Genomic DNA, 110200 nt, shown 5'->3' on the forward strand with positions numbered 1-110200 from the left:
GGTTTCTAAGATTAAAAGTAATATTGATCTCCACTCTATTCTTTTTGGAAGTCCATTAGGTATATCACTATCTGATGTGAAGCAAACGGTATTGATTTCTTTGTTGGTAGTAATACTTTTATCAGTTTTCAGGAAAGATTTAATGCTTTACTGTTTTGATCCTAGACACGCAAAAACTGTAGGAATTAATGTCCATTTCCTGCATTATTTGCTTCTTACCTGCTTATCTTTAGCGGCCGTTGTTGGTTTGCAGACGGTTGGAATAATATTGGTAGTTGCAATGTTGATAACTCCAGGGGCTACGGCATACTTACTTACTGATCAATTTGATAATATGACCATTATTTCAGTAATAAGCGCCATTATCTCTAGTGTGATAGGTATCTATTGTAGTTTTTGGTTCGATCTTGAAACCGGAGGTTCTATAGTCTTAGCCCAAACTTTTATATTTTTATTTGCTTTTTTATTCGCTCCGAGATATGGAATATTCAAGTTTAAAAAATTATTTGCTGGGTCTAAACGATAATGGAAGAAGAAATTTTAAATAAAAAGTGGTATTGGTGGCCATTATTTCCTTTATATCCATATGGAAAAAAGAAAACAATTTTAAGAGAATTAATTCCTGATCAAATATGGTCTTTGGAACAAATACAGGGCCTTTATTATGTTGCCGTTCCAATAAGAATGACGGTGATAAAGGTTGATAATGGATTGATGCTAATAAATCCTCTACCTCCGACAAAAGAATTAATAAATGAATTAGAAAAATTAATTGCGATTCACGGCAAGGTAAAAACAATAATTCTCCCAAGTGCCTCTGGACTAGAACATAAAATCGGACTTCCAGCTCTTTCAAGAATCTTTAGAGATGCAGAAATTTGGCTTTGTCCTGGACAATGGAGTTTCCCCATTAATCTACCACTAGATTTTTTAGGAATTCCATCAAAAAGAACAAGAATACTTTTTGAGGAAGGGACTCCACATACAGATTCCTTTAAATGGTCTTCATTAGGCCCATTGAATTTAGGACTTGGAAGATATCAGGAGATAAGCTGTTTTCATTATTCTACGAAAACTCTTCACGTAACAGACGCAATAGTTGGAATAGACTCCACTCCACCTGAGATATTTAATTTTGATCCAACTCCACTTCTTTTTCATTCTAGAGAGAGAGGAGATGAACCTTTGATTGACTCCATCGAACAAAGAAAAAAAGGATGGAAAAGGTTAGTTTTATTTTCATCTTTTTTGAAACCAGGTAAATTAAATATTCCACCTTTAAAAGAAATATTTAAGTATTCATTCAAAAAAGATCTTAGAAATTGGAGATCTCATTTCGGGATTTATCCCTTTTTATGGGATGAAGATTGGGAATCCTCTCTCGTTGAAATTATGGGTAAAGATATTCCTAAGATTCAAATTGCACCAGTTTTACAGAAATTAATTTTTCCGCGTTCAAAAGAAGTGTTACTTAAATGGTTCGAAAATATCAAGTCTTATGAAGATATGGAATATTTAATTCCAGCTCATTTTACGGCACCCATAAAATTTACAAAAGAAGATTGTCAAAATTTAATTAATGAAATTAATTCCCAAAAGTGGGACAAACTACCAGAGGATAATAAATTTTTAATGGGTTTATATAAAAAGTTGTTTGAACTAGGAATAATTCCTGAAAAAGTTAATCTCTAAAAACTTATTATTCTTCAATCGACATATTTTCATCATTTTTAAGAGTTTGTTCCAGCTCTTTTCTTTGCTCCATTTGTCTTAAGAAATATCCTGTCATCATTGCTGAAGATAATAAATTGGCAATGTTGTCTTTTGAAGATGTTATTTTCACATCAAATTGATCTGAAGGAAGCATTCCAAGAAGACCTTGAACATTATGTCTAATAATTTCTTGAATATCTTCACTAGCTGATTTTGCTATTCTTTGCAAAACTTCTGGAGATTGTTTTTGTAAATATTGGATTAAATCATTCTCATCATTTGGATCATTATTTTCAGTAGCAAGAAATTCTGGATTAAACATTTCTACAACTTCAAGATATAAAAACCCTACAACATCACGTACCCATTAATCTAAATTATTAAGGGTAGGGAACCGAATAGGTCCAATTTTATTAAAAGGCCAATATCTAAAAATAGCTTTACCAATAATCTTTTCATAGGGTAAAAACCCCCAAATATGAGAGTCCATACTATTGTTTCTGTTATCTCCCATCACCCATAAAGACTTTTCTGGAACAATAAAAGGTCCTATAGAATAATTTATATTTTTGTCAAAAACGTAATTTTCTTGAGCGATATCATTTAAGTAAAGGTAACCGTCTCTTACTTCTACTTTATCTCCAGGTATTCCAATTACTCTTTTTATTAATGCAGTATCTGCTTCATAACCAGCATTAATTAATTGATCCGGAACATTAAAAACAACTATTTTATTCTTTAATTTTGAAAGATTTGATTTGGATGTGATTTTAGGGGTTACTTTCTCAACAAGAATTTTATCTTGTATTTGAAGAGTTGGAAGCATTGAACCGGATGGAATCCATCTTGGCTCTATAACCTGCCATCGTATAATTAAAGCAATAGATATCCAAATTAAAAGATTTTTTAAATCCTTTATTATTGAATTTCTTTTTTCTTCAGTTCTAGACATGTTTTATTTAATTCAATTATAAGGAAAAATCCCAAAGCATTTATATAAATTATGACATCATCTATTGAATGCAAAAATTTTCTTAGAAGTTTACAACTTTTAAATCTTCTTATAAAAATAGGAGTTCAAAATTTAATAGTATGTCCTGGTAGTAGATCAGCGCCTTTAGCAATAGCTGCTGGAGAATTAAATAAATTAGGACTGGTAAATATTTTTAATTCAATAGATGAGAGATCTGCTGGATTCCACTCTCTTGGGATTTCTGCTGCATCAGGTAATCTTTCTTTAGTTATTACCACTTCCGGAACTGCCGTAAGTAATTTATTGCCAGCAGCAGTTGAGGCTGACAGATCTTGTAAAGGTATTATATTTCTTACTGCTGATAGGCCTCTAAGATTAAAAGATTGTGGGGCTAATCAAACAGTAAATCAAGAAGATTTCTTGAGTTCAGTCTGCAGAAGAGTTTTAAGTACAAATCTAAATGGACTTCATGAAACACAAGAAAATGAAATCTTAAATTTAGTGCAAATTACTGAGAAACAAATATCCACCTTCCCTGGTCCTATTCATTTAAATATTCCTATTGATAAGCCTTTAGGTATTTCTTTTTTAAATAAAAAAAATGTTTTAGAGGTTTTTGAGAGAATTTATTTAAAGAAAAAATATGTCTTTCAGGAAGTTGAAATAAAGTCTAATAAAAACAAATTCTTAGAAATTTTAGAAAATTTAAATTTAGATGAATCTGGCATTATTTTGGTAGGTCCCTATCAAGGCTCGATAAATGAGTTATCTTCTTTCAATAAATCTTTAGAAAAATTACAAGCAATTACTGGTTGGCCAGTATTTGCTGATCCTGTTTCATGTGTTTATTCTGACTTGAGAGGGTTAGTTGTAAATTGGGAATTAGTCTTACGAAAAAATAAGAATTTAATCAATTGTCATCAACTTTTGAGACTTGGCCCTATGTCATCCTCAATTGATTTGGAGGATTTTTTAACAACCTTCGAAGGGATACAAATTCTTATTAAAGAAAAAAACTATCGAAAATTGGACCCTATAAAAAAATCATTTGAATATGATTTTGGACTATTAAATTTTATTACTCTATTATTAGCAGAATTATCAATTAACAAAATAAACACAAAGTCTCTTACTCCGTTAGCCATTGATCTAATGGAGGAAGGTGAGCAAATTAAAAAAATTTTAAAAGAGAAAATTACTAATGATAATCAAATTACTGAGTATAAGCTTGCAAATCTTGTTCCAAAACTTTGGCCAGCTGAAAATCCAATAATGCTCTCCGCTAGTAGCCCAATTAGAGACTGGCTTACATTTTCTGAGAATGGTACTTTAACAAGAAATTGTTTCAGCTTTAGAGGAGCTTCTGGAATCGACGGTACTTTATCACTTGCATTAGGAATATCTAGAATAAAAAACCCTCTACTTCTTGTTACTGGAGATTTGGCTTTTGTTCATGATTTAAATGGCTGGCTTATTGAAAATTCAATCGACTTAAATTTAACAATTTTATTAATAAATAATAATGGAGGTAATATATTTAACCGTCTTTATAAGGACAATCTAAAAGAAGATGAATTAAAAAAACTATTTCTTATGCCTAAAGAAATAAACTGGAAAAAACTCGCGGAAGGCTATCAAGTAAACTTTAAAAGTGTGACAAATTTTAAAAAATTACGAGAGGCATTCGAATGGAGCATTTCTATTCGGGAATCTGTAATAATTAAAGTTGATATCGATCCGGAGAATGAAATTAGTGACAAAAATGCCCTGTTAGAAAAAATAATTGGCAGTTAATTTTTTTTATTTTCTATTTTTGAATAATTAGGTTTCATGAAAGTCTTACCTGGGAAAACTACTTTAAATTGGTCACAATATAAATCTTATGAGGATATATTGTTTCATAAATCAGATGAGGGAATTGCGCGAATCGCAATTAATCGACCCGAGAAAAGAAATGCATTCAGACCTCAAACTGTAGATGAGCTTATTGAGGCATTTAATATTGTGAGAAATGATGAAACTATTGGAGTAGTTCTTTTTACTGGTGCAGGCCCCGATAAGAAAGGTATTTATTCTTTTTGCTCTGGAGGCGATCAGAGTGTTAGAGGTGAGAATGGATATAAAAATGATGAAGGGAAGCAAAGATTAAATGTACTGGAATTACAAAGATTAATTAGAAGTTTGCCCAAAGTGGTTATCGCATTAGTTCCTGGTTATGCAATTGGAGGAGGTCAGGTTCTTCATTTGATTTGTGATCTTAGCATCGCTTCAGAAAATGCAATATTTGGTCAAACAGGTCCAAGAGTTGGTAGCTTTGATGCCGGATTTGGTTCTAGTTATTTAGCTAGACTTGTTGGTCAAAGAAAAGCAAAGGAAATTTGGTTTTTATGTAGAAAATATAATTCCAAGGAAGCTCTAGACATGGGCTTGATAAATGCAATTACAAAGATTGAAGAATTAGAAGCTCAGGGTGTAATCTGGGCAAGAGAGATTTTACGAAATAGTCCAACTGCTATTCGTATTCTTAAAGCTTCATTTAATGCGGAAAATGATGGAATTGCTGGTATTCAAGAATTATCTGGATACACAACTCAATTATTTTATTCGACTAAAGAAGCTCAAGAAGGAAGAGATTCCTTTCTTGAAAAACGTTCACCTGATTTTTCAGACTATAAGTGGACTCCCTAGTTGATTTTTTCAAAAGAACTTTTTTATAACTATCAATGAGAATTCTTCTTGCCGCTGCTGAATGTGCTCCAATGATCAAAGTTGGTGGAATGGGAGATGTAGTCGGTTCTTTGCCTCCATCTTTGATAAAACTTGGTCACGATGTAAGGGTAATAATTCCAGGCTATGGTAAATTGTGGAGTCTTTTGGAGGTATCGAATGAACCAGTCTTCAGAGCAAATACTATGGGGACTGATTTTGCTGTGTATGAAGCAAAACATCCAATACATAATTATGTGATTTACCTAGTTGGGCATCCAATATTTGACTCTGACCAAATATATGGAGGAGAGAATGAAGATTGGCGCTTTACATTTTTTGCTAGTGCTACTTCCGAATTTGCTTGGAATTGTTGGAAACCTCAAGTTCTTCATTGCCATGATTGGCACACTGGAATGATTCCAGTATGGATGCATCAGGACCCTGAAATTAGCACTGTTTTTACGATTCATAATTTAAAATACCAAGGGCCTTGGAGATGGAAATTAGAAAAAATGACTTGGTGTCCTTGGTATATGCATGGAGACCACACAATGGCTGCGGCTATGTTGTACGCAGATAGAGTAAATGCTGTTTCTCCAACTTATGCTGATGAAATCAAAACCCATGAATATGGGGAAAGCCTTGAAGGATTACTAAATTATATATCGGGAAAATTACGGGGAATTCTTAATGGCATAGATCTAGATGAATGGAATCCAGCCAAAGATCCAGTTTTGCCTGCCAAATTTAGTATCAATAATTTAAAAAATAGGACAGAAAATAAGAAAATTCTTCAGAGAGAAATGGGTCTTGAAGTTAATCCTAAAAAATATCTTTTAGGTATGGTTAGTAGGTTGGTTGATCAGAAAGGAGTTGATTTACTTTTACAAGTTTCAAGAAGACTTTTAGCATATACAGATTCGCAAATAGCTGTTTTAGGAACTGGAGATAGATATTTAGAGTCAGGATTATGGCAACTGGCATTAGATTACCCGGGAAGATTTTCAGTATTCCTTACCTATGATGATTCTTTATCAAGACTTATATATGGGGGGTCTGATGCATTCTTAATGCCAAGTAGATTCGAACCTTGTGGTATTAGTCAACTGCTCGCCATGAGGTATGGCTCTGTTCCAATAGTAAGACGAGTTGGAGGGTTGGTTGACACAGTTTTGCCTCATGACCCTGAAAATAATAGCGGGACAGGTTTTTGCTTTGATCGCTTTGAGCCTATAGATTTCTATACTTCTTTGGTGAGGTCTTGGGAAGCATTTAGACATAAAGATAGTTGGGAATTATTACAAAAAAGAGCTATGAGCCAAGAGTTCAGTTGGCAAAGATCAGCACTCGAATACGAAATGATGTATAAAGATGTTTGCGGAATAAAGGAACCATCACCAGATGTTGCTGAAGTTGAAAAGTTCTCTTATGGACAATCTGCTGATCCATCATTAAAAAAAGGATGACTTAATATTTTAATGGAATTCTCTTTATCAGAATTGAAAAATGTTTTGGGGGATATTAAAAATCTGAAAGAGGGGGGGGAAGACTTTTTAAATTTTAAAAATATAAGTATTGATAGTAGAACTATATTAAAAGATGATCTTTTTATAGCTATTAAGGGTAAGGATTTTGATGGACATAGTTTTCTTTCAGAGGTTTTAAAGAAAGGAGTTAAATCAGTAGTCATTAAAAAAGGGATGCAAAAATCACTCCCTATTGATTTCCCTTGTTGGGTTGTAAATGACACATTAGAGGCATTTCAGAAATTAGCATTGCTAAAAAGAAAAAAATTAAATATCCCTATAGTTGCAATAACTGGTTCAGTTGGTAAAACAACAACAAAAGAAATGATGGGTGAAGTTTTAAAGAAACTTGGAAGAATAAAACTATCCTATTCAAATTTCAATAATGAGATTGGAGTTGGTCTTACTATTCTTGATACAGATGTAGAAGATAAAGTTTTAGTTCTTGAGATGGGAATGAGAGGTCTTGGACAAATCGAGAATTTATCTAAATATAGTGAACCCGATATTGCAGTTATTACTAACATTGGGACAGCTCATATTGGATTGTTAGGCTCGAAAAAGAATATTACTTATGCAAAGTGTGAAATTAGTAAGTTCTTAAATCCCAAAGGAGTTGTAATAATTCCAGCAAATGATTCATTACTAGAGGAAACTTTAAAAGAATTCTGGAAAGGTAGAGTAATAAAAGTAGAACTATTAAATATAGAAAATCAAAATGAGCGTTTTAAAAAAGATGATAATTTGCGAGGATTTTATAATCCTTCGAATAAAACAATTTCAATTCAAGAAAATACCTTTGAAATTTCATTTGGGGGATTTCACAATGCTTCAAATTTCTTATTTGCTTATGGAGTTGCTAAAGAGCTTGGGATTGATTTCTCAAGTTTTAATAAGTTTAATTTTGCAAGCTTAGGCGGAAGGAATAAAATTCTTAAATCAGTTAAAACAACAATATATGATGAATCATATAATGCCTCGCCAGAGTCAGTAAAAGCATGTATTAAAACCCTGCTTGAAAAACCGAGAAATCAATTTTTCATATTTGGAAGTATGCAAGAATTAGGTGAAGAATCTGAAAAATATCATAAAGAAATATTCAACCTAATAAATAATTCAGACATAGAAAAGTGTTTATTTATTTGCGATAAAAAAAATGAAAGAATTTACGCTAATTATCTAAAAGACAACAAAAAATTTTTAGTTTTAAATAATATTAAAGATGTACCTAAAGAGATTAATAAATCTACAAAAAAAGGTGATTCAATTCTTATAAAAGGGAGCAGATGTTGGCAGCTTGAAAAAATTATTGAATTAATTAATTAGATCAAGGTTTCTTCCTTTCCCAATTATCTATATTAACTTGCTTAGTTCTTGAGATTGCTAATGAATTATCTTTGGAGTCTTTTGTTATCACTGAACCAGCACCAGTTGTCACTGATTCCCCGAGATTAATAGGCGCAACAAGAACTGTATTTGCTCCAATGCTGGAATTCTTGCCAATTTTTGTTTGATGTTTTTTCTGACCATCAAAATTTGCAGTAATAGTACCTGCCCCTATATTTGTTGATCTTCCAATAATAGAATCGCCAATATAACTTAGATGGTTTACTTTAGATTCTTCCTCTAGTTGACTATTTTTTATTTCAACAAAATTACCTATTTTACTGTAAGAATAAATCTTGGATTTAGGTCTTATATGACTGTAGGGACCAACTTTTATATGATCCATTATCTGAGAATCATAAACAGTGGAATTTGAGATTTCACAATGTAATCCAATATTAGAATTTTCAATAAAAGTATTTGGCCCAATAACGCAACTATTAAATATTTTGGTACTTCCTCTTATATGAGTGTTAGCCTCAATGATCACATCTTTGCCAATCTCGGCTTCTTCACTAATTGAACAACTTGCTTGATTTATAAATGTTACTCCATTAAGCATATGCTTTTCTTTAATTGAATTCTGAATAATTTCTTCGCATTTTGAAAGTTGTATTCTATTATTTATTCCTTGAAGCTCTCCATTATCCTCTATCTCTAGGCTTAAGGCATTCTTTAGCATAGATACTGTATCAGTTAGGTAAATTTCATTCTGGTTATTATTACTTTGTAAAGTACTTATTATCTCTGACAAATTTTCCCAGTTGAAACAGTAAACTCCTGCATTTATTAATAAATTAAGTCGTTCTTGATTATTGCAATCTTTTTCTTCAACAATTCTCTCTATAAAATCCCCCTTCAAAAAAACTCTTCCATACCCATGAGGATTTTTTTTCTTTGTTGTTATTAAAGAAACATCGGCGTTTTTTGAATCATGTAAATTTAAAAGATTTTTTAGAGTCTCAGGCGTTATAAGAGGAACATCACCATTAAGCACTAAAAGTTTTCCTTCATTTTTTTTTACTTCTCTACAAAGTATCTGGATAGCATGACCAGTCCCTGATTGAGGTTCTTGAATGACAAAATGGATTTTTTTATTATCTGGTATTGACTCTTGTACCTCTTTGGATTTGTGTCCAGTAATTACAAAAATTTGATCGGGATTTAATTCAACACATGAATCAATTACTCTCTGCAAAAGACTTTTGCCAGAAATTTTATGTAAAACCTTTGGTATTGAGCTTTCCATTCTAGTGCCCTTACCTGCAGCCAGTATCGCAACACTTAACATGTTTTTTTGAATATATATATAAATCTAACTCTTGAAGGCCGACTTCGTCATTCCCCACTTTTTTCTCCATTTCTTTGTAGGTAATAGATTTGAGCATAATTGCTCATCTAATCTTTTATTAATGATATCTTCTCTACTTGAGTTTAAATGTTGATCTCTATAAGGAATGCTAGCTTTAGTGAAGAGATGTTCCTCTTCCATGATAGATAACTTTTCAAAATGGAAAGTGGGTTTCAATTTATTCTTATCAAATTTTGCTATTGCGACAGTTCCCTTACTCCAAAAAGTTCTGTTATTAAAACTCGGTTTAATAGTAAAAATCTCTAAACCAAGATTTCTTAATGTCTTTCTTACTGCCGCTGAAGAAGAATAAGTTATTAAATAACCCTGAGGATTAAGCTTTTCTGCAACCTTAGATAAGAATTCTATTGTCCAAACTTGTGGGCATTTTTGGGGAGAAAAACCATCTAAATAAATCAGATCAAATTTTTTAGCTGAAGGAATTACATTAATTTTTTCTCTAGCATCGCCCCACAAAATTCTACATTTAAGATATTGATCCTCAAAGCAATCGTTTTGGTACAATGATTCAAATATTTTTTTTACTTTTGGAGCCCACGATTCTAGGAATGATTTATTTCTGAGCGAATATTCAAGAGGCTTTTTATCAATCTCCAAAGCATACCAATTTAAATAAGATTTTTGTTTAATTAATTCATCAAATAAAGAAGCAGAATTGTATCCTAAACCAAAACAAATGTCCAAAACATTAATAGATTTACCTTTAAATCTTTGCAAATCAGAAGGAACTGTAAACTTTATCTTTGTTTCCTCCAATGCTCCCGATAAGCTATGGAAATTCTCTTGAAAAAATAAACTTCTTAAAGAGTAACTCCCATCTTTTGTTAAAACTTCTATTAATTCAGACAAAAACTTTTTGAGTTAGTTAGTTAACTTGGCAAGGTCTTCCCAAAAAGATGGATATGAGACGTAAGATGCATCTGCTCTCATAATTTTTGAGGTACCTTTGGCGACAAGTGAAGCTATCGCAAGACTCATTGATACTCGATGATCTGTCTCACTGTCTACTTCCGCAGAATGAAATTTTGATTGACCATTAATTATTAATCCATCCTCTTTTTCTGTTATTTCAGCACCGAATTTGCTCAATTGTCTTGCCATGACTTTTAATCGGTCTGTTTCTTTAAATCTCAATTCCTGTGCATCCTTAATTTCAGACACTCCATTACAAAAACATGCTGCCACAGTAAGGATTGGAATTTCATCTATAAGTTTTGGGAGAATATCTCCTTCAATAGTGAATGATCTTAAATTATTTGCGGTCTTTACTTTAATAGATCCAATAGGTTCTCCTGCAATCGTTGATTTATCTAAAATCTCATAATTGCAGCCCATTGAATCCATTACATTTAATATCCCTGTTCTAGTGGGATTTAATCCAACATTCTTAATTAAAACCTCTGAATTTGGGACAATAGATGCAGCAATCATCCAAAAGGATGCAGAGCTTATGTCTCCAGGGATTAATATTCTCTGCCCAATTAAATTACCCCCTGACTTTATTACTACATTCCTTCCTAATTCTCCTCTAATACTTATGTTCGCTCCAAATGCTTTTAACATTCTTTCAGTATGATCTCTTGAAGATGCAGGCTCAATAACAGAAGTAGTTCCAGAAGCTTTGAGGCCTGCCAATAATATTGCCGATTTTACTTGAGCGCTTGCTATAGGAGTTCCAATAACACATCCCTTAAGTTTATTTCCATAAATTGAGATTGGAGCTTTATTACCGCTTTCTCTACCAGAAATTATGCCACCCATCAAAGATAATGGTTTGTTCACTCTACCCATTGGCCTCTCATTAAGAGAAGTGTCCCCTGTCAAGATAAAATTTTTACCTTCTTGACCGGCTAGTAATCCCATTAATAACCGCATGGTGGTTCCTGAATTTCCACAATTAAGAATTTCTTTAGGCTCTTTTATTCCATCAAGACCCAAGCCTGAGATAGTAAAAGGCTCATCTTCTTTTATGTCTGGTATGTTTACACCTAATTTCCTAAGACAATCAGCGGTTGAAAGTGGATCTTCAGAATGTAAAAAACCCTCAATAGTCGTTTCACCCTGCGCAATACTTCCTATTATCAAGGCTCTATGAGAAATAGATTTGTCTCCAGGTACTTTTATTTTTCCTTTTAAATTACTTCCACCTTTTATTTTGCGGACATTATTCATTTTCAAATTAATACTTGATAAATTTTTTATTAATACAAATTAGATATATATTATCAATAAGTTTGTTTTTTAAAAAAAAATATTCAAAGTAAGTAACTGTTTTCTATAATAAATGTAGAAAAGGATCTGATCATTAATCTTACTTATTATCACGTTGCAAATGATGTTCCAGATATAAATCCTGATATTGCAGTGGTAATTGATGTTTTAAGAGCCACAACTACAATCTCTTGGGCTTTAAAAAATGGAGCTGACTCAATACAAGTTTTTGCTGATTTAGAGTTGTTGAAAGAATCTGCTAATAAGTGGCATGCTGATGAGAGATTATTGCTTGGAGAGAGAGGCGGCAAGAAAATTGAGGGCTTTGACTTGGGGAATTCTCCTTTATCAGTCACGAATGAGGTTGTTAATGGTAAAAGACTTTTTATGAGTACAACAAATGGGACTAAATCACTCCAAAAAGTTCAACATGTAAAGCATTTATTTGCTATGGGTCTTCCAAATAGGAGGGCAGTTGCCGAAAAAATCATTTCACTAAAAGCTGAGAATATTCTAATACTTGGCAGTGGTTGGGAAGGGTCATACTCACTTGAGGATTCTTTAGCTGCTGGTGCTTTGGCCTCATACTTGGAAACAAATTGTGATTTTGAAGTCAAAATTATAAATGACGAATTGCAGGCTGCTTTGGCCCTCTGGAATTTTTGGAAAAATGATATTTTGAAATGTTTAAAAACAGCAACTCATGGCAAAAGATTGACAAGTATTGGTGATTATGAGGAAGATTTTAAATGTTGCTCAGAACTTGATTGCTTAGATATTGTTCCTGCTCAAGTTGAAAGAGGTGTGATTCGTGCCTCATGATTTACGAATTGGTTTATTAGGAGTACTGTTTTGACTGATTTTTTGGTGGCTGCATTGCAAATTACAAGCACTTCTAATGTAGAAGCAAATTTTGTTGAAGCGGAGGAACAGATTGAATTAGCAGCTCGAAGAGGTGCTGAGTTAATCGGATTGCCTGAGAATTTTGCTTTTTTAGGAGAAGATGACGAAAAACTTAGATTAGCTCCTGAATTGTCAATGAAGTGTACAAACTTCCTAAAAACTATGTCACAGAGATATCAAGTTTTTCTATTGGGAGGAGGATATCCTGTTCCAGCTGGTGATGATAGACATACTTTAAATAGATCAGCACTCTTTGGAAGAGATGGACAGGTTTTGGCAAAATATGACAAAATCCATTTGTTCGATGTTGATTTGCCAGACGGAAATTTATATAAGGAATCATCTACTATTTTATCTGGGGAGGAGTATCCACCTGTTGTAGATGTCCCAGGTTTATGCAAAATAGGGTTATCGATTTGTTACGACGTTAGATTCCCTGAACTTTATAGATATTTGTCTTCTAATGGTGCAGAGCTAATTATGATTCCCGCAGCTTTTACAGCATTTACTGGAAAAGATCATTGGCAAATCCTATTACAAGCAAGAGCGATTGAGAATACAGCATATGTAGTTGCTCCAGCGCAAACTGGGGTTCATTATGGAAGAAGGCAAAGTCATGGCCATGCAATGGTAATTGACCCATGGGGCACTGTTTTGTCTGATGCTGGGAAAACTCAGGGGGCCGCAATAGCGCCTGCGGATAAAAAAAGAGTAAAGAAGATTAGGGAGCAGATGCCAAGCCTTAAACATAGAAAAAATAAATTGTTTTCAAACTAATGATAAAGTTTTTAGATAATAAACTTTTTCGTTATATATCCGTTTTTTTATTTTTAAATTCTGCAATCCTCCCTTTGAAATCTTCAAGTGCTCTGGCAGCATGGGCGATCAAAACTAATGGTGTTTTAGAATTAAGAACTAAATCAAATACAAATTTAAAAGCATACTTTCAGAAGTCGAACCAAATATATGGCGATAGATTCTGGGTTGATTTCCCCGGAGAATTAAAAAATCCCAGAATAATAAAAGGTAATGGTCCAATAAAAGAAATTAGATTAGGTAAACCAAATAATGGTAAAACAAGACTAGTAATTGAATTTAAGGAAGAAACTTATTTGAAACCTTTGACTTGGCGAATGGTTGGATTAGATCAAAATAGGTGGTCAATTAAGCTATTTAACCCAAAAAATTCATTTAAAAAGATTGGTGAAGGTTTAGTTATTAAGAGAACAGGAAATATTCAAGCAAATCAAAACTCTATTTATAATAAGAAAAGTAAGTATGATTACTTTAAATTACCAAAAGTAAAACAAAATAAATTTTCGGTTGTTATCGATCCAGGGCATGGAGGGCCTGATCCAGGGGCAATTGGTATTGGCGGTATTAGGGAAACAGATGTTGTACTAGAGGTCTCCAAAATAGTTGAAAATTTACTTTCTGAGAAAGGTGTCAAAGTAGTTTTAACTAGAAAAAATGAAGTTGATTTGGGTTTATCTCCAAGAGTTTCCTTCGCTAACAATGCTGATGCAGATATCTTTGTAAGTATTCATGCAAATGCCTCAAGAGGTAAAAGAAAGGATATTAATGGGTTGGAAACCTTTTACTTTAGAGGTTGGAGAGGTAGATTACTCGCCAGAAAGATTCAAAAACAAATTCTAAGAGTTTCCCCTGGGAGTCCTGATCGAGGAGTTAAACAAGGTAGATTTTACGTAATTAAAAATACTAGAATGCCTGCAGTTCTTGTAGAAATTGGGTTTTTAACAGGAAGATTAGATGCAAGAAGATTAGAAAAAAAAACACATCGTAAAAGATTAGCTTATGCAATTGCAAAAGGCATCCTTGAATATCTAGATAAAGTAGGGTGAAACTTAAAATAGGTATATTTGATAGTGGAATAGGTGGATTTACTATTCTCAATTCTTTACTAAAAACACGTAATGATGTTGAAGTTTTTTATTTGGCGGACACTAAAAGAATCCCTTTTGGGGACAAAAATTTTGAAGAGATCAGACTAATTGCAAAAGAGATTTGTAATTTTTTTGAAGATAAGAATTTGGATGCTCTTTTAATAGCTTGTAACACTACAAATGCATGTGCACTAGATATTCTAGAAAATGACTTAAAGATACCATGTTTTGACCTTATAAACTCAGTATCAGAAATAGTTAATAAACAAATAATTGGCATCTTGGCAACAAAAACAACAGTTAGATCTTCATATTACAAAAACGCTATAAGTTCTAAAAAGGAGAATTCGAAAATATTTCAAAATGAATGTCCAGAATTTGTATCAGAAATTGAAAGAGAAAAGCTTGATTTTATTAAGTTAAATAATCTTTCGGATTTGTATTTAAAACCACTACTAAATAAAAATATTGAAGAAATAATACTCGGATGTAGCCATTATCCTTTAATTTATGAATTTTTGAGAAAAAAAATAAGCTCAAATATAAAAATTATTGATCCATCGGAAGCGTTAATAAAAAAATTTAATGAATCTTTTGCTATTCCAAAAACTGACCGCTATGAGAGTCTTTCTTTCGAAAATGTAAAATTTTTTGTTACTTCAGAAAGAGATAAATTTTCCAAAAAAGTAAAATTTTGGCTTGGAATTAATAAAGAAATTAGTTTGGTTAACCTCCGAAGTAATGTTTGATTCTTTAAGATATATTAGAGGTCAATCATGAATACAGTAACAGAGCTACTACAACCAGTTGAAAATGATCTTGATGATCTTATTTTTGAACTGAAAAATCTAATAGGAGCTGGTCATCCAATTCTTCAAGCTGCAGCAGAACATCTCTTTAGTGCTGGGGGGAAGAGACTGAGACCTGGTATAGTGCTATTGATTTCAAAAGCAATATCTTCTGAATTTTGTTTAACAAATAAACACAAGAGGCTTGCTGAAATAACTGAAATGATTCATACAGCATCATTAGTCCATGATGATGTTGTTGATGAAGCGTCTACAAGAAGAGGAGTAGATACAGTTCATAGTAGATTTAATACCAGAGTTGCTGTTTTAGCTGGTGACTTTTTATTCGCTCAAGCAAGTTGGCATTTAGCAAATCTTGATAATGTAAATGTAGTTAAATTACTAAGTAGAGTAATAATGGATTTAGCCGAAGGTGAAATCAAACAAAATTTAAATAGATTTGATTCGGCTCAATCTTTTTCCAAATACATCAATAAAAGCTATTGTAAAACAGCATCATTAATAGCTAACAGTTGTAAAGCAGCTGGAGTTTTGAGTGATCTTTCCGATGAAAAATTAAACTCTCTGTACGATTTTGGCAAAAATATTGGTTTGGCTTTCCAAGTTGTAGATGACATACTTGACTTTACTGGAAACGATAAACAACTTGGAAAACCTGCTGTAAGTGATCTTGCTAGTGGTTATCTTACTGCGCCAGTTTTATATGCCTTAGAAGAAAATAAGAAATTGTCTGTTCTTATAAACAGAGAACTTGCTGAAAAAGATGATTTAGATGAGGCTCTTAATATCATTATGAATTCTAAATCTATCGAAAGTTCTAGAAAACTAGCTGAGGATTTTGCAATGCTCTCTAAAGAAGCTATAATTTGGCTTCCTGATTCAGAGTACAAGAGAGCGTTGCTGGCCCTCCCAGAATTTGTTCTCAGCCGCATTTATTAGATCTGTTAAAATAGATTTCTCCAGCTAACTTAATATTAAAATTTTTGAAAACCATAAATTTTTCGACTAGTTTTATTAAGCATAGATTTATTTAATGTCATTAGATAAAAAAAATTCCATCAACAACATACTTGAAGAAAAGAGAATTTTCCCTCCATCAAAACAATTTGCAGAAAACTCAAATATTAGTTCTCAAAAAGAATTACTAAGTCTAAAAGAACAAGCATCAGAAAATCCTACTCAATTCTGGGAATCTTTTGCAAAATCTGAATTAGATTGGTTTGAGCCATTTCAAACTGTATTAGATAGCAAAAATGCCCCCTTTTTTAAGTGGTTTAAAGAAGGAAAACTCAACATTACATATAACTGCTTAGATAGACATATTAGTAGAGGACTTGGAGGGAAAACTGCATTAATATGGGAAGGTGAACCTGGAGATAGCAAAAAATATACTTATGAAGAACTTTTAAAAGAGGTATGTAAAGCTTCCAATGCATTAAAAACCATTGGAGTAAAAAAAGGAGATTTGGTATGTATTTATATGCCAATGATTCCTGAAGCAATGTTTGCGATGTTAGCTTGCGCAAGAATTGGGGCTCCTCATTCAGTTGTCTTTGGAGGGTTTTCTTCAGAAGCTTTAAAAGATAGATTAATTGATGGAAATGCCAGATTTGTTATTACGGCAGATGGTGGCTTTAGAAAAGATAAGGTGATTGAGCTTAAGCAAGCAGTTGATGCGGCAATTGAAAGTGGGGCAGATAAAGTTGTTGAAAAAGTTGTTGTTGTTCAAAGAACTAAAAAAAGCATTTCTATGGTTGATGGCAGAGATTTTTGGTGGCACGAATTATTAAAAGATCAAAAAGATGAGTGTGAACCAGAAATAATGAATAGCGAAGATAGACTTTTTATTCTTTATACTTCAGGCTCTACTGGAAAACCTAAAGGTGTAGTTCACACTACAGGTGGTTATAATCTTTGGTCCCATTTGACATTTAAATGGATTTTTGATTTAAAAGATGACGATATTTATTGGTGTACTGCTGATGTTGGTTGGATTACAGGCCATAGTTATATAGTTTATGGCCCCTTATCTAATGGCGCTACAACCTTAATGTTTGAGGGAGTACCAAGGCCATCTAATTTAGGGGCTTTTTGGGAAATTGTTCAGAAATATAAGGTTTCCATTTTTTATACTGCTCCAACTGCAATAAGAGCATTTATGAAGTCTGGACGTGAAATTCCTGATAAATATAATCTGGACAGTCTTAGACTTTTGGGCACAGTTGGAGAACCAATTAATCCTGAAGCATGGATATGGTACAAAGATGTTATTGGTAAAAATAAATGTCCCATAGTTGATACATGGTGGCAAACTGAAACTGGAGGTGTAATGATAAGCCCTTTGCCTGGAGTTGTTCCCACAAAGCCGGGTTCAGCTACTTATCCCTTGCCTGGAATTGAAGTTGAAATCGTTGATAAGAATGGAGATAAAGTTATGGAGAACGAGGGCGGTTATTTAATTATTAAGAAGCCTTGGCCAGGGATGATGAGAACAATTCATGGGAACTCAAAGAGATACTTGGAGAGTTATTGGGAATATATTTCTTTTAAAGGAGAAAAGAATGTTTATTTCGCTGGAGATGGAGCACGTATTGATGAAGATGGATATATTTGGATTATGGGGAGAGTTGATGATGTTATAAGTGTTTCAGGTCATCGGTTAGGAACGATGGAAATAGAATCGGCTTTGGTAAGTCATAAATCAGTGGCTGAAGCCGCTGTTGTGGGAAGGAGAGATGATCTAAAAGGGGAAGTAATAGTCGCTTTCGTCTCTCTAGAGAAAGATGTTAATAGTTCTTCAGAATTAGTAGAAGAATTAAAGAAACATGTTGTTAATGAAATTGGAATTATCGCTAAGCCAGAAAAAATAGTAATTTCTGACTCTCTTCCTAAAACACGAAGTGGAAAAATTATGAGGAGAATTTTGAGATCTTTGGCAGCTGGAGAAAAAATTAGTGGTGATATAAGTACTCTTGAAGATAGTTCTGTTTTAGAAAAGTTGAAAGAAAAATCTTAATCGGGGTTATCAATTAAATTGGAAATTCTTTTTATAGTATTTCTTTTGAAATCATCATCTGCCCAGTCTCCCAAAAAATTTTCTCTTAGTCCTGCACTTGCAATAATAGTGTGTGTTCCTTTTAAAATTATCCCTTTAGAATTATCTTCTTTTCTTGCTTTAAGACAAGAAAATAATTTATCTGTTTGATCTAATTCGTCTGAGTTGAATTTTATTAGGAAGTTATTTTTTTGATTATAAGTTTTTTCAATTATTCGTAAAGTTCTTTCTGGACTAGGGCTAAATTCACTACTGAATTCTAATTTTTGAGCAATCTGTTTCAATAATGGAATTGATTTGTTTGCACTAAAGTTATTGAAACTAATTGATATGAATTTTTCGCAATTCCTTCCACCATCTGGAGAAATCAAATGAAGTTTACAGCCTAGGCTATGACCAATTCTAATAGAAGGAATTGATGACCCTATTCTTTTATATAAGGACATTCGGCAATTTTTAAAATCCTTCCATGCTTTAATAGCGAGTTGTTGGTGATCAAATTGTGGAGTGTACTTGTATGCGTGAACTGCATAATTTTTATGAATTAAGCTCTCTATGAATCTTCTGTAGGTTAAATCTGGTTTAGAAGCTAAATAACTTCCACCGATAAATTCCACAATTTTCTTAGGTTTTGAAGGCCAATAACAAAAATTGTTAAATTGATATTTTGTAAAAGTCATTTTTATAAATTTATTTTTAAATCTAAAATGGTTTTAAAAATTATTTTTAATCGAATTAGTTTAATAAATATTAATTTAAAAGAAATTTTTATTAAATGCGTCAAGATAAACGAAAGTGTTTTCAGCTGAATGGAACTATTTAATAAAAAAGGATTAAATCAATTGGATTTTCTTCAGGATCAAATTACAAGTAAAGCCTCTGAAATAGTTGTTACTAATCAAAATAAAAAAATAGAAAAAATTTTAATTCTTGATACTGAAACAACAGGTTTAGATGAAAATAAAGATGAAGTGATAGAGATAGGTTGTATTTTGTTTGACGTATCTTTTAAATGTGTACTTTCACAGGTCTCATTTTTATTGCCGGTTAACAACAATGAAGCCGAACATGTTAATTGTATATCTGCAGAAGTAACTAATATCTCTCAACCTTGGGAAGATGGATTAAATTTCTTTTTAAAACTTGTTGATTGTTCTGATTTCATTGTTGCGCATAATGTAGAGTTTGATAAGAAATGGTTTGGGAAAGGAAGATTGCCTATGCTTAATAAAAAATGGATATGCAGTTTAGATGATATTAATTGGTCTTTTCAAAAATCACTAAAAACAAGACCTTCAGTAACTGATCTAGCCCTATCTTTTTCAATACCAGTTTGGAATTTACATAGAGCTTTGTCTGATTGCTTTTACATTTCTGAGGTCTTCAAAAAATGCGATAATTTAGAGGAACTTTTACTTAAAGCTACTGAACCGAGGTTTTTATACAAGGCCTTGGTTAGTTATGAAGATAGGTCTTTAGCTAAAAATGCTGGGTTCAGATGGAATAGTCCTGTGCAAGGAGCATGGTCAAGAAAATTAACTACTGATGAGGCAAAAAATCTTGATTTTAGAGTAGAGATTCTGAATTAAAATTTAATGAATTTCTGACTAAGAAAATATTTAGTGCATCTTACAGGGCATCCATTTATTACCCATTTTATGTGCTCCAATACATCCGTATTTTGAGGCAGCCTTTTCAGCTTCTTGTTTAGTGTTAAATATATCTGAAATCATATTTTCCTTGTTTGAATTTGAAATTTGTTTGGAATGATTATGAATATTGTTTTGAGAATTAGGTGAATACTCCCATATTCCCATAGTAGTAACCCCGGCAGAGATAATTCCCATCCCAACTACTGATAAATTGACTATTCCCATTGCTACTGCACCAAAAGAAAATACACCCATTGGGACTACTCCAATACTTATTACTCCCATTGGCACTATTCCTATTGAAACTATACCAAGAGGTGCTATTCCAAAAGCAATTTTTTTTGGTTTTGTACCGCAATGCTGATTCTCTTTATTTTTATTTATTTCCAATAGTTTTTCTAAATGTTAAATTAAAATTGTCTCACAGAACAAACAATCAAAGATTAATTTCTACTTGAATTAAAAATTTTGAATTATTTTCTAGAACTTTGAATAACTTAAAAAATCTTAGAGGAACAGTAGATCTATTGCCTGATCAATTAATAAAGTGGCAAAACGTTGAGAAAATTGTATTGGAGCAGCTTGCAAGAGCATCCATCAAAGAAATAAGAACACCAATATTGGAAATGACTGAATTATTTATAAGAGGAATTGGTGAAGGAACTGATGTTGTTAGTAAGGAAATGTACACATTTCTTGATAGAGGGGAGAGATCCTGCACTCTTAGGCCTGAAGGAACCGCCTCCGTCGCACGAGCGTTAATACAAAATGGAATATCGTCTAATCCTTTTCAAAAACTATGGTACATGGGGCCTATGTTTCGATATGAAAGACCTCAAGCAGGAAGGCAAAGACAGTTTCATCAGTTAGGCGTTGAGTTTATAGGATACGAATCAGTGAGAAGTGATGTTGAAATTATTGCTTTAGCTTGGGATATCTTAGGGAAATTAGGAATTAAAGAACTTAATCTTGAAATAAATAGCTTGGGTGATATTGATGATAGATTAAATTTTCAAAAATCTTTTTTGAAGTGGCTAGAAAAAAATAAAGATTCTTTAGATTTAGATTCTCAGAATAGAATCAATAAAAATCCTTTAAGGATTTTAGACTCTAAGAATATGCAAACAAAGAAAGCGCTTGAAAACGCTCCAATATTATTTAATTTTTTGTCTGAAAAAAGTCATAAAAGATATTCAGATTTAAAAAAACAATTGAATGTTTTACAAATACCCTACGTGGAAAACTTTAATCTAGTCAGGGGTCTGGATTATTACACCCATACCGCCTTCGAAATCACTAGTTGTGCTCTAGGCTCCCAAGCTACAGTTTGCGGAGGAGGAAGATATGACAATTTAATAAAACAAATGGGTGGGCCAAATACTCCAGCAATTGGATTTGCTATTGGTTTAGAAAGATTAATTTTACTAGCGGGAAAAGATCTTGAAGTTCCAAGGAATACTGATATTTATATTATTAATCAAGGCTTAATTGCTGAATCATTAGCTATGGATTTATCTAGAAAATTAAGAAATTATGATTTGTTAGTTGAATTGGATTTAAGTGGGGCCTCATTCTCTAAACAATTTAAAAAGGCAAATAAACTAAAATCTAAAAGTATTATTGTTATTGGTGATGATGAGGCGGCTAATAAAGAGTTTATTATAAGGCTCTTTGATCATTCAGGTAATGCGAATAAAGAAGAGGTTATATCTTTTGAGAATGATATTAAATTAGAAAAGTGGCTAAAAATTAACTTACTTTCAAAGTGATCCTCTTGAAGTTAATGATAATTTGTCTTTTTATATTTATTTTCCTTTATTTAAGAAATTTTCTTAAATTAAATAGGGAGGGGAAAGTTTTTAAGGTTAAAAAATTAACAACCTTCAATAAGAAGAATCTTAATAATTGGATGAAATTAACTAAAAAAGAAAGATATAACTTATCAAAAAATGATTCTTTTACCTATCTGAATAGAAGAAAACTTTTATTAGACGAAATTAGAAAAGAATATAAAAAAATATCTAGAGGAGATTCTGAGGGGAACATTAAGAAAAAATAATTATGGAAAATTTCTGGACTTCTAAAAAACCCATAAATGGATTAAGACATTTTGTTTTGGTAAATGAGACTCAAGAAAAAGAAAATATGATTTTTTTGATGGTTTCAGTACTTGATTCTGAAATTAATTTAAAAACTACTTACGAAGAATTAATAAATAGTGGAAATTGGTACAAGGGGTGGATTAATCTTCCAAAGCTTGAATCGATTACTGAAGAATATGGCAACTATAAATCCAGCAATAAAGTAGAAGGTATCGATGAGATATTCATCAATGAAGATTCTTCATTTAATATTTCTTAATTTGATATAAATCTTTCAAATCTCTTTTCTTTGTAAATACTAGGTTTTTTGTTACTTAATAATTTTTTAAAAGTTTTACCCCTTTCAAAAAAATAAAATTAACGTTATCAAGGATTAATAATATTTACTTAATTCAATGTTAGGGGATATATGGAGCTCATCTGAGTTGACCGCTAAAAAATTAGGAATAACTGAAATTAAACTTTCTTTTTTACGTGAAAATGGAATACTTAAGCCTGGAATTCATTGGAAAAGCTCTCCGCTTGGTCAGAAAAAACCTTGGAAGCCCAAAGCACTTTATAATATAGAAATCTGCAGAAATATTATTAATAAATTTTGTTTTGAAGAAAACGATAATATTGCAGCCTAAAAATAATATTTTTTTGAAAAATCTTTTAGGAAAGATATAATAATTTTATTCGATTAGATTCTCATCCTTACAATCAATTAAAGTATTTTGCAAAGTCGGATATAAGTTAATCATTTTTATATATTGTTGAGATTTTCTATAAGATTTTGCAGCCTTTTTGTAATGAACTTCAGATTTCATTTCTAGTGAAATTTTTCTAGAAGATTCTTGTGAGGTTGTCATGTTATTAGTTGTCTTAACCTGTTTTAATAATTGTTTGAGAATGAGGCAAGAATTAGGATGGTTTTCTGAAACAAAATATTATTAAATGTCAGCAAAAAGAAATTTATCAACAAAAATTGAATCGAATAATACTTATTTTTTCATGCGTAATTCTCAAGATGACCATAATTTCACTGCTTAAATCTAACTTCTTTGGGGTTAGATTTTTAAGGAAATCATCTTAGTTATTTATTACTAGAATTAATAACCTTTACAATTTTGTTGTGAATCCAACTGTTTGTTGAAATTTCAAGTATTCTCGAAACGTTTAAGCTAATCAATTCCTAAATGCAAACCTATGGAAATCCAGATGTCACCTACGGATGGTGGGCTGGTAATTCAGGTGTAACGAATCGCACAGGAAAATTCATTGCTGCGCATATTGCGCATACTGGATTAATCGCTTTCTGGGCTGGTGCTTTCACCCTTTTTGAACTTTCACGATTTGACCCCTCTATCCCTATGGGTCATCAACCTCTTATCGCCCTTCCTCATTTAGCAGCCCTTGGAATAGGGTTTGACGCTAATGGGGTTGTGATGGGAGATACTAAACCTGTAGTAGTTATTGCTATCGTCCACTTGATTTTATCAATGGTATATGCCGGTGGCGGACTTTTACATTCAGTACTATTGCCAGGAGATTTACAAGAAGCTGACTTAGAAAAAGCAAGAAAATTCAGCCTTAGTTGGGATGATCCAGATAAATTGACATTTATACTTGGGCATCATTTAATTTTCTTTGGTGTTGCATGTATTTGGTTCGTAGAATGGGCTAAATGGCATGGTATCTATGATCCTGCTCTTGGTGCAGTTAGACAAGTTGAATATGATTTGAATTTGTCACATATATGGAATCATCAAGTTGATTTCTTAACTATAGATAGTCTTGAAGATGTTTTAGGTGGTCATGCTTTCTTAGCCTTTGTTGAAATCACTGGTGGTGCTTTCCATATTGCTACAAAGCAAGTTGGAGAATACACCAAATTCAAAGGTAAAGGACTTCTTTCCGCTGAGGCTGTGCTTTCATGGTCTCTAGCTGGTATTGGTTGGATGGCAATTATTGCTGCTTTCTGGAGCGCTACTAATACAACAGTTTATCCAACTGAATTCTTTGGTGAGCCACTTCAATTGAAATTTAGTATTTCTCCATATTGGATTGATACTGTTGATCTTCCACAAGGTGAGTACACAAACAGAGCATGGTTGGCAAATGTTCACTACTATTTTGGATTCTTCTTTATCCAAGGTCATCTATGGCATGCTTTAAGAGCTCTAGGCTTTGATTTCAAGAGAGTTACTAATGCTATTGGTAACATTGATAACGCCACAGTTACTCTTAAGGACTAAATATTATTATATTTAGCAACTAAATATAAAGGTCTCAATTTTATTGAGGCCTTTTTTATTTGAAAAAATTTGGTTATTAATTTAGATTTATAATTATATGTTTTTGAAGTCATTGAATATTTTTTCTATACAGTATAAAGATGTTTCTTCAAATTCTCTCTTAATAAGTTGTGTTGGAATTTTAATTATATTTTTTTTCTTAATTTTTGGGAGGAGATTTAAGCTTGCAGTTCAACTTGAGAGGTTTGGATTGCCAATTGCAGTTATATCAGGAATTTTAGGTATATCTGTAGGTCCATTCGGAGCGATTCACTTTCTGCCAAAAGAAACAATCAATGTTTGGAGTAATTTTCCTACTCCTCTTTTATCATTGGTCTTCGCAACTTTAATGATGGGCAGACCCATCCCAAATGTAAATGGTTTGGTTAAACCAATATTTAATCAGTTTTTGCTTGCTCTTTCTCTAGGTTTCGGACAATTTTTCGTTGGTGGTCTAGTTGTTAAATATTTTTTGCCTCCAACTATGGATACTAATCCTCTAATGGGATGTTTGATTGAGGTTGGTTTTGAAGGAGGTCATGGAGCTGCATCTATCATCGGTGAGAGTTTTAACAGACTAGGTTTCCCAGATGGTTTAGATCTTGGTCTGGCTATGGCAACAATGGGTCTTTTATCATCTTCAATATTGGGCAGCATATTTATTTTTCTTGGGAGAACTTTAGGTCTTTCAGATACTGAGGAAATTCTTGAAAAAAAAGATAATCTAAACGTTAATACTAAAATAGGAATGTTTGCGGATCTAAGAATTTTGATAATAAATCTTGGATTCTCCGGTCTGGCAATTTCTTTTGGTGTTTTGTTACTTAAATCTTTAAGATATATCTCAAGTTCTTTTGGAGACTTTTCTAAAGAAATTATCTTTTCACTCCCAGTATTCCCATTTATTCTTATAGGCTCACTCGTTATTAGATATATCTTAGAAAAAACTAAGAATACAGAATTTATTTCAAATATTTTGCAAAGAGAGATTGGTATTTTATCTACAGATCTATTGATTTTTACAGCCATGGCAAGTTTAGATATTGCTGTTGTTTTTGAAAATTGGATAATAATTATAGTTTTTACTATCTTCGGGTTATTTTGGAATTTGATTTGTATTGCTTATTTTGCATACTTTATATTTGACGATTACTGGTTTGAAAAAAGTTTGATAGAGTTTGGCAATTCTACAGGTGTAGTAGCTTCTGGATTACTTCTTTTAAGGCTTGCAGATCCCAAAAATATATCTAGGACTTTACCAATTTTTACATCAAAACAGCTATTCGCACAGTTAATTCTATCAGGGGGATTATTTACAGTTCTGGCACCATTAATGATTTCTAAAATCGGAATAGATTATTGGACAGAAATTTGTGGTGTAACTACATTCGTAATTCTTCTTATCGCATTGATTTTTAATAAAGGAGAGATGAAAAAAATCTAATAATATACTTAGAATGGGTTTAGTTTAATTTTATTTTAATGTCATTTACTCCCTACGATATTCCACCTCAAGAAAATAAAGGGAAGTGGTTCAGGAGTCATTTACTTGGTAGGGAAATCGAACTTGGTGAATTGTATAGCCTTGCCTCAAATGATTTGGATTTGCTTATGGCCGAGACTGCAGAAATAAGAAGCGACCTTGATTTTAAGGAAAAGAATATTGGTAAATTTAGGACTGCAGGATATTTTTTGGAGTTAGCAAGGATAATTGAGAAAAGGAAGTTGTTAGAAAGCTAATTAGAAGGGAAATAATTTGTTCTGGAATTTGGTTCCCATAATGCGTACTTATACATTATGGATTTAAATTTTCTATCGTTTTCAAAGGAATCTAACCAAGTTTTTATTGGGAGCTCTAAATAATTTGTTCTTTTTTGACTTTCACAAGCGATTTTAAATTGTCTTACAAAAGGCCAAATACACCAATCAGCTATTGTGGGGGCATCTCCAAAAAAATATTTGTTTTCTGCGAGAAGTTGGTTCCATCTCTTAATAAATTCAATTGCTTTTGTGAAATGAAATTCTTCATTACTATGCTGATATCTTGTGGCATATTTAAATCTATCCAAATGATATTTGAATTCGTTATCATTTTCATTAATTATTTCAAAAATATCTTCCCTTTTATTATCAGGAAAATAGATAGCTTTAATGTTTGCTTTTTTTGACTCTGACATTGCCCATAGGATGATTCCAAGGCTTTCTTCAATAACGTCACCATTTTTTTTTATTAGTATTGGAACAGTTTTTGTCTTTGATTTATTTAGAAAATCGAGAGGTTTGTTCTTTAAATCAATTTCTCTTATTTCAACTGTGATTTTGCAAATCAATAGGGCCCATCTAACACGAATTGCGTATGGACATCTTCGAAATGAATATAAAATATCGTTTGTCATTTTGTATAAACTTTTATTTGCTAAATTCTTTTAGTATTATTTAAATAAGAATATATTTAATTTTACAACGCAAATGTCGGGATATGTTTACCTCATAAGATTCGGAGATCTTTATAGAATTGGGAAGACGGATAATCTTGACAAGAAAATTAAGAAATTAAAACCAGATGAATTATTAACATCAATTATGACAAAGGAGCCAGAAACTCTTGAAGCAAGGTTACTAAGAAAATATAAGTCGCAAAGAATTCCTGAAACTGGTTATTTAAAGCTTTCTAAAACACAGATTAGAGAATGTAAAAAACAATTTGAATTAAAGGGAAGCTTACCTCACACTTTAGATGCTGAAGTTTCCATTACTCTATTTGCTTCTTTTTTATTATTTTCATTAAGTGACTTGATTTTTAATTATTTAAATTTTGGATTTTTAAAATCCATATCTTATGCATTTGGAGTGGCATCTTTACCAATGGTTGTGTTATTTATTACGGGTAGTTTTGGGGGATATTTTTCTGAAGACTTATCTCTTTTTTCTTTAATAACTAATCGAATAAAAGGCTTATTTATTGCAATTGCAATGTTAACAATGGCTTACTTAATTTTTAATTTAGGCTAAATTTCATAATTACAATTTAAGGCAATTTCAAATGGAACTGATTGTGTCGGCAGCTTCAGAATAGTTGAGCATATCTCAGCAATATCCTGAGGTTGGGTCATGCTTGATTTGTCTAGTGAAGAGATGTTTTGAGCCATTTCTGTATTAACCCAACTTGGACAAATCGCTGAAATTCTAATATTTTTATCCCAACCTTTATTTTTCATTGTCTGGCATAATCCCATCAAAGCAAATTTCGAAGAAGAATAAGCGGCCAAATCCCCTTTGGATCTTTTCCCACTCATTGAAACTAAAACAATTATTCTACCTCTATCTGAAGCGCATAAATGTTCCCAAGAAAGCCTACATAAATTCCAAATTGCTAAAAAGTTAATATTTAGTGTATTTAAAATTTCTTCTTCATCGCCATCTTTAAATAAGAAAGGAACTTTTGATAATACTCCAGAGCAATTTATTACTGAATCGAACCCCCCAAATTCATCTAAGGTATTATTTATCCAATTTGAGGCTGAATTTTTTTTTAATGCATCATATTCGTTAATTAAAATTTTCCCTTTTGGCCATTTATTTGGATCAATGACACTTCCTTTTAATGATTCTAAATTTCTAATACCAACACTAATTCTGTTGCCTGTTTTTAATTCTTTATGTGCAATATTTAGTCCAATACCTCTATTAGCTCCACTTATTAGTATGGTTCTCATTTAGAAATCATATGTTTGGAAATATTATCCTAAGCAACATTTTAAACTCTCTACCATGCATAATCATAAGACCTTTCTTTACACTCCATGGGGCCTTTATAAACATTATGCACATCGCGTATACAATCTCTCTTAAGGATAAAGTATCAGTTAGAAAACCATACCATTGATTTTTGGGTAGTTGGAAAAAACTGCCAAAAAATTCTCTAAGTAGTTTTTCATCAAACCTCATGAGTTTTTCCAAACCAAACTGGTAAAGTGATTTCTTTCTAATTAATTCTTTTGACCATAAAGTTTCCCAACCCCTTCTAGCAATATGATAGGTACTAAGATTTTTGTTTTTAATTGCTTCTGATATTGCTTTTGCAACAAGTGGAGCTCTTCTTAAAAGATTACCAATTAAGTATCCAGATGCAGGATGAACCATTGAAGCAGCTCCACCATAACCAAGTATTTGTTGTTTGAAATCTGGTATTGGCATATTCATCGGTAGAAACAAACCAAGTTCTTCGTGTTGCATACTTGTAATAGATATATTTCGATAAGATAGCCTTTTCTCTAATCTTTCTTTTAAATTTTCCATTGTTAAAGGATTTACTAAACCAAGAGATGTCTCTTCAAGAAAATATTTCCCGTTTCCCATGTCCATTGCATAAAGAAAAGTGGGTGGTTCTTTTTTTTGCTCTTCATTAAGATGGTCATTTCTATAATCCATTAATACAAACTGACCCTTTTTAAGCGGGGGTTTACTAAAATTGCCTACTATCCCGTAACAAGTTTGGACTGCTAAAGGGCCACATGATTTTAATTTAAGAAAAACAGGATCATATCCTGTCGCATCTACTACTAATCTTGCAGAGTAAGTCTTGCCATCATTTGTTGTGACAGTACTTTTATATTTTTCAAAATGGATTTTATCAGCATAGCCTTGATGCCATTTAATAAAAGATTTATTGCATTCATTAAGCCAAAAATTATGGAGTTTCTTCTTATCAAATAGTCCGTAATCTAATGAATGTTCAGTAGCTTTATTCTCATCGTGCTGCTCTTCTAAAGCGCCATGCCCAAAAAAACTTACAGTATTCTTCCATCTATATTCTAGTAAATCCTGAAGCCCAAGTTGATCAACCTCTTCTCCCCAAATACCATAAGTATTTGGCCAAGGTTCATCTGGTCCATTAGGAGAAAGGACTTCTACATTTAATTCCTCTTTGCCTAAAGCTGATGCAATTGCCATGCCCGCAGGTCCTGCACCCAAAACAAGAACATCTGGTAAGCTTTGTTTTGACATTAAATATAAATCTTCTTATTAAAGGAATTTGTGAAACAAAATATAATTTCTGCTACTGGTTTTTTATTATTCATTCAATACTTGTAATGAGAGTAGACTCATATTAATAAAAATACTCAAATACTAGTGACTAAGTTTTCAGGGTTTTAACAATAATTTATAAGATTACAAAATAAAAAAAACTTAAAAACTTTTTTTATTATATAAATATATATCAATTTTAAATGATTGAAAATAAAAATATTTTAATTACTGGAGGCAATTCAGGAATAGGTTTCTTTGCCATTGTAAATTTACTAAAGACTAAAAATAATTTATACATTTTAATAAAATCTGAATTTAGAAAGAATGATTTTTTAATAAGAATTGAGAAATATTTTGAAAAAAATTACCTTAGTAAATATTTAAATATTATTGAAAATTGTGACCTTTCTGATTTAGAAAATATTAAAAAAATTAAAGATTATCTAATTAGTAAAAATATCTTTTTAGATGTAGTTATCTTAAATGCAGGTTTGCAATATACTGGTTCGTTTTATCCTAAAGTATCAAAACAAGGCATAGAACTTACTTTTGCAGTTAATCATCTTGCACATTTTTATTTGATAAATATCATAAAAGATTTTGTTAGCAATAAAGAAGAATCCAGAATAATTATTACATCATCAGATGTTCACGACCCCAAAAGCTCAGGTGGAAATATAGGAAAGAAAGCAGGACTTAATAATTTAGTTGATTTTAGAAAAAAAGTTGCTGGACGATTTTTAAATTTTAATGCTGATGAATCTTATAAAAATAGTAAGTTATGTAATATTTTGTTTGCAAAAGAACTTGCAAAAAAATTTAAAATATCTTCGAGTAAGATTTCTGTAATTACTTGGGCCCCTGGACTTGTAATTCCAGATGATGATTCAGGTTTCTTTAGATATAGCAAATGTTTTAATCTCTTTGGATATTTTATCTTTTCTAAAGTTGCAAAAAATATTTTAGGAATTTCTGAAAGTGTAGAAAATGCTGGAAAGATTCTTTCTGAGATTGTTTTTGACTCAAGTTTTAATAATATTGCATACATACATTTAAGTAATAAACTTATATCTTTTAAAAAACATAAATTAGTTGCAGGTAAGGTTAGTGATGAAGCAAATAGTTCTGAGTTGGCTTCAAAACTCTGGATTTTCAGTGAAGAGATTTGCAGATCATTTGGCTTTGTTGCTTTCAATATTTAAGGTTTGTGTTGGGAATGCAAACTCTATATTATTAGCTGCGAATTCCTCAATTATTTTTAAATTTATAGATTGTTGAGCTTCCATTGCAGCAAGATAATTATTTGTTGGTATGTAATAAACAAGTTCGAAATTCAGACTGAAGTCGCCAAAATCTGTGAAATGACATCTATCAAAAGATGCATCTTTTGTCTCTTCAACTATTTTTTGAATTATTGTTGGGATCAATTTCATCATTTTTGGAGAGGTTTCATAAACTACTCCTAATTTATGAACTAACCTTCTTTTTTTCATCTGTGCGTAATTTGAAATTATTCCATTTGTTAGGGCACTGTTGCTCATTACTATTACTTCTCCATTAATACTTCTTATCCTTGAGGATCTTACTCCTACCCTCTCAACCATTCCCAGGACTCCATCAGACTTTATAAACTCACCTTTTTGAAAAGGTTTATCAAGCAAAATAGTTATATATTCAAAAAACTCTTGAACTGGATCTTTTAACGCTAACCCTGCTCCAATTCCACCTGCACTTAGTAAGGCCCAAATAGCAGTCATTTGAACTCCTATATTTTGCAAGAAAAATATTGAACCAATAGTCCATGTTAATGCTTTTATTAAAGGAGTTAGTGAAGATACCATTGAACTGATTGAGGAATTATTAATTTTTGATGTTGATTCAGTTAAGGATCTAATTAATACTTTGTTGAGAGCTTTTATGATTATTATCAATATGAATAATTTCTGAATATTTAATAAGACAGAGATAAAAGTTATTTCATCTGCAAAAAAAAAGTCAATTGAAAAATAAAATGAGAGGAGGAAACCTATAGGTTTTATAATTCCAGCTATCACTTCAAAAATAAAATCATCGAAATTTGTTTTTGTCCTTTTGGAGATCTTTTTTAAAAAAATCTTTGATAATTTAGAAATTATTATCGATAATAAAATTCCTATAAAAAATATAGATATTGCTAAAAGAAAATTTTCAGTAGCTAATTTCATATTTAATTAAAACCTAAAAATATTGCTCTAATTAAAGTTTAAATTATCTCTAAAAAACAAACCAGTCTAAATTGTTTTTTAACTCAATATTATATCTCTAATTTCTTTGAATTCTTTTCTATTAGCAGTCTTGCATAATTCAAAGATTATTGATTCAGTAGTTGTTAAGACTGCCCCCTTTTGAGTCATTCTTTGTAAGGCTATTTCATGATCTATACAATTTCGACTGCCCATAGCATCAGAAATAAGAACTACTTCAAATCCTTTTTGTAAAAAATCTAAGACTGTTTGCTGAATGCAAATATGTGTTTCGATACCACAAACTATCAAATTTGTAATTTTCTTATTTTCAATTTCTTGTAAAAATTCTTGTATGTTTGCTAGGCTAAAATCCATTTTATCAATTTTTTTAAATCGTACTTTGGGTAATAATTCAGGGATCGTCACACCCAATTTGAGTGGGTTCTGTTCAGATACAAATATGTTTTCTTCTAAAATTTGGTAAGCATTTATAAGCTTTTTGATGTTTTTGATTATTGAATTCTTATTAAAAATTGGTCTTATTATTTTTCCCTGAATATCAATAATTAGCAACGCGTTTACTTTCGATGATAATTTATCATAAGAGATTTCTTGATCATTCATAATTTACATATAAAAGATACATTTAACATAATATTTTGAAGAACTTTAGTAAACATTTTAAATCAAAAAGTTGTTTTACTCTCATCTAGAGTTATTATTGAGAATAGCCATGAGTTAATAATTGTCATTATCCTCGCAATACAATGTCATTACATCTCCTCTCGGCGATGGTTTACATAAAGAGGGGAAGAGGTTAACTCCTCAGAGGCTAAAGGTTCTTAATTTATTTGAAAATATTGGCTCTGGAAAGCATCTTAGTGCTGAAGAGGTTCATGAAAAGTTAGTTAAAACAAGCTCCAAAGTTTCACTAGCAACAATTTATAGAACTTTAAGACTTTTAGTACAAATGGGTTTGCTTCATGAATTAGAACTCAGTGAGGGTGGACACAGATATGAATTGCTTAGTAATGACACACCGGATCATCATCATTTGATTTGTATTAGGTGTGGAAGAACAGAAGAATTCGAAAATGACGAAGTTTTAGAAGCAGGCAAAGATGCAGCAAAAGTTAATGGTTTTAAACTAATTGAATCATCTTTAAATGTAAGAGCTATTTGTCCTAATTGTATTTAGTGGGTTTTAACTTAAAGTCCCTCCACAACTTGACCCTGCACCTGCAGTGCAAGCAAAACAATGTTCTTTTACAGCTACCCGGTAGTCAAAAGTAAATGATTCATCCAATAGATCAAAAAGTGTCTTTGGTCCTTTATTCTCTCGGAAATTTATCTGTTGGTTAAAGTCACAATCATAAATTTCTCCTAGCCAATTTACGCTAATTGTCTTTTTACACATAAGATTTTCTAAATTTTTTTCATTAAAATTTTCTTTTAGTAGTTTGTAATAAGTATTTAGTTTCCCTTCCCTTCTAAGATATTCTTCATATCTATTTATTGGCATATTAGTTATTGTGTATAAATTATTAAAAACGATATTGTATTTTTCGAATAGTATGTTTTTATAATCCTTCTCCAATATTTGCTGAGAAGGAGGAAGAATTGGGCTTACAGGATTGTAAACAAGATTTAATTGTAATCCATTTTCTTTCTTTCCATAGCCTAAATCATTAAGAATTCTTATGGCATTAATACTTTTTTCAAAAACCCCATAACCTCTTTGAAAATCAACATTATTTTTTTCATAACACGGTAGTGAAGCCGTAACTATGACTTTATTCTTTGCAAGAAATTGAGGAAGATCTTCATAACCTTCTTCAAAGAAAATTGTCAAATTGCACCTATCAATAATATCAACTTTTTTTGTGCTCAAACTGGTTATTAGGTTTTTAAATTCTGGGTGGAGTTCTGGCGCACCACCTGTAATATCTAAAGTCTTGATTTTGTATTTTTCAATTATCTTTGGGATAAGAGATATCATTTCATTAGACATCTTTTCAGTCCTTAGGGGACTCGAATTGACATGACAATGCTTACAAGCCTGATTGCATTTATAACCTATGTTAATTTGCAATGTTTCTATAGGTTTTTTATATATTGAGGGAAATTTTTCTTTCATTGATCTATTATTTATAAATTGTCATTCGAAAATTAAAAAGTTAACTATTTCTTAAAGTTTGATCTCTTACTAGCAAGTTCAATAAACCAACTTATGTATTCTTTGGGACCATTTTTAAAAACTATGTCAAACTTTAAGTTGTCATAAACATCACTGATCCCTGTTAAACCAGTTTTTTTTGTAGAGGGTCTTTCAACTTCACCAGAACTACTATCTACAAAAATTATTTTATTATTAATTCCAAATTCATTACCTAATATTTGTATAAATTCTAGAAAAGACCTGTCACTTCCTCCTCTTAAATAATTTTTCTTACCATTATTATTTTTTGAGGTTACTGTGTCACCAACTCCTACAATCAAAGGCATATCTTCTTTTTGAATAGTTCTTTTGCATAAATCAATTTTTCCCTGAATAGAATTTGGAGAGTTTCTAAAATTAAAATTACTTCCAAAAGGAGCTTTGCCAGTTTTATCCTCAATAAATTTATTTAAAAGAAATAAAACTCCAGAATCTTTAACTGCTCCTTTAATAAGTAATTGTATGTCTGTTGATCCAATATCATCTTTAGAAGAAAGTTTAATTGTTTCTCTACCATTTTTATTACCTAAATTTGGAGAAATATGAAGGAAAAATGAGTCTTTGAGACCTTCAGATTCAGCTTTTAAGATGATTTCATTCATCATTTTTTCAAAACTAATTTGAATAAGCTTTCTTTTATCAGAATCTTTGTGAACTAATTCAAATAGACTATTGAAATTAATCGTTGGAGAGAAGCGTGTTTCACATATTGATTTTACTGCGTGAAAATTGATATCTTCTTGGCTAAGTTCAGGAAAAATATTGTTAACTATGAAATTAAATTTTGGTCTAATTAAACTAGGTACTTTTGATAAAAAATTTAGTTCTTTTTCTGAGACTCCTTCAAAGCTTATTTCACCATTGTTGTCTTGATACTCTACTCCACAAGCCGCTAAACCTCTTAAATATAGCTCTTTATTTTTAGGTTCAGTAGTGCTCCCTAAACTCCTTTCTATTATTCTGTTAACTCCTCTTGGACCTTCATGTTCACCGCAAGTTAATACAAAGAATTCCTTGGCAAATTCTTTTACTGCATAAATATATTTTGATTCTAACTCTCTAGTCATTGGATCTTTAACTAGAGGGATGCAAACTCCGTCAATGTCTTGAATAAATAAGATATTTTTTGAAGAAATTAATTGTTTTTGTAACTTTAAATTACTTGCCATATATTCCATATTTATCATTATTTCTCTTTTTATTAAATTTCTTTTTAAGAAATTATAAATTAAAAAATTCAATATTTACAATAAATAATTTGCTATGGTCAAAAATTGCTTTAATGTAGAAAAATGTTGTTAAGGGTAAGAAATTAAAAAAAATTATCAAGAATTTCCAAAAATGAAGAATAATTTCATAGAAAACATAAATGATGAAAAATATTTTTATTCATTGATTGAAGATATAGAGAACAGCAAAGTTGGATTCTACAGTGTTGGTTTATATCCTGCATCATTAGCATACAACTGTGCTATGCATGGAAAATCAAATAATATTCTCCTAGCTCCTAGGGAAGATAGAGATTTGTTAGGAGCTTTCTCAAATGATGTTCTTTCTGATATGGATAATGAGATTATTGATAAGATTAAGAGAATGGGACATTATTCTTCAGAGGGGAAAAGAAAGTCTTTTGATCTAAAAGATCTTCTCTTGGAATGTAAGATAGTTATTCTTTCTTCAAACAGTAATCACATAAAAGATGATGTTAAATATGCTTTAGAACTCAGAAAAACTTTAAAAAGAGAAAATGTGGTTCTTGGTTGTCTCGTCGGTTCTTTTTGCGTTGACAATAAAAGTAAAAACCCTTTTATTCTCTGTAATAAATATCCAAATTTAGCTTTTTTTACAGGATTTCATCGTCATGGAGCTTTACGAAATCCTAATGATAGTTTTACTGCAAATTTCTGCCATCCTGATGCTCTAACTGCTTTAATAGGAGCTCGCATTTTGAATCAATTGTCCCCGAAAATTCAAGTTTCTCCTGGTGTTCATAATATTGAATGTCAATACATAAAATCAATAAAAAACATCTCATCCATATTTGCAGGTTTTGTAAATAACTTTCATTCCGATAAGCCAGGAATGCTACCTAGCATTAATACGATTTTGTTAACTCAATGCTTAGATCAGGCAGCATCAGTATCATTACAAGTTAGAAAAGAAAATAAATTAGAAAATAAATATCTTTCATTAAAAGAACTTGGTTATGGTGAAGAAATAATTAGTGCAAAGGAAATAATTAATGATAAATTTTGTGAAAAAGGAGATTATACTTTTTCTCAATTAAATGCTGTTAAGGCTGATGTCTTAGGGAGTATGACTCTACCAACTGAAGGAAAACCAACAAGGAATTTTCAAGCAGGACAAGTTTTATCAGATATGCTTTTGCAACTCAATAGATGTCCAAAAGACGTCTCAGAATTTGTAAATTGGTGCAATAAATACTCTCTCAGTCAAGGAGGTTTAGAAGGTCTAAAATCTTTAAAATTTTGGCCAGACATTTATAAAGAATTCAAAATCAAAAATAATAATTGTTCAATGATTAATCTTATTTATTTATGCTTTAATGCTAATTCAGAAGAAAAAAAAGAAATTTATAAGGTTTTAATTAGTTCAGAAGAGATCACTAATTTTTGCCAAGAATCTGTGAAATCTGAATTATCTTTAGAATTAAATGAAAAATTAAAAGGAGATTATCTTTTTAATGATATTGAAAAACTTTACAAAAAATTGTTTATTAACAAAGAGAAAAATGATATTAAAAAAAATGAACATAATAATCAAATTCCTAAAAAATATCCAAGCTATATCAATGTATTGAAAATTATCAATAATTATTTTAATAATTGATTATTTATTTAATTTACTAAAAAGTTAAGTTCTTCATTTATTTACTAATCTTGATTGCGGGGTTAGACTTATTATGGTTTTAAAAGGTTTTTTTGAAAAAGGAATTATCACATCGTTCTCATGAACTGAAAGCTCTTGGTTGGAATCAAGAAGATTTAACAAGATACGAAGATTTATGGGACTACAGTCAAAGATGGGGATTAATAAATTTAGAAAGAGAAGACAGACAGTTTTTAAAGAAAGCAGAAAAGTTACTCCCAAAGATCCAAAATAAAAAGATATCAGTTAAAAAAACTATTGAAGAAAAATCATATTATTTATGGTTAAATTTTTACCTCGATGAAATTAATATTTTTAGTAATTCTAATCTTCCAAAAAATAAACATGGTGTTTGGACACTCTTAATTGAAGAGGAAATTAAACTTCTTAAGGAATTACAACCAGTTATGGGTCTTCCAGATACTTTAAAAGCCAAAAATCTATTTAAGAATAGAAAGGATCTCATAAATAAGGCTTTTAGCCAATTTGACGCTAAAAACAACGATAAGGGTTTCAATTTTGATGATGCTCTAAACAAATCTGAAAAAGATGTTGGTAAGAATTGGAAATCAATTACTGAAAAAGATCCTGAAGCTAATAAAACTTTTCCAATAATAGATTCTGCAAATATTGACAAACTCAGATCTGCGATAAAAGATGATTTGAGTTTATATATGAAAGATAATTACCCTTCATTAAAAAAGGATTTATAAATATTTATCTTTTTTTTGTTTTTTTTTTGGACTTTTTTAAGTTAAATAGATAATAGGATTATTTAAAAATTTTGAGCAACCAAAAGTTCGAGACTCTTCAGTTACATGCAGGTCAAGTGCCTGATCCAACCACAAATTCTAGAGCAGTACCCATTTATCAAACTAGTTCCTATGTCTTTGATAATGCCGAGCATGGTGCGAATCTTTTTGGATTAAAAGAATTTGGAAATATTTACACTCGACTTATGAACCCCACCACAGATGTCTTCGAAAAAAGGATGGCTGCTTTGGAGGGAGGTATGGCAGCACTTGCAACATCCTCAGGTCAGGCCGCTCAATTCTTGGCAATCGTGAACTGCATGACAGCAGGGGATAATTTTGTCTCTACTTCTTTTCTATATGGTGGGACCTATAATCAATTTAAAGTACAATTTCCAAGATTAGGAATAGAAGTTAAATTTGCTGATGGCGATAGTATCGATAGTTTTAGAAATAAAATTGATGATAAAACCAAGGCAATATATGTCGAATCAATGGGAAATCCTAGATTCAATATCCCAGATTTTGAGGGACTGTCTGCTTTGGCGAAGGAAAATGGAATTCCTTTAATAGTGGATAATACCCTTGGTGCTGGTGGTGCTTTAATAAGACCAATTGATTTTGGAGCCGATGTTGTTGTGGAAAGTGCAACAAAATGGATCGGTGGACATGGCACAAGTATCGGAGGGGTTATTGTTGATGCAGGAACCTTTGATTGGGGAAATGGTAAATTCCCACTAATGAGTGAGCCAAGCGCTGCTTATCATGGGCTTGTTCATTGGGATGCTTTTGGTTTCGGTAGTGATATCTGCAAATCTTTGGGAGTACCTGATAATAGAAATATAGCTTTTGCGTTAAGAGCAAGACTTGAATGCCTGAGAGACTGGGGATCAGCTCAAAGTCCTTTTAATTCGTTCTTGTTATTGCAGGGTTTGGAAACTCTAAGTTTAAGAATAGAAAGACAAACTTCTAATGCTCTTGAATTAGCAAAATGGTTGGATTCTAATTCTAATGTAAGTAGTGTTAATTACCCTGGCCTAGAATCTGATCCGTATTACTCAAGTGCCAAAAAATATACTACTGGAAGGGGAATGGGTTGCATGCTTATGTTTTCTCTTAATGGGGGTTATGAAAATGCAGTAAAATTTATTGATTCCTTAAAATTAGCGAGCCACCTTGCTAACGTGGGTGATTCAAAAACATTAGTAATTCATCCGGCTTCAACAACTCATCAGCAATTATCTGAAGAAGAACAATTATCTGCAGGTGTTACTCCTACGATGGTAAGAGTTTCTGTAGGAATTGAGCATATTGATGATATCAAAGCAGATTTCGAACAAGCACTTTCACAAATCACATAGGAAAGGAGATTTATTGGCTTTAATAATTCCTAGTAACTATCACAAGATTAGTGATGTTGAGAAAAATCATATATCTTGGATCGAACCAGAATTGGCAAAAAGACAGGATATACGTCCTCTTAGGATTGGTATTTTAAATATCATGCCTCTTGGCAAGCAGTATGAATTTAACTTACTACATCCACTGGGTTTATCTCCTCTTCAAATTGAGCCAGTTTGGATAAAGCTTACAACTCACTCTTATAAAACATGGGATCTTAATCATCTAAATAATCTATACATTACTTGGGAAGAGGCCAATAACATAGAACCGTTAGATGGAATCATTATTACAGGAGCACCTATTGAGCACTTAGCCTTTGAGGAGGTTAAGTATTGGGATGAATTTGTGAAAATTGTAAATGAAGCGAGAAATTCTTGTGCGAGTACTCTTGGATTATGTTGGGCTGGCTTTGCGCTAGCTTATTTGGCAGGGGTAGATAAGAAAGTTTTTGATAGGAAATTATTTGGAGTATTCCCTTTAAAAAGTCTTGTTCCTGGACACCCTTTGATGGGTACGCAAGATGATGAATTTATTTGTCCTCAAAGTAGATTTGCGGGATTACCAGATTTGGAAATGGAGAAGGCCCAAAAAGAAGGGAAATTGAATTTGTTGGCTTATGGAGAAAACGTCGGATATACAATATTTGAATCTAATGATCAAAAACAACTTATGCATTTAGGTCATCCTGAATATACAGTGCATAGAATTATTAGTGAAATTGAAAGAGATAAAAAAAAAGGAGATGTTCCTCCTCCTGAAAATTTTGATCCAAATAGTTCAAAAACCGCTTGGAGATCTCATAGGAATTTGCTTTTTCAGCAATGGCTTTGGTTTTGTTATCAACAAGTTAGCCTTAATTAACTTTTTTAATGAGCGCTTTCTAAACCACCTAGTCTTTCAAATAAGTTAAGACTTTCTTTATTTAATCCTAGAATTTCAACTTTAGAACCACCATTCTGGAATTTTCTAATAATTTGTTCAAGAGCGACAACGCCACTTTGATCCCAAATATGAGCTAAAGACATATCAATTACAATATTTTCTGGATGTTCATGGATATCAAATCCTTGTAAAAAATAGATTTTACTTACAAAAAATAATTGTCCTTTTACTTTGTAGGTAGTCAAATTATTTTCTTTCGCTCTTGAAACAGTTATAACTTTTGCCACTTTTCTGCTAAAAAGAATTGCAGCTAATGCAACTCCTGCAATAACTCCAAGAGCAAGATTATGAGGTTTTGTAAGCATAGTAACTGCAAAAGTCATAAGCATGACTGCAGTATCGCTTTTAGGTATCTTACTAATATTTTTTAATCCATTTATATCTGCCGTACTTATTGCGATCGTTATCATAATTGCCACTAAAGCCGCCATTGGTATTGCTCCAATCCAAGACTTCAAGAGGATGATCATAATTAGGAGTGATATACCTGAGGAGAGGGTTGATAATCTAGATTTACCACCATTCTCAGTATTCATTACAGATTGACCAACTAAGGCACATCCAGCCATTCCACCAAATAAAGATGCCACAATATTTGCGATTCCCTGTCCTCTTGCTTCTTTATTTTTATTAGAACTTGTATCAGTTACATCGTCTAAAATGTCTTGAGTTAAAAAGGTTTCCATTAAACCCACGAGAGATATTGCAAGTGCGGTCGGTAAAATTATCCCTAATGTTTCAAGACTAAAAGGTACTTTTCCATTTTCTATTGATCCAAAAGGAAGAGAAATACTTGGTAATCCATCAGGTAATTTACCCAAATCGCTAACTGTTGGGACATCTAGATTAAAGAATATGCTTATAAGAGTTATTACTACTATTGCGATAAGTTGAGATGGGATTACTTTTGTGATTTTTGGAAGCCCATAGATAATTACTAATCCTAGGATTACAAGGATCCAAACTACTGGAATCTGGGAGTTAACTGGATATTGACTTAAAGTTTGTTCAACTAATTCTTTTGATTCTTTAATACCAATTCCTAACTGAGGTAGTTGTGCTTGAAATATTAAAAGTGCCAGTGCATTTACAAATCCACTTAATACTCCTGTTGGCACGAAACGCATTTGGTAGGCAAGTCTTAAATATCCCCAAAGAATTTGGAAAATTCCAGTTAATATTCCAGCTGCAATAAGATATGGGACTCCTAATCCAGGGGCTTGTGACTCTCCATAGGCAACAAGTCCAGTCATCAAAAGAGCTGTTGAACCAGTGGCAGAAGTGATCATACCCCTTCTTCCTCCAACAATCGCAATTGTTATAGATAAGCAAAATGCACCAAAAAGGCCAACTTTAGGATCTACACCAGCTATACCTGAAAAAGCAATTGCTTCTGGGATCATTGCAAATGCAACAACTAAGCCAGAGAGAATATTTGACTTTGGATCATCTAACCAATTTTTAGATAAATATCTTGAGAAATTTGACATTTTGATTTTCTTTATAATTATGAAGTTACCTCATAAAGGAGGCAAAATACCTTGTGGGTCAAAAATATTCTTTAAAGTTTTTAATTCATTCATTCTATTCCCAAAGGCTAATTTAATTTCTTCCTCATGAGAATCCAAATGATTATGCAATTGGGCTAAGTGAACATTTGGATAAAACATTTTTAGCTTGCTCCAAGATTTATAAATCCATTCCAAAGCAATTTCTTTTTCTTGAAGATCATTTTTTTTCCATGATGCATATATCCATGGTTTCCAAGTGCTTTTTCTATGAACAAAAAAGCTTGAGCCATGATTTAAATTTTTAGTTTTGCAACCTAATTGTTGAGAAGCAACATAACAGGAATTATTAGGTTTATTATCCATTATTTCATCCAAACATTTTATGAAAATTGGGATATCATTTTTTAAATCTTCTCCAAGAAGACTAATTACCTCAGAATGGTTATTTGCATTCAGCTCATACAAATTCAATTCCTTTGGGAAGAAATTTATTTTGTTAAAGTTCTCATAAAATTTTTTTTCTAGAGTAGGAAATTTCTCTAGAAGCATTAGGAATTCTTCTGTTATTTTATCCTCTAAATTATTTTTGAGTTCAGCAAAAATATATATGTAAATTTTTTTGGCATAAATCCATTGAAGACTAATATTTTCTGGAAATTCCTCTGATATTTTTATTATTTCTGAAAGTTCATTTAGATTTAAAAATCCTTCAATAATTTTAATTGGATTAGATTGGAAAGTCTTAAGTTCTATTTCGGTAATAATTGAGAAGAAGGGTGCTGCGCCTTTAATTGCTTCCCAAATCAATTGTTCTTCTGGATTTATTTGATTTTTTTTTAAAGAGATAAATGTGCCATTACCCAAGAAACCTTTTATTGATTCAATATTATCAATGGCTAAGCCGTAGGTTCTACTTAGCGGGCTTACTCCACCAGTAAGTATATAGCCTGCTCCAGGAAGTTTAGAAAGTCCGATTGGAAAACTTCGATTATGTTTTTGTAAATGATTTACTAGATCCCCCATTATTACTCCCCCTCCAATTGTTACTAAATTGGTTTTTCTATCTAGGTGAATTTTGCAGTGATTTTTTCTTAGATCAAGAGTAGTAAAACCATTTTTTGCACAGCTAGAGGTTGTACCTCCACTACATACGCAAAGGTGCTCGAATTTTTCCCTAGAATAGTTATCCTCATTAAATAAGGAATTATCCACGTCATAAATTAATTTCTTTAATTTTGCATCTTTTGAGTTAATGTTAGGAACTTCAAGCAAGTTATTATTTTTCACTACATGATATTGTTCTTTACTATTATGTTATAAGTAATAATTTGAATTTGGATAATTTAGATTCGAAGTTAAATAATCAAGTCGCGATACTTATTTGTGGACACGGGAGTAGAAATAAACTAGCCATTACTGAATTTCAAGAATTAACTAAGTTCATCCAAAAAAGATATCCAAACTTTTTAGTTGAATATGGTTTCTTGGAATTCGCTAAACCTTCACTTGTTGATGCTTTAGACAAGTTAAAAGATCTTTCTATAAAGAAAGTAATTGCAATACCTGCAATGCTTTTCGCCGCTGGCCATGTAAAAAATGATATACCTAGCCTGCTTATGAATTATTCAAGTAAAACAGGTATTGAAATAATTTATGGAAGAGAATTAGGTATTAATAATTTAATGATTAGCGCAGCTTGTGAAAGAGTAAAAGATGTATTTAAACAAAATAATAATCTCAAACCCGAAGAATCATTATTAGTTGTTGTTGGTAGAGGTTCTTCTGACCCAGATGCGAATTCCAATGTATCAAAAATTACGAGAATGATAGTAGAGGGTATTGGTTTAGGGTGGGGGGAAACAGTTTTTTCTGGAGTAACTTTCCCTCTTGTCGAACCTGGCTTGAAAAATGTTGTGAGACTTGGTTATAAAAATATAATTATTTTCCCTTATTTCCTTTTCTCAGGTGTCCTTGTCACAAGAATAAAAAGGCAAAGTGATTTAGTTGCGATTAATAATCCAAATATTTCATTTATACATGCAAAATATCTTTCGTCACAGTCTCATGTGGTCGACACTTTTGTAGAAAGGATTGAAGAGATTCTTAATAACGAGGGTAATAATTTTATGAATTGCTCAACTTGTAAATATAGATCAAATTTATTTGGCTTTGAAAAAGAAGTTGGAATGGTACAAGAAAGTCATCATGACCATGTAGAGGGATTGGGGATCAGCTGTGATTTATGTGATCCTGAATGTAATGGTGCTTGTGAAATACAACATCAAATCCCAACTCATAATCAAGAAAAATCAAACCTTGGAGAAGGTGATTACTTAGAACATGAACATAATCACCACCATCATCATCACCATAGTATTTATCCAAATTCAAAACACCCTTTAGGTCCTGTCACGCTTAGCTTGCCTAATGAAGATCAAATCTTAAGAAAATCCATTGAAAATAACTGAATCATCTGTCTCTTTCTCGACTAAGTCTTAATAGACTCAGTATATATAAGTATTCTTAATATAAAATCAAGAAAGTATTTTGAGCTGGATTTTCCACAACTTACAGCTCGTTTTCCACGTCCAAATCCACATTGGATTAGAAATGCCAGTATCTTTAATAAAAAACAGGACTTCAACATTATTGTTGACTTTTTTTTTTGCCCTTATCAATTTCCTTATTTAAAAAGTATATTTTTAAAAATTTAATTTATAACATGAGTCTCATATGATAATTTAAAAAGTTATCTGGTAAATTTTTTTTGACATTTAGAAAAAAAAACATAATTATGGTTGTGTAGAAAAATAAGTTTATGGATCAAACCAGCCAAGCAAATTTATCCGACGTGAATAACAAGGAATGTTCTTCAAATAAAGTCTCTTTAGAAACAGAGCTTTCAGAAACTCTCTATAACACTATGAAAGATTTCGTATTAAGTAATCCAACTTGGGATCAATATAAACTTATAAATTCAGCATTAGCTACTTTTCTGGTTCAAAACGGATGTACGGATAATTCTGTTTCAGAGATTTATTTAAATCAACTATTTACTCCTTCTAAATCTTTTTAATATTTAGGCAGGCTCTCCTACACAAAGCCATCATTGTAAGTGTGGGGCTTTGCCAAGATGAAGTTGGCCAGCACGCTCCATCTAGCACAAGTACATTCTTGCATCTCCATATTCTATTAAATTTATCAACTACGCTATTTTCTTCATTAGTTCCCATTGGTGCGCCTCCTACTTCATGTATGTAATATCCTGGGGGAGGCGGACTATCTGAAAGTGCGATCAAGTTTTTTGTAAGTAAACTACCTAATGGGATATTAATTAGTTCATCAATATTTTTTATTTCTCCATTTGCAGCTTCTATTGATTTTAGTATTGTCTTTTCCATATGTTTTGCCATATTTAACTCATTTTTGCTCCATTCGAATTCAATGTAGGGAATTGGGATACCCCATTCATCTGTTTTTCTTGATAGAGAAACTGAGTTCTTCTCTCTAGGAAGGACTTCACCATGGGCAATAAGAAAGCCAATGGATGTCTTTGTGTCTTTTTGCAAAAATTTAGGTATCCCTAATCTATCAATTGCCCCCCAGATTCCATAACCTCTATTGAAATTTATTTCGTCAATTTTGGGTAAATTTGAACCAAATGGAATAAAGAAGCTGCCTGCTCCAGAAAGATCAGGAGGATTATCTAATGGTTTTCCTGATATTTTTGTTTTTGGGACTGAAAAAAATCTACAGATAGATATATGGTCCATGAGGTATTTACCTAATTTCCCAGAATCATCTTTAAAACCTGAGGAATTTGATTTATATTCTGAGTTCAGTAGTATTCGGAGAGTTGAAATTGTTGATGCGCAAAGAAGGATTAAATCACAATTTAATTCTTTTTTGCATCCATTTTCTAGGTTTACGATCGTTATTTTTGATGCAAGCTCTGTTATCTTGTTAATCTCAAAAGACTCCACTAGGTGATTTGAGATTATTTGTACATTCCCAGTATCTAAAGCTTTTTTTAAAGTGCTTCCTAAACTGGAGGACTTGGGCCATTTTTTATCTTTTACTGATGAATTACGGTCAAATCCTCTTGATTGGATAAATGGATAGTTTAATTTTGATTTAACTTTGCTGCCAAAAACATTTTCGTTTTCTGTAAGAGGGATTTCACTAATATATTTACCGTTTGGGACTTCCTTAATATCATCTTTTCGTCCATAGATGCCGCAGAAACTTTCAATGAAATCATAGTGAGGGGATAGTTCATCGTATGAAATAGGCCAGTTTGGTCCGAATCCGTCTTTTTTAGCTGGATGAAAATCTTCTGAGGAAAGTCTTAATGTTATGCCTCCCCACGTTAATGATCTCCCCCCATATTGTTTACCTTGAGTCCAAAGAAAGGGCTTTTTTTTTGGGAAGTCATAAGGATGCTTCAATTCATTTGAATATAAATCAGGATTATTTTTCCAATAGCCAGGATGTTGGCATTGATTGGCATGTTTTTTTGTTAAAACTCCTGAAAATCTTTTAAATGTACTTTTTGGCTCATGATTACTAGCTTCATGCCTTTTGACTTGAGGCCCTGCTTCTATTATTAAAACTTTTATCCCCTGTTCTGCCAATGTAAGTGCTGCTATTCCTCCTGTAGCTCCAGAACCAACAACAATTGCATCATAAGGACTTATATCCAAAACCTAGTTCGTAATTTGTTATTTCAATAAATATAGCATTCAGTAAATAATTAATTTTTAGATTTCAGCTTAAGAAGTTAGAATTTTTGAAATACTACTCAAAAAAATGAGATTTATCATTTTAACTGTTTTAATAATTGTTTTAACCCTCCCTTTTAGAAGCTTCGCTGCGTTGGATTATGGTAAACAATCCTTGGTAGGAGCTGATTTTTCTGGATCTGATTTAAAAGGAGCAACTTTCTATTTGACTGATTTACAAGACGCAAATTTATCAGGTTGTGAGCTCCAAAATGCGACTCTTTATGGAGCAAAATTGAAAGATACTAATTTAAGTAACTCCAATTTAAGAGAAGTAACTTTAGACTCAGCTGTTTTAGATGGAACAGATTTATCAAATACTAACTTGGAGGATTCTTTTGCTTATAGTACACAGTTTGAAAATGTAAAAATCCAAGGCGCAGACTTCACAAATGTTTTTTTGCCAAAAGATATTGTTAGGAAATTTTGTGAAAGTGCCTCTGGCACTAATCCAATCACAAATAGAGATACCAGAGAAACTTTAGAGTGCGACTACATTTAAATTTATGCGCATACAAGTTCTTTTTTAATTTTTCTTTGTTTATAAAGTGATCTTCCAACAGGCCAACCTAAAGTAGATAAATGTCTCATTAAAGAACCTGAGTATTTGAAATAAAGATTGTCTGAATATTTGATACCAATTTCTTTTAGAGTGGTTATTAACAAAAATAGATCTTTCTTATTGCCTTTTTTTATATCCAATAATATTAATGACTCACTTGATAATTTTTTTTCTAGAACCTTATCATTTTCAGCAAAACCAACTTTAAGTGAATTAAATTCATCAGAATAAAGAGTATAAATTATTCCGTCTTTGAATTTATCTTTTGAAGTACCTACATTAAACCTTGATGGTATTAATGTTTTGTATCCTTTTATGATTCTTCTGTTATTCATAATTATTTGATTTCATTCTGAGCTATTTCGTATTTCTCCAATAGATTGTTTACTTCTGCTAGTGCAATCCTCTTTTGACAGGCCGAGTCATATCTATTTACTGCTACTGAAGGTATAGAACCTTTGCTTTTCATTTCCCTTATACCAGTTTCTAAACACTGAAAAGCAACACTTGATAGATCTCTACCTTCTGCTGCAGCCCAAACTTTCAAAAGATAAGTAAGATTAGATGGTACTGAGATCTGTAATTTGTTCGAATTTGAAGTATTTAATGCAATATCATCGAGACTAATTTCTTTAGAAGAAATAGTTTCTTTAACCTTTTTCTTCAAAATTTTTACTTGGCTTATAGCGTCCTCTTTATTCTTGATTTTTTGTTCTATTTCAAATAACTCTTCTTCAGAATTCATTAAAGCTTCTAATGCCCATTTAGCATCATCTTTCGCAATGGCGGTTCTATCAAGCCATTCATCTCTTATTTTTGACCAATTACTAGGCATAAGCTTTATGCGATAACTCTATAATACTCAAATCTAAATAGATTGTCTACTTAATCTGTTTAGATTTAATTTAGATTGCATAGAGGTTTGAATTTCGTATATTTTTAGTTTCTTAATTGGGATCTGACATCTTAGAAATAATGTTATTTAACACTTAAAACTTTAGAATCTATCCAATATGGTTTTATAAGTATTTTTTTTGGTAATTGGAAATTATTTATTAGATAATTAAATCTTTTAAGTTATTTTTATTTTTAATAATTTGTTTATTAAATAAAAACTTCCGAGCTTTTAATCTCTTTCAATAAGTTCAATTTTATATCCATCAGGATCCTCAATAAAAGCCAAGACAGTTGTACTGTTTTTCATTGTCTTAGGTTTGGTTGTTACTTTACAACCATTATTTTCTAGTCCTTGGCAAATAAGATGAATATCTTTTACTCCAATAGCTATATGACCATACTTATCTCCGAGCTCATAGTCGTCTGACTTCTTATCCCAGTTATAGGTTAATTCAATCACTGCATTCTCTTTTTCTGAACCATAACCAACAAATGCCAAAGTGAATTTTCCGTGAGGGTAATCCTTTTTTCTTAATAAATTCATTCCTAATCTATTAACGTAAAAATTAATGGATTTATCTAAATCTCCAACTCTCAGCATTGTATGAAGGATGCGCATTTTTGAATTATGAACTTAAATTAATTATCTAATATTTAACAACCATCTGCCAAAGTTGATGTTTCGAGGTTAAGTCTTTAAATACGTACAGAAAATTAGGTTAAAATATAAGTACCAAATTTTAAAAATATATTGAATCAAATATTCCAGAGACTCTCATCAGTATTTTTGTATACTCTTCCCTTAAAGGCTTCAATACCTTTTGGATATTATTTGTTCTATAAATATTCTTTTTTAAAGATACTATTATTACTAACTTTCCCAATAGCAATAATTGAAAAATCATTGCCTTTTGGTAGCTTTTTGTTATTTATAATTTTATTTGCAGGATTAGCAAGAAATCCAAAAGTGCCCTATTTCGTTAGATATAACGCATGCCAAGCATTACTTATTGATATTGCTTTGATCATAATTTCATACCTCATGAGAATATTCCCCATAGTTGAACTGGGCTCAATTATTTTTATATTTACACTCTGCATTTTTATTTATTCTATTTCTCAATGTATATATGGGGTTGAACCTGAAATACCATTAATTAGTAAATCTGTAAGAATGCAAATATAAAAAAAATTATTTTTAGATTTACTGAAATTTTTAGCACTCATTCAGAATAGATTCCCATCTTTGTTGACTTGCTTTTATTGCTTGTATTGGTGGTTTAGTTCCCTCAATTTCAAAGGCTTTAATTAGCGATTTATTTGCTAATAATCCTAGTCTTGCTGCTTCTCTTTGCCTAGAACATACTTTATTTCTTGAGCCCTGTTTAAGACTTTTTTCGATTTCCTTAAGAATCTGGCTAGCTTCATTGGATTTAGAGTAATAATCATTCATATAAACATCAAGATCAGTATCAGCAAAAATTTGAATTGGAGAAATGATTGTGATTAAAAATACTAAAAAACTTGTAAATATAATCATTTTCATGAGAATCTTAAATGATGGTTTTGTTCGATCTTTTTAAGATTAAATAAAAGACAATAACGCTTATTGTTCCAGATGGACCAATAAAAATATGCCAAAATTGATCACCACTAATTGAGAGATTTGTTCCAAAGAATGTTGTAATAACAATACCGAATATTGGGTAAAGAATTAAAAGCCAATCTTTAAAAGTTCTTTGCCAATTTATTATTAGAAAAATACTTATTATAGCTTGAAAAAAAAGAGCAATTGTTTTATCAAATAGAAAATATGAGGTTATCGAACATAAAGAAATGCATAAGTTAGTTGTTTGAATAAATTTATTTCTTATAACAGATATTGATAAACATGTTAGTCCTAAAGATAGGAAAGAATAAAATAACCAATTAAATAAAGAGGAGTGATCTACATAAATCCAAGATGTTTGGGTATGATCTATCATTTCAGCAATTGAGGCTAATCCTAAAAAAATAAAACCAAAAGGTATTAATTTGTTCTTACTTATATGTTTGAATTTATTGATCGATTTTAATCCTAATATTATTGGAATGATTGCTGCTTGAAAATGGGCTAATAATAAAATTGAAAAAAACAAAATAATTCTTAAACTAAATTAATCTTAAATTTAAATAAAAAGCCATTTCCAAGTTATTTGAGGAGAGAAAAATACCATTGGCCAACTACTATAATTAATACTGTAAGAACAAGAGGGAAAGCAGGATATCTTGTTTGGAAATTGGCAGGTGGCCAAGGAGACCAAGATATTAGTCTTCCTTGGGGTTCGTTAGAAGAAGTAATTTTTTTTATTTTTAAGGGTTTAGATGTATTATCTGCGAATCCCTTGCTCATTATCTTTTTATTAAAATCAAATAATAACAAGAATAAAAAAGAAGAGTGTAAAAATTGCTGATAAATTTTTATTCTTAGGGATTTAATACTGCTAATTATTTTTGACGGAATAATTTAGTCAAAGCTTGACTTTTATCTAAGTAATTTTGAATTAAACCAAGACAGTTTAATTGAAATTATTGAGATTTTTCTTTAATAAATAATTTGAAGTTGTTCCAGAAATGTAAAAATATGCCAGTTGAAAGTAAAAATTCATAAATTTCTAAATCATTTCTTATGTGTTCAACTGTAGAAGCCCATGAGATTTCGTAGTAAAAAATATATAAAGCTGTTATTAAGAAAAATAAGCTTAGTTTTTTGTTGGGGATTGAATTCAAATATGGCCATTTTCTCCAACCTATCCAACCAAATAAAATGCAAATTGCAATCAGAATAGGATCAAGAAAGAAATCATGAAATAAAGGAAGATTATGTAAATTAGTTTCACTTTGTATACTTATTTCTGTTAAAGAATTAAGTGAAAAACCTGTTATTCGTTCTCCCCAACTTATTTCCTCAGCTGCAACGAAAAAGCAAAAGGCGCTGAGAATTAACCAAATAAATGAATTTATTGTATTTTTATTTTTACTTTTTAAATAGATAAAAATACCAAATATTGATGAAATTAAGTATTGAGAAAACTGAAGCCACTCCAAAGGACCGTCTTCAATTTTTAATAAATTAAACCAAGTTAAACCAATAATATTTTCCCCATAAGGAAGAATATAAACAAATCCATAAATAAAAAGAAGGTAATAAATGGGGAATAGATTAACTTCTGGAGAGATCTCACCCCAAGGTGTTTTAATTAATTTCAAAATTTAATTAATATTTTATAAAAAGATTCTATAACAATCCCAAAAGAGGAAAATAATAAATATCTTTTAACATGTAAAAATTGTTAATAATAAAAAATATCTTTTTGTACTATGCAATTTGGATAATAAAGAAAAGCGAATAATAGTAAAGGTATGCTCCAATTAGTGAATAAACTATTATTATTCTCTTATTCATTTCTGATGATGCAATAATATAGCTTCCTAAAGAGAAGGGCAGTATAGGGAAAGTACGTATTATTAAAATGAAAATTGGTTTGAAAGTAATATTTGCAAATATATGCTTTAGTCTTTGATTTCTAATATTTTTTATGAAAGGTATGTTTTTTGGAAATCTTAAATTTGTTTTTCTGAGTAATATGATTTGAGCAACCCCTAAAATAGTTAAAATTGGTGCAAAAAAAATAATATATTTAAAACCAAAAAACTTTATCAATATAAAGTCAAATACGATGGATATCGGTAGGCCTAGAAATATAGAAATAATATTTATTAATGCCAAATATCTATATTCAATGTCTATTACTAAATTTTCTAAGCCATTGCTATATCTAAGAAAAAGAGCAAATAAATAGATGGTTACATAAAAAATAGAAATTTTAAATATTGTTGATTTGAAATTTAAATTTTTTCTAGACATATTAAATTGAATATCCCCAAATATTTATCAAAGAATAATTTTTCAAGATTTCTTGTCATTCTAATTAAATTACCAATTCTCGTATTGAAAGAGTGCCCTCCGCTCAATAAATAAGAAAATGGCATCATATTCTTTTTTTGAATTAGAGAAAACATTGGGAATAAATTTCTGAATTTTTCATAATCCCTCTCAAAAATAATCCATGAGAGTGCTTGATTTGAGTCTAATAGTGGATCTTTGGATTCAAATTTCCAATCAATTTGTCTTGTATCAAAGGGTTCGTGTGCTATGAGTTTATAGACCAATCTACTCCAGTAATTATTGCTTGGTTCAATCATTATTATTCTTCCTCCAGATAAAAGAGATTTTTCTGCTGATTTCAAAAATAATTCTGGGTCGCTTATGTGATGAAAAACATTAACTAAGATTAAATTTGATATTTTGTTTTCAAATTTTTTTCCTATATCCATTGCATTAAGCTTGAAATCAGTATTGGAATTTAAAAAAACATCTGTTTTTTTTATGCTTTTATTTATCTGATCTATAAAACTTGGACCGCATCCCAATTCAATATTAATTCCATCTATTTTAGAAAGAAACTTTGAAATGAGTTCATACCATTCCTTATAAAGAAAACCTAATGCTTTATTTGACTTTTCGAAACCAATTCTATCTTCTGTAATTATCTCACCTTTATTTGACATTTTAGTTGACATTTTTTTTGACATTTTATTTGACTTTGGAAATATTATTCACGAATTTGAATTAAAACATAATTTATAAACTGCTTTTAAATTCAATTTAAAGATTTAATAAATTAATCTTTGGACGGAGGGGGTGCCAAAGAATCAGTTTAGAGTGACCAGTTCTGACCCTGTAAGACACAGATCTCTGTACTAATAATAATAAAAAGACACACGAAAAACACACGCTAATTTAAAGTTCTTAATTTCTTATAATTAATAATGATCATCTTGTTTTTAGGATATCTCTCTCATACCAGTCTTTCTGGGCTTCTCTGACTAAATTTGTGATATCCTGCTTCGAAGTTAGAACGGAGGGGGTGGGATTCGAACCCACGGTGCCCTTGCAGACACGCTAGTTTTCAAGACTAGAGCCTTAAACCACTCGACCACCCCTCCAACAGGTTATTCAGTTTTGATGAACTTAAAAACTATAACATAAGAAATTAGTCATAGTCTATAAATTCAAAGACTAAAAATTTATTTAAAGAAGCTAGTTTGAGAGAGGAATTATTTTTAATAATGACTTGTTAAGTAGTTATATCATTTTATTATTAGTCGCATTTATTTCACAAAATTAGTCCGTACCCAAACACATTATCCAAAGTTGACATTTTGTTGAAATAAGCCAAATAAGTTGTTACCAATTATGGCAGCTATTATTAAAACGAATGCAACTATGGCAAAAAGAGTACTTACATCTTTTATGTCATAAGGTGCCTTAAATAGAGGTTTTTGGTCTGCCATAGTTATCAAATCTGTAAATGCAATTAAATCATATTAGTTTAATGCTTGTAAAAAGTATTAAGTGATTTTTCGCAACCACCATTTGTACATCCACTGTTTAAAAATCTATTCAAGAGAAAGATTTATGAGACTATAATCTTTTTATGAAATTTCTAAACGCATTATTAAATGATTTTTGGGGAATTTAAGATTTCAATTATCAATTACCAAAAGAAAATCTCATTGAACATTGCAATAATGCATATAAATTTCATTCTTAATTTATAATTGCAAAATATATTTTTTTAATTTTTTAGTCTAATATTGGATATTAAAAAAGCCACTTTTAGTGGCTTTTTTATATTATTGGAAAATGAACTAGCTTGTGTAAGCTTTTCCTCTATAAGTTAGTTCGTTGTGCTGCTTCTTAGCAACTTCTTTGTTCTGGACGTACTTTTGTCCTCTGTAAATTAGAGTCATTTTTTAAGCTCCGGTTTCGCTTAAGTCCCCGTTCCATGGCTTAAGTCGATTTGCGGCTTGCTAAACGCAAGTTGAACGTTTTGGTAGCGGTTGCTACAAATAAATATTAACATCCAAGAAAATTATTTGTCCAGGTTTTTAATAAATAAACTTAAATATCTTAATGAGTCAATTAGGAGGATCCTAGTAAAAAATATTTGCCTTTAATCTTTATGCCGTTTCTTGCAGGTTACATTTTGTTCGTTTTTAAGAAGTATTTTTTATTTAAACACTTTTTAAATGTAAAATTCTGAATATTATAAAATTTGTTTTATGTTTTCTCAAAGCAAAAAACCTACAAGACAAAGATCTAACTCTGCCAATACTCAATGGACTCCATTATTTGCTGAATTACTACCATTCGCAAACAAAATGGATGAAAAAGTTCAGTTGGTAAACGCCTTGGCTTTTACTTTTATTATGGGATTCTCAATTTTTGGAATTGCACTATGGAGACTTTCAGCTCTCACCTAATTATTTAATTTTTGCAAAGCATTAATTTTTGATTCTTTGTTTTTAATTATTGTCACTAACCATTTAGAGGCAAGTCCCCTGGATATTGATCTATTTTTTAGAAATCTACATATATATATATGTAGATTTTTTTCATTTTTGGAGTTAAATTTTTCTTCAAAGTCTAATATATCCTCTTCTGATGTTCTTTTTCTTAGCTCATCCACCAAGGCATGACTGGAGGAATCATTAAATATGTTCCCAATATTTAAGCTTAATGTCATAAATAATTTATGTCCCTATTTAAGAGGTAGCCATAAATTAAATTTTTAAAAACTATTTTATATTTTTTATTTACAAATAATTTAAAAATTAATCTTTAGGTTTGGCTAGAGGAAGCAGACACTTATCTGAATCACAACCTGCTGGTCCTGCTTCAGATAGTTCTCCAACATCGTATTTATTGAGAGCGTCAAAGAAATCGTTATTAACTTTCCTTTCTATTACTTTATTTTGCAATGATATATATTCCTCCTTACTTATTGGTTCAAAAGGTAATCTTGGGAAAGTCGCGTTGGCACTAAATCGAGCTAGTAATGCCGCCGAAATATATCCTTCATTATTTTCTATTGCATTATGAATAGCCTTAGCTAAATCCTCGATTTCATTTTCCCTAAATTCTACGGTTGCAGAGGTATTATGCTCTGTATAAAATTTCTGCACTTGCATGTAAAAATCAAATTGAGCTAATGCTGAGAAATTATTGATGTCGATTTGGTCTGCACCATCTATATTTGCCCAGCTAACTTCTGTAGGGATTTCAACTAACCATTCTGTGCATCTTGGATCAAATGGATTGTCAAGCAAACATCCATTTTCATCTTTATCAGATTGAGATGGAACAACTGAGTAACCATAATCCATGCAAGCTAAAGCGATTGGATCATTTTTCCTGAAAGTTATTCTTCTTATGAATCTTTGAGCCTTTGGTGGATGCCATCCTGGAGCTGCTCCAGTTAGAAGACTTTTTGTCCCAGCTGGCTGAACAGTTGTACATCGATTTGGTCTTCTTAGATTATTTTTATCACAATATTCCCAGACAGTTTCTTTTACTATTTTTCTCCAGGAATCTAAGAATTTAGCTTCCTTCTCTTTGAAAGACTCCCCTTCTTCGCTATTTGGCCTTCCTGCTTCCCACCACTTCAACCATGGTGTTCCAAATGCATGGACGCAAAAATCAAATAATCCAGTGAAACTTACCCCTACAATAGGATCATATTCTCTACTTTTTCTATAACGCTCAACATCAAATTCATGATTAAGTAAGCATGCGACAGAAAGAGCTGCTGCTTTAAAAGCCTTTTTTTGCTCTTCAAAATTTTCGGGATCAATCTGATTTAAATGAACTTCAGCTAAATTGCAGTGAAAATCATTTCCCAATATCTCCCCACATGGGTTAAGTCCATATCTGCTCATCCTGTGATTTAGCTCTTCTTGAGAAAATGGACCATAACTACTATTTATCCAATTTCTCGCTTCATCCTTACCTTGTTCTGAATAAATTTCAATAAATTCCTTCCTTAATTCATCATCTTTGAGAATATCTGCATTTGACCTTGCGATTGCTTCTGGAGCAAATTGAATAGCACCCTCACCAGAATGAAATTGTTTTGTGACTGCATCTAAAACAGTTTGATAAGAGGGCTTTGTATGGTAAACCCTAGTATGGTTGGCCATCCTGAGGGCATCTTTTTCAGGATCTATTCTCCAATTACCATTATCATCTTGACTCCATAGATTTTCTTTTGCCGATGCCGCCTCATTATCATCTGATGCAAATTGTCTCATTCCAGCACTTCTTCTGATATTCCCAGCAACTATGGTTACTGCAGCTTCATCAATTAATAAACAACACTCTACGGTACTTAATTTTCTGCCAATTGCCTTTCCAAGAAGTGATGCGACTCTGGAGTAGAGATCTTTCAATTTAATAGGATTTGCCATGCCACCAAAACCTTTTAATGATTCTCCTGCAGGTCTAATATCTTCCAAATTAATATAAACATCAATTTCTCTTTCAAGATCTTCGTTACTTGATGCCTCAAGAAGATATTTGTAGCTATCTACCCAGCCTCTTCTACTGTCTCCAACTTTGATGTGAAGATCTTTCCCTTTAATTTCTAATGATGACTTTTCTTTTCTTTGATCTTTAGGAGTTATTCCAACTTCACTAACTGATTTAATATTTATTTTGTTTATTACCGTAGGTAGATTGTTTATAAAATGAGGCTCAATTATTGCACCTGTTCCACATCCCATCATTGCTAAGTCCATCATCAATGCGAAGGCTTCCCAATCAATTAAGTTTGTTGAGGTACAGTTATATGCTCCTGAGAAATTTTGGTTTTTATTAATCCAAGGAGTTCCGCCAATCCATAACCATCTCCCGGAAGGTTGGGCTTTTTGGTTACTTTGCATCTCTCTCATTAAGATCAATTCTTCATCAGAAAGTTTTCCTAATTCTTTTAATCCCGATAAATTTCTTTCACCTACTTCGCTCCAGTTTTCCCTTTTGCCAGAGGAAGTTTTCCTACTGTAAGATCTGAAAAAAACAGGATAAGCAGCTGGTGCTGTTTTTGGAAAATCATCTTTTTTAAGATTATTGGAGTTGCTCTCTGAAGAAGCTTTATTTGGTGCAACAGTCACGATAAAAAAAGTATGTAAATAACCCGTATTGGCAGAATAACTCTACCTGTGGCGTCTGCAACCATTCTTACCACTATTTAACGGTTTGTGTAGAATTATGTTTAATATGAAATCTTTGTTTAAGAAAGGATATGGAAAGAATCCCTGAACCTGAATTGATGAAAAACAAAGAGCAGGTTATTTCTTATGACGAGGCTGATTTTTCAGAAGGGGAAGTTAATCTAATTAATCAAATTAATTATTATCTTTTGAGAAAAAATATTTCTTTAAGTGAAAAAGATTTGATTGTTGATTTAGGATGCGGCCCTGGAAATATTTCTGAGAAGTTGGCAATAAAATGGCCTAATACTGAAGTAGTTGGAATAGATGGCTCTAAAGAGATGATTATGAGAGCGGAGTATAAAAAAGAGACTTCTGGGAATAAAAAAAAATTAAAAAATTTACGCTACATATGTTCTGACATTAAAGACATTAAATCAACTAATTTTTTTCTTAAGAAAGAAATAAGTTTACTTGTAAGTAATAGTTTGATCCATCACATTACACATCTCGAAGATTTCGTTAACACCATAAGATGTTTGTCTAGTAATATCACTGTAAATTTTCATAAGGATTTAAAAAGGCCATTAGATGAAAAGTCTGCATTAGAACTCAAATTACAATGTTCGAATAAATATAATGAGATCTTAACTAATGATTATTATGCATCTTTAAAAGCTTCTTACTCTTATAAAGAGTTAAAAAATTTCATTTTAGAGAATGATCTATCTTCTTTAGAAGTGTTTGAAGATGGCGATAAATATTTAATACTCTATGGTAATGTTTAAGAACCAAGTTTAAGGGCCTTAATATTAGATAAATGACCTTAGGTACTAAAATTTTAAATAATAAAGATATTCTGGATGCTGTAAATAAACGAAGAAACTTTGCAATTATTTCGCATCCAGATGCGGGCAAAACAACGCTTACTGAGAAGCTTCTTTTGTATGGAGGAGCCATTCAGCAGGCAGGAGCAGTAAAGGCTAGAGGTAATCAGAGAAAAGCTACTTCAGACTGGATGGAACTTGAGAAACAAAGAGGTATTTCAATTACTTCAACTGTATTGCAATTTGAATATGAAAGATCAGTAATTAATCTATTAGATACACCAGGGCACCAAGATTTCTCAGAAGATACTTATAGAACATTAGCGGCTGCTGATAATGCAGTTATGCTGGAAGATGCTGCTAAGGGGCTAGAACCCCAAACTAGAAAATTGTTTGAAGTGTGCAAGATGAGAAAAATACCAATATTTACTTTCATAAATAAAATGGACAGGGCTGGAAGAGAGCCATTTTCTTTACTTGATGAAATCGAATCAGAACTAGGATTAAACACTTTACCGATTAACTGGCCAATTGGAAGTGGAGAGGAATTTAGGGGAGTTATTGATAGGTTTTCAAGAGAGGTGATTTTATTTGATAAAGCAGTAAGAGGAAAACAATCGAATGAGAAGAGGTTAAGTCTTGAAGATAAAGACCTATCAAAATATGTAGAGAAAGAGTTGCTTGAGATATCACTTGAAGAATTGGAGGTTCTTGATGAGGCAGGATCGAAATTTGAAGAAGAAAACGTATTTAATGGCTCCTTAACGCCTGTTTTCTTTGGATCTGCCATGACTAATTTTGGTGTAAGACCATTTTTAGATAGTTTTCTAAAAATGGCTCAAAAACCAACGTCAAGAAATAGTAATAAAGGGGATATTGAACCTGCAAGTAATGAATTTAGTGGGTTTGTTTTTAAGCTTCAAGCAAACATGGATCCAAAGCATAGAGATAGAGTTGCTTTTATAAGAGTTTGTAGTGGGAAATTTGAAAAGGACATGTCAGTTAAACATTCCAGAACTGGGAAAACAATAAGATTATCAAGACCACAAAAAATATTTGGACAAGACAGAGAAGTGGTTGATGATGCGTATCCTGGTGATGTTATTGGCTTAAATAATCCAGGAATGTTTTCTATTGGAGATACACTTTACACAGGTACGCATACTGAGTATGAGGGCATACCATCCTTTAGTCCTGAAATATTTAGCTGGTTGAGAAATCCCAATCCTTCAGCATTTAAAAACTTTAGAAAGGGTGTGAATGAACTTCGTGAAGAAGGTGCTGTTCAGATTCTTTATGACTTTGATGAGAGTAAAAGAGATCCTATACTTGCAGCCGTTGGTCAATTACAGTTGGAAGTAGTAACTCACAGGTTAAAAAATGAATATGGAGTAGATGCAAATCTTGAATCAATGCCATATCAATTGGCTAGATGGGTTTCTGATGGATGGCCAGCTATTGAAGAACTAGGCAGAATTTTCAATTGTAAAATAGTTAAAGATTGTTGGAATAGACCAGTTATTCTTTTTAAAAACGAGTGGAATCTAAATCAATTTGTTGAAGATAACAATCACTTAAATTTAAACAAAGTTGCTCCTGTTGTTAGTGGAGTTGAGCCAATTGTTTTATAAAGCCTTAATGGATTATAAAATTGGTTAATCTGTTAGTATTGGTAAAAAATTTTGAATTCAAACAATAGTCAAAACAATAGTGAAAAAACACCTTATGAAATTTTAGGTGTAAAAGAAGGCTCTTCTTTTGAAGAGATTCAGAAGGCTAGAGATATCAAAGTTAAAGAGGCTGGTGAAGATCTGATTTTAAAAGCAAAAATAGAGTCTTCCTTTGATCAATTACTTATGGGTAGTTTGAAAGCAAGACAATCAGGGAATGTAAGTTATGCAGCTGAAAGTGCTTCAAAAAAGGAAAAACAAATTAATCAATTTACCAATAATAATTTCCCACTTCTATCTAAAATAAAAAATCTAAATAATAATACTAACAACTCAGGTCAGTACAGTCTTCCTAAAATAACGCCCCCCTCCTTTGATAACCTCTCAATAAAATTATCCGCCGGGATATTATTTTTAATTTTGCTATTTATTAGCCCAGATTCTAATAATAGACTTTTACTTTCTATCTCAACATTAATACTTACTTATACTCAAATTAAATCGGGGAAAAGATTTATAGGTTCTTTAGGATGGAGTGTTACTTTTCTTTCAATAGGATTAATATTCGGAGGATTACTTGAAACTAATTCTTTAATTCAAGAAATATCAAATAATTCTCTATCAATACAAAAAATTCAAAGTATTCCCGCCATGGTTATTTTATGGCTGGGCGTAATCTTCTTATGATTAACTTTCTATCATCAATCTAATCTCTTCATAATTTATCAAATATTTATTCTTACAAAATTCACATACCAACTCTGCTCTACCATCTTTCTTTAAGATATCTTCTAACTCGCACTTATCAAGCATTTTCATTGCATTTAAACTTCTTTGTTTGGAACACTTGCATTTAAAACCAACTTCTTGGGAACGAGCTTTTTCAGATATTGATTTATCGTCAATATCTGGGAATATATTTCTTATTAACGAAAGAAGATTATCTTGAGAATGAAACAGGTCTTCGCTGAAAGAATTAATTTCTTTACATCTTTCTTCAAGTAGTGAGACGAGTAAAGGGTCAGTGTCTTTTTTAGGTAAAACTTGAGCTAACAAGCCACCACTACAAATAACATTTTTATTTTGAATTTTTTCTCCAATAAATACAGCAGAAGGAGTTTGTTCTGAATGATATAAATATGAAGCTAAGTCTTCGGCAATATTCCCGTTTACTAATTCAACAGTGCTTGTAAAGGGCTCTCCAATTCCACTATCTCTAATAACATTTAAATATCCTGTACCTAATGCTTTTGTGAAATCAAAAGAATATTTATTATTATTTATTTTAACTAAATCTAATTCTAAATCAGGATTACCCACATAACCCCTAACTTTCCCGTCTCTGCCTGCATCAACTAGCAATCCCTTTAAAGGTCCGTCAGATCTAACCCTTAAAGTAACTCTCCCATGCATTATTTTCATCGAACTTGCTAAAAGAAGTGAAGCACTAAATGCTCTTCCTAAGATACAGGTGGTTATATAGGAAAGACCGTGCCTTTTTTTTGCTTCTAAAGAAGATTCTGTTGTCAAGACCGCAACTAATCTTATCCCTCCATTTGCTGCAGTAGCCCGAACTATCCTATCCTTCATAATTTTTTTCTAATAAACTTTGGATTTTTCCTTTTCTCAGCATTAACATCCTAGAAGGAATATCCTTAAATAAGGAAGGTTCATGAGTAACAATAATAATTGTGTTTTTATTTTTTAGATCAAGAATTAAATTCTTCACATCATTTCTCATTGACGAGTCTAATCCAGCAGTTGGTTCATCAAGTAAAAGGATTGAGGGATTTCTAAGTAGCTGCACTGCTACAGCTAATCTCCTTTGTTGTCCTCCACTAAGTTGTTCTGGTGGTTGGGTCAGATTTAATTTTTCCAAACCGACCTTATTTAAAACTACTTCTATATTTTTTTCTCTTAAAGATTTATGACCTATTTTTAATTCTTGCCCAATGGTTGTGCCAATAAAGTATCTTTCTGGGAATTGGAATACTACTCCACAAAACCATCTTCTTTGCCTAGAAGATAAGATTTTATTCTTCCAAGTAATTTTTCCTTTTTGAGGATTTGTTAACCCGCTTATTATTTCGAGTAGTGTTGTTTTCCCAGAACCACTATTGCCGCAAATTAAAATGATTTCATTTTCATGAACTTTTAAACTTAAATTGTCTATTATTTTTCTTTCACCAGTTTGGGGTTGATAAGATATTTCTTGTAAATCAAGCATTATTAATTAAGTTATAGGTATGAATTTTAATCTAGTAATAACTTACTTATAATAGCTTTAGATCTAAAAAGCTATTAGTCAATATGAATATTATTTTTAGGGAAGTTGATCCTTTTAATTGTTGGATATGGATCAGGTTTTCAGAATCACCAACTCAAGATGAAAAAAATTATTTAGATGGTGTTTTTGATAGTTGGTACGTTTTAGGAAGGCTAGGTGGATTTAATTCTGAAAATTTGCAAACTCATGAAGAGGGTTCCGATCTAAGTTGGATGTCCTACGATAATGACCAAAAAAACGCATCTCTTCCAGCCTTAATGCATAATTTAGGAATTATGGAATATCAAAACCTGTGGGGAAGGTGTTGGGTTGATTTTGGAACTTCAGACTCCATTTCAATAGATATATTAATTAATTCATTGAATGAGATATCAAATAATTATGTAAAAATTGAAGAGTTAATTATTGGCGGTGAAAATAATGATTGGTCAATTGAAGAACATGAAGATTTAGTTTTCAAAGATTAAGTGTTTTAGATGGAAGATTTAACAAGATTAATTATTTCCCATGAAAGAATTGAAAATATTAAGAACAATAATTTAGAACTTTCTAAAGAAGAGGCTCATTACATAAATAAAGTAATGAGGATAAAAAATGGTAAAGAAATATTTATATCTAACGGAAAGGGTTCATTATGGAAAGCTATAAAAGTTAAAAATGATTGTTTAGAAATAATTCAATTTAAGAAACCTTATTTATTTCAAGAACAAGAAATTTACTTATTAGGCATAGCTGTTGTTATACCAAAAAGTGGTTTTGAGGATATTTTAAAAATGTGTACTGAAATAGGAATTGATTTTATACAGCCATTATTTTCAGAAAGACAGGTAAATAAAAATTTAAATTTTTCTAGAAAACTTTTAAGATGGAATTCAATTATCAATGAAGCAGTTGAGCAAAGTGAGAGATTATGGAAACCATCTATTTTAAATGGTATGGATATTATTGAATGGCTAAAAAGTAGAGATAATCAAGAAAGAGTTTCAATTTCTATAACTAGAGAAGATACTACTTATGACTTAAATCAATGGATAAGAAAACAACAAGAAGCTGTAAATAAAAAAGGGGGTATTTTTTGGAATGTAATTGGCCCTGAAGGAGGTTGGTCCTCTAAAGAAATTGATTTTTTTAATAAAAATAATATTACCTTTGTTAAACTTTCCGACAATATCTTAAGAACTTCAACGGCTAGTATTAACGCATCATCAATTCTCAATCAGTGGAGAATTGATTTGAAATTAAGGAATTAGATAAATATGGATTTAATTAGAAATCAATTTTTTATAGGTTTTTGCATTAATTTTATTTTGATTTATATATTTTGCAAGATTCCTTTGATGACAAAAAGTGGTTGGATAAGTGCAGGCATTTTAGGCACAATTTTGTGGGGATGTTTGTCTTGGCAGGGATGGATGTCAGTTGTAATTTATTTATTATTTGGATCTCTCGTTACCAAAATAGGTTTCAAATTTAAAAAAGAACAAGGAATAGCTGAAAAAAGAGGTGGGAGGAGAGGTCCTGAAAATGTATGGGGCTCTGCAGCTACAGGATTAGTTCTTGCCATGATGACTAAATTTAATCCTGCCAACGTAGTGATGTTTAAAATAGGATTTGCTGCAAGTTTTGCTGCAAAGTTGGCGGATACTTTTGGCAGCGAAATTGGGAAAAGGTTTGGAAAGGATACATATTTAATTACTTCACTTAAAAAGGTTGAGAGAGGAACTGAAGGAGGAGTAAGTTTAGAAGGAACATTAGCTAGTGTTTTGGGATCAATATTTATGGCTTTTGTAATGCTTCGTCTATCAATTATTTCTACAAAATACCATTTCATAGTTGTTGCATTTTCGGGATTTTTGGCCACAATTTCTGAGAGTATTATTGGTGCTAAATTTCAAAACAAATATAAATTAAGTAATGAATTGGTAAATGCTATTCAGACAAGTATTGCTTCTGTTTTTGCTATCTTTTCTATTATTTTATATTCAAATTTTTAAATTAAAAATATTTGGACAGACTTAGGATTCCTTCCATTTTGTAAGAATCTCCCAGCTCTTTAGTCTTTGGAAAATCCAGAAATGACCTTCGGAATTTAGATGAATTCCATCATGCGTAATCCAATTTTTACTCCTTTTATCAGAGTACATTTCTCTAAAAGTTGGAAGAAACGGGACATTCTGATTGAGGCATACTTCCTCCATTCTCCTTTCATAAGAATTACAAAAATCATTTGAGTACCATAGACATCCTGCGAAAGGCATTTTGCTTTCGTCAACTGGTGTCAAACCAATAACAAAGACATTTGTTTGAGAGCTCATTTCATTAATTAGTCTCTCTAATCCATATTCAAATCCATCTATATCTAATTGATGTCTCCCTTTTTTCTGACCAATTGCTGCAGTGTCGTTAAGACCAACATTAAGCAGGATTGCCTTAGGTTTATTTCTTCTCGTTTCTCCTCTAGATGACCATTCTTTCTCCCATCTAGATGAAACTTTTTCTATCCCATCTCCCCTTACTCCAAGTTGATAAATTACGGGCCCATTTTGGTTATTGCACCAATCTTTTCTAAGCCTCTCACACCATCCGCCACCTTCATTATCTCCCCATCCATAAACCGAGCTATCTCCAATTACAACTAGCTGTTTTGGGAAACTAATCACTATAATCGGAAAAAAATAATTACTTGATTCAACAAATTATTCTTACAAATCAAGTTAAACTATTTTTGATTTTACCATTTACTAATTCACCAACTATTGCGATGGAGCTATAAGCTAACAAAACTATGGTAACTTCTTGCCATGCGAAAGAACTTAATGATTCTTGCAATTGCCAACCTAGACCAACACTTCCAATAACCCCAACAATTGCAGTTTCTCTAATAATTATGTCAGATCTATAAGCGCAATATGCTAAGTAACTTTTTGCTTGTTGAGAAAATAAACCCAAAAGCCAACTAGTTTTTTTTGAGATTCCTAAAGATTTCATTGCAATATAATTTTTCTTATCTTGGGTTTCTAGATTTGTAAAAAGTAATTTGCTTGTAATGCCAGCGTTGTGAAGACCTAATGTTAAAGCTGCTAAAGATAAAGAAGGATTATTAAAAGTTAATAGAGTCAGAAGTATTACAGGTGTAGGTATTAAACGTAATAAAAATGCAAAAATTTTTATTAAACTTTTAGAAGTATTGTTGTTAAAAATTCCTATTAATAATGGAGGTAAACTAATTGCGATTCCTGTTGATAAAAGACTTAAAATTATTGTCTCCAATATAAGTTTTAAGAAATAAAATAATCCTAAACCTGAGCTTGATTTAAATAGAGAACTAACAAAATTAAAATTTTCAAAATTATTATTAAAAATAAAATAAAGAAAATATGAAAAAGAAAATAAAATTGTTATAAATAAAACTGAAATAAAAAAAATAGATAGGATTTTATTTTTATTGTTAAAGTTTATTTTTTTGAATATTAATCCGGAAAGAATGATTAAAATTGCTAAGGACCATAAATAAGTCCATAACTCTCTAAAATTCAAACTTTGGAAAGATAAAAAAATACTAGTACCTATTCCTCCAATCCCAAAAAGTCCTAAAATCACCGTACTTCTTATTGAACACTCTAATCGATATAAACCAAAGTTTTTATATGTTTTTATTATTGGATGCCATATTAAAGTTAATAGAGAAGAAAATTTATCCGCATTTATTTGATTTATAGCTTCAAAACTTTTATAGTCAATAGTTTCTAATTGTTCAGCAAAAACTTTTGAATTTATAGCAATATAAGGAATACATATAGCTATTATCCCTATTGAAAAATTTATGCCATATATTTGCATTAATAATATTCCCCAAACAACTTCATGAATAGATCTAATTATTGTTAGAAAAAACCTTATTAGGTTATAGAAAAAATTTGGAATATTAAAGATTTTATAAAAAATATTTGAGGATAATATTCCAAAAATTGCCCCAAAAATAATACTTACTAACCAACTAAAAAAGCCAATTAAGATAGTTTCATTTAATCGATTAATTACGGTAATAATAATTTCATTATCGATCTTGGGATTAAATGCAGAAATTAAGAATTCTTGGAATAATTTAAATCCTCCAAAATGAATATTGGTTATTAATTGATACCCTAGAGGTATGCAAACTAAAATTGGAAGAAAAGATAACGAGGTATAGTTTAATTTTAATTTATTCAACTAATTAATATATTTTGTCTAAATGAAACTTCTTTAAGTTGGTTCTTTTAATATTGAAAAAAATTTTACCATCTCTTATTCCAATAACTTTATCGAAATCGTTCAGCAAATCTAATCTATGTAATGCAACTAATGTTGTCTTTGGGGATTCTTTTGTATTATTTTTATCTAAATTTTCTAGCAGCAGTTTTTTAATTGTTGTTATCAACTTGGGATCTAAATTATTAAAAGGTTCATCTGCAAGTAATATATTTGATCCTTGAATTAATGATCTAGCTATAGCCACCCTTTGTTTTTGTCCCCCAGATAGGGTGCTAATTTTTTTTTCGTAAATAGAGTTATGAAGTCTACATAATTGCATATATTTATGCGCCTTCTTAAAAGAACTTATATTTAGCAAATTTTTAAAAGCGAAATAAAAATTGTTTTCCGCTAGTAATCCGCAATTAACATTTTGTTCTGCCGAGAGATCTTCTATTAATCTTAAATCTTGCCAAATAGTTGTTATCTTGCGTTTCTGCTTTCTATCTGATTCGTCGAAACTTTTATTGAATAAATTAACCTCACCTTGAGTTGGCTTGATAGTTCCATTAAGCACTGATATAAGTGTAGTTTTACCTGAACCGCTTTTACCTAAAAGTGCAATTTTCTCCCCTGAATTTATTTTTAAATTTACTTTATTTAGAATTAGATTATTTTTGTATTTAAAAGATATATTTTTTAATTCTAAGAGAGTATTATTCATCTAATTTTATTTAATTTCCTCCCGATCTTCTCTATATTTTTATACTGCTTTGCTTCTGCATTAATAAATCTTTTTGCATTGAACATATCTAATATCTGTTTATGTGATTTTTGTTTTATATCTAAATTTAGAATTACTGATTTAAGTTGTTTTGTAAACCCTTTCCCGAATCTATTTTCAAGATCCCCTTGAGCCAACCAATGATAGTCAACATATTCAGGGGTGATCCAGAATAATTCTAGGTTAGTTGTTCTTTTGGGATTATTTTTAAGATTGATTTCCCAAACTTGTTTATTTAAAGCTCCAGCATCAAATGCCCCACTATTTACTAAAGCTATAGTGGCATCATGACTCCCACTAAAACCTGCTTTTCCCCCTTTAAAGTGTTTAATTTCTACCCCTGCTTGATTTAAGAAATATTCTGGCATTAATCTTCCAGAAGTTGAGTTTTCAGAGCCAAAGGTAAATCTTAAATTCTTTAGCTTTTTAAGTCCTTTAATGTTTGAAATTGAGTTAATTTCTAAATTTTTGTTTACTATAAAAACACTTTTAAATTCCTTATCGATATCTCTTTGAGCTATGACAATTGAATTAGGAGATTGTAATCTTGCTTGAACTCCTGATAAACCGCCAAACCAAACTAAATCTAAATCTTTAATTCTAAATCCAGTTACTGCTGCAACGTAATTAATAACAGGAATGTATTTAACTTTTACATCAAGTTGTTTGGATAATTCTTTCGAAAATAAATTAAATCGTTTGTCCAAAATATCTTGGTTTTGATCAGGTATTGCTCCAACTTTTAAAACTTTTGGATTTGCAAATAAAGGTGATGAAAAAAAAGAAAATATTAGAGATGAACTTAGTAAGAAATTTTTTAAATTGAACATTGTTTAGTTGAAATTAAAAGTATTTAGAGATTGCTTTTTTAAATCTTTCTAAACCATCCTTAATTTTAATCTCTGAAGTGGCACAAGAAATTCTTATACATTCGTCAGCCCCAAAAGCTTTTCCAGGTACAACAACTAATCCGTAATCTTGAAGAGCTTTATTGCAGAAATCAACAGAAGTAATTGAGGAGTTAGGTAATCTTGGAAATGCGTAAAATGCTCCATTAGGTTCTTCAATATAAATCCCATTTATATTCTTAAGGCCCTCATATAGAAGACTTCTTCTTTGATCATAATGGCTATTTATCATTGAGAAAAACTCATTATTAATTTTTAAAGCCTCTAAAGCACCTTTTTGAACAAAAGAGCAAACATTACTTGTGCTTTGACTTTGTAATGCTGAGGATGCTTTGATTACATCTTTGGGACCTACTAAATAACCTATCCTCCAGCCAGTCATGGCCCATCCTTTCGCAAACCCATTTATTATAAAAATCCTATCTTTTAAGTCATTTGCTTGTGAAGATATACTGTAGTGTTTAAATTCTTTTTTAAGGATTAGTTCGTAAATCTCATCAGAAAGAATATTGATATTTGGATTTTCTCTGACTATATCGGCAATTTGCAATAATTCTTCCTTTGACATAACTCTCCCAGTGGGGTTATTAGGAGAATTGATAATTATAAATTTAGTTTTTGAAGAGATTTTAGACTTCAAATCTTTTATATCTATTTTAAATCCATCTTCTGCAGAAGAATTTGTAAAGATTGGTTTTCCACCCGCCAACCTAACCATTTGGGGATAACTTAACCAGTATGGAGAAGGAATAATAACTTCGTCTCCAATATTTAACAAAACTTGGAAAAGATTATATATTGCTTGCTTAGCACCATTTGTGACCATTACATTTTCAAATTCATAATTTAAATTGTTTTGAATTCGAAGTTTATTTGCAATTGCTTTTCGGAGATCTAAATTTCCTGCTGCGGGTCCGTACTTTGTAAATCCATCAAATATAGCTTTACTTGTAGCTTCTATAACTTCTTTTGGGGCATTAAAGTCAGGTTCTCCTGCACTTAAATTGCAAATATCTACTCCTTCTGCAGATAATTGATTTGCTTTAGCACTTATCTGCAATGTAAGAGAAGGCTCAATTGAAAGTGCCCGTTCAGATAAATTAACTTGGCTCATTGACTTATAACTTTTAAAATATGACTTTTAATAATGACAAACGCATAAATTAAGGATAAATAAAACTATCACATAATGGTTTAATTTAGTTCATTTTCTTAATCTATTTTATTTTCATGTTTTGAGCTCTTAAGATAAAAGTATTTAAAGTTTTATTTTTGGTGAAAAGGTTAGTTATTGGGAGAGGAAGTGTATTTGCAGATTTGTTAATAATTGGTGAGGCACCTGGAGCACAGGAAGACTTAGAAGGAAAACCATATGTAGGTAAATCCGGTAAGTTATTAAACGAATTGTTGATAAAAGCGGGGATTGACTATAAGGAAGATGTTTATTTTTGCAATGTAATTAAATGTCGTCCACCAAATAATAGAAAACCCACTGCTAGAGAAATTAATATTCATAAACCTTGGTTATTACAGCAAATAAAGCTAGTTGATCCAAAATTTATATTACTTACTGGTTCGACTGCTATGAGAGCTATTTTAGAAGTTAAAGATCCTATAAGTAATTTGAGAGGTCAATGGATTAAAAAAGATGGGAGAGAAATTATGGTAATTTTTCATCCATCTTATTTGTTGAGATTTCCTTCTAAAGAAATCAATAAACCTTACCATCTAACTTTGAAAGACCTAGAGAATTTAGGTGGTAAACTATATGCCGTATAATTTAGTGAACCCTTTTTGAATATCAAGAATTTTAATGTCATTAACTCAATCAAAAGAGGTTAACAGTCTCTCCAAAAGATATTCAACTCATATTGAGAGAAGGATAACTAGAACAGTAATGGTTGGTGATGTAGCTATTGGAAGCGATTATCCAGTAAGAGTTCAATCGATGATAAATGAAGATACTATGGATGTCGAGAATGCTTACTTAGCTATCAAAAGACTTCATGATGTAGGTTGTGAAATAGTAAGATTAACAGTCCCTTCATTAGCACACGCAAAAGCAGTAGGAGATATAAAAGCAAAATTATTAGAAAATAATATCAAGACCCCCTTGGTAGCTGATGTTCACCATAATGGTATGAAAATTGCAATGGAGGTTGCAAAACATGTTGATAAAGTAAGAATTAATCCTGGATTATTTGTGTTTGAAAAATCAGACCCTACAAGAACTGAATATACAGATGAGGAATTTGAAACTATTAAACAAACAATACTTAAAAGATTTACCCCTTTAGTTGAAGTTTTAAAGGCTGAAAACAAAGCTCTAAGGATTGGAGTTAATCATGGTTCTCTATCTGAGAGAATGCTTTTTACTTATGGAGATACGCCATTAGGAATGACAGAATCTGCGATGGAGTTCGTCAAAATTTGTGATGAGCTTGATTTTCATAACATAATTATTTCTATGAAAGCTTCCAGGGCTCCGGTCATGTTGGCAGCTTACAGAATGATTGCAGATAGGCTTGACTCAGAAGGATATAATTATCCATTACATTTGGGAGTGACCGAAGCTGGAGATGGTGATTATGGAAGGATTAAAAGTACTGCCGGAATCGGAACGCTTCTAGCAGAGGGATTAGGAGATACCATTAGGGTTTCTTTAACAGAAGCCCCAGAGAAGGAAATTCCAGTTTGCTATTCAATTTTGCAATCTTTAGGATTAAGAAAAACGATGGTTGAATATATCAGTTGCCCTAGTTGTGGGAGAACACTTTTCAATTTAGAAGAAGTTGTAGATAAAGTTAGGAACGCTACTTCACATTTAACTGGTTTAGATATAGCAATAATGGGTTGTATAGTAAATGGACCAGGAGAAATGGCAGATGCTGATTATGGTTATGTTGGGAAAGGTAAAGGAACTATTGCCTTATATAGAAGGAAAGAAGAGATAAAAAGAGTACCTGAAGATGAGGGGGTTAATGCTTTAATCCAACTTATTAAGGATGATGGGAAGTGGATTGATCCTTAAGGATTTGTCAAATTTATGAATTATAAATAAATTTTTTTTATAATAAAAAAATATATAATTCTTTGAAGATAAGAAAATTGCTTAAAAAAAATTTTATAATTCTGTTTGCGACAACCTTTTCTGGGCTATTTTTAAATAATTTTGCAGAAGCAACAGTTCTAAATAATAGTTATAAAGAAGTAATTGATCATGTTTGGCAAATTGTATATAGAGATTTTCTTGATTCAAGCGGTAAATTTCAAAAGTCTAATTGGATTAATCTAAGAAAAGAAGTTTTATCAAAAACATATTCAGACAGCAATGAAGCATATGATGCGATTAGAGATATGCTTTCTAATTTAGATGATTCTTATACAAGATTTTTAGAACCTAAGGAATTTAACCAAATGAGAATTGATACCTCTGGTGAATTAACTGGAGTTGGTATCCAAATAGTTAAAGATAAAGAATCTGATGATTTAATAATTATTTCTCCCATAGAGGGTACCCCTGCATTTGATGCTGGAATTAAAGCTAGAGATAAAATATTATCTATAGATGATATTTCTACTGAAGGTATGAATATTGAGGAAGCCGTGAAATTAATAAGAGGACAAAGAGGTACTAAAGTAAAGCTTGAAATTCTTAGAGGTTCTAAATCCTTTTTTAAGATTTTATCAAGAGAAAGAATTGAAATAAAAACTGTATCAACTAAAGTCAATCAAGCCAAAAACGGCTTATTAATTGGCTATGTAAGAATTAAACAATTTAATGCAAATGCATCAAAAGAAACTAGAGATGCTATTAAGGATTTAGAAACAAAAAAAGTCGCAGGATATGTTCTTGATTTGAGAAGTAATCCAGGAGGTTTATTAGAATCAAGCATTGAGATCTCAAGGCACTTCATTAACAAAGGAGTAATAGTAAGTACAGTAAGTAAAGATGGTTTAAAAGAGACAAAAAGAGGAAACGGTCAAGCTCTAACAAAAAAGCCCTTGGTTGTCTTAGTTAATGAGGGTTCTGCTAGCGCTAGTGAAATAGTCTCTGGTGCAATAAAAGATAACAAAAGAGGAAAATTAGTTGGGAAGAAAACGTTTGGTAAAGGTCTAGTTCAATCTATGAGAACATTAGTTGATGGTTCAGGTCTAACTGTTACAGTCGCTAAGTATTTAACTCCGAACGGAACTGACATAAACGAATCTGGAATTATTCCAGACATAGAAGTGAAAATGAATATAAACCCTATTCTCCAAAGAGAGATTGGAACTAGAAAAGATAAACAATATAGAGCTGGTGAAAAAGAGCTAGTAAATATAATTAAAAGAAATAATAATATAAGTGAATTTAATCCAAACACTGCAAACCTTAATGCACTCCTAAAAATTAATAAGGAAAATAAAGTATTTTCATTAAATTAATTACTCATATCCAACATTCTCTTTATCGGTACATAGGCTCTTCTTAGTATTTCTGGGTCAAGTTCGATAGACGGGGAATTATTTTTCAAACAATCAAGAATTTTTTCTAAAGTATTTAATTTCATATATGGACACTCGTTACATTTACAACCTTCTATATCGGGGACTTCAATAAAAATTTTGTTAGGTTCTTTCTTCTTCATTTGGTGGATTATTCCAGGTTCAGTTAATACCATGTAAGTTTTAGATGAATCTTTACTTACGAAATCAAGCAGTTTACTTGTTGATCCAATAAAGTCCGAGAGAAGTAGTAAATTTTGACTACATTCAGGATGAGCAATTACTTTTGATCCTGGATTTTGGTATTTTAGTTTTAAAAGTGCTTCTTCACTAAATGATTCATGAACAATACAGCTGCCAGGCCATAATTTAAGATCTCTTCCTGAATTTTTCTGCACCCATCTCCCAAGGTTCTGATCTGGTGCAAATATTATCTTTTTATCTTGTGGTATCTTTTTAATTAATGAGACTGCATTACTACTTGTACATATCAGATCACTTTGAGCTTTTACTTCTGCAGTGCAATTTATATAACTTACAACATAGTGATCTGGATTTTCTTCCCTGAACTTTTGAAATTTATCTGAAGGACAATCGTCTGCTAATGAGCATCCTGCGTCAATATCTGGTAATAGGACTGTTTTATTAGGGCTAAGTATTTTTGCAGTTTCGGCCATAAAGTGTACACCGCAAAAAATTATTATATCTGCATCATTATTTGCAGCTTTCCTAGATAGATCTAATGAATCGCCAATAAAATCTGCAATTTCCTGAATCTCTGGAGCTTGATAATAGTGCGCAAGAATAATAGCATTAGCTTTTTTGCAACGCTCCTTTATTTCAGAAATCAAATCCTCTTCGTTTTGAACTGATTTCTGTTTTGCAGTAGAAGTTATACTGGTCAGGATTTAGAATATCTCTAAATAGATTATATGCCTTTAAACAGAAAAAATTCTGACAAATTTAAAAATTGCTATTGTTGGTGACTGTCATGGTCAATGGTCTGAATTAGACTTGAAAATTTTATCGATTATTAAACCAAATATAGTTTTATTCGTTGGTGATATTTCTGATGGGAGTGTCAAAATAATAAAAAAAATCAATGAGATCAAAATTCCTACTTTTGTGATTTTAGGAAATCATGATAGAGGGAAAGATTCTACAGGCGTAACTCTCTCAAAGCAGATACGTGTTCTTGGTGAAAAATATTGTGCATGGGATTTGAATGTTTTTAATAATCAAATAAATTTACTATCCGCCAGACCATGTAGTTCTGGCGGGGGCTATTATCTTTCGAAAGAAGTTAAAGGTGTTTATGGACCTATCACCGAACAAGATTCAATAAATAAAATTATCAAATGTTCGGAAAAGACTGTAGAAGATATACCTTTAATAATTATGTCTCATGCGGGCCCTTCGGGTTTAGGCTCAGAACCTAAAAGCATTTGTGGGAAAGACTGGAAATTACCCTCTTTAGATTGGGGGGATAGAGATTTGTCTGTGGCCATTTCTCAAATACAAAAAAGAAGAAAAGTTGATCTTGTAATTTTTGGTCATATGCACAATCGCCTTAAAAGAAATCTTGGTTTAAGAGAGATGTTTAAAATTGATAGCAAAGGAACAATTTATTTCAACACTGCTGTTGTGCCAAGATATAAAACTGATGAAGATGGGAAATTACTAATTAACTTTTCTTGGATTGAGTTTGAAAAAAAGGAATTAAGACATGTTTCTCATCGATGGTATTCAGAGTCTGGTGAAATTTTTGAAGAAGATAAATTTTTTTAGGATTAGATAATTTTGATCATATTTTAAGTATTTTTGGGCTTTTCATATCTTGAAAATAACGTTTGAGACAAGATATAACCGGCAATGCCTGCGGCTGTAAAAGCTAAACCATTTTTAAATAAAGGTAATAAATCATTTGTTCTGGATATTATCGGTGCCAAACCAAAAATTCCAAATAACATCCCCCATAAAGGAGAAAGAAGAGCTAAAAATCCAATTGATATGACTTGACCATCTTTTCTTGGAGCAGAAGCTAAACCTGCTACTAAACCTCCAAGAATAGATGTACATAAAGTCCATATATATTGCTCTTTAGGTAGGCCAGGGACAACTTGACACCCTCCTCTTTCAAGGCAAATCTTTACGGAATTAATTGCATCTAATACTGCGCCATCCTCACCGTGATCTTTCACATAATATTGATTACCAAATCTTGTTTGAAGTTCAACCCAAAATAACCTTGGCATAAAATTAAAATAAGCCTCTCCGACGTTAAAGTTCAGTAAATTTCCTCCTCTAGGATCTGCAACTATCAACAAACTTGTCTCATCTAAATCCCAATAGTCCTTTATTGCACTACCAGGAGAACTCTCAAACTGAGATAAATATTTAATTTTCCACCCACTTTCAATCTCTAGATTATTAAGCTTGTCCTCTAAAGATTTTTTCTGATTAGGGCTTAATGTTTTAGCTAAATCAATTACTGGTGTTTTTTCTTCTGGTAAGAGATTTGGATTATTTATAGCGAAAACGGGTTTATGTGAAATTAAAACTAATATAGATAGAAATATTCCCAATAAATAGTTAATCTTTGAAGGCATAAATAAGTTTTGTCTCTTTATATTTTCGCCGATGAATAGCTTACCCGCGAATAATCCAGATTGGTTAGTAAAAAAAATAATAAAAATGGGTGGCACTATAAGTTTTTATGACTTTATGAATTTTGTTTTAAATGATCCTATTAATGGTTATTACGGTAGCGGCAAAGCTGTGTTAGGCGTTCGAGGGGATTTTGTTACATCAACCTCTTTATCTGATGATTTTGCTTTTTTGGCTGGTAAACAAATAGAAGATTGGCTAATTCAGTTCAAAAGTAGTTTTTTATCTAATCAGAAATTAGCTGTAATTGAATTTGGAGCTGGAGATGGAAGCTTTATGAGTGGATTAATTAAATATTTTTTAGAAAATAACAAGAATTTTCTGGAAGGAGTTTCTTTTTTAATTATTGAACCTAATAAAGGGATGGTAGAAAAACAAAAAAATAAATTGGAGGAATTTTTAAACTTAGGTATTGATATTTTATGGAAAGGTTTGGAAGAAGTAGAGGAAAATAATATAAATGGAATAGTTCTTGCCAATGAGGTTTTAGATGCTTTGCCAGTTGAGAGAATAACCTTCTCAAAAGGAAAATTACTTCGACAAGCAGTTTCTATAGACAAAAAATCTCATAATTTATTTTTTGATGAAATGCCAATTACAAATGAATTGGACAAAAGTATTGAACTTGCTAAAAGTGAGTTGGGAATCACTATCCCGCCTGAAGATGCTCTTGAAGGATGGACGACAGAATGGCATATAGATAACTCAAAATGGTTAAAAGCTATTTATGGAAAAATTAATAATGGTATTTTATTGATAATTGATTACGCTAAAGAAGCTAAAAAATACTACACCTCTAAGAATTCTGATGGGACGATAGTTTCTTATGAAAATCAAAAAATGACGAATAATGTCCTAGATTCTCCTGGAAATTGCGATTTAACATCTCATGTGTGCATAGAAACTTTAATTCATGATGCTGAGACTCTTGGATTTAATACTGTTGGAATAACTAAACAAGGAGAGGCTTTGTTGGCACTTGGATTGGCAGAGAGACTTTATGGGATTCAGAAAGAATTTAAGGAGGATTTATCAAATGCCCTTTTAAGAAGGGAGGCATTACTTAGACTCGTTGATCCTGTTTGTTTAGGTGATTTTAAGTGGTTTGTTTTTAAAAAGTTTAATGAGAAGAAAATGAATATAAATTCAACCTGTTTGCGTTAAGAAAAAAACTTTAAAAATAATGCATCTTCTACGTCATCATATATATCCACAACACCAATTTCTTTCGGTAATATAAACCTCATTTTGCCATTACGAACTTTTTTATCGCCCATAAGTATTGTTAGAACGTCTTCTTTATTTATTTTGGGGATCTCGGTAGGAAGATCGTAACTCTTCAAAAGATTCTTCTGTCTTTCTAATTCTTCTTTAGACCATAACCCTTTATCAATTGCTATTTCCCCTGCAATATTCATACCAATTGATATTGCCTCACCATGTAGAAATTTGCCGTATCCACATAAATTTTCAATAACGTGACCAAAAGAATGACCATAATTCAATATTGCTCTAACACCATTTTCATGTTCGTCTTGAGAAACAATATAAGACTTTGTTTTAATTGAACTATTAATTATTTTAATTAGATATTCATTCTTCAGATTAATAAGTTCATTCTTGTTTTTTTCAATTTCTAAGTATTCGAAAAGTTCTTTATCTCTTATTACTCCGTATTTTATTACTTCGGCCATACCTGCACTGAATTCTCTTTTGGGCAAACTTTTTAAAGTTTCTGGATCAATAAAAACTGCTTTAGGTTGATTGAAAGCTCCAATTAAATTTTTACCTTTAGGATGATTTACTCCTGTTTTCCCTCCCACAGATGAATCAACCATCGATAATAAAGTTGTTGGAATCTGAATATATTCGATACCTCTCAGCCAAGTCGCAGCTGCAAAACCACTTACATCTCCAACAATTCCTCCTCCAAGGGCAATAATTATTGAATTTCTATCTAAACCAAATTCAAATGCAACGTCATATATTTCACTTAAGGTTTTTAAGTTTTTATATGATTCTCCAGCCTTGATAAGGAACATTTGGACCTGAAATTTATTATCTTTTAAATCATTTAAGAATTTTTCTCCATAAAAATTTGATATTTCTTCATTTGAAATTACAAGTATTTTTCTATTCTTTGTTATTCCAATTTTTAAAAGTTCTTCGCTGATATTATTCAGTATCCCTGCTTCAATAGTTACTTCGTATGACTTATTACCTAATGGGACTAATATTTTTCTCTTATTCACAATTGATTACCTAGTTAAAATTTATAAATATTTGGTATTAAGTACTATATATATTAGCAAAATCTAAGCTCTAGATACTTAAAAATTCAGTTGTTAAGAATTAGAAATCGTAATAAAATCATGCTATGAGTTTAAAAAGAAATATAAACGATATTAAGAAAAATTATTCCCTAGGAATAATTGGAGGCGGTCAACTGGCTTTGATGTTAACCGAGGCAGCACAAAAAAGAGATTTAGAAGTATGTGTGCAAACAAAATCTTGTGATGATCCTGCTGGTTTAAAAGCAGATCATGTCATAGAAGCTGATCCTTTAAAGATAAGAGGTAATAAATCGTTAATTAATGAGTGTGAAAAAATAATTTTTGAAAATGAATGGATAAAAATTGATAAATTAAATTTAATTGATAATAACGATATTTTTGTTCCAAGCCTTAATGCGATTAAGCCATTAGTAGATAGGTTTTCTCAAAAAAAATTAATAGATAGAATGAATATTCCCTGTCCAAAATGGATAAGTATTGAAGATTTTAAAAATCTCCCTTATGAGGAAATCAGTAATTGGAGTTTCCCTTTAATGGCAAAATCAAATAAAGGTGGATATGACGGTAAAGGGAACAGAAAAATAATGACAAAAGAAGATTTAGATTCTTTTTTAAAAGAGAATAATTCTGATGAATGGTTAATAGAAGAATGGATAGAGTATGAAAAGGAACTAGCTCTTGTTGGTTCGAGAGATAGAACCGGTAAGATAAGATTCTTTCCAATCGTTGAGACATTCCAATCAAATCATGTTTGTGATTGGGTTCTTGCACCTGCTACTACTGAATATGATTTGAACTTATTTGCAATAAATATTTTTTCCTCAATAGTCAATGAACTTAATTATGTTGGAGTTTTAGCTATTGAATTCTTCTATGGAGATAATGGTCTTTTAATTAATGAAATAGCTCCAAGAACACATAACTCAGCACATTTCTCTATTGAAGCTTGTACTTCAAGTCAGTTTGATCAATATGTTTGCATTTCTTCTGGGATAATGCCACCTGAAATTAAAATGCACTCAGAAGGGGCAATTATGATAAATCTACTGGGATTAAAAAAGAATTTCCCAATTTCAATAGAAACAAGAGTTAAAATGTTGTCTGAAATTGAGGGTTCTAATATTCATTGTTATGGTAAATCTCGAGAAATTCTGGGGAGAAAAATGGCTCACATTACATTTTTATTGAACGGTAAAACGCATTCAGAAAGATATGATCAGGCACAAGTTTTATTAACTATGGTAAGAGACATTTGGCCATCTCCAAATACATAAAAAAATAAGTTAGAGTTAAGTCACTGGATCTTTGGTTAAGTTCTTCTTTATGTGCTCTGATCTGACTTTCTTTCGACGTGAGGAGACTGTCGTGATGCGGTAGTAAACCGATCTTGTAATCGGAAACGAAAGCCCACTTTGAATCCTCTTCTGGCTTTTCCAGGTCGATGCAGCAGAGAACTGACGGGGATCCGGTAAACCTCTCAAAAGCTTGTAATATCAACGGTTTTTGAGGGGTTCTTTCTTTGCCTTGTATTGGGTGCCTTACCAGTACTGTATTTGTAATACTTTTTATACAAATGATTTGTAGCGATAGATTTATAAGGCATGCCTATTTGCTTTTTAAAGGTTCAGCTTATATAGGGCTTATTGAGAATGGATTTGTTCCAATTAAAGGTCATTTCTTGAGCTCCTTTCATGCATCCTCCTGTTGGATAGCTGATAACTTTTTTTGATATTGCACCAATACCAATAGCTAATACTCCAATACCTAATAATGCTTTTGATCTGTTACTTGTAAGAAGAGATTTCATTAGAAATTTGTATTTTTTTAATTATAGAAGCTATGTTTAAAGATCCAGAAGTCAAACCATTAATTGAGAGTGCTAGTCAGATTTATGATCCGACTGTCATATCAAGCTACTTTTAATTGACAGTCGATCTAAAATGATGAAATCTTTGATCGTCAACGTCTGCCATTAAATCATATTCTTTTGCCTTTTTTGTAATCCTCTTATATTCAATATCATTTACTAAATAAGCTAAATATTTTTCTAAAAAATTTATATTGATTTTTAGTTTCATTAATATCCTTTATTTATTAATAGCTAATAATTCTCTTTCTAACTTTTTTTGATTGATAGTCGATCTAAACTAAGGCGCAAGTAGCCTGTTTTTTTGATGAACACACTCATCAAAGATAGAAAACAAAAAAAAGCTCGCTTATATCCCTAAAAGCAAGCTCTCATGACGATTTGATTTTTAAATATTTATGCTGACAATCTACACTCAATTTCTATTATTTCTTTATCCATAAGCCTACCAATTTTTAAAACTACTGCCTTATCTAACCTTGAGAATTCTGATTGATGATTTGCAATCCAATTCGGATAAAGTTATTAATTCAGTTTTATTAACTAGTAAAAAAAGAATACCTAAATTAATTTATTTAATTAGTTGGTTTTTTCCCTTTAGCTATTATTACCAGTGACAGTAATAGATATGTAAAGAAGGAGATTAAGAAAATGTCTATATTTATTGTTTTATCTATAAATTTTTTAAATCCTGCTCTATTTTTTTTAGTTTTTGATTAATTTCTTTTTGCTCCCTCAATAAAGCTTTTTTCTTTGTTTGAAGTTCTTTGTTCAAGGGGGAATTAAAGTATTTTTGATAAGCAAGGAAAAAAACCGCAAGTGCTACCACAATTCCTAAAGCACCAATTATTAGTATGGGAGAAGATGGGAAATCGTAAAAGGGTATAGAAAGTAAAAACATTTTAAAAAATACCTGGTATGATCCAGCCAAAAAGGCCGTAGTTTACTACTAATGCGAATAAACCCATCATTGCCATTCTTCCATTGGTTCTCTCGGCATTTTGCCAATAAGTTGATTTTGAGTTTTCCATTTTTTGATTGTTCGTTAATAAGGGTGATTAAATATTTATAGTGCGTAAGCAATACTTGGTGCTATCGCAGTAGTTATTGTTTAAATGCCAAATAGTGATATGGCAGTTGGATATGTTTTTATAAGAGTCCTACTTTTCCTGCTGTAAAACCCACAGTAAGAAAGAAACCAAACTCTAAAAGGTCTTTAGCACTTGAAGGGACTGAGTTAAATAAGGATGAGATGAAAATCATTTTGATATATATCCTCTAAGCCCCTTTGGGAACATAGTTATACATCGGCGAGATTAATCCACCGCCACCATCATCGTCATCATCATCATTCCATGGCAAATCACTCAACATTAATGCACTAACAATAAATACCGTTATGACTGGCATAAAAGGAAAAAGTATAGTGTTGATCCAAGTGTGAATTCCTGCCTCAAGCATTACACCATGCCAGGAATAATTTGACCTGTTGTTAGATAAGCCCCAACAAGAGCAACAAAGCCCATCATTGCAAATCTGCCGTTAAGCTTCTCAGCTATAATCTTTTCCTTCTCAACTGTTTTTGTTTTTGTGTTTGTCATTAGAACCAACCAGGAATAATCTGACCAGTTGTTACGTATGCGCCAACAGCTGCAACGAAACCAAGCATTGCTGCCCAACCGTTAAATCTTTCTGCTTGAGGGGTCATTTTTATAAAGAGTAATTTATGTAAACTAATGTAACACCAATATTAATTAATGTAAAGAAATTGATCTATATTTCTATTTATTTCAGACATTCTACGCATATCTGTAGCATAAATGTACATTAGCTAAGTCGCTGTAGATATTGTTATCAAGCTGCTTCTGGAGCAAGTTTATAGCCTATCGCTTAACCAGTCAAAGAAATGATAAGTGTAAAGACCTTTCCTAGCAAGAAGTAAATGTTCATTATTTAATAAGCGGTGCAAGTAGTAAGAGTTTATTACTTTTTTTATTTAAACTTTTTATCGTAGAAGTCTCTTTCATTTTTGAGTAATTGTTTTGATTGCGATTCATAGCAAATATTGCTTTGATTTAAAAAATTACCCTTCAATGATTAAAGTCTTAATTACTCTTTTAACTTCATTTCTTATTTGGTTTGGCATTGTAAAAATATTTACCAAAGATAATGAAAATTCAATTAATATTCTTTCAAGTAAATTGTTTAATGATTTTTCTTTGATTTTTCGAAATATAATTGATCTTATCGATTCTCTTTTTAAAAGCTTCATTCAAATCTATGAACTTTTAGGTACATTATTAAAAAATGTAGTTGGAATATTTAAGTCATTGATGTCTGCTTTTATTCAATTTCTAAATCTCTTTAAATTAATAGGGATTACTTGTTTATCTTTTATTTCTTTATGTAAGGGACTATTCAAGGAATCGAGGAAAATTAATATCTTTAATAATTTTGAATTAACACTTAATAATACTGATTCTGCCAAAAACAATGTAATTAAATTAAATGAAAAAACAGAAGAAAATAAAAAGGAAGAAAAATTTATTCCCTCTTTTTTAGATCGACTTTCATTTATCAATAAGTAATTAGTACATTGTATTTTTACTTTCATTAATGGAAGTAGGTACAGCCATAGCAGATAGTAGTGGGATTAGTAAGCGTTTCATGAATCTGGATTTTCTCCTACTAATTCCAAACCATCTTTCCTTCATTTGTTTGCATGTATTGTTCCATCCTGGATCAGGCTGGTAATCAGGACATCTTTTATCATTAAAGGCTTTAGCATTAGTAGTTCCAAGTTCATGCAGCAGAGAACTTGCGGGGATCAGGTGTAGCCTATCAAAATGCTTGCAATAAATGGCTTTTGCTAAGTATTTTGTTGTTATGAATTTGGTGTGTAGGACCAAAGTGCAGTGCAAGATTTAAGACCATATTAGCTATTGCTAAATCAAATAAGCTATAGCTTGAGAAACAGATCTCTTCTAATAAAAAATTTAATTTAAGTAAAAAATTATACTCTAAAAAATAATTACCACTATTATCTTATTTAATAGCTTTAAAGTATTTTGGATAATATTCTTTTATTTATAACAGGTGTTTTGTCAGGAATTATTGCAGGGTTTATTCTTGGACGTTTATATACAAAAAGTAATAGAAACAATGATGGAAGTAGAGAAAGTTTACTCGAAGAAAGATTATTAAAGGCAGATAAATCTATAGAAGATTTTTCATTGGCATATGACAATCTAAGGGAAGAATTAAAAAATGTTCAAAAAGAGGCTCGAGAAAATAGCGAGAAGGCAAAAGTTAAGGAAGTTGAACTCCAGAAAACTTTTGAAGAAAAAGTCAACCTAGATAATAATTACAAAGAAATTTCTGAAAAGTTGGATTTAATAAGAATCCAAAAGGAAAAACTAAGTATAGAGAATGGAGAATTGACGGAACAATTGAAATCTCAGGAAGATGAATCTTTGCGTTTAGATAAAGAAAAAAATAAATTAGAAGAGATACAAGAAATTAATATTGAAGAGAAAGAGAGATTGCGAGTTGAGAGAGAAAATCTCAGCAATAAATTTGCTGAAATTAAGGAGCAATTGAGATCACAAGAAAGCCAAAATAAATTTTTAGAACAAGCCAAAGCAGATCTCCTTACTCAGTTTCAAGCACTTAGTGGAAAAATGCTGGATGGATCAAGAAATGCTTTGCTAAAGACGACAAAAGAAACAGTAACAGAGCCTTTTACAAAGCAAGTTGAGACACTCAGAAAACAAGTTGAAGAGCTTTCAAAAGATTCTTCAGAAAAACTTGGTGTTTTAGCTCAAACTACATCTGAGTTAAAAGAAAAAAGTGAAGATGTTAGAGGTGCTGCTCAACAATTAACAAGTGCCTTAAGATCTCCGAATGTTAAAGGTAGATGGGGAGAAGTTAACCTTAAACGGATTTTAGAATTTGTAGGATTAATCAACTACTGTGATTTTGATGAGCAACTTAATATTCAAACTGAGGGAGGCGGTAGTCTCAAACCTGATTGTGTGATTACTATTCCTGGCTCAAGAAAACTAATAGTTGATTCAAAAGCTCCAATTGAAAGCTATTTAGATGCTATACAAGCGACCGATAGTAATATTCAGGAAAAACTCTTAACTGAGCATCTTAGGAAAGTCAGAAGTCATATTGACCAACTTTCTAAAAAAGATTATGCAAATAATTTAAGTGAAATAGGACAGGTCGTTGATGGAGTAATTCTCTACATCCCAGTTGAGGGTGCATTATCTATGGCATTAGAGAGAGATCCATCTCTTCTAGAGTATGCTTTTGAAAAAAATATTATTCTTACTTTCCCTACAAGTCTCCTTGCAATATTAAAAGGCTTGTCAATGACGATTCAACAGGCGGAAATTACGAAGAATATTAATGAAATTCAGAAGAACGCTATTGAACTCTCTAAGAGATTCTCAAATTTTATTGAAAAGTTTAATTCAATAGGTTCAAATATTACTAGGTTAAATAAATCATTTAATGAGGCTGTTGGTTCTTTCGAAAGAAGACTAATGCCACAAGGTAAACGTTTTGCAGAAATGTCAGGGCAAAATGCTGAATTGAATCTTACTGAAGAAGTTGATATCCTCGTAAAGGAATTAAAAACTTCAGATCAAAATAAATAAAATTAAAAAGTTTAATCTTTAATAACTTTTTCCTTTAAGCTAATTCTTCATCCACATATAGCACATTAGCAAAGGCAGCTTGAAGTCCTGAATAATCATTTGTTTTTTAATAGATCTTTTTGTTCTAAATAATTAACAAGAGTTCTTATTTGTTCGATAGTATTTTCTTCTAATTCCTTCATTAGTCTCTTTCTATTAACTCTATCTTATATCCAACAGGATCTTCTACGAACGCTAAGACTGTTGATCTTGTCGCATTTGTTTTTTCTTCAGTCTTTCGTATTCAACGTGCAAAACACCTAAACGCCAAGCATCTTTCAATCCTTTGACACCTCCTATCAGGAGTTTTGCATCAGAAGGTGAATGTGACTTCATGTTCAAGAAATCTTTTTGCCAAGATTTGTCATTCCATTTATTAGTCATTCAACCAGCTCAAGTTTATAAACTATATCTTTGCAGTTATTAGCTTTATCCAATTCTGAACCTAACATCTTTGCAAACTCTTCTAGACTTGAAACAGTATAAAAGGAATGAGACTTGCGATCATTAATTTTTACAAATCATAATTAATTACGATTCCATCTTCTTGTTCTTCTATTCATTGCTTAACAGTCTCTTCATAAATATTGAAAAGAGCAATCAAAATTGCAAACGATTAATAACTTTTCCATAAAAAGAGAAGGTTTTCTCCCTCCAATTTTAAATCGACTATCAATAAGATATTTGTTTTTGATAAGTGCAAATAATTTGTTTGCCAAAATGCTTGACGATCTATTCCTAATGTATCTATATTAATAGTACAAATGTATTATTAGTAATGACTATAGGAGGAGCTAATGTTTGGACTAATTTTTCTTACGGTTATCGTAATGAGTCCCCAAGTGGTTGGTTGCTTAGCCCAGACCGCAGCAGATTAATTTTGTTTACAAGGAATAAAAAATCTCCAAGAAATAGTATGAGAATTTTTGCTCATACATATTATGCAAATGATCTAGGTGAGCCAATGGCAATTAAATCATCAACTCAAATGTATTTGGATAATGCTTGGGATAAATGGCATGACCTTCAATTAGAAGGTTGGACTTTTGAAGAACTTGAATTACCTGAATCAGTATGACTAACTTAAATCCAATAAAAAAGAAACTATCAAAAGTAGATAGAAAGATATCTATACAAGACTCATCAAAATTATTAGCAGAATTTTTTAATGGTGTTGTCATTGAACTTGATGAAGAATATAGATATGACTCATAAAGAATTGATAGATCAAATTTCCGCAAATTTATTTAAACAAAGTGGAAAGTTAGAAAGCAGAAGATCTTGGTTGGCAATGAGAAATTATCTCGAACAATTAGATAGCGAGCAACTTAAATCCATTCTTAAGGACCACCGATGATTTATAAACTTTATTTTGAATTATTTATTTGGTTTTTATTTTTTTCTTAATTCTTAGAAAACCGTATGTTGCAAAGCCAACCAAAAACATATCTAAGTAAATATGCCAAGTAGGAAAAATCTGATGTACTAATTCCATTAACTTTTTATTGCAACTTGCCAATAAGGATAATCTAAATTTGATTTTTCTCTAATTAATTGTAATTTTCTAGAATTTATCTTTACTACTATTCCATCTGTTGGATATTCCCTAAAAAGTTTCCCTTCTATCCACTGTTTTCTGAATACTTGAACTTGGCTCGTAAAGTTGCATGAAATATCCTGAGGGATCGTGAAGCCAAGCTCGGAAAGACTCTTTTTGGATTCATATTGGTTAAGTGTTGAATTAAGTATTTGAAATGCGCAGAAGCTAAGTCTTTCAGGAAATCCTTCTTTTGCTCTGAGATATCCTGAAGCCATTCTTTGGGAGATATTTGGAGTTTGGTTAGATGCGTATAGTTCGCCTCTAACTTGAAGAACTCCTCGCAAAGGAAGATGATTGGGAATGTCTTGAACTTTTATAAGTTTAGTAGTGACGTCAGTCCCCTTTCTTGAAATTGCTTTCTCCAAGATTCCATCCCTATATTGCAAAGCAACAGCACAACCATCAATTTTAGGCTCAATTAATAATCTCGTATCTGCTAATAATCCTTCCAAAAATCTATCTATTGAATCCTTCTCTAATGAAGGTAAAACTAACTTACTTCTTTTCTTAAAGTAATCACAATTAGGATTTGTTCTTAATAAATTCTTTTCAAGTTGGTCGAACTGCTTATCAGAAATTAAAGCATTACCATTTCTGTAATTATCGTCATACCATTCAATTCGTTCTTCGAAATAAGTCTTCATTTAATACGATTTCTTAAGTTTTGGGCTAGGTATCGAATTTGGTTTATCTATAATCCATTTATCTCTATCTTCATATTTAACAGTCCATAAAAGAAATGAAGAAATTTGTTTTAAAGATATACCAACCAAATACCTTGTTTTTGGACTTATTGATATAAATCCAAATAATGATATTAATAAAAATAGTTTGAACACACCCTTAATCATTCATAAAATCAGAATAACTTTTGCAAACTTTTTAATTTATGCAATTTTTATAACCTTCAATCTTTGCTAGTTCAGCAATGTTTAAACCTGTTTCTTCTAATAAAGTTTCTCCGATATCGTCTTGATTGAATTTAGTTAAGGCTCCTTTAGTAGAGTATTTAATGCATTGGTTTTTATATTTTGCTTCATTGACCACAGGAGATAAATAAAAACCAAATAAGATGATAAAAACTCCATAGGTTACAACTTTTCTATGGTTTTTCCACCATTCATAAAATTTATTGGACACGATAACTAACTAACTAACTAACTCCTATTTTAAATTGATTGTCAACAAAATACTTTAATAATTAAGGGACTAGTTAATTCTTTGTTTTTCCTTAATGTATCTAAGCCAAGAATAATATCTTGATTTTCTAATCCTTTGTTCTTTAGAGACTAATCTATCTGCAGATTCTAAGGGTGATTCTCCTTTCTTAATTTTTGTTGTAATAGATATACCAAAACCTTTTGCTTCAATTTTTGCTATGCCGCCTTCTAAAAAAAATAGAAAAGACCAACCTTGATTCCATCCTAAATAGAAGGGATTTGGATACATATTATTTTTGGATTTACCCTTCTATGATATTTTCTTTTGAAGGAGTTACTTGTATAGACTGTTGCCAAATAAGAATTTTACCGAAGCTTATTTATAGCAAGTGATTTTTGTATTTAAATAATTATAAGAAAGAATACTTGACGTTGAATAGTAGTACATCTATATTATTAGTACAACTGTATTATCTTCATGACAACTGGAGTTGCTAATGTTCGGACTAATTTTTATCCTAGCAGCCTTATTGACCCCCCAACTGGCTGGTTGTTTAACCAAAAAAGTGATTTATTGATTTTTTTTGAGAGTTATAAGAAATCTGAATCTAATAACTTAAAAGTTTATACTCACCTTTTCTATGCAAATGAATTAGGTGAACCTGCCCAACTGAAAAATTCAAGACTTCATTCTATTCAGGGTGCTTATGAAACATGGAATGAATTAATTTTAGGGGACTGGCAAATTGTTACTAATAAATTCCAATAATCATGATTAAGGTAAATCCGGCAAAATGGGAATATCTAAGAGAATCTATTTTAAAACGAAAACTTACAAAGATTTGTATTACTTGCAATCACTTTCTCTACAGCACTACAGAAACTTTTGCTACTGTCTTGATCTGTCCAAGATACGAAAAACGTATACCACAGGATGATCATTTACTTAAAGGTTGTGAAAATTGGCAAAAAATTAGGACTATATTATCCCCGAAACTTCTTAATTATTCTTCAATTAAATTTTTATAAGTAGATATATTTAGTTATGTAAACAAAGCATTATTTTATACTACTCCAAAAAATGTTTTAAGGTAATTTCATATTTATGATTCAATTTTACTTTTCCATATTTCTATTAGTTGTGCTTACTTTTTTTGCACTTTTGTTGGACGCACCAGAATTAGCATCTTTAATTCAAACATTTTAGGATTTAAAAATTAGGTTCCAATTTTTTATAGACCAAAACTTGTTTAAGATTATCAAAATAAATAAATAAATAAATATTAGATTAAATAATTAAATCAGCATTTTTACTGATTTACTTTCTGTATAAGTAAGACGTAAGTTTAATTTGTTGAATCGGAGGGATCTAATGATTGACAGTCCACCAGAGGAGTTAGATTATAAAATTTATATCTAGATAAAACTAATGCTATGTCAGGAATGCATCTCTTGTTAGAGATTCATTCCTCTTTAATTTTTCTAAAAAATTATGAATATTAAAATTTTAAAGTAAATTATATATTGTGTTTTAAAGCCTCTTATAGATACTGTCTAATTTTACCTGAATCCAAACCCATTTTTTTGTTCTTTCTTCTCTTCCCATCCGTTCATAATTAGGTTTAATAAACTTTTGATTTCTAAATTAGAAGCACCAGTATCTTTTTGAAGATTGATACATATATTCTTTATTTCCTCATAGGCATTATCAATCAATAATCTTTTTACATTTGGATTAGTCATAGAATTTTAAAAAGCTCCGTTACAGTTAAATCCACTGCAGTTAATAATTCTGAAAATATTCATTATGTAATTATGGAAGTTTTCATCAAAAAAAAATGCCCAGGTCGTAAATATAACAAAACAAGAGACAGCAAAAGCAGCATATTGAAGCCAATGTATTCCATAGCTGTCTAATCCATTTTTATCAAAATCAGAATTACTCAATTGCTTTTTTTCTTATAATAAAAATTTTTTTTTTAAAAGGTGAGCTTTTGAAATAGTTTTAATTCCCTGAAAATCTTAAATGTTTTTATTGCTTAAATAAAACCTGGAATTATCCATCCAAAAAAGCCGTAGTTTATTATTAAAACTAAAAAACCAATCATAGCTAATCTGCCATTTGTTATTTCGGCATTTTCCCAATATTGACCGATGTAGTTTTTAATTTTTTTTGAATTCTTATCTATCAAATAATTTGGATCTAGAGGTTCATGCAATCGTTTAATTGTATATAAAGAAAATTGGATTGTAATTGCAATGATTAAAATTATAAAACTAGTTAGAGAATCCATTTTTTTATTTCATCTGTGGTAAATAACATTTGTATTTATCAAAAATTTCCTTATATTTGATTTATTGGTAAAAGAGAATCTTAATTAGAATTATTAATTAATGTAACATATTCTAAAAAAAAATAGTATTAATTTTTACTTTTTTTTTGGAATTCTAATTATAAAAGACCTATGTGTTACGTTTATGTGTCAGATATATCTAAGGACCTTTCTCAATGGAATCAAAGTATTTGAGTTAACATTGTATCGCTCGAAATGTAGAGAGTACTTAACAGTAGCTATATTTTTATATGAATAAATTGTCAATATTATTGATCTACAAATAAAATTTTTAATAACTATGTAGGATTATTTTTGTTTGATTTTAGGAAGATAAAATTTATTGCCTAATGTATATCCTATTGACATAAGTACTAACCCAATAAGTTGAGGTAAATGTGCATTTGCAAGAGAGATTTTTTCAATCATTTCTCAGTATATAAAACAACATAATAATAAAAATTTCTTAATTCTGTAAATCTATTTCTTTTTTGATTCTTTGATTTCGCCAGATTTTTTTAGAGAATTCACAAGTCTTTCATTTTCTGTTTTTAAATTTTCTAATGCAGATTTTGTGAATTGCTCTTTAGCCTCAAATTTTGCTGATCTTATAACTTTTTTATTTGGAAGTTTTTTCTTAGGTTCTGGCTTCATATTAAATAGCTTTTTGGAAATATTAGAAGATATTTTTTCCGCATTAGGTAATATTTTTTACAGTTTTCTGGTTAATAATATAAATTTACATAAAAAAATTAATCTTTATCTTTTGGGAGCGTTAACCAACCTGAAGTCCATTCTGATTTTAGTTTTGCCCATGTGATCCTTTTAATATCTTTTTTATTTTTGGTGGGAAAAATATCAACCCATCTAGATTTATTTTTACCACCATAAGATTTAACTTGAAAATGCCTATTACCATTAATAGTTTTTGGTGCTGTCCAACAAAGAGTGGGAGGCCATTTCATGAAAATTTTAAAAAGTTAAAAAAAACTAAAGGTTGCTTTGCCCAGTCAAAACTAAACCATAATATGCAATCCTACCAAGAATAAGTACAATGCCTAGTATCCTAATAATCATGTTTTAATTATTTTTAATTTAAGATTATATTGAAGAATTTTTATATATTTGAGTCGAACATTTTTAAATTCTTTAATTATTCCCTTTTTTATTTCTAACTAAGGAGTGGCATGATTTTGGATGCCATTCATTTTGAATATTCTCAATTAGATCATAAATAAAAGAATCTGGACATCCAGTTTCTTTTTGAAGTTCTGAAAGCTCTTCTTTTATGGATTGATACACATTCGTTATTATCCCAATATTTTCTTCTTGGGAGGGAGCCCAGTTTTTATTATCCATTGTTACGGTTTTAATTATTTTCCACAATATCGTAATAAGTTATATCTCCATAATCAGCATCTGAACAACATAAATCACCATATAGTTCTTCTAACAAATCGTATGCATCTGAATACTTATCAAAACTTTGAGTGGTTAATTTGTCATCTTTGCCATCAATTCTAATTATTTTGTAATTCATATTTAACTCAGAGGCAAAAAGTATATTTTTGATACATTAGAAAATATTATAAATAAAAAAATTATTTAGGACTATTAGTATTGGTGGGGTAAAGTTTCTGAATTTTATTCTTCTGAATTTCTATTTTTCTTTGCTCATATTTTTTTGCCATTATTTTTCTGATAAATAATTGTGGGATAAGCCAAACCAAAGCAATAGCTATAGCCATGAAAACAGGATTTCTCCAAGTTAACCTAATAATATCTTGTATAAATTCTTGATTAGAAATTTCCATAAAATGAATTTTGGATGATAAAAATATCTACACTATCTTTTAAAAAACATTATAAATTTCATAAATTATTATAACCTTAAAAAAATCTTATCAGGATTTTATACCTTTTATCTTTTTCTAGTTTGTTTTTTTTGATATTTGGTTTAGATTAATTTTTTATTTTTAGTTTAAAGATGTCAACTTATCTAATCACAGGATCAAATAGGGGTATTGGATTAGAATTGTGTAGGCAAATTCATAAGAGAGGAGATATTGTAATTGCAACGTGTAGGAAAGCTTCAAAAGAACTTAGGGATTTAGGAGTGAGAATTGAAGAGAATATAGAAATTTCTTCTGATGAGTCAATAACAAATTTGTGTAAAAAACTATCCGGAGTTAATTTAGATTGCTTAATTCATAATGCAGGAATTTATGAATTTAATTCTTTCGAAAACTTAGATAAAGAAAGTATTTTGCGTCAATTTGAAGTGAATGCATTAAGCCCAATATTTCTTACTCAATCACTCAAACATCTTTTAAAAAGATCCTCTAAAGTTGCTTTTATTACAAGTAGAATGGGATCTATCGAAGATAATTCATCTGGAAGTTCTTATGGTTACAGGATGTCTAAAGTCGCCTTATCAATGGCAGCAAAATCAATTTCTATAGATTTATCAAAAGAAGATATTTTTGTAGCTATTTTACATCCAGGGCTCGTGAGTACAAGAATGACAGGCTTTACTAGAAATGGAATTAGTCCTGAAGAATCAGCAAATGGCCTTTTAAAACGAATTGATTCTTTAAATAAAAAAAACTCAGGTACGTTTTGGCATGCCAACGGAGAAGTTTTGCCTTGGTAATATCTAAACTTTTATATTGAAGAGATTTATATCGTTAATTTGTTAAAAAACTTTTAAATTTTCAACCAATTTCGTTGCTTGTTTAATTCTTTTAGTTATCTTTAAAAAAACATTAGTAAAGGAGGTGATTCATTGTCGTATCTACCGAAAATTGCGGTTATCGAAGGGGCCGTGAATTCAGTATCTTCATCATATTCATCGGTCTCTTTTTCTTTAATTAAGAAAAAAGGTTTTATCATCAATAGATTTATATAAATCAGTCACTTAATAATCAAAAGCTCTGCCTCTCAAGTAGATGCAGAGTTTTTTTTATGAATTTAAATAATCTTTTAAAGTGTAATCTATCTTTTTTTGCCGAAATATACTAAGGCTAAAAAAGATAAAGTGCTCACCAAAGCGATTAAATACCACCCAATTGAGGAGTTGCTAGTTACTTCTATCATTTATTCTGATTTTTGTCGGAGGAATTTATTATTTGAGTGAAAATCACAATTGATATCATTAAAAAAAATAAAAGAATGTAAGTTAAGTTCATTTATAAAAAAATGCTAATTATTAAAAAGATTATTCCTAGAACTACCGTAACAATTGCTCCATCAACTAATAAGTCTTTCCATGTATAGCTTTTAAGCATCCTTCTTTTATCTTCTTCACTCATAAGATTCTTCAACCAGGTCCAATCTAAAAGCTGTGTCAATGCAATGGCAAAAATAACGTGACCCAGCAAAATCCCTATTAGATCAATTCTAGAAATATCTTTAGTGAAACTTGTGATAATAAAAACGTCCACTAGCTTTTGTCTTTATTAGATAATGCTCCACCTTCTTTTTTGTATTTTTCCCAAGCTTCACTTATTTTAGCTTTTGAAAAATTTTGTTTCCCCTCAGAGAATTTATTTTTGAGATTATTAAAACTATTTGTCAGCTCTTTTTTTGTTGGTTCATCAAGAAAGTTTGATGTTAATTTCCATAGATACCAGCTACTAGCTAGAAGGAGAATCAATCCAAGTAATTGCATATTTGTTTTTTACTATGCTACAACTTTTTAAATGGTTTCGATAAGTTAATTTATTTGAAACTTATAAAATTTCTTTCACTAAATTGAAATTAGAGTTTTAACCAGTGAAAAAATATTCTATCTAGTAACCAAATAGTTAACCCCCCTTCCAGGAAAGCTAACCAGTACATCCCATAATCAGAAAACCCCATTTGTTCTTTTACCGTTTTAATTAATTTTTTATGAGCTTGAATAAGATCTTTCATTAATAAATCAAAATTGTTTTAAACCTGTTGAATTTCTTTAATTAAAGAACCCTTTCCATAACAAGATAGACAGGTTTTAGTTTCATCTAATGAAATTCTTAGAAAACCTGCGCCATTACATCTAAAGCAATTTACTTTAGTGTTTGAATAGATTTTTGACTTGATTTTAGCAGCACGATTTAAGTAAGAAACAGTTTCTTTACGACCGTTTGCTTTAGCAGCTTTGTTTAAAAGTTTTTTGTAGTTGATTTTAAGTTCTTGGGTATTCATCTTTTAAATGGAACTGATTTTCGATTATAGGTACAGGAATTAATAAGTAATTTAAATAAACTCTAAGAATTTACCGTTTATATTTCTAATCTGATCTCTTATTGAGATTCAACTAATATAACTGATATTTATTTTTAATGTTTAACCAAGAAGTACAATTATGTATTTTTAAAAGAAAATTTATATTTAATTAACTATCTCAAATAATTAAAAAATAAATTAGTTTTTGATTCTCAGAAGAATAGATTTTTAAATAGGATTATTTCTTAAAAATATATATTTGATAACTCTAAAATATTATTTTCCAGCCTTTTTAAGATTTTTTATTAAAAAATCATTTTCATTAGTAAGAACATCAAGCTTAGATTTCTTAAATTCTTCTTTAATTACAGAAGTTAAATTTTTTTTAATTTTATTGAAATTCATAAATTTAAAATTTCAAAAAAGACAATAAGAATCATACTGATCCCCAAAACAAAATGTGGACAGATTTTTCAAAAAAGCGAAAATATTTTATTTTGCACATAGAAGATTTAATTCAATCAACATACTGTGGAAAACCCTGTTGAAAAACACTAAAAAAGTGGATAACTCTCGGGGAGCATTATCAAAACAAGCTTTTATCGATTAATTTCTAAGTATTAATACTGAATCAAGAAAAGTTTAAATATAGTTTAAAAGAGATCAAAATCTATTGTTATAACTGTGGGATCATTACTTTTATCTTTTAAAAAAGGATCTTTTCTAGAAACTAGTGTTGATAAGAAAATTTAAAATATATTTTTGTATGATGTATCAAATTGACAATTAAAGTTACGAAAAATAAATGGAAACTTGAATTTTGAAAAATTTGTCTCATCTGTTCAAATTAAGTCTTGATTCGGTTTTCTCTATGCCAATACTTCTCAATCCTTGAATTAATCAAATAGGTTTATTTTAGTTAAAAACTTAAAATGACAAAAGAAAAAACGGATTCAAAAAAATGTTCTGGAAAGAAAAACATTATGTTTGCCTATGGCTTTGTACAACTTGGTTCTAGTTTCATATCTGCAATAGCATTAGCCGCGATTGCTTTTGGATTCTGTTCAGTTAAAAAAGAGTCTAAACTCTTTAATTATTGTGTTGCCGAAATTATTGAAGATGGTGGTAAAAATTCTGAGGCCGTAAGATATTGCAATGGGGGCAATTAAAAATATTTCACATAATAATTAAATGAATTCAACATGTGATTTGATTATTGAATCCTTAAAAGATGAGCCAATTGGAGATACTGATCACTTTATTTGGTTTATAACAGATATTGGCATTGTTGCCCTTTTTAAAAGAGGGGAGAACTTCGAAAAATATAGTTCTAATGTCGAAATTGAGGCAAATAAAATAGATTTGGATATAAGCAAAGAAGAAAAGGAGTATCTCAATATTAAAGAGAAACAATTTTTCTTATTTTATTCATAATTTAAAATCTATTTCACGATTTAGTAAGATGGCTCAAGGTTAAAGCTTGGCTGCTTAATATTATTTTCGCTAATTAATTCGTACGTAAGTTCTTTATTTAGGGCATTTATATAGGATGTATAAAGTTTCCCCCAAACAAATTCGAATTCATCTTTACTTAAATTCTTGAAAAGAATTTCTCCTTTAAAGTAAATGTGATAAGAATCATTCATAGTGAAAAATCAATCTTATCCTTTTTAACGCAAAGAATTCTGTATGTAGTATTGTCTGCTACTAAAAAAGATTAATAAATGGGATGAGAAATACTCTTAAACCATTCGTGTATTCATTTTTTGTTTTTTGAATAATCCAACTGTCTCATCAAGATCCATGCATGGCTGAATACTTATATCCATTAACCTTCTCCAGGGATGCCATTGCTTCCAAATCGTCTCAAGAGAATCTGCGCTAACTACAGAATGTCCAATACCATTTTGAACCATAAAAATCCAAGAATGGACCTCATAGTTTTCAGGTCTGTTTTGAGGGCCGCCTGATTCGTACCAATTAATTAGCATTTCTGCCCCTTCTTCTTGATCCTCGCCATCAGTAAATTCGTAGGAAATCAAATACCTTTGCATATAGATTATTATTAAAATCTCTAAACTATTTTAACTCTAGATTTAGATATTGCCTTCCAATTTAAAAAATGCTATGAAGTTTATAGAATTGATTGTTTAAATGGCAGAAGGATTTGGAAAAATTAAAAAAAATGTCTTAAGTAATATATCTTTTATAAATAAGACAATTTTGAAGTATTTTCAAAACCATGACCTATTCGTATAGCTCCAGTTGATAGATAATATTTGATACTTTTTAAAACACAATAAATTAGTTATTATGTTTATGCTTAAGAGATTTTAATGAAAAATAAAAAGGATAATCGTGATCCAATTGATAATTTAGAGTATGAAAAAGTTCTAGAAGAAGAAATAATTAATTCATACGAAAGTAAATTGCATAAAGATACTGAACAAGATAGTAAAAAGATTAAACTCTATAGACTTAAAAGAACTCCATTGGAGATAGTAAATAGGTTATTTTTCTTTTTCTTTGTTGGAAGTTTTCTTTTCTCTTTGTTTTTAGCTTATTCAGAAAGTAAGTTGTGGTTCATACTTTATGTAATAAGTGCATTGTCATGTGTTTTCTATACTCCTAATAGAAAGGCACTTAAAGAATTAATAGCAGCTTGGCCTAATATAGAAGATCTCATTAAAGGGAGGAGTATGTGGAGAAAAGGCAAATAAATAGTTTATGAAACCGTTAAGTTCATTTAAAAAATGGTTATTAAATATCCTTGTGCCATACATAGAGGGCACCAACAAGAAAAAAGAGGATAAAAAATGAGTTTAATAAAGGTTGGAATTATTGTTGAAATTTTTTTGTTTGTAGGGGTTTTTTTATGGCTTAGGAAATTAACTAGTAAAAAAGGTAGGCAACCATCTCTATCAAAAAAAACAATAAAAAATCTCAAATTGTAGAATTTTGATCACAAATAAGGAATCTTTATAGAGAGATCAAATTTATGGGAAAATTCTTTACTTTTTTTCTCTCGTTTTGTGTATGAAATCGGTTAGAACATCTATAACTTTCTTAAAAATATGGTTTCCTCCATTCAAGGTCTTGCTCCAATAACTAATCCATTAAATAGTGTCTTAATTGAAAAGAAACTAATAAATGTTGATCAAAAGTTCATTCAACTTGTTTCTCTGGCAGAAGGATTACCTCGCACAGAAGTTATTGAAAGTAATAGAAATTATTGGAGAGGTGTTTGTAGAAGCTTAATTTTTAGATTTCCAGATGATCTCGAAATTTTGAAGCTTGACGTAAGAAGTTATGTAGATAGATCAAAAGGCATTATTCAGATAAGATCCGCAGCAAGATTAGGACAATCAGATTTAGGTGTAAATCTTAGAAGAGTGGAATACTTGTTTAATCAATTAGAGAAATTTTAATTAATCTATTTTTTATAAATTTAAGGTTCTTTTTGCTAATTAGGTGTGCTTTAATTCATAAGAATATTTGAAATGCCATGATAAAGATTATCTTAGTTGGAATTATTATAGCGCTTGTATATTCTCAACCTGACCTTCGTCTTACAGTTGCCGACTGGTTAAAAGCAGCCTCTGATTTTCTTATTGAATCAGTACAGGTAAAACCTTGAATTAATTTTTAATGAAGCATTAAATAAGACCTGAGACAGTAAGCATTTGTTTAATGCATACAGCTACGAAAATAAGTATTATTATCCTGCTTAAAATGTATTTCACTTAAACAAATAAATAGTTTTAGGAACATAATAGAAAATTTTTTTGAAATTTTTGAATAGTTAACGATAATAAGGGATATGAAGCTTAGATTATTTGAGTTCTATTTTATTAAAGACTATTTAAGGCCTTGGTTTGGTCTTATTTATTCTTTATTCTTTCTGTTTTTTTTAGGTGCAATTGGTTATCGAATAACAGAGGGATGGGAATGGAGTGATTGCTTATGGATGGTTCTGATCACAATAACCACTATTGGTTTTGGAGAAGTTCAACCTTTAAGTCCTGAAGGCAGGATAGTAACTGTTTTAGTAATCGTTGGCGGATTGATATTTATTCAATTTACCTTTCAAAAAGCTGTTAGATTATTCGAATCCGGCTATTTTCAAAGAGTAAACGAATTACGTTTTAAAAGACTTCTTAGAAAAATGGAAAATCATGTAATTTTGTGCGGATATGGGAGGGTAGGTCAGGAAATATCAAACCAAATAAAAACGCAAAATATTCCAATTATTGTTGTTGAGAGTGATGAAGATAGAAAAAAGATTGCGGAAGAAAATGGTTTAGAAGTACTTTGTGCTGACGCCACTCTTGATGAGACGTTAAAACTGGCAGGATTAGAAAAATGCAAAAGTTTGGTTGTTACCTTGCCTAATGATGCTGCAAATTTATATGTGGTTTTAAGCGCTAAAGGAATAAGAAGTTCTATAAGAGTAATTGCAAGAGCTGGAACTGAAGAAGCTGCAAGTAAATTGAGATTAGCTGGAGCAAGTATAGTCGTAAGCCCTTATATAGCTGCAGGAAGAGCAATGGCATCAATGGCTTTAAGACCAATAGCTATCGACTTCCTTGATCTGCTTGCAGGAAGTGAATGTGAAATTGAAGAATTTGAATTAAGTAATGATATTAGTCTTTTTGAAACAGCAGAGAAAAGATCACTCTCTGAACTTGGAATAGGCAAAAAGAGTGGTGCAAAAATTTTGGCTATAAAAGAGAACGAAAAATTATTTACCAACCCTGGCGGCAATTTCATACTTCAACCTGGTCAGGTATTAATAGCATTTGGTAGTAAAGAACAACTAAATATTTTGAATGGTTTGTTGGGTAATCTTGTTGTAGCAGTAGAGTTATTAAAATAAATAGATTGAGATTAAGAATTAATTGCTAAATTAATTGTGGGTCAAATAAATCAAATGAAAATATTTAAATTTCTAATCGTAATTCCTGTAATAACATTAATAATTATTTTTCAAACCTCTGTGCAAAATAGATATCTAATGGCTTCTGATATTAGAAATGGAGAAACAATTTTTAGAAATGTTTGTGCAGGCTGCCATGTAAGAGGGGGATCAGTTGTTCTTAAAGGATCCAAATCATTAAAACTTTCTGACCTTGAAAAAAGAGGAATAGCAGATGAGATTTCAATAGCAAAAATTGCTAATGAGGGTATTGGTTACATGAAAGGTTATAAAAAGAAATTAAAGGATGGAGAGGATAAGGTTCTTGCACAATGGATTATTCAAAATGCAGAAAACGGTTGGGAGTAGATGAAAAGTTTGCTTCTTTAATATGTTTGTGTGAGGAAAATTAAAGAAGCGTTTTTATATTAAATAAACAGGTTTAAGGACAAATTAAAAAGCTAATAAGATCAAATAAAAAAATAAGCATTGAATGTAAAGTAAATATGAAATAATTAGATCAAATAATTTTGATTATATAAAATAAAATTGTTGGAACTTTAAATGGCTATTAAAGATCATAAAAGTTTGCAAGACTCAAGAATTCTTCTTGTAGAGGATGATAAGAGTATTAGGCTTACTGTCAGTGAAACCTTGATCAGCGAAGGTTTCAAAGTATCAAGTTTCAAAGACGGTTTAAGTGCCTTAGATTTTATTAATAATGATATTAAAAAAGATGTTGACCTAATAATTCTAGATTTAATGTTGCCAGGACTAAATGGATTAGAGTTATGTAGAAAAATAAGAAATGATGAAGACTATACACCCATACTAATTTTGAGTGCTAAAGATAATGAATCAGACAGGGTTCTTGGATTAGAGGTTGGTGCAGATGATTATTTAACAAAACCTTTTGGTTTAAATGAATTAATTGCTAGATCTAGAGCATTAATAAGAAGATCTAAACGTAATAAAAAATATATAGAAAACTCAAAAACTGTTCTCGAGTTTAATCATATAAAAATGTTCTTGGAAGAATGTAGGGTAACTTCTTTTGATAGAGAAATAACATTATCTCCAAAAGAATTTAAATTATTAGAGTTATTTATGAAAAATCCAAAAAGAGTATGGTCAAGGGATTTAATACTTGAAAAAATATGGGAAATTGACTTTATTGGTGATACTAAAACTGTAGATGTTCATGTTAGGTGGCTCAGAGAGAAATTAGAAGAAGATCCCTCAGCTCCAAAGTTTCTTAAAACTGTAAGAGGTTTTGGATATAAGTTTGGATGAAAATGAAAACACTACAAGAAGTATTATTTTTTTTACATCAGAAGTGGAAAATAAAAGTCAAGCATTTTTCTCAATCAAAAGAAAAAAAATTTGAAGTTGATAAAAATAAGTATAAAAAAACTATTGATTTCCCATTTGATAAAATTAAACCTCAAGAAGTGTTGTCTTGGTTAGATTATTCATCGCAAGGGTGGATAATCTTATCATCTGATCTAACAATAAAATTTATCAATCAGAAAGCTTTATCTCTTATTAGGGTTATCAAATATAAAGATGTTATTGGAAAAGCAATTAATGATATTAATGAGCTTGAAGTACTTAGTAATAAAATTCTATATTTAAGAAAAAAAGATTTCCCATTCAACCTTGATTTCATAATTGCGGGAGTACCCATTTCGGTAAATATTGTTAGAGGAAGGAAAAAGAATTATTTAATATTATTGGAAAGTAAATTATCAATTGAATCGATAAAAAAACGACAAAATCAATTAATTAATGATGTGTCTCATGAACTGAAAACTCCTCTTACATCACTTATCTTAATTGGGGAAAGACTTGAATCAGTAGTATCAAAAAAGGATAGGTATCTTGTTAAAAGACTTAAGAAAGAGTCAAAAAGATTAAGAAAAATGGCCGAAGAGACTTTAGAGCTTTCTAAGCTAGAAAGTAACGAAGATTTTAATAAAAACAAAAAAATATCTATTTCAGATTTGATTATGGAATCTTGGCAAACACTAAAACCGCTTGCAGAAAAAAAGGATATAAAAATAAATTTATTTTCTCCAACAAAATATTATATATCTGGGGATATTGAAAATTTAAAAAGAGCATTTATAAATATTTTAGATAACGCTATTCGTTATTCCCCAACAAAAGAGGGCATACAAATTGAAATTTTTAAGAGAGCTAGCTCTGTTGTTATAAGAGTTAGAGATAAAGGTATTGGATTAGAAGAAAATGAATCAAATGACATTTTTTCTCGTTTTTATCGTGGGGATCCATCAAGGACTAAATTTAAGAAAAGTGGAAGTGGTTTAGGTCTTTCAATTACAAAAAAAATAATTAATAACAATAAAGGTTTTATAAAGGCATTTAATCATAAAGATGGTGGAGCGATTATTGAAACTATCTTTCCGTGTCTTAATACAGATTTATAGGGAAAATTTAAAAAATATTAGGACATGATTTTTCTGCAATAAATTTTTTTAAATTCAAAACCCCTTCTCTTGTAAAAAGAATGCTTCCTTCTTTGGAGTCATCTGCCCAATAAGAATCTCTTTTGCCAATAGCTAACCAAAACCTATCAGGTAATGTTGGCATGTACATACTCTCGAAAGCAGATGTTCCAATGTCATTTTCTTCTTTCATATCTTTGCATGCTTCTATCATTAGTTTGGGTCGATTTAAATAATGCCTGACACCCTGCCAATAATATTTTGTTTCAGCTTTAACTGGGGCGATGAATAAGATAATAAATATTAGGTATTTCATGATTTAACTTTTTTTAATTATAAGAACTGCAAAAAAAAGCCACCTTATATAAAAGGTGACTTTTATTAGTAGTTTTAACTAGATTTTTCCAATATTTAGGAAAAGAGTTTCACCAGTTGATTTCTTTCCAGTCCCGTCGTTGTCAGTTGAAATCCATGCTTGCCCTTCGCTTGTTATTGCTAAGCCTTCAACCTTTTCAAGGATAAAACCACCCGTAGATTGCATTACTGGTTTTAGATCAGTAACTAACTCTTTTTCAACTAAAGGATAAAGTCTGGGAGGAATATTAGTCTGAAGACCTTCGAAAATAACATCATCTAAATCTATTTTATATATAGCTTTCAATTTCGCTTTCTTTCCATAAAAACTATCTCTTTCAATAACGTAAAGTGCTCCATCATGATAGGTCAACTCAGAAATGCCAACGCCCCCTTTTTTGATCCTATCTAATTGATAATTTACAGCCCCCCACTGTTTGGTTTTTAAATTATAGGAAAGGATCTTAGTAGTATTGAAAGTATCATCACCCCAAGGCTTCTGTTGAGCAATATAAAGAATATCCCCATTCCTTGTTATGCCTTCAAAACCAGGATTTTTAGCATAATTAAGATATGAAGCTGGTGGAGTTATCTTCTCTAAAATTTCACCATCTGAGCTTACATGGTAGATTGCAGGAGGATGTTCATCTAGCTTTTTCTTGATTCCTTCAGTAGAAATGTAGAATCCACCATTACCATCTGTTGTAATACCCTCTTGATCCATGAATAATGCAGTCTTACCATCTAGCTTTATATCTATTGCTCTTTCTAGTAAAGCTGGTGAACTTGAAGGATCAATAACGTAAATTCTTGGCTGAGTTTTAAAAGTCCCATCATTTACAGCATAAATTTTACCGTCTTCACCAGCCACCATTCCACTTATCGCACCCCAAGATACAAATTCAAGGCCATTTTCATTTGTTAAATGTGGGTATGAAGCAGGAGCATCTTGTAGTTGATAAATAGTCACATGAGAAGATAAACCAGGTTCTTTTTTGTTGTAGTCTTTTTCATTTGCTGAGGCAATTAATCCCCTCTCTGGAATTGCGACAAATCCCTCTGGTCCAATGCCTGATGGAAGTAATTGAGTAAGCAAAGGTTGATTTAGTTCTGTAATATCGTAAACAGCTAATATCCCAGCCCTCTCAGCACCAACAAATAAATAGGGCGTTCCATTAATTTTTGAATATGTAACTGACTCAGGTTCTACTCCTTTTTTACCTGCTCTTCCATCTTGGAAATGACCTATCTGTGCAATTGCTCTTTCTAATCTATTTGCATCTTCATAAACTACTGTTCCATCTTTTTTAAAAATAGTCCAGGATCTTGAACCACCTCTTTTTGCCTGATTTGGATCAATATGCTTGTAATCGCCTTCATTTGCTGTTGCAAAATGGTCATTATCAATCCAAGTAAGACCATCGGGTTCTCTTCTTACATTCTTTAGTTTGCTTTTAAATTTATGTGCTCCATCTTTCTTTGTATCCATTCCTGCCATTTGTTTTACAACTCCTGCCGAGAAATGTGATATTACATTTCCATCTTTATCAATTACTGCAAGATGGTTGTTTTCTTGAAGAGAGACAACTGTTTCACCAAGATCATTAATAGCAACGAATTCTGGTTCGGGATCAAAAGGAGCTATTTCGGATAAGCCTGTTAAATCTACTTTTTTAATTGAGTTACATTGTATTTTTCCTCTTTTGTTTAACTTCACAAGAGAAACATAACCTGCAGGATTAATTTGAATGCCATTGTCATCAATTTGAGGGATAAATCCATTTTTATATTCTTCGTCCCTCTCATTTTCTACAGCGACAGCTAGAAATGTTCCGTCTGGTGAAACAAAAACGCTATCAGGCTGCCCACCTAAATCACATTCTTTTACTGCTTTTCTTGTTTCTAAATTGTATTGAACTAATGCTCCTGAAGGATTTGTATAACTTTCAGATGTATTCGAACCTATATAAGCATTGTTTCCAAGTGCTGCAATTCCAGTTGGTTCTGCCTCAAGTTCAACAACTCCCAATGCTTTAGGGTTTGCAGGGTCTGAGATATCAACTAAACCTACTACTCCTAGATCGCTATCTGTATACATCAAAGTCTTTCCATCTTCTGAAGCTGTAACTACCTCTGAAGATGTTTTGGTTGTAGATTTTGATCCATCTGGTAAATTGTCACTTACATTAAAAGAAGAAATTCTGTTGAAGTTTTTTTCATTTGCCCAATATTTTGTATTCCAATTTGCAAATCCGCTACTTGTAGAGGAGGCGAATATTGCAAGTAATGCTGAAAAACTTGCAGCAGCTAATGTTTTTTTCATTTAGTGCGTAAGAAAACACATATTAATGTTCCCTTTAAAAAGTTAAGAAAAAAAAATAGATTTATTAAGAACAATTTAAGGTTTATAGGAAGTAAGCAAAAAAAAAGGACCTCCTAAATGGAGGTCCTTTTGATTTGGGTATTCTGATTAGAATTTAAATGTAGTAAGGAATCCTACAGCAGTTGTGTCATCAGTAGCAGCAACAGTTTCAGCAATGTAAGCAAAAGTGTCTAAGGTCACAGAGTCGTTTACTGGGTAGCTATATTTAACTTCATAGACATGAAGATCCTCAGCATTGTCATCTATAGCACCATTAGTACCAATACCTGCAGAAATTTCTCCTGGGCCCATTTCAGTTGTGATTCCTACAGTCCACTGTTCTGAGTTCACATCAGTCGCAAGATCTGCTTCCATCCATTCAATACCTCCACTTAGCGTAAAGGGTTCAAAATTATAATAAGCAGTTGCTCCAACGTAGGTGTTGTTAGCTGCTCCATCTTCGATACTGGAATATGCCAAAGTTACTCCATAAGTATCATTTTCATAACCTAAAGCCAAACCGTAGCGATCATCTCCTTCCTCTGTGAACATTCCAGCATTGGTTTCACCATCATCGGCAGAAGCTCCGAGACCAAATGACCATCCGTCACCAAAATCTCTACCTGCACTTATTGATATATCACCACCTAAGTCAACAGAGTTTGATGCACCACAATCACCAATGTTGTCAACAACATTCCCGTACTTACAAGAATTTGGCCAGTTCTTTGAAGCATCCATTGATTCACCAACAGATAAAGCCCATTCTCCTACTGGGAACGTGTAGTTAACATCTTCTATTGCTAAATTATCACTAGTTTCGCCCAATGCGTCATGGGCTGCGGCAACTGAGTTTGCTACTTGATTACCTGCAGCAATTTCAACATTTAATTTGTCATCTCCTGTGAAGCTTGTATTTAAGTCAACTTCATAATGATAATTGAACATTACTGCATCATTAGCACCAGCATCTGTACTTTGTGCTGCGAGCATTGCTTCCACCTTTCCTTTCATTGATGTGGTTGATGAAAAGCTGCCAGCCTCTATTGTATTTACACGAGATTCAAGGCCATCCACTCTTCCTTTCATAATTGCCAACTCAGAACCAAGCTCATCACTTAACCTGTCTATTGCAGCTCCGTTCATTAAGCCTTCGCCACCTGCAATTAGATTATTTAATTCAGCAGCAGCTTCTAAACGAGAAACTGAGTTCCCATTGAATTTTGGACTATTTGTTAGATCCTTTAATGAATCGTAAGCCCAATCTCCTGGGAATAAAGTATCTGATTTAAAATCACCTAAAGATACTAGATTGTTAGAGTTTGAATAATCACTAAGATCTGTTGAATTGATCTCAGTTGCGTTTACTGCGAAACCTGATGCCAAAGAAATCAAGGCAGGAGCAGCTATTAATTTTTGAAAAAGTTTCATAAACCTCAACACGTAAAAATGGATTAATATCCAATTGTTATTTCAACGGTTTTAGGTTAAGAAATGAATAAGGATCAAAAGTAAATAGAAAAATTTAAAGAGAACTTAAACTTCCCTTAAATTAAAAGAAAAATTGTCCACAAAATTCAAAATTTTTCAATAATAAGTTAAAAATTAATCTAAGTTTATTTTTAAATATTTTTGAAACAAAACGAAAAAAGCTCTAATCAAGATTTGTTTTAAGAGAAGGTTAAGAACTAATTAACCAAAGGATAAAATTTTAATTAATGAGTATTTGTGTATAAATTCGGTGCTATATATATGTAGTCTTTAATTTAATCATGACATCCATGAACATAGCTAAGAAAGCTTTGGTTTTCACTTCTGCAGTAGCCATTGCTGCTGGTACAAGTGTTCCTGGCACAAGTGTTTCTGCTAAAACAAGATTAAGTGGTGCTGGAGCATCATTTCCTGCCAAAATTTACACTCGTTGGTTCAAAGATTTAGCTACTTCAGGGGGGCCAAGAGTAAACTATCAAGCTGTTGGTTCAGGCTCTGGAAGAAAAGCTTTTATTGATCAGACAGTAAACTTTGGTGCTTCTGATGATCCTATGAAGGATAAAGATATAGCAAAGGTAACAAGAGGATTAGTACAGATTCCTATGGTTGGAGGAACTATTGCATTTGGTTATAACTATGATTGTGATCTGAAACTTACTCAAGAGCAAGCAGTAAGAGTTGCTATGGGTATGGTTAAAAACTGGAAAGAATTAGGCTGTAAATCAGGTAAGTTAACTTGGGCACATCGTTCTGACGGATCAGGTACAACTAAAGCCTTTACAAACTCTATGGAAGCGTTTTCAAAAACTTGGACACTAGGAACAGGTAAATCAGTTAAGTGGCCGGCAGGTGTTGGTGCAAAAGGTAATTCTGGTGTAGCTGGAGTTATACAAAACACTCCTGGCGCAATCGGTTATGTTAACCAGTCTTATATAAAAGGTAATATTAAAGCTGCTGCTCTTCAGAATCTTTCTGGAGAATATGTAAAGCCTACAGTTGAGGCAGGAGCAAAAGCTCTTAATGGCATTAATTTAGATGAAAATCTTGCGGGTAAAAATCCTAATCCAACTGCAAAAGGAGCATATCCTATAGCTTCATTAACATGGATACTTGCTTATGAAGAGGGTAATGGTAGAAACACTAAAGCTATCAAACAAGCCTTTAATACATTGTTAAGTGATGAGTATCAAGATAAAGCTCCATCACTAGGATTTGTTCCTTTGAAAGGTGATATTCTTGAGAAATCAAGAGCTGCTGTAAAAAGAATCGGTAAATAAACCGTAAGACAATATTTAAAAGGAGGAATTTATTTCTTCCTTTTTTTATGCAAACAAATATTTTGATAAACCTAAAATTAAAGAAAAAAGAATAAGTATATAGGTTGGAACTATTTTAAAAAAAGATAATAGTGTGGAGATTAAAACTATAAAAATAGAGCTAATTAAAAAGAATTTTGATGAAAAACTATCTTCAATTAAATTAAAGCCAGAAAAAATAACTGCTCCTGGAATTGTATTGATTACTCCTTCGATAAAGTAATTAATCGATTTAATTCTGTTTTTTATGAAGCCTTTTCCAAAAACAAAAATCAATAAAAAACTTGGTAAAAAAATTGCAAAAGTTGATATAAATGAATACTTTAAAGCTTCATTTATTCCTCCGACCGAAAAACCAGCTTTGTATCCAATAAAACTTGTAGTTAATAAGACAGGACCAGGTGTTATCTGGCCAATCATTATCCCATCTATAAATTCATTATTTGTTAACCATCCTTGTGAGACAACATAATCACTCATTAGAGGAATGATTACTAATCCCCCTCCAAAAATAAAAAGTCCCGATTTCAAGAAGAAAAAAAACAGATTAAGATAATCTATTAAAAACTTTGAGTTTGTAGAGAGCTTTAAAAAATTATAAAACTTGGCAATATCCAAAAAGATTGAGCTAGTTAAAAATGAGGTTGTTGAAAATATAGATAAAGGAACCAAGTTATAAAAAATATTTTTCGATTTCTGTAAGAAAATATTTATCAAACCTGCAGTAGTAAGAATTGTTATGAGAGGAAATTGAATACTATTATATTTTGCAAATATAAGGAGAGATAAGATTGAGCTAGAGAATAATATTCGATCTAACTTTAATCTTTTTTTTAAAAGAACTAATGAAAATGAAAAAATTATTCCTGCAATAATAGGAGGATTAAAATAAATTAAATCATTAAGAAATTTTGATCCAGAATAAATTTGCCAAAAAAAGCTAAGAACTAATACCGAAATGAATCCTGGGATAATGAAACATATACCGGATATTAATCCACCAAGATAACCATTAATTTTAAGACCTATATATATTGCTAATTGAGTGGATATTGGCCCTGGAAGCAATTGACATAAACCAATACCTTTTTCAAAAGATTTGGTTGAGATCAATTTTTTACTATTTATAATTTCATCTTCGAATAAAGAAATATGAGCATATGGTCCTCCAAAACTGAAAATACCAATTTTTAGAAAAATTTTTGCAAGTTCAATTAAGGATATTTTTGCCATCTAAATATTCTAATTTCTTAAAATTAGCTTTTATGGTGATGATAAGCTTTGTTTGATTGATGGTAATTTAAGACTCGAAATCCAAGAGAATAATATTAGAAGTGATGAAAAATAAAGACAATATTGAAGACCAATACTCGGATTTCTCCCAATCATAAATAGTAAGCCAGATAGTAATGTTCCAACTAGTCTTCCAGCAGCATTTGCCATGTAATAGAAGCCAACATTTAAGCTGACTTTTTCATTATCAGAGTAGGCCAAAATCATATACGAATGTGTAGAGGAATTCATTGCAAAAACAAATCCAAAAATAGTAAGTCCTAAAATTATTGCTATCGATGGAGAACTCTCTCTCCATAATGCGACTCCTATCAAAGATGGTATGACCATTAATACGGCACTCCAAAATTGGATAGCTTTACGATCTGGACTTTCTTTCTGGCCCCACATCTTTCTAATTGCTGGAGCCGAAGCCTGAACAATTCCATAACCTATTACCCAGGCCCCAAGAAATAATCCTATTTCCATGTAGTCCCAACCAAATGCCATATCTAGGAATACTGGGAGAGCTACAACAAACCAAACATCTCTTGCTCCAAAAAGAAAGAATCTTGCTGATGAAAGAATATTTATTGCATTTGATTTTGAAAAAAGATCATTAAAAGCTGGTTTGGTTTTCATCTTGCCAATTTCTCCAGGCAAAATTAATGTCAATAAAAAGGCTAAGCAGAGTCCAAAACCCATAATTCCTACAGCATTATTGAATCCAAATAACTTATATAAAAGTCCACCCAAGAAAAAGCCAACTCCCTTAAGAGCATTTTTAGATCCAGTTAAAATAGCAACCCATTTAAAAAGTTGTTTTTGGCCATTATCATTGCCATCATTTGTCTCTGGAACTACTGTCTTAACAGCACTTTTAGCACTCATTTTGTTTAAATCTTTTGCTATCCCACTAACTGCTTGAGCAACCATAACGTATGCGACACTAAAAATTACTGGCCAATCTTCCTTAACTGGAATAAGCATAAAAAGAGCGATGATTTGCAGGATAGTCCCAATCCATAAAGTAAGTCGTAATCCATATCTTGCTCCTATCCAACCACCATATAGATTAGTAATTATTCCAAAAAACTCATAAAAAAGGAAAAGTAAAGCAATTTGTAAAGTTGTGTAACCTAGCTCATGAAAGTGACCAACAACTAATAATCTTAATGCGCCGTCAGTAAGCGTGAACGCCCAATAGTTTGCTGTTACAACACTATATTGTTGAATATTAGATAATTTCATAAAGACATAAATTAAATCTCTTTTTTGATTACATATTCAGTAAGATCTGCAAGTCTGCAGCTGTAACCCCACTCGTTGTCATACCAAGCGTATATCTTTAATAAATTTGAATTAACAACCATCGTTGATAAACTATCAACTATTGAACTTCTGGAGTCATTTACATAATCTGCAGAAACTAAAGGTCTTTCTTCGTAGCCAAGAATTCCTTTTAAATAAGTTTCTGAAGCTTCCTTTAGTGCCATATTTACTTGTTCAGTTGTCACTTCTTTATTTAATTCAAAAACTGCATCTGTTAAAGAACCATTAAGCAGAGGAACTCTTACTGCATGTCCATTTAATTTTCCTTTTAATTCTGGGAAGATCTCAGCGATAGCTTTAGCAGATCCAGTGGTAGTAGGTATTAAACTTTGCATACATCCTCTTGCTCTCCTCAAATCACTTTTATAAAAATCTACAGGAACTTGAGTGTTCGTGACATCGTGAATAGTTGTAATAGCGCCATGTTTAATTGAGAAATTTTCATTAATTACCTTTACTATCGGAGCTAAACAATTTGTAGTGCAGGATGCTGCTGTTACTAATTTATGTTTGGAAGGGTCATAAAGACTTTGATTTATACCGTAAACAATATTAAGTGCTTCCTCTCCAGTTACAATTCCCTTTACTGGACAAGCTACTATTACTCTTTTCATACCTAGAGAATCAAAATAGGGATTTAGTTTGTCTGGCTTTTTATTCTTACCTGTACATTCCAAAATAATATCTACAGAAGATTTTTCCCAAGGAACATCAAGGTAATTTTTAAAAGATGTGTAGGTTAATTTCATTCCATCAATTATTATTCCTTCTTCTTTAACCTTTATATCTTTCTCCCATCTGCCATGGACTGAATCGAATTCGAGTAGATGCGCAGCGGCATTCGAATCTCCTGCTATCTCATTAATGTGAGTTATTTCTATATCAGCTCTATCCCATAATGCTCTGAAAACTAATCTGCCAATTCTTCCAAAACCATTAATTCCAATTTTCATAACTTTGAAATTTTTTCTATATAAATCATACATCAAAATATTTTGATGTATCAAGATGTTTTGACTAATGAAATCTTTTTTATTTAAGCTATATTTAGGAAAATTTAATTACTTTAAAATTGTTAAAAGATATTAGCAAAGTAAAAAAAGAAAATATATCTAAGTTGATGGTTTTATTCTCTGATCCTTTTAGGCTGGAAATAATTGACCTAATGATGGATGGAGAAGTTTGTGTATGCGATATTATGAAGTTAACTAATTTATCTCAATCAAGAATTTCATATCACATAAAAATTTTGAAGGAAGCTGGTCTTATCTCAGACAGACAAGAAGGTAGATGGGTTTACTACAGCCTTAATAAAGAATCTCTCTTTTTGATCAAGGAATGGATAAATTCTTTGACAGATTATTCCTCGAATAGAAAACGTTGCTGCGAATAAATTATATTTTAGATTTTATTAATTAACTTCTGATTCCCTGTCATAAGTCATTCCTGATTGTTCCATCCACTCAGCTTTAGTTTTGCAATTTTGTTTGTGATTAAAGATGTGAAAACCTTCAATAATAATCATTATGGATAGAAGCAAAACAGGAATAAAATATACAGGGGAAGATATTACTTCTTTATATTTGATTTGAGCTATAAATTCCTTGTATTTAGACATCTCTTCAGTTTCTATTTAATAAATAATATTCACCTATGGTTAAGTAAAGTTAAAGAAAAAATTTTTGAAGAAATTAATTTAAGGATGTTTACTTTTCATGACTTTCTTATACCTTTAACCCCTCTTAAAGTCTTTTACACTATTTA

The 110200-nt window shown here is 31.0% G+C and carries 136 protein-coding genes, 1 tRNA gene, 1 other RNA gene and 1 pseudogene (1 of these 139 cut by a window edge); 63 read left to right on the forward strand and 76 right to left on the reverse strand.

Annotation, left to right across the window (positions count from 1 at the left end; translation table 11 throughout):
* Window positions 1-526: the 3' portion of a metal ABC transporter permease gene (locus PMT9312_RS03095; protein ID WP_011376159.1), read on the forward strand. It extends 350 nt beyond the left edge of the window; 526 of the gene's 876 nt are visible here — the last part of the coding sequence; its start codon lies off the left edge, out of view; its stop codon occupies window positions 524-526.
* A complete protein-coding gene (locus PMT9312_RS03100; protein WP_011376160.1) occupies window positions 526-1692 on the forward strand; it encodes a DUF4336 domain-containing protein in 1167 nt (388 codons plus the stop codon). Before PMT9312_RS03095 ends, PMT9312_RS03100 begins: the two co-directional genes overlap by 1 nt.
* Before the next feature lie 7 nt (window positions 1693-1699).
* On the opposite strand, the gene PMT9312_RS03105 is transcribed toward PMT9312_RS03100, so the two are convergent.
* Together PMT9312_RS03105 and lepB are read right to left on the reverse strand one after the other, a co-directional pair.
* Window positions 1700-2035 carry a DUF760 domain-containing protein gene (locus PMT9312_RS03105; protein WP_011376161.1) on the reverse strand — a complete coding sequence of 112 codons (336 nt, stop codon included), beginning with the start codon at window positions 2033-2035 and terminating at the stop codon, window positions 1700-1702.
* A 45-nt stretch (window positions 2036-2080) separates the two neighbouring features.
* Window positions 2081-2665 (reverse strand): signal peptidase I, encoded by a 585-nt coding sequence (gene lepB, locus PMT9312_RS03110; protein ID WP_011376162.1) that lies wholly within the window; start codon window positions 2663-2665, stop codon window positions 2081-2083.
* A gap of 51 nt (window positions 2666-2716) precedes the next feature.
* Between lepB and menD the strand changes: the two genes are divergently transcribed.
* From menD to PMT9312_RS03130, 4 genes are read left to right on the forward strand one after another with little or no spacing between them, the layout of a single operon-like run.
* Entirely contained in the window at window positions 2717-4480 is a 1764-nt protein-coding gene (gene menD, locus PMT9312_RS03115; RefSeq protein ID WP_011376163.1) for a 2-succinyl-5-enolpyruvyl-6-hydroxy-3-cyclohexene-1-carboxylic-acid synthase, read from the forward strand.
* Window positions 4481-4516: 36 nt separating this feature from the next.
* Window positions 4517-5374: a 1,4-dihydroxy-2-naphthoyl-CoA synthase gene (gene menB, locus PMT9312_RS03120; RefSeq protein WP_011376164.1), complete on the forward strand. Its 858-nt coding sequence runs from the start codon at window positions 4517-4519 to the stop codon at window positions 5372-5374.
* 35 nt (window positions 5375-5409) lie between these two features.
* Entirely contained in the window at window positions 5410-6861 is a 1452-nt protein-coding gene (gene glgA, locus PMT9312_RS03125; protein WP_011376165.1) for a glycogen synthase GlgA, read from the forward strand.
* Window positions 6862-6873: 12 nt separating this feature from the next.
* Window positions 6874-8247: a UDP-N-acetylmuramoyl-tripeptide--D-alanyl-D-alanine ligase gene (locus PMT9312_RS03130; protein WP_011376166.1), complete on the forward strand. Its 1374-nt coding sequence runs from the start codon at window positions 6874-6876 to the stop codon at window positions 8245-8247.
* A gap of 1 nt (window position 8248) precedes the next feature.
* On the opposite strand, the gene glmU is transcribed toward PMT9312_RS03130, so the two are convergent.
* Genes glmU through aroA form a run of 3 tightly spaced genes read right to left on the reverse strand, consistent with a single transcriptional unit; the run spans window position 8249 to window position 11851 of the window.
* The gene (gene glmU, locus PMT9312_RS03135; RefSeq protein ID WP_011376167.1) at window positions 8249-9598 is read right to left on the reverse strand and encodes a bifunctional UDP-N-acetylglucosamine diphosphorylase/glucosamine-1-phosphate N-acetyltransferase GlmU; all 1350 of its coding nucleotides are present in this window, start codon (window positions 9596-9598) and stop codon (window positions 8249-8251) included.
* A 24-nt stretch (window positions 9599-9622) separates the two neighbouring features.
* Window positions 9623-10528, reverse strand: a complete 906-nt coding sequence (locus PMT9312_RS03140) for a tRNA (5-methylaminomethyl-2-thiouridine)(34)-methyltransferase MnmD (protein WP_011376168.1) — start codon at window positions 10526-10528, stop codon at window positions 9623-9625.
* A 12-nt stretch (window positions 10529-10540) separates the two neighbouring features.
* Window positions 10541-11851: a 3-phosphoshikimate 1-carboxyvinyltransferase gene (aroA, locus tag PMT9312_RS03145; RefSeq protein WP_011376169.1), complete on the reverse strand. Its 1311-nt coding sequence runs from the start codon at window positions 11849-11851 to the stop codon at window positions 10541-10543.
* A 132-nt stretch (window positions 11852-11983) separates the two neighbouring features.
* On the opposite strand from aroA, the gene PMT9312_RS03150 reads away from it, so the two are divergent.
* The 6 genes from PMT9312_RS03150 to acs all read left to right on the forward strand — a co-directional run bounded on the left by PMT9312_RS03150 (window position 11984) and on the right by acs (window position 18522).
* Complete coding sequence (locus PMT9312_RS03150; protein ID WP_036924609.1) at window positions 11984-12712, forward strand: 2-phosphosulfolactate phosphatase family protein; 729 nt, start codon at window positions 11984-11986, stop codon at window positions 12710-12712.
* Between the two features lie 30 nt (window positions 12713-12742).
* Complete coding sequence (locus tag PMT9312_RS03155) at window positions 12743-13570, forward strand: carbon-nitrogen hydrolase family protein (protein WP_011376171.1); 828 nt, start codon at window positions 12743-12745, stop codon at window positions 13568-13570.
* Window positions 13570-14655: an N-acetylmuramoyl-L-alanine amidase gene (locus PMT9312_RS03160; RefSeq protein WP_011376172.1), complete on the forward strand. Its 1086-nt coding sequence runs from the start codon at window positions 13570-13572 to the stop codon at window positions 14653-14655. Before PMT9312_RS03155 ends, PMT9312_RS03160 begins: the two co-directional genes overlap by 1 nt.
* Window positions 14652-15446 carry a glutamate racemase gene (gene murI, locus PMT9312_RS03165; protein ID WP_011376173.1) on the forward strand — a complete coding sequence of 265 codons (795 nt, stop codon included), beginning with the start codon at window positions 14652-14654 and terminating at the stop codon, window positions 15444-15446. The genes PMT9312_RS03160 and murI overlap by 4 nt, the downstream gene beginning before the upstream one ends.
* 27 nt (window positions 15447-15473) lie before the next feature.
* Window positions 15474-16445: a solanesyl diphosphate synthase gene (sds, locus tag PMT9312_RS03170; protein WP_011376174.1), complete on the forward strand. Its 972-nt coding sequence runs from the start codon at window positions 15474-15476 to the stop codon at window positions 16443-16445.
* A 94-nt stretch (window positions 16446-16539) separates the two neighbouring features.
* Window positions 16540-18522: an acetate--CoA ligase gene (gene acs / locus PMT9312_RS03175; protein WP_011376175.1), complete on the forward strand. Its 1983-nt coding sequence runs from the start codon at window positions 16540-16542 to the stop codon at window positions 18520-18522.
* Here the strand turns inward: acs and PMT9312_RS03180 are convergent.
* Window positions 18519-19241 (reverse strand): DUF1350 family protein, encoded by a 723-nt coding sequence (locus PMT9312_RS03180; RefSeq protein WP_011376176.1) that lies wholly within the window; start codon window positions 19239-19241, stop codon window positions 18519-18521. The genes acs and PMT9312_RS03180 overlap by 4 nt on opposite strands.
* A gap of 129 nt (window positions 19242-19370) precedes the next feature.
* Between PMT9312_RS03180 and PMT9312_RS03185 the strand changes: the two genes are divergently transcribed.
* A complete protein-coding gene (locus PMT9312_RS03185) occupies window positions 19371-20150 on the forward strand; it encodes a 3'-5' exonuclease (RefSeq protein WP_011376177.1) in 780 nt (259 codons plus the stop codon).
* A gap of 30 nt (window positions 20151-20180) precedes the next feature.
* On the opposite strand, the gene PMT9312_RS03190 is transcribed toward PMT9312_RS03185, so the two are convergent.
* Complete coding sequence (locus PMT9312_RS03190) at window positions 20181-20603, reverse strand: hypothetical protein (protein WP_011376178.1); 423 nt, start codon at window positions 20601-20603, stop codon at window positions 20181-20183.
* A gap of 98 nt (window positions 20604-20701) precedes the next feature.
* Here PMT9312_RS03190 and hisS point away from each other — a divergent pair, with 98 nt between their 5' ends.
* The 4 genes from hisS to PMT9312_RS03210 all read left to right on the forward strand — a co-directional run bounded on the left by hisS (window position 20702) and on the right by PMT9312_RS03210 (window position 22944).
* Window positions 20702-21982: a histidine--tRNA ligase gene (gene hisS, locus PMT9312_RS03195; RefSeq protein WP_011376179.1), complete on the forward strand. Its 1281-nt coding sequence runs from the start codon at window positions 20702-20704 to the stop codon at window positions 21980-21982.
* 140 nt (window positions 21983-22122) lie between these two features.
* Entirely contained in the window at window positions 22123-22272 is a 150-nt protein-coding gene (locus tag PMT9312_RS09980) for a hypothetical protein (protein ID WP_225866673.1), read from the forward strand.
* A 2-nt stretch (window positions 22273-22274) separates the two neighbouring features.
* A complete protein-coding gene (locus tag PMT9312_RS03205; protein WP_011376181.1) occupies window positions 22275-22574 on the forward strand; it encodes a TIGR02450 family Trp-rich protein in 300 nt (99 codons plus the stop codon).
* A gap of 136 nt (window positions 22575-22710) precedes the next feature.
* Window positions 22711-22944, forward strand: a complete 234-nt coding sequence (locus tag PMT9312_RS03210; RefSeq protein WP_011376182.1) for a hypothetical protein — start codon at window positions 22711-22713, stop codon at window positions 22942-22944.
* Between the two features lie 45 nt (window positions 22945-22989).
* Here PMT9312_RS03210 and PMT9312_RS09690 read toward each other — a convergent pair whose 3' ends face one another.
* Window positions 22990-23166 (reverse strand): hypothetical protein, encoded by a 177-nt coding sequence (locus PMT9312_RS09690; protein ID WP_193741861.1) that lies wholly within the window; start codon window positions 23164-23166, stop codon window positions 22990-22992.
* Between the two features lie 327 nt (window positions 23167-23493).
* Here PMT9312_RS09690 and PMT9312_RS03215 point away from each other — a divergent pair, with 327 nt between their 5' ends.
* The 3 genes from PMT9312_RS03215 to PMT9312_RS03225 all read left to right on the forward strand — a co-directional run bounded on the left by PMT9312_RS03215 (window position 23494) and on the right by PMT9312_RS03225 (window position 26331).
* Window positions 23494-24552 (forward strand): chlorophyll a/b binding light-harvesting protein, encoded by a 1059-nt coding sequence (locus tag PMT9312_RS03215; protein WP_011376183.1) that lies wholly within the window; start codon window positions 23494-23496, stop codon window positions 24550-24552.
* A 97-nt stretch (window positions 24553-24649) separates the two neighbouring features.
* Entirely contained in the window at window positions 24650-26035 is a 1386-nt protein-coding gene (locus PMT9312_RS03220) for a sodium:solute symporter (RefSeq protein ID WP_011376184.1), read from the forward strand.
* A gap of 38 nt (window positions 26036-26073) precedes the next feature.
* Window positions 26074-26331, forward strand: a complete 258-nt coding sequence (locus PMT9312_RS03225; RefSeq protein ID WP_011376185.1) for a hypothetical protein — start codon at window positions 26074-26076, stop codon at window positions 26329-26331.
* Here the strand turns inward: PMT9312_RS03225 and PMT9312_RS03230 are convergent.
* Window positions 26328-26987: a glutathione S-transferase gene (locus PMT9312_RS03230; RefSeq protein WP_011376186.1), complete on the reverse strand. Its 660-nt coding sequence runs from the start codon at window positions 26985-26987 to the stop codon at window positions 26328-26330. The two genes, PMT9312_RS03225 and PMT9312_RS03230, sit on opposite strands and share 4 nt — an antisense overlap.
* Before the next feature lie 73 nt (window positions 26988-27060).
* Between PMT9312_RS03230 and PMT9312_RS03235 the strand changes: the two genes are divergently transcribed.
* The gene (locus PMT9312_RS03235) at window positions 27061-27603 is read left to right on the forward strand and encodes a GIY-YIG nuclease family protein (RefSeq protein WP_011376187.1); all 543 of its coding nucleotides are present in this window, start codon (window positions 27061-27063) and stop codon (window positions 27601-27603) included.
* Here PMT9312_RS03235 and PMT9312_RS03240 read toward each other — a convergent pair.
* Together PMT9312_RS03240 and crtL are read right to left on the reverse strand one after the other, a co-directional pair.
* Entirely contained in the window at window positions 27600-28307 is a 708-nt protein-coding gene (locus PMT9312_RS03240; RefSeq protein WP_011376188.1) for an SDR family NAD(P)-dependent oxidoreductase, read from the reverse strand. The genes PMT9312_RS03235 and PMT9312_RS03240 overlap by 4 nt on opposite strands.
* 7 nt (window positions 28308-28314) lie before the next feature.
* On the reverse strand, window positions 28315-29598 hold the full coding sequence (crtL, locus tag PMT9312_RS03245) for a lycopene beta cyclase (RefSeq protein ID WP_011376189.1): 1284 nt from the start codon (window positions 29596-29598) through the stop codon (window positions 28315-28317).
* A 224-nt stretch (window positions 29599-29822) separates the two neighbouring features.
* Between crtL and PMT9312_RS03250 the strand changes: the two genes are divergently transcribed.
* Complete coding sequence (locus PMT9312_RS03250; protein ID WP_011376190.1) at window positions 29823-30824, forward strand: SDR family NAD(P)-dependent oxidoreductase; 1002 nt, start codon at window positions 29823-29825, stop codon at window positions 30822-30824.
* On the opposite strand, the gene PMT9312_RS03255 is transcribed toward PMT9312_RS03250, so the two are convergent.
* On the reverse strand, window positions 30795-31826 hold the full coding sequence (locus PMT9312_RS03255) for a mechanosensitive ion channel family protein (protein ID WP_011376191.1): 1032 nt from the start codon (window positions 31824-31826) through the stop codon (window positions 30795-30797). The genes PMT9312_RS03250 and PMT9312_RS03255 overlap by 30 nt on opposite strands.
* 78 nt (window positions 31827-31904) lie before the next feature.
* Window positions 31905-32471: a hydrolase gene (locus tag PMT9312_RS03260; RefSeq protein WP_011376192.1), complete on the reverse strand. Its 567-nt coding sequence runs from the start codon at window positions 32469-32471 to the stop codon at window positions 31905-31907.
* 121 nt (window positions 32472-32592) lie between these two features.
* On the opposite strand from PMT9312_RS03260, the gene PMT9312_RS03265 reads away from it, so the two are divergent.
* A complete protein-coding gene (locus tag PMT9312_RS03265) occupies window positions 32593-33045 on the forward strand; it encodes a Fur family transcriptional regulator (protein WP_011376193.1) in 453 nt (150 codons plus the stop codon).
* Between the two features lie 6 nt (window positions 33046-33051).
* Here PMT9312_RS03265 and arsS read toward each other — a convergent pair whose 3' ends face one another.
* Complete coding sequence (gene arsS / locus PMT9312_RS03270) at window positions 33052-33984, reverse strand: arsenosugar biosynthesis radical SAM (seleno)protein ArsS (RefSeq protein ID WP_011376194.1); 933 nt, start codon at window positions 33982-33984, stop codon at window positions 33052-33054.
* A 44-nt stretch (window positions 33985-34028) separates the two neighbouring features.
* Entirely contained in the window at window positions 34029-35243 is a 1215-nt protein-coding gene (gene stpA / locus PMT9312_RS03275) for a glucosylglycerol 3-phosphatase (protein ID WP_036924648.1), read from the reverse strand.
* A gap of 163 nt (window positions 35244-35406) precedes the next feature.
* On the opposite strand from stpA, the gene PMT9312_RS03280 reads away from it, so the two are divergent.
* The 4 genes from PMT9312_RS03280 (at window position 35407) to PMT9312_RS03295 (ending at window position 39971) form a co-directional block, all read left to right on the forward strand.
* Window positions 35407-36915, forward strand: coding sequence for a hypothetical protein (locus PMT9312_RS03280; protein ID WP_011376196.1), 1509 nt, complete (start codon window positions 35407-35409; stop codon window positions 36913-36915).
* A 92-nt stretch (window positions 36916-37007) separates the two neighbouring features.
* Complete coding sequence (locus tag PMT9312_RS03285) at window positions 37008-37667, forward strand: hypothetical protein (protein ID WP_011376197.1); 660 nt, start codon at window positions 37008-37010, stop codon at window positions 37665-37667.
* A 71-nt stretch (window positions 37668-37738) separates the two neighbouring features.
* A complete protein-coding gene (locus PMT9312_RS03290; RefSeq protein ID WP_011376198.1) occupies window positions 37739-39067 on the forward strand; it encodes an O-acetylhomoserine aminocarboxypropyltransferase/cysteine synthase family protein in 1329 nt (442 codons plus the stop codon).
* A gap of 13 nt (window positions 39068-39080) precedes the next feature.
* The gene (locus PMT9312_RS03295) at window positions 39081-39971 is read left to right on the forward strand and encodes a homoserine O-succinyltransferase (RefSeq protein ID WP_036924645.1); all 891 of its coding nucleotides are present in this window, start codon (window positions 39081-39083) and stop codon (window positions 39969-39971) included.
* 5 nt (window positions 39972-39976) lie between these two features.
* Here the strand turns inward: PMT9312_RS03295 and PMT9312_RS03300 are convergent, their stop codons facing one another.
* Together PMT9312_RS03300 and PMT9312_RS03305 are read right to left on the reverse strand one after the other, a co-directional pair.
* The gene (locus PMT9312_RS03300) at window positions 39977-41542 is read right to left on the reverse strand and encodes a SulP family inorganic anion transporter (RefSeq protein ID WP_011376200.1); all 1566 of its coding nucleotides are present in this window, start codon (window positions 41540-41542) and stop codon (window positions 39977-39979) included.
* A gap of 30 nt (window positions 41543-41572) precedes the next feature.
* Window positions 41573-42850, reverse strand: a complete 1278-nt coding sequence (locus tag PMT9312_RS03305; protein ID WP_011376201.1) for an FAD-binding protein — start codon at window positions 42848-42850, stop codon at window positions 41573-41575.
* Window positions 42851-42891: 41 nt separating this feature from the next.
* Here PMT9312_RS03305 and PMT9312_RS03310 point away from each other — a divergent pair, with 41 nt between their 5' ends.
* Window positions 42892-44031 (forward strand): sirohydrochlorin chelatase, encoded by a 1140-nt coding sequence (locus PMT9312_RS03310; RefSeq protein WP_011376202.1) that lies wholly within the window; start codon window positions 42892-42894, stop codon window positions 44029-44031.
* A gap of 350 nt (window positions 44032-44381) precedes the next feature.
* A complete protein-coding gene (locus tag PMT9312_RS03315; RefSeq protein ID WP_011376203.1) occupies window positions 44382-44639 on the forward strand; it encodes a DUF2811 domain-containing protein in 258 nt (85 codons plus the stop codon).
* On the opposite strand, the gene PMT9312_RS03320 is transcribed toward PMT9312_RS03315, so the two are convergent.
* Entirely contained in the window at window positions 44626-46266 is a 1641-nt protein-coding gene (locus PMT9312_RS03320; protein WP_011376204.1) for a GMC oxidoreductase, read from the reverse strand. The two genes, PMT9312_RS03315 and PMT9312_RS03320, sit on opposite strands and share 14 nt — an antisense overlap.
* 106 nt (window positions 46267-46372) lie before the next feature.
* On the opposite strand from PMT9312_RS03320, the gene PMT9312_RS03325 reads away from it, so the two are divergent.
* Window positions 46373-46846 (forward strand): pentapeptide repeat-containing protein, encoded by a 474-nt coding sequence (locus PMT9312_RS03325; RefSeq protein ID WP_011376205.1) that lies wholly within the window; start codon window positions 46373-46375, stop codon window positions 46844-46846.
* 2 nt (window positions 46847-46848) lie between these two features.
* On the opposite strand, the gene PMT9312_RS03330 is transcribed toward PMT9312_RS03325, so the two are convergent.
* The 3 genes from PMT9312_RS03330 to gloA all read right to left on the reverse strand — a co-directional run bounded on the left by PMT9312_RS03330 (window position 46849) and on the right by gloA (window position 48422).
* Window positions 46849-47241 (reverse strand): hypothetical protein, encoded by a 393-nt coding sequence (locus PMT9312_RS03330; protein ID WP_011376206.1) that lies wholly within the window; start codon window positions 47239-47241, stop codon window positions 46849-46851.
* Between the two features lie 2 nt (window positions 47242-47243).
* Complete coding sequence (locus PMT9312_RS03335) at window positions 47244-47741, reverse strand: VHS domain-containing protein (RefSeq protein WP_011376207.1); 498 nt, start codon at window positions 47739-47741, stop codon at window positions 47244-47246.
* 291 nt (window positions 47742-48032) lie between these two features.
* Window positions 48033-48422 carry a lactoylglutathione lyase gene (gloA, locus tag PMT9312_RS03340; protein ID WP_011376208.1) on the reverse strand — a complete coding sequence of 130 codons (390 nt, stop codon included), beginning with the start codon at window positions 48420-48422 and terminating at the stop codon, window positions 48033-48035.
* A 132-nt stretch (window positions 48423-48554) separates the two neighbouring features.
* On the opposite strand from gloA, the gene PMT9312_RS03345 reads away from it, so the two are divergent.
* Window positions 48555-48989 carry a Tic20 family protein gene (locus tag PMT9312_RS03345; RefSeq protein ID WP_011376209.1) on the forward strand — a complete coding sequence of 145 codons (435 nt, stop codon included), beginning with the start codon at window positions 48555-48557 and terminating at the stop codon, window positions 48987-48989.
* A gap of 30 nt (window positions 48990-49019) precedes the next feature.
* Here PMT9312_RS03345 and PMT9312_RS03350 read toward each other — a convergent pair whose 3' ends face one another.
* The 8 genes from PMT9312_RS03350 to PMT9312_RS09435 form a co-directional block, all read right to left on the reverse strand.
* Entirely contained in the window at window positions 49020-49343 is a 324-nt protein-coding gene (locus PMT9312_RS03350) for a hypothetical protein (protein WP_225866674.1), read from the reverse strand.
* A 13-nt stretch (window positions 49344-49356) separates the two neighbouring features.
* A complete protein-coding gene (locus tag PMT9312_RS03355) occupies window positions 49357-49941 on the reverse strand; it encodes a hypothetical protein (RefSeq protein ID WP_011376211.1) in 585 nt (194 codons plus the stop codon).
* Between the two features lie 53 nt (window positions 49942-49994).
* Window positions 49995-50195 (reverse strand): hypothetical protein, encoded by a 201-nt coding sequence (locus PMT9312_RS09430; protein ID WP_071813300.1) that lies wholly within the window; start codon window positions 50193-50195, stop codon window positions 49995-49997.
* 176 nt (window positions 50196-50371) lie between these two features.
* The gene (locus PMT9312_RS03365) at window positions 50372-51052 is read right to left on the reverse strand and encodes a hypothetical protein (protein WP_011376213.1); all 681 of its coding nucleotides are present in this window, start codon (window positions 51050-51052) and stop codon (window positions 50372-50374) included.
* A gap of 639 nt (window positions 51053-51691) precedes the next feature.
* Entirely contained in the window at window positions 51692-52414 is a 723-nt protein-coding gene (locus PMT9312_RS03375; protein ID WP_152556517.1) for a hypothetical protein, read from the reverse strand.
* A gap of 351 nt (window positions 52415-52765) precedes the next feature.
* Window positions 52766-52852, reverse strand: a tRNA-Ser gene (locus tag PMT9312_RS03380).
* A 198-nt stretch (window positions 52853-53050) separates the two neighbouring features.
* A complete protein-coding gene (locus PMT9312_RS09695; RefSeq protein ID WP_193741859.1) occupies window positions 53051-53200 on the reverse strand; it encodes a hypothetical protein in 150 nt (49 codons plus the stop codon).
* Between the two features lie 357 nt (window positions 53201-53557).
* Complete coding sequence (locus PMT9312_RS09435) at window positions 53558-53659, reverse strand: DUF4278 domain-containing protein (protein WP_071813302.1); 102 nt, start codon at window positions 53657-53659, stop codon at window positions 53558-53560.
* A gap of 312 nt (window positions 53660-53971) precedes the next feature.
* On the opposite strand from PMT9312_RS09435, the gene PMT9312_RS03385 reads away from it, so the two are divergent.
* Complete coding sequence (locus PMT9312_RS03385; protein WP_036924597.1) at window positions 53972-54172, forward strand: hypothetical protein; 201 nt, start codon at window positions 53972-53974, stop codon at window positions 54170-54172.
* On the opposite strand, the gene PMT9312_RS03390 is transcribed toward PMT9312_RS03385, so the two are convergent.
* Together PMT9312_RS03390 and nrdJ are read right to left on the reverse strand one after the other, a co-directional pair.
* On the reverse strand, window positions 54169-54435 hold the full coding sequence (locus tag PMT9312_RS03390; RefSeq protein ID WP_011376216.1) for an RNA recognition motif-containing protein: 267 nt from the start codon (window positions 54433-54435) through the stop codon (window positions 54169-54171). The genes PMT9312_RS03385 and PMT9312_RS03390 overlap by 4 nt on opposite strands.
* 88 nt (window positions 54436-54523) lie before the next feature.
* Window positions 54524-56857, reverse strand: a complete 2334-nt coding sequence (gene nrdJ, locus PMT9312_RS03395) for a ribonucleoside-triphosphate reductase, adenosylcobalamin-dependent (protein WP_011376217.1) — start codon at window positions 56855-56857, stop codon at window positions 54524-54526.
* Window positions 56858-56988: 131 nt separating this feature from the next.
* Here nrdJ and PMT9312_RS03400 point away from each other — a divergent pair, with 131 nt between their 5' ends.
* Genes PMT9312_RS03400 through PMT9312_RS03410 form a run of 3 tightly spaced genes read left to right on the forward strand, consistent with a single transcriptional unit; the run spans window position 56989 to window position 60080 of the window.
* Window positions 56989-57684: a class I SAM-dependent methyltransferase gene (locus PMT9312_RS03400; RefSeq protein WP_011376218.1), complete on the forward strand. Its 696-nt coding sequence runs from the start codon at window positions 56989-56991 to the stop codon at window positions 57682-57684.
* A 32-nt stretch (window positions 57685-57716) separates the two neighbouring features.
* Complete coding sequence (locus tag PMT9312_RS03405) at window positions 57717-59354, forward strand: peptide chain release factor 3 (protein WP_011376219.1); 1638 nt, start codon at window positions 57717-57719, stop codon at window positions 59352-59354.
* 51 nt (window positions 59355-59405) lie between these two features.
* On the forward strand, window positions 59406-60080 hold the full coding sequence (locus PMT9312_RS03410; RefSeq protein WP_011376220.1) for a CPP1-like family protein: 675 nt from the start codon (window positions 59406-59408) through the stop codon (window positions 60078-60080).
* On the opposite strand, the gene hslO is transcribed toward PMT9312_RS03410, so the two are convergent.
* Together hslO and PMT9312_RS03420 are read right to left on the reverse strand one after the other, a co-directional pair.
* The gene (gene hslO / locus PMT9312_RS03415) at window positions 60081-60983 is read right to left on the reverse strand and encodes an Hsp33 family molecular chaperone HslO (protein ID WP_011376221.1); all 903 of its coding nucleotides are present in this window, start codon (window positions 60981-60983) and stop codon (window positions 60081-60083) included.
* Window positions 60973-61620, reverse strand: a complete 648-nt coding sequence (locus PMT9312_RS03420; protein WP_011376222.1) for an ABC transporter ATP-binding protein — start codon at window positions 61618-61620, stop codon at window positions 60973-60975. The genes hslO and PMT9312_RS03420 overlap by 11 nt, the downstream gene beginning before the upstream one ends.
* 83 nt (window positions 61621-61703) lie before the next feature.
* Between PMT9312_RS03420 and PMT9312_RS03425 the strand changes: the two genes are divergently transcribed.
* Genes PMT9312_RS03425 through PMT9312_RS03435 form a run of 3 tightly spaced genes read left to right on the forward strand, consistent with a single transcriptional unit; the run spans window position 61704 to window position 63674 of the window.
* Window positions 61704-62147, forward strand: coding sequence for a DUF3531 family protein (locus PMT9312_RS03425; protein ID WP_011376223.1), 444 nt, complete (start codon window positions 61704-61706; stop codon window positions 62145-62147).
* 9 nt (window positions 62148-62156) lie between these two features.
* Window positions 62157-62930 (forward strand): 16S rRNA (uracil(1498)-N(3))-methyltransferase, encoded by a 774-nt coding sequence (locus tag PMT9312_RS03430; RefSeq protein WP_011376224.1) that lies wholly within the window; start codon window positions 62157-62159, stop codon window positions 62928-62930.
* A 6-nt stretch (window positions 62931-62936) separates the two neighbouring features.
* Complete coding sequence (locus PMT9312_RS03435) at window positions 62937-63674, forward strand: TIGR00297 family protein (RefSeq protein ID WP_011376225.1); 738 nt, start codon at window positions 62937-62939, stop codon at window positions 63672-63674.
* A gap of 21 nt (window positions 63675-63695) precedes the next feature.
* On the opposite strand, the gene PMT9312_RS03440 is transcribed toward PMT9312_RS03435, so the two are convergent.
* From PMT9312_RS03440 to PMT9312_RS03460, 5 genes are read right to left on the reverse strand one after another with little or no spacing between them, the layout of a single operon-like run.
* Complete coding sequence (locus PMT9312_RS03440; protein WP_011376226.1) at window positions 63696-64340, reverse strand: GDSL-type esterase/lipase family protein; 645 nt, start codon at window positions 64338-64340, stop codon at window positions 63696-63698.
* A 49-nt stretch (window positions 64341-64389) separates the two neighbouring features.
* Complete coding sequence (locus PMT9312_RS03445; RefSeq protein WP_011376227.1) at window positions 64390-65892, reverse strand: PhnE/PtxC family ABC transporter permease; 1503 nt, start codon at window positions 65890-65892, stop codon at window positions 64390-64392.
* A gap of 4 nt (window positions 65893-65896) precedes the next feature.
* On the reverse strand, window positions 65897-66637 hold the full coding sequence (locus PMT9312_RS03450; RefSeq protein WP_011376228.1) for an ATP-binding cassette domain-containing protein: 741 nt from the start codon (window positions 66635-66637) through the stop codon (window positions 65897-65899).
* Window positions 66634-67527, reverse strand: a complete 894-nt coding sequence (locus PMT9312_RS03455; protein WP_011376229.1) for a putative selenate ABC transporter substrate-binding protein — start codon at window positions 67525-67527, stop codon at window positions 66634-66636. The genes PMT9312_RS03450 and PMT9312_RS03455 overlap by 4 nt, the downstream gene beginning before the upstream one ends.
* Window positions 67528-67540: 13 nt before the next feature.
* Window positions 67541-68719: a pyridoxal phosphate-dependent aminotransferase gene (locus PMT9312_RS03460; protein ID WP_011376230.1), complete on the reverse strand. Its 1179-nt coding sequence runs from the start codon at window positions 68717-68719 to the stop codon at window positions 67541-67543.
* 161 nt (window positions 68720-68880) lie between these two features.
* Between PMT9312_RS03460 and PMT9312_RS03465 the strand changes: the two genes are divergently transcribed.
* The 3 genes from PMT9312_RS03465 to PMT9312_RS03475 all read left to right on the forward strand — a co-directional run bounded on the left by PMT9312_RS03465 (window position 68881) and on the right by PMT9312_RS03475 (window position 72033).
* Window positions 68881-69384, forward strand: a complete 504-nt coding sequence (locus PMT9312_RS03465; protein WP_011376231.1) for a uracil-DNA glycosylase — start codon at window positions 68881-68883, stop codon at window positions 69382-69384.
* Between the two features lie 34 nt (window positions 69385-69418).
* Window positions 69419-70636: a (E)-4-hydroxy-3-methylbut-2-enyl-diphosphate synthase gene (gene ispG / locus PMT9312_RS03470; RefSeq protein WP_011376232.1), complete on the forward strand. Its 1218-nt coding sequence runs from the start codon at window positions 69419-69421 to the stop codon at window positions 70634-70636.
* Between the two features lie 62 nt (window positions 70637-70698).
* A complete protein-coding gene (locus PMT9312_RS03475) occupies window positions 70699-72033 on the forward strand; it encodes a S41 family peptidase (protein WP_011376233.1) in 1335 nt (444 codons plus the stop codon).
* On the opposite strand, the gene nadA is transcribed toward PMT9312_RS03475, so the two are convergent.
* On the reverse strand, window positions 72030-72989 hold the full coding sequence (gene nadA / locus PMT9312_RS03480) for a quinolinate synthase NadA (protein WP_071813304.1): 960 nt from the start codon (window positions 72987-72989) through the stop codon (window positions 72030-72032). The genes PMT9312_RS03475 and nadA overlap by 4 nt on opposite strands.
* Window positions 72990-73107: 118 nt before the next feature.
* On the opposite strand from nadA, the gene PMT9312_RS03485 reads away from it, so the two are divergent.
* On the forward strand, window positions 73108-73881 hold the full coding sequence (locus PMT9312_RS03485) for a TIGR04168 family protein (protein WP_011376235.1): 774 nt from the start codon (window positions 73108-73110) through the stop codon (window positions 73879-73881).
* Window positions 73882-73904: 23 nt separating this feature from the next.
* On the opposite strand, the gene PMT9312_RS03490 is transcribed toward PMT9312_RS03485, so the two are convergent.
* Window positions 73905-74702, reverse strand: coding sequence for a hypothetical protein (locus tag PMT9312_RS03490; RefSeq protein ID WP_011376236.1), 798 nt, complete (start codon window positions 74700-74702; stop codon window positions 73905-73907).
* A 31-nt stretch (window positions 74703-74733) separates the two neighbouring features.
* On the opposite strand from PMT9312_RS03490, the gene PMT9312_RS03495 reads away from it, so the two are divergent.
* Window positions 74734-75924, forward strand: a complete 1191-nt coding sequence (locus PMT9312_RS03495; RefSeq protein WP_011376237.1) for an SAM-dependent methyltransferase — start codon at window positions 74734-74736, stop codon at window positions 75922-75924.
* Here PMT9312_RS03495 and aroB read toward each other — a convergent pair.
* A complete protein-coding gene (aroB, locus tag PMT9312_RS03500) occupies window positions 75921-77012 on the reverse strand; it encodes a 3-dehydroquinate synthase (RefSeq protein WP_011376238.1) in 1092 nt (363 codons plus the stop codon). The two genes, PMT9312_RS03495 and aroB, sit on opposite strands and share 4 nt — an antisense overlap.
* A gap of 125 nt (window positions 77013-77137) precedes the next feature.
* On the opposite strand from aroB, the gene PMT9312_RS03505 reads away from it, so the two are divergent.
* Window positions 77138-78328 (forward strand): 5-(carboxyamino)imidazole ribonucleotide synthase, encoded by a 1191-nt coding sequence (locus tag PMT9312_RS03505; protein ID WP_011376239.1) that lies wholly within the window; start codon window positions 77138-77140, stop codon window positions 78326-78328.
* A gap of 17 nt (window positions 78329-78345) precedes the next feature.
* A non-coding RNA gene (gene ssrS, locus PMT9312_RS09440) (6S RNA) lies at window positions 78346-78530 on the forward strand.
* A 148-nt stretch (window positions 78531-78678) separates the two neighbouring features.
* On the opposite strand, the gene PMT9312_RS03510 is transcribed toward ssrS, so the two are convergent.
* The 7 genes and pseudogenes from PMT9312_RS03510 to PMT9312_RS03535 all read right to left on the reverse strand — a co-directional run bounded on the left by PMT9312_RS03510 (window position 78679) and on the right by PMT9312_RS03535 (window position 80629).
* A complete protein-coding gene (locus PMT9312_RS03510; protein WP_036924592.1) occupies window positions 78679-78861 on the reverse strand; it encodes a hypothetical protein in 183 nt (60 codons plus the stop codon).
* Window positions 78862-78973: 112 nt separating this feature from the next.
* Complete coding sequence (locus PMT9312_RS09570; RefSeq protein WP_155105302.1) at window positions 78974-79132, reverse strand: hypothetical protein; 159 nt, start codon at window positions 79130-79132, stop codon at window positions 78974-78976.
* A 462-nt stretch (window positions 79133-79594) separates the two neighbouring features.
* Entirely contained in the window at window positions 79595-79822 is a 228-nt protein-coding gene (locus PMT9312_RS03515) for a M protein (RefSeq protein ID WP_011376240.1), read from the reverse strand.
* 1 nt (window position 79823) lies between these two features.
* Window positions 79824-79976 (reverse strand): annotated as a pseudogene (locus PMT9312_RS03520) (chlorophyll a/b-binding protein); the annotation flags it as partial.
* Between the two features lie 223 nt (window positions 79977-80199).
* Window positions 80200-80331 (reverse strand): hypothetical protein, encoded by a 132-nt coding sequence (locus PMT9312_RS10020; RefSeq protein WP_263891309.1) that lies wholly within the window; start codon window positions 80329-80331, stop codon window positions 80200-80202.
* A 50-nt stretch (window positions 80332-80381) separates the two neighbouring features.
* The gene (locus PMT9312_RS03530) at window positions 80382-80522 is read right to left on the reverse strand and encodes a high light inducible protein (RefSeq protein WP_011376242.1); all 141 of its coding nucleotides are present in this window, start codon (window positions 80520-80522) and stop codon (window positions 80382-80384) included.
* Window positions 80522-80629 carry a high light inducible protein gene (locus tag PMT9312_RS03535; protein ID WP_011376243.1) on the reverse strand — a complete coding sequence of 36 codons (108 nt, stop codon included), beginning with the start codon at window positions 80627-80629 and terminating at the stop codon, window positions 80522-80524. The genes PMT9312_RS03530 and PMT9312_RS03535 overlap by 1 nt, the downstream gene beginning before the upstream one ends.
* Before the next feature lie 385 nt (window positions 80630-81014).
* On the opposite strand from PMT9312_RS03535, the gene PMT9312_RS03540 reads away from it, so the two are divergent.
* The gene (locus tag PMT9312_RS03540; protein WP_011376244.1) at window positions 81015-81509 is read left to right on the forward strand and encodes a hypothetical protein; all 495 of its coding nucleotides are present in this window, start codon (window positions 81015-81017) and stop codon (window positions 81507-81509) included.
* On the opposite strand, the gene PMT9312_RS03545 is transcribed toward PMT9312_RS03540, so the two are convergent.
* On the reverse strand, window positions 81510-81830 hold the full coding sequence (locus PMT9312_RS03545) for a hypothetical protein (protein ID WP_036924586.1): 321 nt from the start codon (window positions 81828-81830) through the stop codon (window positions 81510-81512).
* Window positions 81831-81989: 159 nt separating this feature from the next.
* On the opposite strand from PMT9312_RS03545, the gene rmuC reads away from it, so the two are divergent.
* Complete coding sequence (gene rmuC / locus PMT9312_RS03550) at window positions 81990-83588, forward strand: DNA recombination protein RmuC (RefSeq protein WP_011376246.1); 1599 nt, start codon at window positions 81990-81992, stop codon at window positions 83586-83588.
* Between the two features lie 234 nt (window positions 83589-83822).
* On the opposite strand, the gene PMT9312_RS03555 is transcribed toward rmuC, so the two are convergent.
* Window positions 83823-84011, reverse strand: a complete 189-nt coding sequence (locus PMT9312_RS03555) for a hypothetical protein (RefSeq protein ID WP_011376247.1) — start codon at window positions 84009-84011, stop codon at window positions 83823-83825.
* A gap of 394 nt (window positions 84012-84405) precedes the next feature.
* Between PMT9312_RS03555 and PMT9312_RS03560 the strand changes: the two genes are divergently transcribed.
* From PMT9312_RS03560 to PMT9312_RS09705, 3 genes are read left to right on the forward strand one after another with little or no spacing between them, the layout of a single operon-like run.
* Window positions 84406-84705, forward strand: coding sequence for a DUF1651 domain-containing protein (locus PMT9312_RS03560; RefSeq protein ID WP_011376248.1), 300 nt, complete (start codon window positions 84406-84408; stop codon window positions 84703-84705).
* A complete protein-coding gene (locus PMT9312_RS09700) occupies window positions 84702-84842 on the forward strand; it encodes a hypothetical protein (RefSeq protein ID WP_193741858.1) in 141 nt (46 codons plus the stop codon). The genes PMT9312_RS03560 and PMT9312_RS09700 overlap by 4 nt, the downstream gene beginning before the upstream one ends.
* Window positions 84832-84984, forward strand: a complete 153-nt coding sequence (locus PMT9312_RS09705; protein WP_193741857.1) for a hypothetical protein — start codon at window positions 84832-84834, stop codon at window positions 84982-84984. The genes PMT9312_RS09700 and PMT9312_RS09705 overlap by 11 nt, the downstream gene beginning before the upstream one ends.
* Before the next feature lie 137 nt (window positions 84985-85121).
* On the opposite strand, the gene PMT9312_RS03565 is transcribed toward PMT9312_RS09705, so the two are convergent.
* The 4 genes from PMT9312_RS03565 to PMT9312_RS03580 form a co-directional block, all read right to left on the reverse strand.
* Complete coding sequence (locus PMT9312_RS03565) at window positions 85122-85871, reverse strand: NAD-dependent DNA ligase (RefSeq protein WP_011376249.1); 750 nt, start codon at window positions 85869-85871, stop codon at window positions 85122-85124.
* Entirely contained in the window at window positions 85872-86066 is a 195-nt protein-coding gene (locus PMT9312_RS03570; protein ID WP_225866675.1) for a hypothetical protein, read from the reverse strand. It lies immediately after the preceding gene.
* 43 nt (window positions 86067-86109) lie between these two features.
* The gene (locus tag PMT9312_RS03575) at window positions 86110-86367 is read right to left on the reverse strand and encodes a hypothetical protein (protein WP_011376250.1); all 258 of its coding nucleotides are present in this window, start codon (window positions 86365-86367) and stop codon (window positions 86110-86112) included.
* Window positions 86368-86436: 69 nt separating this feature from the next.
* Complete coding sequence (locus PMT9312_RS03580; RefSeq protein ID WP_011376251.1) at window positions 86437-86676, reverse strand: hypothetical protein; 240 nt, start codon at window positions 86674-86676, stop codon at window positions 86437-86439.
* Between the two features lie 189 nt (window positions 86677-86865).
* Here PMT9312_RS03580 and PMT9312_RS03585 point away from each other — a divergent pair, with 189 nt between their 5' ends.
* Window positions 86866-87156 carry a DUF1651 domain-containing protein gene (locus PMT9312_RS03585; protein WP_011376252.1) on the forward strand — a complete coding sequence of 97 codons (291 nt, stop codon included), beginning with the start codon at window positions 86866-86868 and terminating at the stop codon, window positions 87154-87156.
* Window positions 87157-87947: 791 nt separating this feature from the next.
* Here PMT9312_RS03585 and PMT9312_RS03595 read toward each other — a convergent pair.
* From PMT9312_RS03595 to PMT9312_RS03620, 8 genes are all read right to left on the reverse strand, one after another.
* Window positions 87948-88130: a hypothetical protein gene (locus tag PMT9312_RS03595; protein WP_036924581.1), complete on the reverse strand. Its 183-nt coding sequence runs from the start codon at window positions 88128-88130 to the stop codon at window positions 87948-87950.
* A gap of 6 nt (window positions 88131-88136) precedes the next feature.
* Window positions 88137-88334, reverse strand: a complete 198-nt coding sequence (locus tag PMT9312_RS03600; protein ID WP_011376254.1) for a hypothetical protein — start codon at window positions 88332-88334, stop codon at window positions 88137-88139.
* Between the two features lie 92 nt (window positions 88335-88426).
* Complete coding sequence (locus PMT9312_RS03605) at window positions 88427-88681, reverse strand: chlorophyll a/b-binding protein (RefSeq protein WP_011376255.1); 255 nt, start codon at window positions 88679-88681, stop codon at window positions 88427-88429.
* A 519-nt stretch (window positions 88682-89200) separates the two neighbouring features.
* On the reverse strand, window positions 89201-89374 hold the full coding sequence (locus tag PMT9312_RS09710; protein ID WP_011376256.1) for a hypothetical protein: 174 nt from the start codon (window positions 89372-89374) through the stop codon (window positions 89201-89203).
* Window positions 89375-89472: 98 nt separating this feature from the next.
* Window positions 89473-89685 (reverse strand): TIGR02450 family Trp-rich protein, encoded by a 213-nt coding sequence (locus PMT9312_RS03610; RefSeq protein ID WP_011376257.1) that lies wholly within the window; start codon window positions 89683-89685, stop codon window positions 89473-89475.
* A gap of 184 nt (window positions 89686-89869) precedes the next feature.
* Window positions 89870-90079: a hypothetical protein gene (locus PMT9312_RS03615; protein ID WP_011376258.1), complete on the reverse strand. Its 210-nt coding sequence runs from the start codon at window positions 90077-90079 to the stop codon at window positions 89870-89872.
* A gap of 10 nt (window positions 90080-90089) precedes the next feature.
* On the reverse strand, window positions 90090-90260 hold the full coding sequence (locus tag PMT9312_RS09715) for a hypothetical protein (RefSeq protein WP_011376259.1): 171 nt from the start codon (window positions 90258-90260) through the stop codon (window positions 90090-90092).
* Window positions 90261-90321: 61 nt separating this feature from the next.
* On the reverse strand, window positions 90322-90534 hold the full coding sequence (locus PMT9312_RS03620; protein WP_036924578.1) for a hypothetical protein: 213 nt from the start codon (window positions 90532-90534) through the stop codon (window positions 90322-90324).
* A gap of 173 nt (window positions 90535-90707) precedes the next feature.
* On the opposite strand from PMT9312_RS03620, the gene PMT9312_RS03625 reads away from it, so the two are divergent.
* Entirely contained in the window at window positions 90708-91373 is a 666-nt protein-coding gene (locus PMT9312_RS03625; protein WP_011376260.1) for an SDR family oxidoreductase, read from the forward strand.
* A 101-nt stretch (window positions 91374-91474) separates the two neighbouring features.
* Here the strand turns inward: PMT9312_RS03625 and PMT9312_RS09720 are convergent, their stop codons facing one another.
* The 5 genes from PMT9312_RS09720 to PMT9312_RS10025 all read right to left on the reverse strand — a co-directional run bounded on the left by PMT9312_RS09720 (window position 91475) and on the right by PMT9312_RS10025 (window position 93331).
* Window positions 91475-91612, reverse strand: a complete 138-nt coding sequence (locus PMT9312_RS09720) for a hypothetical protein (RefSeq protein WP_193741856.1) — start codon at window positions 91610-91612, stop codon at window positions 91475-91477.
* 296 nt (window positions 91613-91908) lie between these two features.
* The gene (locus PMT9312_RS03630) at window positions 91909-92163 is read right to left on the reverse strand and encodes a hypothetical protein (protein ID WP_011376261.1); all 255 of its coding nucleotides are present in this window, start codon (window positions 92161-92163) and stop codon (window positions 91909-91911) included.
* A complete protein-coding gene (locus PMT9312_RS03635; protein ID WP_011376262.1) occupies window positions 92163-92390 on the reverse strand; it encodes a hypothetical protein in 228 nt (75 codons plus the stop codon). Before PMT9312_RS03635 ends, PMT9312_RS03630 begins: the two co-directional genes overlap by 1 nt.
* A gap of 263 nt (window positions 92391-92653) precedes the next feature.
* Window positions 92654-92905 carry a hypothetical protein gene (locus tag PMT9312_RS03640; protein ID WP_011376264.1) on the reverse strand — a complete coding sequence of 84 codons (252 nt, stop codon included), beginning with the start codon at window positions 92903-92905 and terminating at the stop codon, window positions 92654-92656.
* 297 nt (window positions 92906-93202) lie between these two features.
* On the reverse strand, window positions 93203-93331 hold the full coding sequence (locus tag PMT9312_RS10025) for a hypothetical protein (RefSeq protein WP_263891335.1): 129 nt from the start codon (window positions 93329-93331) through the stop codon (window positions 93203-93205).
* Between the two features lie 527 nt (window positions 93332-93858).
* Here PMT9312_RS10025 and PMT9312_RS03645 point away from each other — a divergent pair.
* Together PMT9312_RS03645 and PMT9312_RS03650 are read left to right on the forward strand one after the other, a co-directional pair.
* Window positions 93859-94095, forward strand: a complete 237-nt coding sequence (locus PMT9312_RS03645) for a hypothetical protein (protein ID WP_011376265.1) — start codon at window positions 93859-93861, stop codon at window positions 94093-94095.
* A gap of 22 nt (window positions 94096-94117) precedes the next feature.
* Window positions 94118-94360 (forward strand): hypothetical protein, encoded by a 243-nt coding sequence (locus PMT9312_RS03650; RefSeq protein ID WP_011376266.1) that lies wholly within the window; start codon window positions 94118-94120, stop codon window positions 94358-94360.
* 20 nt (window positions 94361-94380) lie between these two features.
* Here the strand turns inward: PMT9312_RS03650 and PMT9312_RS03655 are convergent, their stop codons facing one another.
* Together PMT9312_RS03655 and PMT9312_RS03660 are read right to left on the reverse strand one after the other, a co-directional pair.
* The gene (locus PMT9312_RS03655) at window positions 94381-94572 is read right to left on the reverse strand and encodes a hypothetical protein (RefSeq protein WP_036924575.1); all 192 of its coding nucleotides are present in this window, start codon (window positions 94570-94572) and stop codon (window positions 94381-94383) included.
* Window positions 94573-94668: 96 nt separating this feature from the next.
* Window positions 94669-94980, reverse strand: a complete 312-nt coding sequence (locus PMT9312_RS03660; RefSeq protein WP_011376267.1) for a DUF3303 domain-containing protein — start codon at window positions 94978-94980, stop codon at window positions 94669-94671.
* 282 nt (window positions 94981-95262) lie between these two features.
* Here PMT9312_RS03660 and PMT9312_RS03665 point away from each other — a divergent pair, with 282 nt between their 5' ends.
* The 7 genes from PMT9312_RS03665 (at window position 95263) to PMT9312_RS03690 (ending at window position 100291) form a co-directional block, all read left to right on the forward strand.
* Window positions 95263-95646 (forward strand): hypothetical protein, encoded by a 384-nt coding sequence (locus PMT9312_RS03665; RefSeq protein ID WP_011376268.1) that lies wholly within the window; start codon window positions 95263-95265, stop codon window positions 95644-95646.
* 354 nt (window positions 95647-96000) lie between these two features.
* On the forward strand, window positions 96001-96354 hold the full coding sequence (locus tag PMT9312_RS03670) for a DUF1499 domain-containing protein (RefSeq protein ID WP_011376269.1): 354 nt from the start codon (window positions 96001-96003) through the stop codon (window positions 96352-96354).
* 77 nt (window positions 96355-96431) lie between these two features.
* Window positions 96432-96563: a hypothetical protein gene (locus tag PMT9312_RS10030; protein WP_263891346.1), complete on the forward strand. Its 132-nt coding sequence runs from the start codon at window positions 96432-96434 to the stop codon at window positions 96561-96563.
* A gap of 183 nt (window positions 96564-96746) precedes the next feature.
* Window positions 96747-97802 carry a potassium channel family protein gene (locus tag PMT9312_RS03675; protein WP_011376270.1) on the forward strand — a complete coding sequence of 352 codons (1056 nt, stop codon included), beginning with the start codon at window positions 96747-96749 and terminating at the stop codon, window positions 97800-97802.
* Window positions 97803-97856: 54 nt separating this feature from the next.
* On the forward strand, window positions 97857-98210 hold the full coding sequence (locus PMT9312_RS03680) for a c-type cytochrome (RefSeq protein ID WP_011376271.1): 354 nt from the start codon (window positions 97857-97859) through the stop codon (window positions 98208-98210).
* Between the two features lie 195 nt (window positions 98211-98405).
* Window positions 98406-99134: a response regulator transcription factor gene (locus PMT9312_RS03685; RefSeq protein WP_011376272.1), complete on the forward strand. Its 729-nt coding sequence runs from the start codon at window positions 98406-98408 to the stop codon at window positions 99132-99134.
* 2 nt (window positions 99135-99136) lie between these two features.
* Window positions 99137-100291: a sensor histidine kinase gene (locus PMT9312_RS03690; protein ID WP_225866676.1), complete on the forward strand. Its 1155-nt coding sequence runs from the start codon at window positions 99137-99139 to the stop codon at window positions 100289-100291.
* Window positions 100292-100298: 7 nt separating this feature from the next.
* Here the strand turns inward: PMT9312_RS03690 and PMT9312_RS03695 are convergent, their stop codons facing one another.
* The 3 genes from PMT9312_RS03695 to PMT9312_RS03705 form a co-directional block, all read right to left on the reverse strand.
* Window positions 100299-100625: a hypothetical protein gene (locus tag PMT9312_RS03695; RefSeq protein ID WP_011376274.1), complete on the reverse strand. Its 327-nt coding sequence runs from the start codon at window positions 100623-100625 to the stop codon at window positions 100299-100301.
* Window positions 100626-100703: 78 nt separating this feature from the next.
* Window positions 100704-102986: an esterase-like activity of phytase family protein gene (locus tag PMT9312_RS03700; RefSeq protein WP_011376275.1), complete on the reverse strand. Its 2283-nt coding sequence runs from the start codon at window positions 102984-102986 to the stop codon at window positions 100704-100706.
* A 147-nt stretch (window positions 102987-103133) separates the two neighbouring features.
* Window positions 103134-104456, reverse strand: a complete 1323-nt coding sequence (locus PMT9312_RS03705; protein WP_011376276.1) for a porin — start codon at window positions 104454-104456, stop codon at window positions 103134-103136.
* Window positions 104457-104806: 350 nt separating this feature from the next.
* Between PMT9312_RS03705 and pstS the strand changes: the two genes are divergently transcribed.
* Window positions 104807-105793: a phosphate ABC transporter substrate-binding protein PstS gene (gene pstS / locus PMT9312_RS03710; protein WP_036924572.1), complete on the forward strand. Its 987-nt coding sequence runs from the start codon at window positions 104807-104809 to the stop codon at window positions 105791-105793.
* A 45-nt stretch (window positions 105794-105838) separates the two neighbouring features.
* Here pstS and chrA read toward each other — a convergent pair whose 3' ends face one another.
* Genes chrA through PMT9312_RS03725 form a run of 3 tightly spaced genes read right to left on the reverse strand, consistent with a single transcriptional unit; the run spans window position 105839 to window position 109389 of the window.
* A complete protein-coding gene (gene chrA, locus PMT9312_RS03715) occupies window positions 105839-107065 on the reverse strand; it encodes a chromate efflux transporter (RefSeq protein ID WP_011376278.1) in 1227 nt (408 codons plus the stop codon).
* Window positions 107066-107095: 30 nt separating this feature from the next.
* The gene (gene arsJ, locus PMT9312_RS03720; protein WP_011376279.1) at window positions 107096-108355 is read right to left on the reverse strand and encodes an organoarsenical effux MFS transporter ArsJ; all 1260 of its coding nucleotides are present in this window, start codon (window positions 108353-108355) and stop codon (window positions 107096-107098) included.
* An 11-nt stretch (window positions 108356-108366) separates the two neighbouring features.
* Entirely contained in the window at window positions 108367-109389 is a 1023-nt protein-coding gene (locus PMT9312_RS03725; protein ID WP_036924641.1) for an ArsJ-associated glyceraldehyde-3-phosphate dehydrogenase, read from the reverse strand.
* Between the two features lie 119 nt (window positions 109390-109508).
* On the opposite strand from PMT9312_RS03725, the gene PMT9312_RS03730 reads away from it, so the two are divergent.
* Window positions 109509-109829 carry an ArsR/SmtB family transcription factor gene (locus tag PMT9312_RS03730; protein ID WP_041918176.1) on the forward strand — a complete coding sequence of 107 codons (321 nt, stop codon included), beginning with the start codon at window positions 109509-109511 and terminating at the stop codon, window positions 109827-109829.
* An 18-nt stretch (window positions 109830-109847) separates the two neighbouring features.
* Here the strand turns inward: PMT9312_RS03730 and PMT9312_RS03735 are convergent, their stop codons facing one another.
* Window positions 109848-110054, reverse strand: coding sequence for a hypothetical protein (locus PMT9312_RS03735; protein ID WP_036924567.1), 207 nt, complete (start codon window positions 110052-110054; stop codon window positions 109848-109850).
* Between the last annotated feature and the right edge of the window lie 146 nt (window positions 110055-110200).

The organism is Prochlorococcus marinus str. MIT 9312 (genome assembly GCF_000012645.1).
In the GTDB taxonomy this organism is placed as follows: domain Bacteria; phylum Cyanobacteriota; class Cyanobacteriia; order PCC-6307; family Cyanobiaceae; genus Prochlorococcus_A; species Prochlorococcus_A marinus_L.

Excerpts from the sequence above, each read along its gene's own strand:
- PMT9312_RS03100 (WP_011376160.1), top strand. The coding sequence starts at position 526 with ATGGAAGAAGAAATTTTAAATAAAAAGTGGTATTGGTGGCCATTATTT.
- PMT9312_RS03105 (WP_011376161.1), bottom strand. The coding sequence starts at position 2,035 with ATGTTTAATCCAGAATTTCTTGCTACTGAAAATAATGATCCAAATGAT.
- lepB (WP_011376162.1), bottom strand. The coding sequence starts at position 2,665 with ATGTCTAGAACTGAAGAAAAAAGAAATTCAATAATAAAGGATTTAAAA.
- menD (WP_011376163.1), top strand. The coding sequence starts at position 2,717 with ATGACATCATCTATTGAATGCAAAAATTTTCTTAGAAGTTTACAACTT.
- menB (WP_011376164.1), top strand. The coding sequence starts at position 4,517 with ATGAAAGTCTTACCTGGGAAAACTACTTTAAATTGGTCACAATATAAA.
- glgA (WP_011376165.1), top strand. The coding sequence starts at position 5,410 with ATGAGAATTCTTCTTGCCGCTGCTGAATGTGCTCCAATGATCAAAGTT.
- PMT9312_RS03130 (WP_011376166.1), top strand. The coding sequence starts at position 6,874 with ATGGAATTCTCTTTATCAGAATTGAAAAATGTTTTGGGGGATATTAAA.
- glmU (WP_011376167.1), bottom strand. The coding sequence starts at position 9,598 with ATGTTAAGTGTTGCGATACTGGCTGCAGGTAAGGGCACTAGAATGGAA.
- aroA (WP_011376169.1), bottom strand. The coding sequence starts at position 11,851 with ATGAATAATGTCCGCAAAATAAAAGGTGGAAGTAATTTAAAAGGAAAA.
- PMT9312_RS03160 (WP_011376172.1), top strand. The coding sequence starts at position 13,570 with ATGATAAAGTTTTTAGATAATAAACTTTTTCGTTATATATCCGTTTTT.
- sds (WP_011376174.1), top strand. The coding sequence starts at position 15,474 with ATGAATACAGTAACAGAGCTACTACAACCAGTTGAAAATGATCTTGAT.
- acs (WP_011376175.1), top strand. The coding sequence starts at position 16,540 with ATGTCATTAGATAAAAAAAATTCCATCAACAACATACTTGAAGAAAAG.
- PMT9312_RS03180 (WP_011376176.1), bottom strand. The coding sequence starts at position 19,241 with ATGACTTTTACAAAATATCAATTTAACAATTTTTGTTATTGGCCTTCA.
- PMT9312_RS03185 (WP_011376177.1), top strand. The coding sequence starts at position 19,371 with ATGGAACTATTTAATAAAAAAGGATTAAATCAATTGGATTTTCTTCAG.
- PMT9312_RS09980 (WP_225866673.1), top strand. The coding sequence starts at position 22,123 with ATGAAATTAACTAAAAAAGAAAGATATAACTTATCAAAAAATGATTCT.
- PMT9312_RS03205 (WP_011376181.1), top strand. The coding sequence starts at position 22,275 with ATGGAAAATTTCTGGACTTCTAAAAAACCCATAAATGGATTAAGACAT.
- PMT9312_RS03210 (WP_011376182.1), top strand. The coding sequence starts at position 22,711 with ATGTTAGGGGATATATGGAGCTCATCTGAGTTGACCGCTAAAAAATTA.
- PMT9312_RS09690 (WP_193741861.1), bottom strand. The coding sequence starts at position 23,166 with ATGACAACCTCACAAGAATCTTCTAGAAAAATTTCACTAGAAATGAAA.
- PMT9312_RS03215 (WP_011376183.1), top strand. The coding sequence starts at position 23,494 with ATGCAAACCTATGGAAATCCAGATGTCACCTACGGATGGTGGGCTGGT.
- PMT9312_RS03220 (WP_011376184.1), top strand. The coding sequence starts at position 24,650 with ATGTTTTTGAAGTCATTGAATATTTTTTCTATACAGTATAAAGATGTT.
- PMT9312_RS03225 (WP_011376185.1), top strand. The coding sequence starts at position 26,074 with ATGTCATTTACTCCCTACGATATTCCACCTCAAGAAAATAAAGGGAAG.
- PMT9312_RS03230 (WP_011376186.1), bottom strand. The coding sequence starts at position 26,987 with ATGACAAACGATATTTTATATTCATTTCGAAGATGTCCATACGCAATT.
- PMT9312_RS03235 (WP_011376187.1), top strand. The coding sequence starts at position 27,061 with ATGTCGGGATATGTTTACCTCATAAGATTCGGAGATCTTTATAGAATT.
- PMT9312_RS03240 (WP_011376188.1), bottom strand. The coding sequence starts at position 28,307 with ATGAGAACCATACTAATAAGTGGAGCTAATAGAGGTATTGGACTAAAT.
- crtL (WP_011376189.1), bottom strand. The coding sequence starts at position 29,598 with ATGTCAAAACAAAGCTTACCAGATGTTCTTGTTTTGGGTGCAGGACCT.
- PMT9312_RS03250 (WP_011376190.1), top strand. The coding sequence starts at position 29,823 with ATGATTGAAAATAAAAATATTTTAATTACTGGAGGCAATTCAGGAATA.
- PMT9312_RS03255 (WP_011376191.1), bottom strand. The coding sequence starts at position 31,826 with ATGAAATTAGCTACTGAAAATTTTCTTTTAGCAATATCTATATTTTTT.
- PMT9312_RS03260 (WP_011376192.1), bottom strand. The coding sequence starts at position 32,471 with ATGAATGATCAAGAAATCTCTTATGATAAATTATCATCGAAAGTAAAC.
- arsS (WP_011376194.1), bottom strand. The coding sequence starts at position 33,984 with ATGAAAGAAAAATTTCCCTCAATATATAAAAAACCTATAGAAACATTG.
- stpA (WP_036924648.1), bottom strand. The coding sequence starts at position 35,243 with ATGGAATATATGGCAAGTAATTTAAAGTTACAAAAACAATTAATTTCT.
- PMT9312_RS03280 (WP_011376196.1), top strand. The coding sequence starts at position 35,407 with ATGAAGAATAATTTCATAGAAAACATAAATGATGAAAAATATTTTTAT.
- PMT9312_RS03300 (WP_011376200.1), bottom strand. The coding sequence starts at position 41,542 with ATGTCAAATTTCTCAAGATATTTATCTAAAAATTGGTTAGATGATCCA.
- PMT9312_RS03315 (WP_011376203.1), top strand. The coding sequence starts at position 44,382 with ATGGATCAAACCAGCCAAGCAAATTTATCCGACGTGAATAACAAGGAA.
- PMT9312_RS03325 (WP_011376205.1), top strand. The coding sequence starts at position 46,373 with ATGAGATTTATCATTTTAACTGTTTTAATAATTGTTTTAACCCTCCCT.
- PMT9312_RS03330 (WP_011376206.1), bottom strand. The coding sequence starts at position 47,241 with ATGAATAACAGAAGAATCATAAAAGGATACAAAACATTAATACCATCA.
- PMT9312_RS03335 (WP_011376207.1), bottom strand. The coding sequence starts at position 47,741 with ATGCCTAGTAATTGGTCAAAAATAAGAGATGAATGGCTTGATAGAACC.
- gloA (WP_011376208.1), bottom strand. The coding sequence starts at position 48,422 with ATGCGCATCCTTCATACAATGCTGAGAGTTGGAGATTTAGATAAATCC.
- PMT9312_RS03350 (WP_225866674.1), bottom strand. The coding sequence starts at position 49,343 with ATGATTATATTTACAAGTTTTTTAGTATTTTTAATCACAATCATTTCT.
- PMT9312_RS09430 (WP_071813300.1), bottom strand. The coding sequence starts at position 50,195 with ATGAGCAAGGGATTCGCAGATAATACATCTAAACCCTTAAAAATAAAA.
- PMT9312_RS03375 (WP_152556517.1), bottom strand. The coding sequence starts at position 52,414 with ATGTCAAATAAAGGTGAGATAATTACAGAAGATAGAATTGGTTTCGAA.
- PMT9312_RS09695 (WP_193741859.1), bottom strand. The coding sequence starts at position 53,200 with ATGGCAGACCAAAAACCTCTATTTAAGGCACCTTATGACATAAAAGAT.
- PMT9312_RS09435 (WP_071813302.1), bottom strand. The coding sequence starts at position 53,659 with ATGACTCTAATTTACAGAGGACAAAAGTACGTCCAGAACAAAGAAGTT.
- PMT9312_RS03385 (WP_036924597.1), top strand. The coding sequence starts at position 53,972 with ATGTTTTCTCAAAGCAAAAAACCTACAAGACAAAGATCTAACTCTGCC.
- PMT9312_RS03390 (WP_011376216.1), bottom strand. The coding sequence starts at position 54,435 with ATGACATTAAGCTTAAATATTGGGAACATATTTAATGATTCCTCCAGT.
- PMT9312_RS03400 (WP_011376218.1), top strand. The coding sequence starts at position 56,989 with ATGGAAAGAATCCCTGAACCTGAATTGATGAAAAACAAAGAGCAGGTT.
- PMT9312_RS03405 (WP_011376219.1), top strand. The coding sequence starts at position 57,717 with ATGACCTTAGGTACTAAAATTTTAAATAATAAAGATATTCTGGATGCT.
- hslO (WP_011376221.1), bottom strand. The coding sequence starts at position 60,983 with ATGAAGGATAGGATAGTTCGGGCTACTGCAGCAAATGGAGGGATAAGA.
- PMT9312_RS03420 (WP_011376222.1), bottom strand. The coding sequence starts at position 61,620 with ATGCTTGATTTACAAGAAATATCTTATCAACCCCAAACTGGTGAAAGA.
- PMT9312_RS03425 (WP_011376223.1), top strand. The coding sequence starts at position 61,704 with ATGAATATTATTTTTAGGGAAGTTGATCCTTTTAATTGTTGGATATGG.
- PMT9312_RS03430 (WP_011376224.1), top strand. The coding sequence starts at position 62,157 with ATGGAAGATTTAACAAGATTAATTATTTCCCATGAAAGAATTGAAAAT.
- PMT9312_RS03435 (WP_011376225.1), top strand. The coding sequence starts at position 62,937 with ATGGATTTAATTAGAAATCAATTTTTTATAGGTTTTTGCATTAATTTT.
- PMT9312_RS03450 (WP_011376228.1), bottom strand. The coding sequence starts at position 66,637 with ATGAATAATACTCTCTTAGAATTAAAAAATATATCTTTTAAATACAAA.
- PMT9312_RS03455 (WP_011376229.1), bottom strand. The coding sequence starts at position 67,527 with ATGTTCAATTTAAAAAATTTCTTACTAAGTTCATCTCTAATATTTTCT.
- PMT9312_RS03460 (WP_011376230.1), bottom strand. The coding sequence starts at position 68,719 with ATGAGCCAAGTTAATTTATCTGAACGGGCACTTTCAATTGAGCCTTCT.
- ispG (WP_011376232.1), top strand. The coding sequence starts at position 69,419 with ATGTCATTAACTCAATCAAAAGAGGTTAACAGTCTCTCCAAAAGATAT.
- PMT9312_RS03490 (WP_011376236.1), bottom strand. The coding sequence starts at position 74,702 with ATGCCTTCAAAGATTAACTATTTATTGGGAATATTTCTATCTATATTA.
- PMT9312_RS03495 (WP_011376237.1), top strand. The coding sequence starts at position 74,734 with ATGAATAGCTTACCCGCGAATAATCCAGATTGGTTAGTAAAAAAAATA.
- PMT9312_RS03505 (WP_011376239.1), top strand. The coding sequence starts at position 77,138 with ATGAGTTTAAAAAGAAATATAAACGATATTAAGAAAAATTATTCCCTA.
- PMT9312_RS03510 (WP_036924592.1), bottom strand. The coding sequence starts at position 78,861 with ATGAAATCTCTTCTTACAAGTAACAGATCAAAAGCATTATTAGGTATT.
- PMT9312_RS09570 (WP_155105302.1), bottom strand. The coding sequence starts at position 79,132 with ATGAAACTAAAAATCAATATAAATTTTTTAGAAAAATATTTAGCTTAT.
- PMT9312_RS03515 (WP_011376240.1), bottom strand. The coding sequence starts at position 79,822 with ATGTTTTTACTTTCTATACCCTTTTACGATTTCCCATCTTCTCCCATA.
- PMT9312_RS10020 (WP_263891309.1), bottom strand. The coding sequence starts at position 80,331 with ATGCCAGTCATAACGGTATTTATTGTTAGTGCATTAATGTTGAGTGAT.
- PMT9312_RS03530 (WP_011376242.1), bottom strand. The coding sequence starts at position 80,522 with ATGACAAACACAAAAACAAAAACAGTTGAGAAGGAAAAGATTATAGCT.
- PMT9312_RS03535 (WP_011376243.1), bottom strand. The coding sequence starts at position 80,629 with ATGACCCCTCAAGCAGAAAGATTTAACGGTTGGGCAGCAATGCTTGGT.
- PMT9312_RS03540 (WP_011376244.1), top strand. The coding sequence starts at position 81,015 with ATGATTAAAGTCTTAATTACTCTTTTAACTTCATTTCTTATTTGGTTT.
- PMT9312_RS03555 (WP_011376247.1), bottom strand. The coding sequence starts at position 84,011 with ATGACTAATAAATGGAATGACAAATCTTGGCAAAAAGATTTCTTGAAC.
- PMT9312_RS03560 (WP_011376248.1), top strand. The coding sequence starts at position 84,406 with ATGACTATAGGAGGAGCTAATGTTTGGACTAATTTTTCTTACGGTTAT.
- PMT9312_RS09700 (WP_193741858.1), top strand. The coding sequence starts at position 84,702 with ATGACTAACTTAAATCCAATAAAAAAGAAACTATCAAAAGTAGATAGA.
- PMT9312_RS09705 (WP_193741857.1), top strand. The coding sequence starts at position 84,832 with ATGACTCATAAAGAATTGATAGATCAAATTTCCGCAAATTTATTTAAA.
- PMT9312_RS03565 (WP_011376249.1), bottom strand. The coding sequence starts at position 85,871 with ATGAAGACTTATTTCGAAGAACGAATTGAATGGTATGACGATAATTAC.
- PMT9312_RS03580 (WP_011376251.1), bottom strand. The coding sequence starts at position 86,676 with ATGTATCCAAATCCCTTCTATTTAGGATGGAATCAAGGTTGGTCTTTT.
- PMT9312_RS03585 (WP_011376252.1), top strand. The coding sequence starts at position 86,866 with ATGACAACTGGAGTTGCTAATGTTCGGACTAATTTTTATCCTAGCAGC.
- PMT9312_RS03595 (WP_036924581.1), bottom strand. The coding sequence starts at position 88,130 with ATGACTAATCCAAATGTAAAAAGATTATTGATTGATAATGCCTATGAG.
- PMT9312_RS03605 (WP_011376255.1), bottom strand. The coding sequence starts at position 88,681 with ATGGATTCTCTAACTAGTTTTATAATTTTAATCATTGCAATTACAATC.
- PMT9312_RS09710 (WP_011376256.1), bottom strand. The coding sequence starts at position 89,374 with ATGAAGCCAGAACCTAAGAAAAAACTTCCAAATAAAAAAGTTATAAGA.
- PMT9312_RS03610 (WP_011376257.1), bottom strand. The coding sequence starts at position 89,685 with ATGAAATGGCCTCCCACTCTTTGTTGGACAGCACCAAAAACTATTAAT.
- PMT9312_RS03615 (WP_011376258.1), bottom strand. The coding sequence starts at position 90,079 with ATGGATAATAAAAACTGGGCTCCCTCCCAAGAAGAAAATATTGGGATA.
- PMT9312_RS09715 (WP_011376259.1), bottom strand. The coding sequence starts at position 90,260 with ATGAATTACAAAATAATTAGAATTGATGGCAAAGATGACAAATTAACC.
- PMT9312_RS03620 (WP_036924578.1), bottom strand. The coding sequence starts at position 90,534 with ATGGAAATTTCTAATCAAGAATTTATACAAGATATTATTAGGTTAACT.
- PMT9312_RS03625 (WP_011376260.1), top strand. The coding sequence starts at position 90,708 with ATGTCAACTTATCTAATCACAGGATCAAATAGGGGTATTGGATTAGAA.
- PMT9312_RS09720 (WP_193741856.1), bottom strand. The coding sequence starts at position 91,612 with ATGATAAAACCTTTTTTCTTAATTAAAGAAAAAGAGACCGATGAATAT.
- PMT9312_RS03635 (WP_011376262.1), bottom strand. The coding sequence starts at position 92,390 with ATGCAATTACTTGGATTGATTCTCCTTCTAGCTAGTAGCTGGTATCTA.
- PMT9312_RS03640 (WP_011376264.1), bottom strand. The coding sequence starts at position 92,905 with ATGAATACCCAAGAACTTAAAATCAACTACAAAAAACTTTTAAACAAA.
- PMT9312_RS10025 (WP_263891335.1), bottom strand. The coding sequence starts at position 93,331 with ATGAATTTCAATAAAATTAAAAAAAATTTAACTTCTGTAATTAAAGAA.
- PMT9312_RS03645 (WP_011376265.1), top strand. The coding sequence starts at position 93,859 with ATGACAAAAGAAAAAACGGATTCAAAAAAATGTTCTGGAAAGAAAAAC.
- PMT9312_RS03650 (WP_011376266.1), top strand. The coding sequence starts at position 94,118 with ATGAATTCAACATGTGATTTGATTATTGAATCCTTAAAAGATGAGCCA.
- PMT9312_RS03655 (WP_036924575.1), bottom strand. The coding sequence starts at position 94,572 with ATGAATGATTCTTATCACATTTACTTTAAAGGAGAAATTCTTTTCAAG.
- PMT9312_RS03660 (WP_011376267.1), bottom strand. The coding sequence starts at position 94,980 with ATGCAAAGGTATTTGATTTCCTACGAATTTACTGATGGCGAGGATCAA.
- PMT9312_RS03665 (WP_011376268.1), top strand. The coding sequence starts at position 95,263 with ATGAAAAATAAAAAGGATAATCGTGATCCAATTGATAATTTAGAGTAT.
- PMT9312_RS03670 (WP_011376269.1), top strand. The coding sequence starts at position 96,001 with ATGGTTTCCTCCATTCAAGGTCTTGCTCCAATAACTAATCCATTAAAT.
- PMT9312_RS10030 (WP_263891346.1), top strand. The coding sequence starts at position 96,432 with ATGATAAAGATTATCTTAGTTGGAATTATTATAGCGCTTGTATATTCT.
- PMT9312_RS03675 (WP_011376270.1), top strand. The coding sequence starts at position 96,747 with ATGAAGCTTAGATTATTTGAGTTCTATTTTATTAAAGACTATTTAAGG.
- PMT9312_RS03680 (WP_011376271.1), top strand. The coding sequence starts at position 97,857 with ATGAAAATATTTAAATTTCTAATCGTAATTCCTGTAATAACATTAATA.
- PMT9312_RS03685 (WP_011376272.1), top strand. The coding sequence starts at position 98,406 with ATGGCTATTAAAGATCATAAAAGTTTGCAAGACTCAAGAATTCTTCTT.
- PMT9312_RS03690 (WP_225866676.1), top strand. The coding sequence starts at position 99,137 with ATGAAAACACTACAAGAAGTATTATTTTTTTTACATCAGAAGTGGAAA.
- PMT9312_RS03695 (WP_011376274.1), bottom strand. The coding sequence starts at position 100,625 with ATGAAATACCTAATATTTATTATCTTATTCATCGCCCCAGTTAAAGCT.
- PMT9312_RS03700 (WP_011376275.1), bottom strand. The coding sequence starts at position 102,986 with ATGAAAAAAACATTAGCTGCTGCAAGTTTTTCAGCATTACTTGCAATA.
- PMT9312_RS03705 (WP_011376276.1), bottom strand. The coding sequence starts at position 104,456 with ATGAAACTTTTTCAAAAATTAATAGCTGCTCCTGCCTTGATTTCTTTG.
- pstS (WP_036924572.1), top strand. The coding sequence starts at position 104,807 with ATGAACATAGCTAAGAAAGCTTTGGTTTTCACTTCTGCAGTAGCCATT.
- chrA (WP_011376278.1), bottom strand. The coding sequence starts at position 107,065 with ATGGCAAAAATATCCTTAATTGAACTTGCAAAAATTTTTCTAAAAATT.
- arsJ (WP_011376279.1), bottom strand. The coding sequence starts at position 108,355 with ATGAAATTATCTAATATTCAACAATATAGTGTTGTAACAGCAAACTAT.
- PMT9312_RS03725 (WP_036924641.1), bottom strand. The coding sequence starts at position 109,389 with ATGAAAATTGGAATTAATGGTTTTGGAAGAATTGGCAGATTAGTTTTC.
- PMT9312_RS03735 (WP_036924567.1), bottom strand. The coding sequence starts at position 110,054 with ATGTCTAAATACAAGGAATTTATAGCTCAAATCAAATATAAAGAAGTA.